General features: G+C 71.7%; 89 protein-coding genes and 1 pseudogene (1 of these 90 running past the window's edge). 38 read left to right on the top strand and 52 right to left on the bottom strand.

The features are described 5' to 3' along the window. The 3 genes in view from VKA29_RS31135 to VKA29_RS31125 are tightly spaced (at most 3 nt apart) and all read right to left on the bottom strand, a layout consistent with a single transcriptional unit that may run on beyond the window. Positions 1 to 1412: the start of a CHAT domain-containing protein gene (locus VKA29_RS31135; protein ID WP_324789350.1), read on the bottom strand. Its footprint begins 2104 nt before the window's first position; the window shows 1412 of its 3516 coding nt (coding positions 1-1412); the start codon lies at positions 1410 to 1412; the stop codon falls past the left edge of the window. Between the two features lie 3 nt (positions 1413 to 1415). Further along, complete coding sequence (locus VKA29_RS31130; RefSeq protein ID WP_324789349.1) at positions 1416 to 1562, bottom strand: hypothetical protein; 147 nt, start codon at positions 1560 to 1562, stop codon at positions 1416 to 1418. After that, positions 1562 to 2212: a DUF6338 family protein gene (locus tag VKA29_RS31125; protein WP_324789348.1), complete on the bottom strand. Its 651-nt coding sequence runs from the start codon at positions 2210 to 2212 to the stop codon at positions 1562 to 1564. Before VKA29_RS31125 ends, VKA29_RS31130 begins: the two co-directional genes overlap by 1 nt. Before the next feature lie 429 nt (positions 2213 to 2641). Here VKA29_RS31125 and VKA29_RS31120 point away from each other — a divergent pair, with 429 nt between their 5' ends. Next, positions 2642 to 3160, top strand: a complete 519-nt coding sequence (locus tag VKA29_RS31120; protein ID WP_324789347.1) for a Pycsar system effector family protein — start codon at positions 2642 to 2644, stop codon at positions 3158 to 3160. Between the two features lie 30 nt (positions 3161 to 3190). Here VKA29_RS31120 and VKA29_RS31115 read toward each other — a convergent pair whose 3' ends face one another. Both VKA29_RS31115 and VKA29_RS31110 read right to left on the bottom strand, forming a co-directional pair. Then, positions 3191 to 3898, bottom strand: a complete 708-nt coding sequence (locus tag VKA29_RS31115; protein ID WP_324789346.1) for a Crp/Fnr family transcriptional regulator — start codon at positions 3896 to 3898, stop codon at positions 3191 to 3193. A 210-nt stretch (positions 3899 to 4108) separates the two neighbouring features. Continuing rightward, positions 4109 to 5395 carry an amidohydrolase gene (locus VKA29_RS31110; RefSeq protein ID WP_420718605.1) on the bottom strand — a complete coding sequence of 429 codons (1287 nt, stop codon included), beginning with the start codon at positions 5393 to 5395 and terminating at the stop codon, positions 4109 to 4111. Positions 5396 to 5707: 312 nt separating this feature from the next. Here VKA29_RS31110 and VKA29_RS31105 point away from each other — a divergent pair, with 312 nt between their 5' ends. Next, positions 5708 to 6349, top strand: a complete 642-nt coding sequence (locus VKA29_RS31105; RefSeq protein ID WP_324789345.1) for an NADPH-dependent F420 reductase — start codon at positions 5708 to 5710, stop codon at positions 6347 to 6349. A 150-nt stretch (positions 6350 to 6499) separates the two neighbouring features. On the opposite strand, the gene VKA29_RS31100 is transcribed toward VKA29_RS31105, so the two are convergent. The 3 genes from VKA29_RS31100 to VKA29_RS31090 form a co-directional block, all read right to left on the bottom strand. Beyond that, on the bottom strand, positions 6500 to 8620 hold the full coding sequence (locus VKA29_RS31100; protein WP_324789344.1) for a HEAT repeat domain-containing protein: 2121 nt from the start codon (positions 8618 to 8620) through the stop codon (positions 6500 to 6502). A 297-nt stretch (positions 8621 to 8917) separates the two neighbouring features. Beyond that, complete coding sequence (locus VKA29_RS31095; RefSeq protein WP_324789343.1) at positions 8918 to 9451, bottom strand: GNAT family protein; 534 nt, start codon at positions 9449 to 9451, stop codon at positions 8918 to 8920. An 18-nt stretch (positions 9452 to 9469) separates the two neighbouring features. Further along, on the bottom strand, positions 9470 to 10462 hold the full coding sequence (locus VKA29_RS31090; protein WP_324789342.1) for an aldo/keto reductase family protein: 993 nt from the start codon (positions 10460 to 10462) through the stop codon (positions 9470 to 9472). Between the two features lie 135 nt (positions 10463 to 10597). Here VKA29_RS31090 and VKA29_RS31085 point away from each other — a divergent pair, with 135 nt between their 5' ends. The 12 genes from VKA29_RS31085 (at position 10598) to VKA29_RS31030 (ending at position 23146) form a co-directional block, all read left to right on the top strand. Further along, positions 10598 to 11317 (top strand): thiamine pyrophosphate-dependent enzyme, encoded by a 720-nt coding sequence (locus VKA29_RS31085; protein WP_324789341.1) that lies wholly within the window; start codon positions 10598 to 10600, stop codon positions 11315 to 11317. Positions 11318 to 11376: 59 nt separating this feature from the next. Next, positions 11377 to 12270 carry a transketolase family protein gene (locus VKA29_RS31080; RefSeq protein ID WP_324789378.1) on the top strand — a complete coding sequence of 298 codons (894 nt, stop codon included), beginning with the start codon at positions 11377 to 11379 and terminating at the stop codon, positions 12268 to 12270. Between the two features lie 79 nt (positions 12271 to 12349). Then, positions 12350 to 12475 carry a hypothetical protein gene (locus VKA29_RS31075; protein ID WP_324789340.1) on the top strand — a complete coding sequence of 42 codons (126 nt, stop codon included), beginning with the start codon at positions 12350 to 12352 and terminating at the stop codon, positions 12473 to 12475. 179 nt (positions 12476 to 12654) lie between these two features. Next, positions 12655 to 13419 carry a JmjC domain-containing protein gene (locus VKA29_RS31070; RefSeq protein WP_324789339.1) on the top strand — a complete coding sequence of 255 codons (765 nt, stop codon included), beginning with the start codon at positions 12655 to 12657 and terminating at the stop codon, positions 13417 to 13419. Between the two features lie 4 nt (positions 13420 to 13423). Then, the gene (locus VKA29_RS31065) at positions 13424 to 14326 is read left to right on the top strand and encodes a JmjC domain-containing protein (RefSeq protein WP_324789338.1); all 903 of its coding nucleotides are present in this window, start codon (positions 13424 to 13426) and stop codon (positions 14324 to 14326) included. A 4-nt stretch (positions 14327 to 14330) separates the two neighbouring features. Then, complete coding sequence (locus VKA29_RS31060; RefSeq protein WP_324789337.1) at positions 14331 to 16316, top strand: alpha/beta hydrolase family protein; 1986 nt, start codon at positions 14331 to 14333, stop codon at positions 16314 to 16316. After that, complete coding sequence (locus VKA29_RS31055; RefSeq protein WP_324789336.1) at positions 16313 to 17653, top strand: YcaO-like family protein; 1341 nt, start codon at positions 16313 to 16315, stop codon at positions 17651 to 17653. The genes VKA29_RS31060 and VKA29_RS31055 overlap by 4 nt, the downstream gene beginning before the upstream one ends. Then, the gene (locus VKA29_RS31050) at positions 17650 to 18327 is read left to right on the top strand and encodes a TfuA-like protein (RefSeq protein ID WP_324789335.1); all 678 of its coding nucleotides are present in this window, start codon (positions 17650 to 17652) and stop codon (positions 18325 to 18327) included. The genes VKA29_RS31055 and VKA29_RS31050 overlap by 4 nt, the downstream gene beginning before the upstream one ends. A gap of 91 nt (positions 18328 to 18418) precedes the next feature. Next, a complete protein-coding gene (locus tag VKA29_RS31045; protein ID WP_324789334.1) occupies positions 18419 to 19171 on the top strand; it encodes a phytanoyl-CoA dioxygenase family protein in 753 nt (250 codons plus the stop codon). Between the two features lie 79 nt (positions 19172 to 19250). Beyond that, a complete protein-coding gene (locus tag VKA29_RS31040; RefSeq protein ID WP_324789333.1) occupies positions 19251 to 20483 on the top strand; it encodes an MFS transporter in 1233 nt (410 codons plus the stop codon). Positions 20484 to 20681: 198 nt separating this feature from the next. Continuing rightward, positions 20682 to 22205 carry a hypothetical protein gene (locus VKA29_RS31035; RefSeq protein WP_324789332.1) on the top strand — a complete coding sequence of 508 codons (1524 nt, stop codon included), beginning with the start codon at positions 20682 to 20684 and terminating at the stop codon, positions 22203 to 22205. 386 nt (positions 22206 to 22591) lie between these two features. Beyond that, positions 22592 to 23146 carry a hypothetical protein gene (locus VKA29_RS31030; RefSeq protein WP_324789331.1) on the top strand — a complete coding sequence of 185 codons (555 nt, stop codon included), beginning with the start codon at positions 22592 to 22594 and terminating at the stop codon, positions 23144 to 23146. A 213-nt stretch (positions 23147 to 23359) separates the two neighbouring features. On the opposite strand, the gene VKA29_RS31025 is transcribed toward VKA29_RS31030, so the two are convergent. Continuing rightward, positions 23360 to 24157, bottom strand: a complete 798-nt coding sequence (locus VKA29_RS31025; protein ID WP_324789330.1) for a CAP domain-containing protein — start codon at positions 24155 to 24157, stop codon at positions 23360 to 23362. A gap of 779 nt (positions 24158 to 24936) precedes the next feature. Here VKA29_RS31025 and VKA29_RS31020 point away from each other — a divergent pair. Further along, complete coding sequence (locus VKA29_RS31020) at positions 24937 to 25257, top strand: hypothetical protein (RefSeq protein WP_324789329.1); 321 nt, start codon at positions 24937 to 24939, stop codon at positions 25255 to 25257. 207 nt (positions 25258 to 25464) lie between these two features. On the opposite strand, the gene VKA29_RS31015 is transcribed toward VKA29_RS31020, so the two are convergent. The 5 genes and pseudogenes from VKA29_RS31015 to VKA29_RS30995 form a co-directional block, all read right to left on the bottom strand. After that, complete coding sequence (locus tag VKA29_RS31015) at positions 25465 to 25914, bottom strand: hypothetical protein (protein ID WP_324789328.1); 450 nt, start codon at positions 25912 to 25914, stop codon at positions 25465 to 25467. A gap of 335 nt (positions 25915 to 26249) precedes the next feature. Next, a pseudogene (locus VKA29_RS31010) lies at positions 26250 to 26570 on the bottom strand (transposase); the annotation flags it as partial. A 32-nt stretch (positions 26571 to 26602) separates the two neighbouring features. Next, positions 26603 to 27139: a 2'-5' RNA ligase family protein gene (locus tag VKA29_RS31005; protein ID WP_324789327.1), complete on the bottom strand. Its 537-nt coding sequence runs from the start codon at positions 27137 to 27139 to the stop codon at positions 26603 to 26605. Between the two features lie 416 nt (positions 27140 to 27555). Further along, positions 27556 to 28350 carry a hypothetical protein gene (locus tag VKA29_RS31000; protein WP_324789326.1) on the bottom strand — a complete coding sequence of 265 codons (795 nt, stop codon included), beginning with the start codon at positions 28348 to 28350 and terminating at the stop codon, positions 27556 to 27558. A 479-nt stretch (positions 28351 to 28829) separates the two neighbouring features. Next, positions 28830 to 29261 (bottom strand): hypothetical protein, encoded by a 432-nt coding sequence (locus VKA29_RS30995; RefSeq protein WP_324789325.1) that lies wholly within the window; start codon positions 29259 to 29261, stop codon positions 28830 to 28832. A gap of 301 nt (positions 29262 to 29562) precedes the next feature. Between VKA29_RS30995 and VKA29_RS30990 the strand changes: the two genes are divergently transcribed. Next, a complete protein-coding gene (locus VKA29_RS30990; RefSeq protein WP_324789324.1) occupies positions 29563 to 31089 on the top strand; it encodes a PucR family transcriptional regulator in 1527 nt (508 codons plus the stop codon). 28 nt (positions 31090 to 31117) lie between these two features. Here VKA29_RS30990 and gabT read toward each other — a convergent pair whose 3' ends face one another. The 11 genes from gabT to VKA29_RS30935 all read right to left on the bottom strand — a co-directional run bounded on the left by gabT (position 31118) and on the right by VKA29_RS30935 (position 42126). Continuing rightward, on the bottom strand, positions 31118 to 32494 hold the full coding sequence (gene gabT, locus VKA29_RS30985) for a 4-aminobutyrate--2-oxoglutarate transaminase (RefSeq protein ID WP_324789323.1): 1377 nt from the start codon (positions 32492 to 32494) through the stop codon (positions 31118 to 31120). Positions 32495 to 32762: 268 nt separating this feature from the next. Continuing rightward, positions 32763 to 33494, bottom strand: coding sequence for a gamma-glutamyl-gamma-aminobutyrate hydrolase family protein (locus VKA29_RS30980; protein ID WP_324789322.1), 732 nt, complete (start codon positions 33492 to 33494; stop codon positions 32763 to 32765). Positions 33495 to 33550: 56 nt separating this feature from the next. Continuing rightward, the gene (locus VKA29_RS30975) at positions 33551 to 35047 is read right to left on the bottom strand and encodes an aldehyde dehydrogenase (protein WP_324789321.1); all 1497 of its coding nucleotides are present in this window, start codon (positions 35045 to 35047) and stop codon (positions 33551 to 33553) included. Beyond that, the gene (locus VKA29_RS30970; protein ID WP_324789320.1) at positions 35044 to 35754 is read right to left on the bottom strand and encodes a gamma-glutamyl-gamma-aminobutyrate hydrolase family protein; all 711 of its coding nucleotides are present in this window, start codon (positions 35752 to 35754) and stop codon (positions 35044 to 35046) included. Before VKA29_RS30970 ends, VKA29_RS30975 begins: the two co-directional genes overlap by 4 nt. Further along, positions 35755 to 36471: an ABC transporter substrate-binding protein gene (locus VKA29_RS30965; protein WP_324789319.1), complete on the bottom strand. Its 717-nt coding sequence runs from the start codon at positions 36469 to 36471 to the stop codon at positions 35755 to 35757. Then, positions 36468 to 37853, bottom strand: a complete 1386-nt coding sequence (locus VKA29_RS30960; RefSeq protein ID WP_324789318.1) for a glutamine synthetase — start codon at positions 37851 to 37853, stop codon at positions 36468 to 36470. Before VKA29_RS30960 ends, VKA29_RS30965 begins: the two co-directional genes overlap by 4 nt. A gap of 31 nt (positions 37854 to 37884) precedes the next feature. After that, the gene (locus VKA29_RS30955) at positions 37885 to 39132 is read right to left on the bottom strand and encodes an NAD(P)/FAD-dependent oxidoreductase (protein WP_324789317.1); all 1248 of its coding nucleotides are present in this window, start codon (positions 39130 to 39132) and stop codon (positions 37885 to 37887) included. Beyond that, on the bottom strand, positions 39132 to 39320 hold the full coding sequence (locus tag VKA29_RS30950; protein ID WP_324789316.1) for a ferredoxin: 189 nt from the start codon (positions 39318 to 39320) through the stop codon (positions 39132 to 39134). Before VKA29_RS30950 ends, VKA29_RS30955 begins: the two co-directional genes overlap by 1 nt. Before the next feature lie 39 nt (positions 39321 to 39359). Beyond that, positions 39360 to 40562: a cytochrome P450 gene (locus VKA29_RS30945; protein ID WP_324789315.1), complete on the bottom strand. Its 1203-nt coding sequence runs from the start codon at positions 40560 to 40562 to the stop codon at positions 39360 to 39362. A gap of 80 nt (positions 40563 to 40642) precedes the next feature. After that, entirely contained in the window at positions 40643 to 41389 is a 747-nt protein-coding gene (locus VKA29_RS30940; RefSeq protein WP_324789314.1) for a cache domain-containing protein, read from the bottom strand. Next, complete coding sequence (locus tag VKA29_RS30935; RefSeq protein ID WP_324789313.1) at positions 41386 to 42126, bottom strand: FadR/GntR family transcriptional regulator; 741 nt, start codon at positions 42124 to 42126, stop codon at positions 41386 to 41388. The genes VKA29_RS30940 and VKA29_RS30935 overlap by 4 nt, the downstream gene beginning before the upstream one ends. Before the next feature lie 151 nt (positions 42127 to 42277). On the opposite strand from VKA29_RS30935, the gene VKA29_RS30930 reads away from it, so the two are divergent. The 3 genes from VKA29_RS30930 (at position 42278) to VKA29_RS30920 (ending at position 46542) form a co-directional block, all read left to right on the top strand. Further along, positions 42278 to 43798, top strand: a complete 1521-nt coding sequence (locus tag VKA29_RS30930; protein WP_324789312.1) for an APC family permease — start codon at positions 42278 to 42280, stop codon at positions 43796 to 43798. A 276-nt stretch (positions 43799 to 44074) separates the two neighbouring features. After that, the gene (locus VKA29_RS30925) at positions 44075 to 45580 is read left to right on the top strand and encodes an aldehyde dehydrogenase family protein (protein WP_324789311.1); all 1506 of its coding nucleotides are present in this window, start codon (positions 44075 to 44077) and stop codon (positions 45578 to 45580) included. A gap of 56 nt (positions 45581 to 45636) precedes the next feature. Then, on the top strand, positions 45637 to 46542 hold the full coding sequence (locus VKA29_RS30920) for a 3-hydroxybutyryl-CoA dehydrogenase (RefSeq protein ID WP_324789377.1): 906 nt from the start codon (positions 45637 to 45639) through the stop codon (positions 46540 to 46542). Between the two features lie 183 nt (positions 46543 to 46725). Here VKA29_RS30920 and VKA29_RS30915 read toward each other — a convergent pair whose 3' ends face one another. The 3 genes from VKA29_RS30915 to VKA29_RS30905 all read right to left on the bottom strand — a co-directional run bounded on the left by VKA29_RS30915 (position 46726) and on the right by VKA29_RS30905 (position 63937). Beyond that, positions 46726 to 46947, bottom strand: a complete 222-nt coding sequence (locus tag VKA29_RS30915) for an MbtH family protein (RefSeq protein WP_324789310.1) — start codon at positions 46945 to 46947, stop codon at positions 46726 to 46728. A gap of 110 nt (positions 46948 to 47057) precedes the next feature. After that, entirely contained in the window at positions 47058 to 58880 is an 11823-nt protein-coding gene (locus VKA29_RS30910) for a non-ribosomal peptide synthetase/type I polyketide synthase (RefSeq protein ID WP_324789309.1), read from the bottom strand. Then, on the bottom strand, positions 58877 to 63937 hold the full coding sequence (locus VKA29_RS30905) for a non-ribosomal peptide synthetase (RefSeq protein WP_324789308.1): 5061 nt from the start codon (positions 63935 to 63937) through the stop codon (positions 58877 to 58879). Before VKA29_RS30905 ends, VKA29_RS30910 begins: the two co-directional genes overlap by 4 nt. Positions 63938 to 64281: 344 nt before the next feature. Between VKA29_RS30905 and VKA29_RS30900 the strand changes: the two genes are divergently transcribed. From VKA29_RS30900 to VKA29_RS30890, 3 genes are all read left to right on the top strand, one after another. Further along, positions 64282 to 64722, top strand: a complete 441-nt coding sequence (locus tag VKA29_RS30900; protein ID WP_324789307.1) for a hypothetical protein — start codon at positions 64282 to 64284, stop codon at positions 64720 to 64722. A gap of 232 nt (positions 64723 to 64954) precedes the next feature. Then, positions 64955 to 65461 (top strand): hypothetical protein, encoded by a 507-nt coding sequence (locus VKA29_RS30895; RefSeq protein WP_324789306.1) that lies wholly within the window; start codon positions 64955 to 64957, stop codon positions 65459 to 65461. A gap of 255 nt (positions 65462 to 65716) precedes the next feature. After that, on the top strand, positions 65717 to 66127 hold the full coding sequence (locus VKA29_RS30890; RefSeq protein ID WP_324789305.1) for a hypothetical protein: 411 nt from the start codon (positions 65717 to 65719) through the stop codon (positions 66125 to 66127). Here VKA29_RS30890 and VKA29_RS30885 read toward each other — a convergent pair. The 6 genes from VKA29_RS30885 to VKA29_RS30860 all read right to left on the bottom strand — a co-directional run bounded on the left by VKA29_RS30885 (position 66108) and on the right by VKA29_RS30860 (position 74287). Continuing rightward, the gene (locus tag VKA29_RS30885; protein WP_324789304.1) at positions 66108 to 66713 is read right to left on the bottom strand and encodes a class I SAM-dependent methyltransferase; all 606 of its coding nucleotides are present in this window, start codon (positions 66711 to 66713) and stop codon (positions 66108 to 66110) included. The two genes, VKA29_RS30890 and VKA29_RS30885, sit on opposite strands and share 20 nt — an antisense overlap. A gap of 97 nt (positions 66714 to 66810) precedes the next feature. Next, positions 66811 to 69123, bottom strand: coding sequence for an MGH1-like glycoside hydrolase domain-containing protein (locus tag VKA29_RS30880; protein WP_324789303.1), 2313 nt, complete (start codon positions 69121 to 69123; stop codon positions 66811 to 66813). Further along, entirely contained in the window at positions 69120 to 71168 is a 2049-nt protein-coding gene (locus VKA29_RS30875) for a beta-galactosidase (protein ID WP_324789302.1), read from the bottom strand. The genes VKA29_RS30880 and VKA29_RS30875 overlap by 4 nt, the downstream gene beginning before the upstream one ends. After that, positions 71165 to 72022: a carbohydrate ABC transporter permease gene (locus VKA29_RS30870; RefSeq protein ID WP_324789301.1), complete on the bottom strand. Its 858-nt coding sequence runs from the start codon at positions 72020 to 72022 to the stop codon at positions 71165 to 71167. Before VKA29_RS30870 ends, VKA29_RS30875 begins: the two co-directional genes overlap by 4 nt. Then, positions 72019 to 72948 (bottom strand): sugar ABC transporter permease, encoded by a 930-nt coding sequence (locus VKA29_RS30865; protein ID WP_324789300.1) that lies wholly within the window; start codon positions 72946 to 72948, stop codon positions 72019 to 72021. The genes VKA29_RS30870 and VKA29_RS30865 overlap by 4 nt, the downstream gene beginning before the upstream one ends. 4 nt (positions 72949 to 72952) lie before the next feature. Further along, on the bottom strand, positions 72953 to 74287 hold the full coding sequence (locus tag VKA29_RS30860) for a sugar ABC transporter substrate-binding protein (protein WP_324789299.1): 1335 nt from the start codon (positions 74285 to 74287) through the stop codon (positions 72953 to 72955). 149 nt (positions 74288 to 74436) lie between these two features. Here VKA29_RS30860 and gcvPA point away from each other — a divergent pair, with 149 nt between their 5' ends. The 5 genes from gcvPA to VKA29_RS30835 are packed head-to-tail and all read left to right on the top strand — an operon-like array spanning position 74437 to position 80080. Next, positions 74437 to 75816, top strand: a complete 1380-nt coding sequence (gene gcvPA / locus VKA29_RS30855) for an aminomethyl-transferring glycine dehydrogenase subunit GcvPA (RefSeq protein ID WP_324789298.1) — start codon at positions 74437 to 74439, stop codon at positions 75814 to 75816. Further along, positions 75813 to 77405 (top strand): aminomethyl-transferring glycine dehydrogenase subunit GcvPB, encoded by a 1593-nt coding sequence (gene gcvPB, locus VKA29_RS30850; protein WP_324789297.1) that lies wholly within the window; start codon positions 75813 to 75815, stop codon positions 77403 to 77405. Before gcvPA ends, gcvPB begins: the two co-directional genes overlap by 4 nt. Then, positions 77402 to 78586, top strand: coding sequence for an ATP-NAD kinase family protein (locus tag VKA29_RS30845; protein ID WP_324789296.1), 1185 nt, complete (start codon positions 77402 to 77404; stop codon positions 78584 to 78586). The genes gcvPB and VKA29_RS30845 overlap by 4 nt, the downstream gene beginning before the upstream one ends. 57 nt (positions 78587 to 78643) lie before the next feature. Then, complete coding sequence (locus VKA29_RS30840; protein ID WP_324789295.1) at positions 78644 to 79390, top strand: SDR family NAD(P)-dependent oxidoreductase; 747 nt, start codon at positions 78644 to 78646, stop codon at positions 79388 to 79390. 48 nt (positions 79391 to 79438) lie between these two features. Then, positions 79439 to 80080, top strand: a complete 642-nt coding sequence (locus tag VKA29_RS30835; protein ID WP_324789294.1) for a GntR family transcriptional regulator — start codon at positions 79439 to 79441, stop codon at positions 80078 to 80080. Between the two features lie 515 nt (positions 80081 to 80595). Here the strand turns inward: VKA29_RS30835 and VKA29_RS30830 are convergent. The 12 genes from VKA29_RS30830 to VKA29_RS30775 all read right to left on the bottom strand — a co-directional run bounded on the left by VKA29_RS30830 (position 80596) and on the right by VKA29_RS30775 (position 90905). Then, on the bottom strand, positions 80596 to 81189 hold the full coding sequence (locus VKA29_RS30830; protein ID WP_324789293.1) for a biotin transporter BioY: 594 nt from the start codon (positions 81187 to 81189) through the stop codon (positions 80596 to 80598). A 46-nt stretch (positions 81190 to 81235) separates the two neighbouring features. Beyond that, a complete protein-coding gene (locus tag VKA29_RS30825) occupies positions 81236 to 82216 on the bottom strand; it encodes a biotin-dependent carboxyltransferase family protein (RefSeq protein ID WP_324789292.1) in 981 nt (326 codons plus the stop codon). Continuing rightward, positions 82206 to 83096 carry an allophanate hydrolase subunit 1 gene (locus tag VKA29_RS30820; protein ID WP_324789291.1) on the bottom strand — a complete coding sequence of 297 codons (891 nt, stop codon included), beginning with the start codon at positions 83094 to 83096 and terminating at the stop codon, positions 82206 to 82208. Before VKA29_RS30820 ends, VKA29_RS30825 begins: the two co-directional genes overlap by 11 nt. After that, a complete protein-coding gene (locus VKA29_RS30815) occupies positions 83093 to 84469 on the bottom strand; it encodes an acetyl-CoA carboxylase biotin carboxylase subunit (RefSeq protein WP_324789290.1) in 1377 nt (458 codons plus the stop codon). Before VKA29_RS30815 ends, VKA29_RS30820 begins: the two co-directional genes overlap by 4 nt. A 7-nt stretch (positions 84470 to 84476) precedes the next feature. Next, positions 84477 to 84722 carry an acetyl-CoA carboxylase gene (locus VKA29_RS30810; RefSeq protein ID WP_324789289.1) on the bottom strand — a complete coding sequence of 82 codons (246 nt, stop codon included), beginning with the start codon at positions 84720 to 84722 and terminating at the stop codon, positions 84477 to 84479. A gap of 43 nt (positions 84723 to 84765) precedes the next feature. Further along, positions 84766 to 85485: a 5-oxoprolinase subunit PxpA gene (gene pxpA / locus VKA29_RS30805; protein WP_324789288.1), complete on the bottom strand. Its 720-nt coding sequence runs from the start codon at positions 85483 to 85485 to the stop codon at positions 84766 to 84768. Positions 85486 to 85494: 9 nt separating this feature from the next. Beyond that, on the bottom strand, positions 85495 to 85818 hold the full coding sequence (locus tag VKA29_RS30800) for a hypothetical protein (protein ID WP_324789287.1): 324 nt from the start codon (positions 85816 to 85818) through the stop codon (positions 85495 to 85497). Between the two features lie 33 nt (positions 85819 to 85851). Beyond that, positions 85852 to 86598: an SDR family NAD(P)-dependent oxidoreductase gene (locus VKA29_RS30795; protein WP_324789286.1), complete on the bottom strand. Its 747-nt coding sequence runs from the start codon at positions 86596 to 86598 to the stop codon at positions 85852 to 85854. Then, positions 86595 to 87383, bottom strand: a complete 789-nt coding sequence (locus tag VKA29_RS30790; RefSeq protein ID WP_324789285.1) for an SDR family NAD(P)-dependent oxidoreductase — start codon at positions 87381 to 87383, stop codon at positions 86595 to 86597. The genes VKA29_RS30795 and VKA29_RS30790 overlap by 4 nt, the downstream gene beginning before the upstream one ends. A 211-nt stretch (positions 87384 to 87594) precedes the next feature. Next, positions 87595 to 88971 (bottom strand): MFS transporter, encoded by a 1377-nt coding sequence (locus VKA29_RS30785; RefSeq protein WP_324789284.1) that lies wholly within the window; start codon positions 88969 to 88971, stop codon positions 87595 to 87597. Next, complete coding sequence (locus VKA29_RS30780; RefSeq protein ID WP_324789283.1) at positions 88968 to 89858, bottom strand: polysaccharide deacetylase; 891 nt, start codon at positions 89856 to 89858, stop codon at positions 88968 to 88970. Before VKA29_RS30780 ends, VKA29_RS30785 begins: the two co-directional genes overlap by 4 nt. A gap of 60 nt (positions 89859 to 89918) precedes the next feature. After that, complete coding sequence (locus VKA29_RS30775) at positions 89919 to 90905, bottom strand: asparaginase (protein WP_324789282.1); 987 nt, start codon at positions 90903 to 90905, stop codon at positions 89919 to 89921. Between the two features lie 147 nt (positions 90906 to 91052). Here VKA29_RS30775 and VKA29_RS30770 point away from each other — a divergent pair, with 147 nt between their 5' ends. Next, a complete protein-coding gene (locus VKA29_RS30770; protein ID WP_324789281.1) occupies positions 91053 to 92102 on the top strand; it encodes a LacI family DNA-binding transcriptional regulator in 1050 nt (349 codons plus the stop codon). Positions 92103 to 92539: 437 nt separating this feature from the next. Here the strand turns inward: VKA29_RS30770 and VKA29_RS30765 are convergent, their stop codons facing one another. The 4 genes from VKA29_RS30765 to VKA29_RS30750 are packed head-to-tail and all read right to left on the bottom strand — an operon-like array spanning position 92540 to position 97046. After that, on the bottom strand, positions 92540 to 94000 hold the full coding sequence (locus tag VKA29_RS30765; RefSeq protein WP_324789280.1) for an APC family permease: 1461 nt from the start codon (positions 93998 to 94000) through the stop codon (positions 92540 to 92542). A gap of 17 nt (positions 94001 to 94017) precedes the next feature. Then, positions 94018 to 94836, bottom strand: a complete 819-nt coding sequence (locus tag VKA29_RS30760) for an alpha/beta fold hydrolase (protein WP_324789279.1) — start codon at positions 94834 to 94836, stop codon at positions 94018 to 94020. Between the two features lie 32 nt (positions 94837 to 94868). Beyond that, the gene (locus tag VKA29_RS30755) at positions 94869 to 95744 is read right to left on the bottom strand and encodes a FadR/GntR family transcriptional regulator (RefSeq protein ID WP_324789278.1); all 876 of its coding nucleotides are present in this window, start codon (positions 95742 to 95744) and stop codon (positions 94869 to 94871) included. Between the two features lie 21 nt (positions 95745 to 95765). Then, entirely contained in the window at positions 95766 to 97046 is a 1281-nt protein-coding gene (locus tag VKA29_RS30750) for an ArgE/DapE family deacylase (RefSeq protein WP_324789277.1), read from the bottom strand. Positions 97047 to 97988: 942 nt separating this feature from the next. Here VKA29_RS30750 and VKA29_RS30745 point away from each other — a divergent pair. The 4 genes from VKA29_RS30745 (at position 97989) to VKA29_RS30730 (ending at position 103249) form a co-directional block, all read left to right on the top strand. Beyond that, positions 97989 to 98642 (top strand): TetR/AcrR family transcriptional regulator, encoded by a 654-nt coding sequence (locus VKA29_RS30745; RefSeq protein ID WP_324789276.1) that lies wholly within the window; start codon positions 97989 to 97991, stop codon positions 98640 to 98642. 213 nt (positions 98643 to 98855) lie between these two features. After that, positions 98856 to 99791 (top strand): alpha/beta hydrolase family protein, encoded by a 936-nt coding sequence (locus VKA29_RS30740; RefSeq protein ID WP_324789275.1) that lies wholly within the window; start codon positions 98856 to 98858, stop codon positions 99789 to 99791. A 225-nt stretch (positions 99792 to 100016) separates the two neighbouring features. Continuing rightward, entirely contained in the window at positions 100017 to 101834 is a 1818-nt protein-coding gene (locus tag VKA29_RS30735; protein WP_324789274.1) for a DUF3556 domain-containing protein, read from the top strand. Continuing rightward, positions 101831 to 103249: an NAD(P)/FAD-dependent oxidoreductase gene (locus VKA29_RS30730; protein WP_324789273.1), complete on the top strand. Its 1419-nt coding sequence runs from the start codon at positions 101831 to 101833 to the stop codon at positions 103247 to 103249. Before VKA29_RS30735 ends, VKA29_RS30730 begins: the two co-directional genes overlap by 4 nt. A 322-nt stretch (positions 103250 to 103571) precedes the next feature. Here VKA29_RS30730 and pntB read toward each other — a convergent pair whose 3' ends face one another. Together pntB and VKA29_RS30720 are read right to left on the bottom strand one after the other, a co-directional pair. Continuing rightward, on the bottom strand, positions 103572 to 105038 hold the full coding sequence (gene pntB / locus VKA29_RS30725; protein ID WP_324789272.1) for a Re/Si-specific NAD(P)(+) transhydrogenase subunit beta: 1467 nt from the start codon (positions 105036 to 105038) through the stop codon (positions 103572 to 103574). Positions 105039 to 105044: 6 nt separating this feature from the next. Beyond that, positions 105045 to 106601 (bottom strand): Re/Si-specific NAD(P)(+) transhydrogenase subunit alpha, encoded by a 1557-nt coding sequence (locus VKA29_RS30720; protein ID WP_324789271.1) that lies wholly within the window; start codon positions 106599 to 106601, stop codon positions 105045 to 105047. 332 nt (positions 106602 to 106933) lie between these two features. Here VKA29_RS30720 and VKA29_RS30715 point away from each other — a divergent pair, with 332 nt between their 5' ends. The 6 genes from VKA29_RS30715 to VKA29_RS30690 all read left to right on the top strand — a co-directional run bounded on the left by VKA29_RS30715 (position 106934) and on the right by VKA29_RS30690 (position 115169). Beyond that, positions 106934 to 107329 (top strand): hypothetical protein, encoded by a 396-nt coding sequence (locus VKA29_RS30715; protein ID WP_324789270.1) that lies wholly within the window; start codon positions 106934 to 106936, stop codon positions 107327 to 107329. After that, complete coding sequence (locus VKA29_RS30710) at positions 107326 to 107541, top strand: hypothetical protein (protein ID WP_324789269.1); 216 nt, start codon at positions 107326 to 107328, stop codon at positions 107539 to 107541. The genes VKA29_RS30715 and VKA29_RS30710 overlap by 4 nt, the downstream gene beginning before the upstream one ends. Positions 107542 to 107727: 186 nt before the next feature. Then, on the top strand, positions 107728 to 108186 hold the full coding sequence (locus VKA29_RS30705) for a CU044_2847 family protein (protein ID WP_324789268.1): 459 nt from the start codon (positions 107728 to 107730) through the stop codon (positions 108184 to 108186). A gap of 46 nt (positions 108187 to 108232) precedes the next feature. Further along, positions 108233 to 110446 (top strand): trypsin-like peptidase domain-containing protein, encoded by a 2214-nt coding sequence (locus VKA29_RS30700; protein ID WP_324789267.1) that lies wholly within the window; start codon positions 108233 to 108235, stop codon positions 110444 to 110446. After that, on the top strand, positions 110443 to 111447 hold the full coding sequence (locus tag VKA29_RS30695; protein WP_324789266.1) for a MoxR family ATPase: 1005 nt from the start codon (positions 110443 to 110445) through the stop codon (positions 111445 to 111447). Before VKA29_RS30700 ends, VKA29_RS30695 begins: the two co-directional genes overlap by 4 nt. 2 nt (positions 111448 to 111449) lie before the next feature. Continuing rightward, positions 111450 to 115169, top strand: a complete 3720-nt coding sequence (locus VKA29_RS30690; RefSeq protein ID WP_324789265.1) for an SAV_2336 N-terminal domain-related protein — start codon at positions 111450 to 111452, stop codon at positions 115167 to 115169. Positions 115170 to 115343: the final 174 nt, after the last annotated feature.

Genomic DNA, 115343 nt, shown 5'->3' with positions numbered 1-115343 from the left:
CCGAGGCGGACGGACTCCCGCGCACGGTCGACCGCCTCCGACAACACCTGCAGCTCGCCGGTCACCCGGTACCGGTGGTGCAGCATGACGGCGAGGATCCCGAGCGCACGCAGGTGCTCGCCCTGCCCGGCCGTGGCCCCAGCGGCACGGCGAGCGACGTCGATCGCCTCCATGACGTGGGCCAGGTCTCCGGTCGCGTGGAACAACGAGTTCAGGTTGACGGCGAGGTTGCCCATGAACTGGGCCCGCAGTGGTTGGTCCGCCGACGTGCACGCGACCGCCTCCCGCTCGATGACGACGGCCTCCGCGAGCGCGGCGTGGTCCCCGAACGCTTCACCCCGGGTGGCCAGCGCCGTGGCGAGGTGGTCCAGCCACACGCCCCGACGGGGGTGCCCGGCGGGGCTCGCCGCCGCCGAACGCCCGAGCTCGATCGCCCGCTCGAGCAGGGCCGGGTCCCGGGTCTGCTCGAACTCGGCGGCGTACCGGCCGCACATTTCGGCTTCGCCGTCGGCGCGTTCCCAGCCACTGTTCGGTTTCGGGCGCTCGCCGGTGAGCGCGGCCCATTCTCGTTCCGTGGTCGTCAGCTCGACGAGGTTCTGCGAGTGCCGCGGATCGGTGACCGGGGTGTGGGCCACCAGCGTCTGCCGGACCCGAAGCAGTTCGGCCAGATCGTCCCGCGCTCCGCGAGCCCGGTAGTGGTCGTCGAGAAGGTACCCGAGGATCTTCAACCGGTCGAGCACGTCGGACGACCCGGCCGGCGTGAGTTCCACCGCTCGCCGCGCGGCGTCGACGGCTTCCTCCACGACACCGGTATCCCCGGTCTCACGGGACCAGTCGCGCAGGACGACGGCGAGGAAGTGCAGACTCCTGGCGGTGGACGCGTCATCGGGCGAGCATTCGGCGGCGGCCCGCGCGTGCTCGGCGGCCTCCGCCAGGGGGGCGAGGTCCTTCGTCACGGTGAACGCCGTCCGCAGCGCGACAACGAGGTTGTTCAGGTAGGACGCCTTCTTCGTGGACGGTTCCTCGTCGACGGCCGTCCGGCTCCAGTGCAGCGCGTCGGCCAGGGTGCCACGGTCCTGGTTCTGCTGGAACGCGGTGTGCAGCAGCATGCCGATGTTGTTGGCGTAGCCGGCCGAGTCCGCCGGGCTTTCGTACGTCAGGACGTAGGCCTCCATGACGTTGCGGACGGCTTCCCGCAGGAACTCGAAGTCTCCGGTCTGGTGGTAGCGGGTCTGCAGCAGGCCCCCGAGATCGGACAGGACCGAGCGGCGCTCGGCCACGTCCTCGGCGGCCAGCACGGCACGGCCGAGGTCGATCGCCTTCTCGACCGACGCGGGGTCCGCGCTGTGCCGGGCCACCCGGAACGCCTCCCAGAACCGCTCGGCCGGACCGTTCGCGGGCCCACCGCCCACGCGTCAGTCCTCGTTGCCGTTCGAGGTGCCGGCCGGGCCGCCGGGCGCCTCGTCCGGCTCGGCGACCGCGCGTTTCGGGGTGTAGCCGCGTTCCGTGGCCTCCTGCAGCAGCGCCGCCTCTTCGGGCGTGAGCTCGGGTTCGTGCGCCATCATCGCTCCTCCCCCGGCACGGCCGCCGGTTCTCCGGTTTCGACGAACTCCAGCACGTCGAAGTCTTCCGCCCGCAGCCGCAGGCCCGCCGTCCCGTGCACGCGCGCGCCGAACGCCCCGTCGGCGCCCATCACGCGCGCCGATTCGAGGTACAGCTCGGCCGGGTGGGGGTACGAGGAGGCGTACGACCGGTTGCCGTACCAGCCGCCCGCCCAGTTGCCGTCCTTGAGCCGCACGCGCACGAAGCACGGTTCGCGGTCGCGGAACGCGTGGTCCCAGGCGCTGGGCGTGCGCAGGAACCGGGACTTGCGCCGCTGCCGATCCACCAGGGAGACGGTGACCGCCGCCGCGGCCGGCACGACGAGGAACAGCACCAGGGCGACGAAGCCGACCACGCGCGGCCGCTCCACGAAGCCGTCCCAGCCGCCGCCGGCGCCGCGAGCCAGGCGGACCAGCGCCGGCCCCGCCACCACCGCGTACGTGGCGTCCAGCGCGATCGAGGCGACGATCGCCCGCAGCACCCGCTCACCCAGGTCACGCTCACCGGGCACCGGCCCACGGCGGCGTTCCCGGACGAACTGATAGGTGACCCCGGGCAGCACCAGAAGGACGAGCAGAGCGAGTTGCACGACGGTCGCAGGCGCCTGCACTCACCACCCCCATGTCTCACGGACTCCGCTCGGTCAGGCTACTGGCTTGCGTCTCCGCGGTAGGCAGAACGACCCTTTCCGCGGCCACCGGGAGGCAGTGGGCCGGCCTCGGCGGCGCCGGCCCGCACGATCCTGTCGATCTGCGGGACGGGGCTCTGTGCTGCGGCCGCGCGGACGTGGCCGACGACGGCTGGGGCCGATGGGGTCCGCCGCAGGGCGTACGGGGCGATGCCCGGGGCGGCGGGAGCAACGGAACTGCCTGGTCCGGCACCGGGCGCCACCGGTTGTCGGCCGTGCGTACGGCCTGCCGGGACTCCCGACGCGTTCCAGGTGCCGAGAACCCGCAGAAGTGCCTGGTTCGGGCGGCGCGTCCGGGGCCTACTGGCTGTATCGGACGGAACACACCGTCGTCGCCCGAAGGAGACCATCATGGCGTCCGCTCGTCAGGAACCCGGCGATCGTCCCGCGCGGTACATGTTCACCGCGCTGCACACGACCCACCAGCACGCGGACGCGAAGGCAGGCATCCTGGCGGCGGCGCAGGCGGCGCTGACCGGCACGGCGGGGGCGTGGACCCAGCGGGCCGTGCTCGCCTGGGAACGGGGCGGCGCGGCCGGGGTGTTCGCCGGTGTGCTGCTGGCCCTGTTCGTCTGCGGACTGGTCAGCGGTGTGGTGAGCCTGGCGGCCACATTGTGCCCGCGGATGCTGAGGCATCCGGCCCCCAACCGCTACAGCTTCGTCCAGTTGGCGAACGGGCCGGACATCCTGCCCGCCGACGGAAGGGGTGTCGACGAGGCGGCGGACCGGCAGGAGTTCTCGCGCACCGTACGGTTCCTCGCGCGCGTGGCGGTACGCAAGTACCGCTGGCTGGCGGCGGCGGTGATGTGCACGGCCGTCATGGGGGTGAGCGGTGGGCTGGGGGTCGTACTGCTGCGGGTGGTCGTCTGAGCAGCGGCCGCGGGGAGGCCCCCGTGCCGTTCACCGTGGTTCGTCCGCAAGGTCCGCCAGACGTCTGAGCCGGGGCAGGTCACGGATCACGGTGGCGCGGTAACCGGTCTTCAGCAGACCCTCGTCGCGCAGTTCACGCAGGACCTTGTGGACGGTGGTCTCGGCAGCGCCGACCAGGGTGGCCAACTCCGGCTGCGTCAGCCGGCAGCTGACGGCCACGCCGCCGGCCACCGGCGAGCCGTAGGAGGCGGCCAGTTCCACCAGCAGCCGGGCCAGACGTACTTTCGCCGGGTATCCGCGGAAGTCCAACCGCCGCCGGTTCGCCCAGCGCAGCCGTTCGGCGACGACGGCGGTCAGGGTCATGGAGACCTCCGGGCGGCGCTGAAGCAGTTCCCGCAATACGCCGCTGGGCAGTACTCGAGCGGTCAGCGGACCGCAGGCGGTGACCGTTGCGGAGCGCGGAGCGCCGGTCATCGAAGCCATCTCGCCCACGGTGTCCCCGGCCGCCCTGACGGCGAGCAGTGAACTCTCACCGTTCTCCACGGTCGCGGTGACCTTGGCGAAACCGGACAGCAGCAGCAGTACGTGCTGCTCGTTCATTCCCTCGCTGAGGAGCACGGCTCCCGCCTCGAACCGTACCCGGGTGCCCAGTCCGAGAAGCTCCCGCCGGGCCGGGAGCGGCAGCAGCCCGAGCAGGCTGCGCGCGGGCCATTCTTCGGATCCGGTCGGCGCGTCCATGTGTGCTTCCCCGTTTCTGTCCGCGTTGGGCGTGCCGGTCATCATCGTGACCGTGCGCACAAAGTCCAACTCGCCGTTCTCTACCCGTTCGGGTGCTCGGCCGGTTCGAACCGGGCCTGACCACCGGACCGGTCGGTGGCGCCGCCGGCCCTCTCGTTCACCCCTGCGGTGATCACGACGACTGCGGCACCGTCGAGGGTGCACAGCCGGTCATGCGGACGGTGGCGTCGGGTACGGGGCCGGGCCGAGCCATGCGAGGGCCGCGGCGGTCAGCGCCGTGACACCGATGACGAGTGTGGGCTGCATGACGGGTGCGAAGAACGGTGAGTGGTTCTGCGGGATGTCGCGGTTTCTGATGCCTGCGGCGTCGGCCTTCGCGTACAGGTCCGGATCGATCCCGCCGAGCAGCCAGTAGCACACCGGGACGTCCGCGCTGGTGCCGAAGATGCCGACGTCCTCGCTGCCGGAGGAGGCGCCGGGGTCGGTCAGCCGGTCGCGGCCGATCACGTCACCGATGGCGGACATGGTGCGGGTGCAGGCGTCCTCGTCGTTGACCATGAGCGGGAAGGTGTGCATGGTGCCGATCTCGGGATCCTGCGGCGCTCCGGCGGCCGCCGCCTCACCGCGCACGATCCGCTCCACCGCGTCCAGCACGGTCGCCCGCACCTGAGGGGTGTGGGTGCGGATGTTCAACTGCAGTTCCGCCTCGTCCGGAATGATGTTGTCCTTGGTGCCGGCCTGAAGGGCGCCGACGGTGACCACGGCGCGGTCCTTGGACGCGATCTCCCGGGACACCACGGTCTGCAGCCGCATCACGGTCGAGGCCGCCATCACCACCGGGTCGATCGCCGCCTCCGGCATCGAGGCGTGGGCCCCGCGCCCGAACATGCGCACTCTGAGGGCGTCGGTGGCGGCGAAGGCGAGACCGGGATGGCAGGCGACGGTGCCGGTCGGGATCGACATCACATGCTGGCCGAGGACGATGTCCGGTGTGCCGAAGCGCGCGTACAGGTTGTCGTCGACCATGGCCCGGGCCCCTTGACCCAGTTCCTCGGCCGGCTGGAACACGGCCAGGACCGTACCCGACCACTCGTCGCGTGCCGCGGCGAGCAGTGCCATGGCGCCCAGCAGACATGTGGCGTGCACGTCATGCCCGCAGGCATGCATGACGCCTCGGTTCGTCGAGGCGTAGGGCAGCCCGGTCCGCTCGGTCACGGGCAGTGCGTCGAAGTCGGCGCGCAGCAGCACGGCGGGGCCCCGACCGTTCACCAGCCTGGCCACCACACCGGTCCGCCCCACCCCCTCAGTGACCTCGTAACCCAACTCCCGGGCACGGCGCGCGACCGTCGTGCTCGTGCGGTGCTCCTCGAAGGACAGCTCGGGGTGAGCGTGCAGATCCCGGTACAGCGCTTCCAGCCTCTGCACCAGGGCGGCGTCCAGCCCTGCCAGGACCCGCTGAGCTGTATCGGGTGATGTCGTCACGGGATACCGTCCCATTCCTGCCGCGCCGAGCGGGCGCCGCGACGGGCGAGTACCCAGCTCGGGCCTCTCTATCGGATCTTGGCAGGGTCGCGGGCGAATCAGTGACTCCGGGCCCCGGGAGCAAGGAGGCGGGCATGGAGCAGCGTGTGGCCGCGGATCTCGGCGCCCTTCGGTGTTCTTGGCCCTCCTCCCCCGGGCAGAGCGGTAGGGCCGCTTCTGCCGGACGGGCCTGGCCTGCGGCGTCAGCCGGCAGAGGGCGGCCCGGTGGCAGCGTCCGTCGGGGGATGTGAGGGTGGACGGCATATGACGTCCACCGAGGAGCCACGCATGATCGTCACCATCGTCGGTGCCGGCAACATGGCCCGCGGTATCGGTACTCGGACCTTGACGGGCGGGCACTCCGTCCGTCTGCACGATCGCACACCGGCCAAGGCCCAGGACCTGGCCACCGCGTTGCGCCAGGCGGTCCCCGGAGCGGATGTCGCGGCGGTGGACGCCGATGCCGCGACTGATTCCGACATCCTGGTGCTCGCCGTGCCTCATCCGGCCGGACGCGACATTGCCGAAGCGTGGCACGGCGCCCTGGCGGGGAGGATCGTCGTCGACATCTCGAACCCGGTGGATTTCACCACGTTCGACTCACTCGTCGTACCTCCCGGCACCTCGGCTGCCGAACAGATCGCCACCGCCGCGCCGGAAAGCCGGGTGGTCAAAGCCTTCAACACCACCTTCGCCGGGCCACTCACCACAGGACAGGTGGCCGGACGGCCACTGGACGTCTTCATCGCCGGAGACGACGACACAGCGAAACAGGCCGTGACGGACCTGGTCTCCTCCGCAGGGCTGCGCCCCCTGGACGTAGGACCGCTGCGCCGGGCACGCGAGCTGGAGGCCTTCCAGTTCCTGCACATGGCGTCACAGGAACGGCTTGGCCTGAACTGGTCGAGCGCCATTGCGATCCTGCCGTGACAGCCGGCCGGTCCCCGCGACGAGAGGTCTGCCGAGACCCCGAGGACTGCCGAGACCCCGAGGACTGCCGAGACCCCGAGGACTGCCGAGACCCCGAGGACTGCCGATGTCCCGAGCCCGACGAGCCGGTGGCGGAGGGGCGGCGCAGGCTCAGGCCGGTCGCGGGCCAGGTGCTCCCGGTGCTGGGGGATCGAGCCGGGTGACGAGCGTACGGCCGACCCGTTGGAGTGCCTCGTCGTGCTCGATGCTCTGGAACCTGCCGCCGCGCCGGGGCTGGGCCAGTTGCTCGCGGAGCAGCGGCAGGGCCGGGGCCGCGAGGGATCCCATGCGGTCGAGGCAGGCAACGGCGTGATTGGCCGTCGCGGCGTTCTGGGACATGGCCTGTAGCAAGGCGTCCAGGACGGCTGGTGCCTCGGCCCGGCCGCCGATCTCCCAGAGCGCGGCCGCGCTGTGCACCCGGACCCATTCGTAGTCGTGTGTCAGGAGGTTTCGCAGGCGCGGCAGTGCGGCGGCGGCGGGCGGGCCGATCTCGCCGAGCAGATCCGCCGCGTCGTTGATCCGGAAGGTGATCGGGTCGTCGAGGAGCACGAGCAGGAGCGGCATGACCTCGGCCAGGTCGCCGCCGACGGCCCACAGCGCGGCGACGGCGGCAGGCCGTACGTGCGCGTCGGTGGCGGTGGTCAGCGACCGGATCGTCTCCTGTGCGCCGGCCGCGGCCGGGCCGAACACCCCCAGCGCCTTCAGGGCTGATCGCGTGACGCCGTGCTGCTCATGACGCACCGCGGCGCCGAGCGTGTCCGCGACCACCGGTACCGCGGCCGGGTCGCCCAGCGCCGCCAGCGCGGTCAGGATCGCGTTGGCGCTCATCTCGTTCCACTGCTGGGAGAAGTCGATCCGGCGCAGGTGGTCGCCGAGCCGGGGCACCAACTCCGCCGACCGCGGCAGATGCCCTGCGACCTGGACGGCGCGCCAGGCGTCGACATCGCTGTCCAGCGCGGCCAGCAGACTCGGCAGCGCACGCCTGTCGCCGAGACGCGCCAGGGCCCGGACGGCCTCCTGGTGGCTTCTGCGCAGCCGCGCCTCCGCTGCGGCCCATACCTGGGGGCCGTGCGCCGCGCGTTGGGCGTCGACGTGCGCGGCGAGTGCCTCCCGGGCCGGGGCGGCGATCGGGTGGCAGAACTCCAGGACGGCAGCCGCCTCGGCGGCGACCTCCTCGTCGGCTGTGGCGAGCTGGTCGGCGACCAGCATCAGCAGCCGGGTGTGATCGCCGCGCCAGGTGCGCATCAGCTCCCCGCACATGCGCACCGCGTCCAGGCGCGAGCCGGGGTCGGGGCTGCTCAGCTGCTCGGCCAGCACCGTGGTGCGCTCGGGCACCCGGGCCCCAAGGGCTTCGTGGAAGGTACGCAGCAGGGCCGTGGTCGGTGCGTACACGCGCGTGTGCCGGTCGAGATCCTCGAAGGCGGCGGCTATCTGGGGCGCAACGCCGTCCGCGGGTGGCCCCGGGCGGCTCGGGGCCGGTGCGACGGGCCGCACCGGCAGGGCGCCGGCGGTCTCGCGCAGCAGGCCGACGGCGGCCGGGACCATGTCCTCGCCGATCTCGTCCGGGGCGCAGCGTGCCCGCTGGACCAGGGCCGCGAGCCGGGTCGCCGAGCCCTGGGCCGGGTCGGCGGCGAGCCCGGCGAGCCAGTCCCTCACCTGGCGGGAGGCCGCCGGCAGACGCAGTGCCAGAGCGGCCGCCGCATCCAGGATCCGCAGCCGCGCCGCGATGCCTTCCTCGGCGGCCAGCCGCTCGCGCAGCAGGGCGACAGCCCGGTCGGTGTCGTCGAGGAAGAGCCCGAGCCCGGGAATCGCCGCCAGACGCACCTCCGGGTCGGGGTCGCGGGCGAGTCCCGCGAACTCGGCACCCCGTTCACGCAGGAAGGCGACGGCCTGGGCGCAGCCCATCGGGGGGCAGTACTCGATCTCGCTGCCGTCGTCCTCGAAGCCCTGGTCGAGGGACTCCCGGCCGATACTGACCATCAGCGCCACGACGACGGCCCGGTCGGGCGTGGCACCGTCGGCGGCCAGCTCGAACAGAAAGGGCAGACTGGCTGCCGTGGACGGGTACACACTGCCCTGGTGATGGACCGCGCCGTAGAAGCGGTCGAGGGCGTTGCGGCGCTTCCCGGCGTCCGGGGAGCGCAGCGCCGTCAGCAGCGCCGGTACCTCCTCGGCCGAGCCGTACGCGTGCTCCATCGAAGCCCAGTCGATGTCATGAAGTCCGTCGAACATGATCCACACCATGCCAGGCAGCACTGACAACAGGAGCGTTCCCGGGCCGGGGCCGTACGGCCCCGGCCCGGGGCGGGGCGATCGGGCGTCTACGGTGCCTCACCGCCCGGACGCGGCCGGAACCGAGGTGCTGTCGGCGGACTGCCCGGCGTTGACGGCCGCTGCCGTGGAGGCGGGAGCCGATGGGAGCCGATGGGCCGGGTTTCCGGCGGGCGGCGGTGGGGCCACCGGCCCACCCGGCGTCGGCGGCCGGCCACCAGCCGGCCGCGTCACCGACCTGTCCGGACAACGCACCTGCTAGCGCGGGGGCCCGTCCTTCAGCTTCCTCTCCCAGAACACCTCGTCGCGCCACGCGCCGTCGGCGTAGAAGTGCTCGTGGGCGACGCCCCAGGAACGGAATCCGTGCTTGCGCAGGACCGCCTGGGAGGCGAGGTTCTCCAGTTGGGTGTGCGCCTCCAGGCGGTGCAGGCCCAGTTCCTCCTCGGCGATCCGCAGTGCCAGCCCGACGGCGCGGCTCGTGTGCCCGAGTCCTTGGTGGCGGGAGGAGATCCAGTAGCCCAGGAACCCCTTCTGGAACGGGCCGCGCAGGATGGAGCCGATGGTGACCTGCCCGATGACGGCCCCGTCGAAGACCACGGCGCCGGGCCAGGTGATCCCTTTGCCATGGGACTCCAGCAGGGACTCGATGACCGCGGTCTGCCCTTCGGGCGTGTAGAACTCCTCGGGCCTCGCGGGCATCCAGCGCTTGTACGCCTGCCTGTCCCGGGCGAGCGACTCGGCCAGCGCGGGGCCGTCGGAGGGATCGATCAAGCGGATGGACGTGGACGTCACGGGTGCTCTGCCGCCTTGTCAGTTGCCGTAGTCGGTGGGTTGCGAGGGAGTCTTGCGCGGGTCGCGCTCGATGATCGGGTCGAGGATGCGGTCGATGCGCTCGACGGTCTCGTCGTCCAGTTCGATCCCGGAGGCCGTGGCGCTCTGGGCGATCTGTTCGGGCTTGGTCGCGCCGACGATCGCGGACGCGACGTTCGGGTTGCGCAGCACCCAGGCGATGGCCATCTGGGGCAGGGTCAGGCCGAGGTCGGAGGCGACCTCGCCGAGTTCGGCGACGCGTTTCAGCACGGTGTCGGTCAGCGCCCCCGAGGCGAACTGGGAGGCGGCCACGCCTGCGGCACGTGATCCGGCGGGAGGCGGCGTACCCGGCAGGTACTTACCGGTCAGCAGCCCCTGGGCCAACGGTGACCATGCGAGCTGGCCGATTCCCTCGCGTTCGCACAGCGGGACGACCTCCTCCTCGATGACCCGCCACAGCAGGTTGTACTGCGGCTGGTTGGAGACGATCCGGTCGAGTCCCATCCGGTCGGCCAGCCGGAGGGCCTCGGAAATCTGTGCCGCCGTCCATTCCGACACCCCGACGTAGAGAACCTTTCCCTGCCGGATCAGGTCGTCGAAGGCGCGCAGGGTCTCGGTGAGCGGGGTCCGCTCGTCGAAGCGGTGCGCCTGATAAAGATCGATGTAATCGGTTCCCAGGCGTCGGAGCGAGCCGTGCGCCGCCTCCATGATGTGTTTACGGGACAGACCCCGGTCGTTCGGTCCCGGACCGATCGGCGAGAAGACCTTGGTCGATATTTCGACGGACTCCCGGCGCACGTTCCCCAGAGCGCGACCGAGCACGACTTCCGCTCGGGTTCCGCCATAGACGTCGGCGGTGTCGAAGGTGGTGATTCCCTGTTCGAGCGCCTCCCGGGCGATTCGTTCGGCGGAGCCCTCTGTATAGCTGATCCAGCTTCCATAGGCGATTTCGCTGACTTTCAGCCCGCTGCGCCCCAGTGATCGATGCTTCATGGCTCGGCAGTGTACGCCCGGCTCGAATCAGCCAACGGCGTGATCCGATCGCCCTGATTCAGCCAACCTGGAAATACCCGTTCGAAACCGATCAGGACCGGGGTACGTTCTCGCTTGGCCTTCGAGAGGATGCTGATGCGGGATGAGCTGACCCGGTTACGGGACGTCAGGCCGGGCACGTCCGGGTTCCGGGACCTCGCGGCACTCATGTCGAGGATGACCGGGGACGAGAAGCACTCCGAGGCCGCCACCTCGACGGTGGACGCGCTGTGGGTGCTCTACGACCGGGTCCTGCGGGTCGACCCGGACATGAGCGAGGACCGCGACCGGTTCTACATGTCGAAGGGCCACGGCCCGCAGGCCTACTACGCGGTGCTGTGCGCCAAGGGCTTCTTCGAACCCGAGTTGTTCGACATGTTCGGCGCGTTCCGGTCCCCCCTCGGCTACCACCCCGACCGGGCACTGGTGCCCGGCGTCGAGATCTCCAGCGGATCCCTCGGACACGGCCTGCCCCTCGCGGTGGGGACGGCACTGGGTCTGCGGGCCCGCGGACTGACCGACTCCCGCGTCTGGGTCCTGCTCGGCGACGGCGAGTTCGACGAGGGGTCCAATCAGGAAGCGGTCGCCTACGCCGGACGCGCCGGTCTGGACCGGCTGAACGCCGTGGTCATCGACAACCACTCGGCGACACAAGGCTGGCCCGGCGGTCTGGAGACGCGGTTCGCGGTCGAGGGCTGGTGGACCGAGCGGGTCGACGGCCGCGACCACGACGCACTGGAGAAGGCCTTCACCACCCCGCACCCCGGCCGTCCCGGCCTGGTCGTCGCCGACGTCGGCGCCGCGGCCGACCGCTGACTCCCCGATCCCCCAGCCCGATCCCCCAGCCATCCAGAGGAGTGCCCTTGGCCGGCGTCATGCGCCAGCGCTTCGTCGACGTCACGACGGAACTGCTGGATCTCCACCAGAACCTCGCCCTGGTGACCGCCGACCTCACCGCAGGTCTGTTCGGCACCGCCAAGAGGAACCATCCCGACCGGGTGCTCAACCTGGGGATCAGGGAACAACTGCTGGTGAGCGTGGCGGGCGGCCTCTCGCTGGCGGGAATGCGGCCGTTCGCCCACAGCTTCGCCCCCTTCCTCGTCGAGCGGCCCTTCGAGCAGATCAAACTCGACCTCAACCACCAGGACGTGGGCGCGGTCCTGGTCAGCGCCGGCGCCTCCTACGACATGGCGAGCAGCGGCCGCTCCCATCAGTCGCCCGGCGACGTCGCGTTGCTGTCGACGCTGCCGCACTGGACCATTCACGTGCCGGGCCACCCGGACGAGGCCGAGGCCCAACTGCGCGAGGCCGCGACGGGCGACGGACGCGTCTACGTCCGCCTGTCGAACCAGTCGAACGCCGAGCCGTACGGTCTGCGTTCGGGGCCGGGATTCCGGGTCCTGCGCCGGGGAGAACAGGCCACCGTCGTCGTGGTGGGACCCTTGGCCGACTCCGTGCTCCAGGCGACCGCGCACCTGGACGTCACCGTCCTGTACGCAGCCACGATCCGCCCCTTCGACGCCGAGGGATTACGCGCCGCGGTAGGCGAAAAAGCGGTGGCATCCGTCGTGCTGGTCGAGCCCTATCTCGCGGGTACGTCGACGGCCGAAATATCCGACGCCCTGACCGAAAAACCGCACCGAATCCTCGCGCTCGGGGTCGCCAAGGACGAATTGAGGAACTACGGATCACCGCGCCAGCACGCCATCGCGTACGGTTTGGGCCCGGCGGGGATGCGTCAGCGAATCACGTCATTCCTGTCCCCTTGACGCGCCATGCGCCCTCTTATCTAATACTCGACGGCCCGTCATCCGACGGGAAACAGGCACCGACGGAAAAGGGGATCCGATGTCCATCAACGACAAGCTCGCCGCCACCGACGAAGAGGTCATCATGAACGAGGCCGAGGCCGAGATCGCGGAGCTTTCCGATCACGAGCGCCCGATGGTCGTCGGCGTCATCAACGAGGCCTGACAGCGTACCGTTCGGAGACGGCCTCGTGCAGGCCGCCTCCGAACGGTTCCATTTGACCGACAAGGATTCTCGTGGGAAACGTGCATCCGCTTACCCGCCTCATTGAAGAAGTCGATCTCATGGGGGCCTTCTGGAACAAGAAACACGGCTTGTTCAAAAACGCCTCGCCCGTCGCGGGAATGCTGGATGAGACAGCCATTCAGGAAATATTGGACGTGGGCCTGCTCCGCTGGCCGTACTTCATGCTCCTGAAGGAGGGGATCCAGCCCGCCATCTCGGACTTCACCCGGACCAGGAACGTCCGCGGCCAGGGCGTGAGCGGCTTCGCCGACGCACGGAAGATCCGCAGGCTCCTCGACGGCGGCGCCACGATGAAACTGAGCCAGCTCGAGGACTGGCACCTGCCGACGCGACAGCTCATGGACGAGATCGAGAGCCGGCTCCCCGCCGAGCTCAAGGCCTACGTCTTCTACACCCCGTGCGACAACACCGGCATGCTTCCGCACCGGGACCCCTCCCACGTGCTCGCGCTGCAGATCGCGGGCGCCAAGGAGTGGCGCATCTACGACACCCCGGACAAAGTCGACTCCCGTGGCGGGCTCCTGCCCGACCTGGACGCCGACAGCCACTCCCACTCCTTCGTCATGGAGCCCGGGGACGTGCTGTACCTGCCCCATGGCATCCCCCACGTCGCGACGGCCCGCACCGGCACCTCGCTCCACCTGACCCTCACCCTCACGGAACCGTCTCCGCTGGAGCTCGTCGAGTCCCTGATGGAGAGCTTCGGCGACGAGGCGGACCGGCTGGAGACCGCCACCTCCGGCCTCCGCACGGAGGACAAGGCCGAGGCGGTGACGAGCGCGTTGCTGGACCACCTGGACCGGACGGATCCGGACACGCTCGTGGACTCGGCCGTGGCACGCATGCGGAACCGGAGGGCCTGAACCGATGACGACCGACACTCCCCCACGCACGGACGGCACCACGCGAGCGGAGGGAACCCGGCGGAGCGAGGGGACCACTCGGGCGCCCGCGAACCTCGCCGACCTCGTCGGTGACGCCGACGCGTTCCTCGCCGAGGTGTGGGGCAACCGTACGGCCACGTTCACCTGCGAGCCGGCCAAGGCGCTGCTCTCCACGGCGGACGTCTGGCGCGAGTTGGACTGCGGCGCGCTGATCGTCCCCTACTTCGGTGTCCTGCGGGAGGACGCCACTCCCACGGCCGCGGGCGTCTCGGAGACCCGGATCGTCCAGACCAAACCCCGCCCGGGATACGCCAAGCCGGCCGCGGTACGGCAGTCGGTCGCCTCCGGCCACGTGTTCGTGCTGCGCCAGTTGGAGGACTGGAACGCCGGGATCGGCGCCCTGGTCGACGCGCTCCGCGGCGAATGCCGTGCCCAGGCCGGCGCCGACGCCTACCTCTGCGCCGCCGGATCCGACGGGGTGCCCGCCCGGGTCGACGGCGCCCACAGCCTCGTCGTGCAACTGGACGGACGGACCCGCTGGGTCGTGGGTGAGGGCGAGCACGCTTCGAAGACCGTTCTGCGGGCCGGTGAGGTCCTCTACGTCCCGGCGGGACGGGCCCGGAGCGCAGCCCCGGACGACGCCGACTCCCTCCACCTGGTGATCTCCCTCCAGCAGCCCACGGCCCGTGATCTCGCCGAACTGGCCCTGGCGCAGTTCCTCAAGGGCTCCGCCGCGGCGGAGATCGCGGGCTCGCACCACTTCCGGTCCCCGGCGCAGAAGGCCGCCTGGCTGCGCACCGAACTGCGCGCCCATCTGGCCGGCCACGATCCCGCGGCGCTGGCGCAGCAGGCGGTGCGACTGCGGCAACGCGAAGGCAGGGCGTAGGACCGTGAGCGAGCCCACCACCGAGGGCACCGCCGGGAGCGCCCTGTTCGACCTCATCAGGGCGCAGCAACGGATCAAGTCGGCCCACCGGCTCGGCAGCCGTCTTCTGGTCGAATCCGACATGGAGCGGGAGAACCGTCCCGACCTCGTTCCCTTCGTGCTGGGCTACTCCCTCGACGACGACGGGCCGACCCTGCGGCACGCCCACGCGGGCGCCTCGGCGGTGACCGTCCTCGGCGACGACGACTACCTGTTCCTCTCCGACCGGCGCCCGCGAGCCGACCATCCCGTCGGCGGCCGGTCGCTCTGGCGGCATCGCGAGGGACGGGAGCCGGAGGCGCTGCTCGGCACCGCCCGCGACGTGGTCTGCTATGCCGCCGCCGGTCGCACGGCCGTGGCGGCCGTCTGGGTCCACGCCGAGGCGGACTCCTTCCCCGCGGACCGCGCCCTGCGCGCGGAGTCGGCCCGGAAGGGCCTGACCGCGGTGACCCTCGGCGGCGACCTCTGGCCCCGCTCCGGCCACCGGTTCGGCACCGAGGTGCTCAAGCTGGTCACCGTGTCCCTGGACGAGGACGCGCCCGGCCCTGAACTGCTGAGCACGCCCCTCGACCGGAACACCCTGCTGTCCGGCCAGCTCGCCCTGACTCCCGACGGCCGCCGCTGCGCCGCCGGACTGGTCCGCTTCCTTCCCGGCGGACACCGTCGCCATGGACTGCTCCTCCTCTCCCCCGGCGCGCCGGGGGACGCCCGACAGGTGTGGGCCGACGACGACTTGAGCGACACGATCGCCTCCCCGGACGGCGCCTGGTTCGCCTGCACCGCGGAGCGGATCGCGGTGCCCGGGACGGCACCGCGCCAGGAAGCGGCCCTGGTGTCGAGCGACGGCCTCGTCGTGCGCAAGGTCGGCCGGGAGCACCGCGACTGGCTCCGGCCCCGCGCCTGGCAGGACCCGAAAACCCTGCTGTGCAGCGGCGAGGAGGACGGGCGGCGCCACCTGTGGCGGGTCCGCGTCGACGAGGACGCCGTCACGCGGATCGACGTCGGCGGCTCGGTCCTGTCCGTGACGGCCCGCGCGGGCGAGGCGCTGGTCGTTCGCTCCTCCATCGACTCGCCCCCCTCGGTCGTCTCCCTCCCGCTCGCCACGCCGGACCCGCCCCGGACGGAGATCTTCGCCCCGGCGGCCGCGGCCGCCCCCCGGGGCCGGATGGAGCGCCTGACCCACAAGGCGTCCGACGGGGCCGAGTGGAGCAGTTGGCTCTGCCTGCCCGAGGAAGTCGACCGGGAACTGCCCGTGCTGGTCTGGTGCCACGGCGGACCGATGCTCAGTTGGACCGACTGGTCCTGGCGGTGGAACCCGTGGCCGTTCGTGGCCGACGGATACGCGGTGCTGATGCCCGACCCGCCCCTCTCCGTCGGGTACGGCCAGGACGCCGTCGACCGGGGATGGGGCAAGTGGACCTCCGAGGTGGCCGCCGTGGCCGCCGAGCAGGTCGCGGACGCACTGCTCGATCCGCGTCTCGACGCCGGCCGGGTGGCGGTGATGGGGGCGAGCTTCGGGGGTTTCCTGGCGCTGGCCCTGGGCACGCTCCTGAGCGAGCCGCGCCTGATCGTCAGCCATTGCGGCTGGGCCGATTTCCCCGCGGTGGCACGCGCGTGCGATCTGCACTGGCACTGGCTGCGCGAGTACGGTCCGCCGGAGTCGTCGCCCGCCTACCGCTCGGAAAGCCTGTCGCTGGAGGCGATCCCGCTGCGGACGAAGGTGCTGTTGTCCCACGGGTGCGAGGACACCCACGTACCGGTCGGCGAATCCCGCGCCATGTACCGGACGTTGGACGCCCGGGGCGTGGACGTCGAACTCATGCTCGTCCCGGACGAGAGGCACAGCATCCTCAGGCCCGCGAACGCCGCCGCCTGGCACCGATGGGTGGCCCGGACATGTCGCGAGACGCTCGGCGGCCGATCAGCCGGAAAGGAACTCAGCGTCAGATGACGATCGTTCACACGGACGTCCCCCCGGGTGCCCGGACCGGCACCCCGACGGGTGGTGCTCCCGCGGGCTTCACCGCGGGCCTGCCGGCGAGTCCGGACCGCACCCATTGGTTCCCGCCCGTCGGCGACGCACCGGTCACCGCCTGCGGCACCTCGCTGCGCACGCGCACGCTGGAGGACACGGAGGCACTGGCCCGGGCCTCCTTCACCCGGTGCGGCATCACCCGGATCGCGGACGTCACCGAGCTCGACGACCTCGGCATCCCGGTCTTCAACAGCTTCCGTCCCACCGCGGCACCCGGGCTCAACACGGTGACCAGCGGCAAGGGCATGACCCCGGCCGCGGCCCGGGTGTCGGCCATGATGGAGGCGATCGAGCGGACCTGGTGCGAGCAGCGGGCGGGCGAGCCCGCGCTCCGGGCCTCGTACGCCGAGCTGCGCGGGTCGGGTGTCCCGGTACTGGACCCGCGGCGGCTGATCCTCAAGCGGGGCCACACCTGGACCGAGGACGCGTCCATCGGCTGGTGGCCGGTGCGGGAACTGGAATCGGACGTCGAGGTCCTCGTGCCCGCCCTCGCGGTCTTCGTCCCGTTCCCCAACGAGTGCGGGATGTTCCGTTCCAACACCATCGGTCTCGCCGTGGGCAACAGCCCGCAGGAAGCCCTGCTGCACGGGCTGCTCGAGGCCGTCGAGCACGACTGCACGGCGTTCGGCGAGACCCTCAAGAGCGGCTGGAACATCCGGCTGTCCTCGCTGCCGGACGCCGCCCGGGAACTGCTCGGGCGATTCCACCGGATCGGGATCGAGGTCCAGGTCTTCGCCTACGTCAACGACATCGGGGTGCCGACCTTCTTCGCGACCACCGACGACACCCAGGCCGGGGACGGAATGCTCTTCAACGGCGGCGCGGGCTGCCACCTCGACCCGGTCGTCGCGGTGACCCGCGCGCTGACGGAGGCTGCGCAGTCGAGACTCGCGGTGATCGCGGGCGCACGGGAGGACTTCACGGGCCAGGCCTACCGCCGGCACTCGTCCTACGAGGCGCTCCAGGAGATGTACCGGTCGTGGAGCGGCGGACGGCCCACGGCGGACTTCGACGTGATCGAGAGCGCGAGCACCGGTACGACGGACGGCGACCTCGAAAGGGTCCTGGCCGGACTTCGACGGGCCGGGCTGCCGCTGGTGTTCGCGACGGAGCTGGCCCCCGACGGCCTTCCCTTCTCCGTCACCAAGGCGATCGTTCCCGGACTCGAGGTCCACCACAACGACCCCGCCCGGCTGGGTACCCGCCTGCACCGCGAGATGGTGCGGGCCGGACTCGCGAAGCCCCTGTCATGAAAGCCGCCACCGTCACGGTGTTCGCGGGCCCTTCGCTGCGCCCGGCGGACCTCGCGGAACTGCGCCGGCTCGCCGGGGAGCGCGACCGGACGCTCGACCTGCGCCCGCCCGTCCGCCGGCACGACCTCGCGGCCCTCATCGGCGCCGAACCCCGCAGGATCGTCATGCTGGACGGTGAGTTCGGCCAGAGCCTCGCGGTCAGCGTGACCGAGGTGCGGGCCCTCCTGTTCGCGGGGCAGCCCCTCACCGGCGCCTCCTCGATGGGGGCCCTGCGGGCCGTGGAGTGCCGGACGATCGGGATGACCGGCAGCGGCTGGGTCTACGAGCGGTACCTGAACGGCTCGATCGAGTCCGACGGCGAGGTTGCTCTCCTCTACGACCCCGAGGACTACACCCCCATCACCGTTCCCCTGGTGAACGTCCGCTGGCTGCTGGCGCGGCGCGTCGGGGACGGGCGTCTCTCCCCCGCACAGGCTCACACCGCGCTGGAGATCGCGCGGTCCCTGAATTTCCGGGCCAGACGGCACTCCGTCCTGCTGAAGCGGTGGAAGCTCGGGCTTCCCGCGGACGCCGTGGCGGATCTGGAGGAGCACTTCGCCGCCGACCACCTCGACCGCTGGGACCGCAAGCGCCTCGACGCCCTCGAAGCCGTCCGCGCGGCGCTGTCGTCCTGAGGCACGGACCGTGCCCTCCGCACGCCGTCGGCAGCGGACCGGCGTCCACGCCGCGGACGGCCGCGACCAATCCGACCACGCAGGAGCACGCATGCCCCACTCCGTGACCGAAGAACAGGTAGTCGCCTACCGACGCGACGGGTTCGTCCGCATCCCCGGCATCATCGGCGCGGACGACGCCGCCCGCTACGCCAAGGCCGCGCTGGCGGCCGGGGAACGGCAGAAGGACGTTCCCCCCGATCCCGCATTCACCCATGTGATGCAGTTGTGGAAGCAGGACGAGACCCTGCGCGAGCTCACCCTCAGCCCCGTCCTGGCGGCCGCGGCCACCGCCCTGGCCGGGATACCGCTGCGGCTGTACCACGACCACCTGATGATCAAAGAGCCGCACAACGGCGCCGCCACCGAGTTCCACCAGGACCAGCCCTACTGGCCGCACCTCGGTTCCCGGCACTCCCTGTCCGCCTGGGTCGCCCTCGTCGACGTACCCGCGACGCGCGGCTGCATGACCTTCATCCCCGGCTCGCACCTCCTCGACGGCCGGCACCGCCAGGACCTGCGGGACGCCGACAACCTGATGCGGGCCGCTCCGGAGCTGGTCTGGAAGCCCCGCGTCACCGTCCCCCTCCGAGCGGGCGACTGCACCTTCCACCACTCGCTCACCGCCCACAGCGCCTCGCCGAACCTCACCGACGACCCGCGCATCGCCCACGTCGTCGTCTACATGGACGCCGACACGCTCTACGACCCGCGCAGACGCCCCGTCGGCGAACCCCTCGTCGAGCCGGCCGACCCCACCGCGGGAGTCCCCTTCCCGGACGACGAGTTCCCCCCGCTCCCGTGAGAACGGGTCGCCTGCGGACGGGTCACACGAGGAATGGCCCGCGCGGCCGCACACCGACCGACATGCCACGGAGTCCAACGTGATCGCTTCTTTCGTGCGCACCAACTACGCCTCGCTGAAGGGTCCGGCCAGGACCCTGGCCCTGCTGCACTTCCTCGACAGCGTGGGCGGCGGCGTCTTCACGTCCGGTTCGGCCGTCTATTTCATCGTGGTGGCCGGCCTGCCCGCCGCCCAGGTCGGCCTCGGCCTCTCCCTCGCGGGCCTGTCCGGGTTCGTCTCCAGTGTGCTCATGGGCATGGCCGCCGACCGGATCGGGGCCCGGCGTCTGCTGTTCCTCTCCCTCCTGGCCATCGGCGGGGTCTACTGCCTGTACCCGGCGGTCGGTTCGCTGCCCGCGTTCTGCGCGGTGGTGGGCGTGGTGGGGGCGCTCGAATGGGGCAGCGGTCCGCTGTTCCACACGCTGATCGCGGAGTTGGTCCCGGAGGGCGACCGGGTCAGCGCCCGCGCGGCCCTGCGCTCGGTGTTCAACATCGGCTTCTCGATCGGCGCCCTGACGGCCGCCGCGGTGATCGGCGTCGGAGGCTCCGCGATGCAGGCCCTGCCCCTGGGCAACGCCCTCTCCTTCCTGCTGGCGGCGGGAATCGTGCTCCGGCTGCCCGCCACATCGGCCTCGCCGGCCAGGACGGAACGCGTGTCCCGCTTCCGGGCGCTGAAGGACATGCCCTTCCTCGGCGTCATCGGCGCCTCCAGCCTGCTGGCCCTGCACAGCGCGGTCCTCATGGTCGGCATCCCGCTGTGGCTCGTGACCAGCGACGACATTCCCCGCAGCGTCATTCCGGTGGTCTTCGTGCTGAACACGATCCTGGTCGTGCTCTTCCAGGTGAAGTGCGCCAAGGGCTCCGAGACCCTGGACGGCTCCGTCGGCGCGGCGCGCAAGGCGGGTCTGATCAGTGTGGTCGCGTGTCTCGCCCTGGCCCTCGGCAACGCGACGACGGCATGGGTCGCGGGCCTGTCCGCCCTGACGGCAGTGCTCCTGGTCACGTTCGCCGAGCTGTGGCAGTCCGCCAGCGCGTTCGGCCTCGGCTTCGGGCTCGCCCCGGAGGCGGCGCGGGGAGAGTACCTGGGGGCGTTCCACCTCCACACGGTCGTCCAGGCGACCGTCGGACCCGCCGTGGTCTCCTTCCTCGTGATCCAGCACGGCTCGTACGGCTGGCTCGTCCTGTGCCTGATCTTCCTCACGGGTACGGCCGCGATCGCCCCCGCGGTGCGCCGGGCCCGCAGGGAAGACCTGGCTCCCGCATCCGCCCGGTAGCGCGATCACCGTCGGGCGGACACCGGTACGTACGCGTCCGGGCCCCGGGCGGCTCGGCCGGGTGGATCGGCCCGGGGAGGCGCCGGCGGCTGCCCGCTGCCGCGACACCACCGGTCCGCTCATGGCCGGAGCCGCACCGGCCGGGCCGGGGTCGAAATGCAGGAGCCATTCGGCCGTGGTCCGGGGCAGGATGCCTCCGTGAACCATGTTCTGTGCGGGCTTGCCGCCAACGTGAGCTTGCCGTCCGAACTGGTCGACCGGCTGATCGCGGTCGCCGACGCGGACATCGCCGCGGTCCTCGCCGATCGCGCGGACCTCAGCCATGCGCAGGCGCTCGCGCTGGCCTCGCGGGTCGCGGAAAGCGCCGTGCGGCTGGCGTACGCGGGGCGGCTGACCGCCGCCGACGTCGATCCCGTGGCACAGCCGGACGTCGCCCTCGTCCTGCTCGACGAGGGTGCCGGTTCTCCGCAGTGGGCGCGCCTCTTCGCGGCGGATCCGGTCGTGGGACGCAGGGAGAAGCTGGCCGCCTGCCCCGGTCTTCCGCGCGATGTGGTGGAGATGCTCGCCGCGGACTCGGACGTGCGGGTCGTGGCGGAGCTCGCGCTGTGGACGACGCCGGACGTGGCAGCCCGGCTCGCCGGGCATCCGCATGCCGAGGTCCGCCGCGGGGTGGCGGCCAACGAGGCGACGCCCCCGGCCGTGCTGGCCGCGCTGCTCACCGGGCAGGGGCTGCCTCCGGCGCAGCGGTGCCTGGTCTGCGACCGTGAAGTGACGCCGTTCGAACACGAGCCGCGGTGCCCGCGGGCAGACCGCGATCCGCTGCCGGGCGCCTGCTGCGACGGCTCCCACGAGTCCACCGTGCGCGAGACGCAGCGGACGGCGCTGGGGAACCCGGCCACACCCACCGAAGCCGTGGCCGGCTTCGCGGAGCACGCCTCGCCGCTGCTGCGCCGTGCGCTCGCCGCCCGCCCCGGTCTGCCGTCGCAGGTGTACGGGCGGCTCGCCGTGGATCCCCACCCCGCGGTCCGGGCCGACCTCGCCGAGAACCCATCGATCGACGACGCCCTGATCCACGCACTGGCCACCGATCCCGACGACGACGTGCGGCGCCGGCTCGCCCACAACCCGCACGTGCCGCTCGACGTGCTCACCCGCCTGACCGGCACCACCCGGATCGGTACCGCCCTCCCGGCCCGGATTGCCGCAGCCTCCCCCGACGAGGTCGAGGAACTCGCCCGGTCGCCGAACCCGGACGTGCGGATGCTCGTGGCCCGACGACGCGATCTGCCGCCCGTGACACGCGACGCGCTGGCCACCGATCCCGACGCGAAAGTGGTCGGGTCCATCGCGCCGCACCCGGGCCTCTCCGAAGCCCGACTGCGCGCCATGCTCGCCCGGTACGGAGTCCAGGTCGCTGCCAAGGTGGCGGCCAACCCGGACGCGCCCCCGGCACTGCTGGAGGACCTGGCCCGGCACGAACCACCGGTACAGAAAGCGTTCCGCGAGGTCGCCCGGCACCGCAATGCGACGGCCCTGGCACTGCTCACCTGTCTGACGGACGCACGGGCGAGGCCCATGGCCGCCGGCCATCCGGCTCTCCCCCAGCCGGTCATCGCCGAACTCCTCACCGACGCCGCCCCGCGGGTCGCGGAAGCGGCGGCCGCCAACCCGTCACTACCGCTCGCTGTCATGTCGGATCTGCTGGCCCGGCTGCGGCTGTGACTGCCCTGCCGCCCGCTCGACACCCGGCCCCGCCGCCGTCCAAGCACCGACTCGCCCACTGAAGCGCTCCGTCACAGGCGCGGACCGCGAGCCTCGGGGCAGGAAGTCGGATGACGTGTGGAAGTACTTCCGTCCCTACCAGGGAGGCGGTCGCTGAGTCACCGGCCCGCTCGCGCCCGGCGGCAGCAGGCGCTGAGCGAAACGGGCATGAACCTGCTCATCATGCGATCACACTTAGTCACTCACATCGGCGTCTTCCTGAAAGCAGGGGCTCGCCCGGGGCAGGTACAGCGAGGGAGACCAGCCGACCGCTGTCCTCCGAGGGCAGACCTCGAAGCGGCCGTCTGTCCCGCTCCCCTCCCCCGTTCTGTCTCCGAGGAGAACCCATGAGTCTGTCGTTTCGACGCCGCCTGCTCGCGTCAGCCGCAGCCGCGGCGGCGCTGGCGAGCCTGATGCTGCCGGCCACCACCGGTACCGCCCGGGCGGCCGCCGCGGCCGTGCCCGGCGGCCCGGTGGTGATCACCAGCGTGGCACACACCAACTACCTCATCCCGGACGACGCCAAGGGCAACGACGGCACTTACCTGCAGGTGTACTACAGGGCCGACCACCCCTACCCGCGGACCTTCCGGTTCACCCCGTTCAGCACCTCCCACGGGGAGACGGTGTACCGGTGGACGATCAGCACCACGGGCAACTGCGCAGAGATGCGCGGTGACGCCGGGACCTGGGTGTACCTGACCAAGTGCCAGTCCAGCAAGAAGGCCCAATGGTGGCGGCTGCGGCCCACCACCGACGGTGACGCATGGGCTCTGGTGCCCTACCTCGACGAAGACCTCGCCGTCACCGCCACCTACGGCGACGACAACGTCGCTCCGCTGCGCGAGCTGCCCGGCGGACACGCCACCAGCTCACAGCTGTGGTACCTCACCGCTCCCTGACCGCCACCGCCGGTGCCAGGGCCGGACGGCCTCTCCCGGCCCGGCCCTGGCACCGGCGCCCGCAGGCGGCCCTGGTCTGCGCGGACACCGGCACGCCGGCTTGCCCACGGCTCCGTGCCCGGGCCCGCCACCGCGTGCTGCCGCCGGGTGGAAGAGGTGGAGCACCCGGAGTGGCAGGGGTGGAGCACCCGGGCGGAAGTCCGGGGCAGAACGTCATCGGGCCGTGCCGAAGTCCTGCGTCCAGTAGTTGCCGGGCTGCGCCACCCCGACACCGATCTCCTTGAAGCCGCAGTCCAGGATGTTGCGCTTGTGGCCGGCGCTGGCCATCCAGCCCGCCATGACCTGCTCGGGCGTGGAGTACCCGTACGCGACGTTCTCGCCGTAGGTGCTCCAGAGGTAGCCCGCGCGCGTGATCCGCTGTCCCGGGTCGGACCCGTCGGAACCGGTGTGCGACATGGTGTTGTGGCTCGCCATGTCCGCGCTGTGGGCCCGGGCGGCCTGCGAAAGCTTCGCGTTCAGGGTGACCGGTGAGCAACCGACCTTGATGCGCTCGCTGTTGACCAGGGCGACCACGCGGGCGACCGCGGCGGACGCGGGGGTCTGCGTGGCGGGGGCCGTGGTCGCGGACGGCTTCGGTGCGGCGGTCGTCGTCGCGGAGGGCGCGGCGGTCGGCTTCGACGCGGCGGTGCTCCTCGCCGGGGCGGGTGGGGGCGTCTTCGGCACGGGCGCCTTGGGCTTCTCCGGGGCGGGCGCCGCGGTCCCGGCAGAGGTCGTCGGCGAAGCCGTCGTCGTGGGCTTCGCGGTCCGGACGTCCCGCTCCCGGTGTCCGCCCCAGGACGCCTTCCACCCGTCCGTCCAGGAACGGCTGGACGCGGCGGTGACGTCCTCGGTTCCTTCGTCGCCCATGCACGCCATGGCGGCCGACGGCACCGCCACCGCGCCCATCGCCAGGACGGCGACGGCTATGGGCCGGCGGCGGGACTTCCTGCGGTGCTTCCGGTGGTTCCTCATGCGGACCTCGTTCGGTCGACTCTCCTTGCGCCTCCGGCAGGCCTGGTTTCGCCCAGGCACTGCGTTTGACCTGCGGGGACGCCTTGCGGAGCCGTCATTGTTAAGAGCCGCGTGAGCACACGGCAACGAGGGCTTCCACGACCTCGCCTAGTAGCGGAGGGCGCTCTTGAATCCGGGCCGGGATTGTGCCGAGCCGCCGCACCGACCGCCGACGACGCCTCACACTCCGTCAGGAGGGCGGCGGGGACGGTCTGATCTGATCGAGGCCGGTGAGGCTGCCGGTGGCACCGGCCGAGGTGCCGCGTATGCCTGCTTCCGTGCACCAGATCCACCTATGTCGCCCACGCGCCATCTACTGTCGCGGCACGTTGGCAAGGAGCACGTGTGTGAGGGAAGTCACCGCCTTTCCCCGCAACCCTTCCGGGGTCCGGCGACGGTGACCGTGCGCAGGAGCGCGTCGAGGCCGTCGGCGCAGATGCGGCGGAAGAGAGCCAGGCATCCTCATCGCCGACGCCGGCCGACCGGGGTGAAGGCGCCGGGCCATTCGGGCCGGAACGCCTCCGGCTCGCCGGGCCGCCCCGCCCTCATGGGTATCGCCGGCTCCGTGCAGCGCCCCCCGTGGCGGTCCATCGCCACGAGGAAGCCGGCCGAGGCGACGGGCGCCTGCTTGCGCCGCTGGACGCCACCCACCCGGGCCGCGTAGTCATGGACGTGTGACGCAGTCGGGTGTCATGATCACACTGTTGTCGGGCGTGGGTCCGGTACGCAGGGGAGAAACCGTGAAGCTGTACCTCGCCGTGCCTCTTGTCCTGTTCGCGCTGCTCATCGCAGCCTCCGGCGTCGCGGCGGTCACCAGCGGCTGGGTGCTTCCCATGAACCGGCGCCATGTTCGCGCTCCGCGGATCTACGGCTGGGGTCAGCTCACGGTGGCGTTCGCGCTGTGCTGGCAGATGGTCTTCGGGCTGATGATCAGCGATTCCGGCGCTCGTACGTCGGGAACGCTGATCGGCGCCGCGATTCTCCTTGCCGGTCTCATACTCATGATGGCGGGTCAGCTCACCGGTGGTAACCGGAAGGGCGGCGGCAGCTCGGCCCAGTGAGTCACCGTGTGTCACCGACCAGGCATCCGGCAGGACGGCCCAGCGCTTGCGCAGGTTGCCTGAGCCGGGACGAACACGGCCCTCCCGGCTGCCTGCCCGCCCTCTCGGACCACCGCAGATCATCGACCAGCACCGCGACCTCGTTTCGCAGCGACATGAGCGCCCGCCCCTCCGGCGCTGCGGTGGGACGGGCGCTTGTGTCGGGGCTCAGTCCTGAAGCTTGATGCCCTCGGGTGACGTCAGGCCCTTGTCGGGGTGGGCCCGGAATGTTGCCGTCCATGTGGTGGGCGGGCAGGACGCGCCGTTGGGGTGCTGCTCCGTCAGCCTGGCCCGGGTCCTGTCCGCGACGACGGTGTCACCGCTCTTCACGGACGTCACCGTGAGCCGCACCGGGACGGTGGACGAGCCGACGTCGCCGCGGAGTCGGACCGACACGGAGGCGAACGGGTCGTCGGGGCTGCCAGATACCCGCTCCTGGCATCTGGCCTGCACACACAGACGGATTCTCACCGCGTCCCGGCCTCCGAAGTCGGCGGGCCGCCACATCACGGACACCTGCGACTCCGCGTCGGCCTTGGTGCAGGACGTGTCCTGGCCGAGGAGCGAGCATCCGGTCAGGGCCGCCGCCAGCAGCGGGGTGAAAAACGCACGGCGCATAGGAATTCCTCGCTACGGTGCCGGGGAAGGCGCTGTCGGCCGGCCCGATGCCGGTGACATCGCGTCAGGTCAGAGCGGGCCGACCGGATCCGGCGAGTTGGCCCAGCCCTGCGGGGACAGGCCATGCCGGCGCAGCAGGCACGGCCTTCCGCTGCGATGATCACCGAACTCGACACTCCATGATCGCCGGGAGCCGCGCCCGCGTCAATCTGTCGACCCATCACCATGACGGCACGAGGCGGGGTGTCAGGCCCGTACCGGTTCTGTCGGGCCAACCGCGAGAACGACGCGGCCCGGGTGTGTCAATTCGACGGCTGATCCTGCTTGTTGAGTGGTCAGTTGTTGCTCGGCGTCAGGCGGCCCTCGAAGGCGATCCGGAAGGCGTACAAGGGCGCCTTCCAGCGCATGGTCCACCGCTCGCGGCCCGTCCCTGTCGGGTCCAGCGACATGAGCGCCACGTAGACGCACTCGAGAGCGGCGGCTTCGTCGGGGAAGTGGCCGCGGGCCCGGACGGCCTCGGGTATGCGGGCGTTGACGCTCTCGATCGCGTTCGTCGAGCAGACCACCTTGCGGATCTCGACATCGAAGGAGAGGAAGGGCACGAACTCGGCCCAGGCGTCCGGCCACGGTTGCACGATCGCCGGATACTCCCGGCCGTCCCCGCCGCCGCTCCGAGATCGGGGGCGTCTCAGCGGCGGGGCTCCAGCACCTCCAGGGTGCCGGTGGCGGTGTCGTAGCTGCGCAAGGTGGTGAGCCGGACCGTCAGCGGCGGCGCCGGCAGCAGCTCAGGGACCCGCCGGCCGGCGAAGGCACCCGGGCGCCGGGTACGGCCGAGGGTGACGTGCGGACTCCAGCGCCCGGGTGCGTGGAAGGGGCTGAGGGTTCCGGGCGGGCTGTCCGAGGCCACCGCCTCCCACACCTGGCGGTGCAAGCCGGCCAGCGCGGAGTCGAGGTCCAGCGCCCAGGCCAGCACCGAGGTCGGCCGCTCGAAACGGACCACGCCGGTGAAGTGCACCGGCAGCGGCAAGGCGGCGGCGACCTCGGCGAGTTCCCAGCGAATCGGACCGGTCAACTCCGGACAGGCGGCCAGGGTGAGGTGCGGGCTGTTCGTGGGTGAGCGGTGCCGCGCCTGGCTGGGCAACACCGCGTCCGCCAGCCGCCGCCACGCCTCCCGGACCGCCAGCTCCGCCGCCTCATCCAACAGAAGCTCGACAGTGCGCACCATCGCAGCCTACCGGCGTCACACCTGCGGTGCGGTCGTCGGCCAGGCCGTCGGGCAGAGGGCTCGGCGGGGCCCGGTGACGTCTCCGCGTTGGCGGTTTCCGCCGCACGGGGCGGGAGATCCTGCACGAGCAGGGGGCACGACCATGTGCACTTGGTTGGACCGGCGAGCACCAGGACGACGTGTCCGATGGCGCCCTGCCGGCGTCAGGCAGGACCAGCGGCCGGTCTGCTCGCTGAGGATCGCGCCGCCCTCGCCGGTGAGGATCGGGTGGGCGGTCGCTCTCACGCAGCCGGCAGCGGCTCGCGGGTGTGGGCCGCCCTGGTCCGCGGACACGCCGAGGCGGCCGGATCGTCGACGCCGTCCGCCGCACACACGGCATCCCCTTGGGGCGGCGGACGGCCTCTTGCGTGCGGTGACTACTTGAGGGCCACCGCGTCACCGGCCGACACGACCCGGGCCGTCGTCGTCGTGCCGGGGAAGAACCAGCGCCAACTGCCCGCGGAGGTGACGGTCACCGTGGTGCTGAGCTGTCCGGTGCTGCCTGTCCTCACGGTCTTGACCGTGCTGTAGTGGGCGGCGCCGGCCTTGCGGTACTGGAGCTTCACGTCCTGTCCGGCGAATCCCTGGTACTTCAGGGTCTCCCAGTTCGCGCGCGACAGCTTGCCGGTGACCGTGAGCTTCGCGCCCTTGGCGACCGGTTCGGGGGCCGCGTCCGTGGTCAGCTTCGAGGCCCGCTTCACCTTGTAGTCGGCGATGGAGTCGGAGATCCAGTAGTCCCCGTCGTTCGCCTGGACGGTGGCGTTCACCGTCCAGACGCCCGCGACCTTGTTGGAGTCGATGTCGTCACTGGCCGGGATCCAGGCCGGGTCCACCGACATGGTCGCCGTGCACACCGACGTCGTCGAGGACTTCTTCTCGCACGTCGTGCCCGTCCAGACGACGAAGCCGTGGCCGTTGGAGCGGTTGAAGGTGCTGACGTGGGTGAGGCCCTTCACACCCGAGTTGTCCTTGACGGTGATGGCGATCGGGAAGGTCACCTCCCGCGCCGTGCCGACCGTGACGTTGGCTCCGTCGTTGACGACGGTCGACACCACCCGGACATCGCCCCGCCCCTCGGCGTGGGCCCCGGTCGCCGTCAGCAGCACCAGGGCGATCCCACCTCCCGCCGCTGCCCAGCCGGTTCTCCGTCCGAAACGTGCTGTGCTTTGCATGGTCCTCCTCCGGTGAACCGACCGTGAAGTCGATCAGTCCTCGCACGAGGCTACACACGGGGCCTGCCACGCCGCTTCCAAGACGGCCGGCTGCTGGGCTCGCCGACACGGATCGCGGGCGTGCCGAAGGCGGGCCGCACCATGCGGCTGATCCGGGGCACCACCTTGTCCTCCGGCCGCCCGGCCCTGAACGAGGTTTCCATCGCCTCCTTCGGAGTCGGGGCGGAAGTGGCTGGAGGTGGGTAACGACTCCACCACCCACCGCAGCGCACGCGCGGCGCCGGAGTTCTCCCCGGCGAGCATCCCGACCACGGCCACGGTGCTGAAGTCGCGGCTGTTCCCGTGGGACGCGCAGACCACCACCGACATCGACGGCGCGCCGGTCGGCGACGATCCAGGCACCGGTCAGGACGCCGCGTCCTCGGCCGCCGCCCGGCCCGGACGGCGGCAGACTCCCGCCCAGGCCAGGAATGGCACCGTCAGTTCTGGTAGCAGGCCGGATGCCCGCCCTCGACCACGCAGAGGCGCGACTCGACGTCCGAGATCTTCTCCCAGGCGCCCGCGGCGAACCAGGTGCTGTTGTTGTTCGTGGTCCACGCCGCGTTCTCGACAGTCAGCGCATCGGCGTCCTTGACGCCGATGTCCTTGCTCGTCTTCCCGCTGGGCAGCCAGTAGGTCTTGCAGGTGAAGGTGCCCTCTTCGGTCCGGCACGTCTCCGTGCCCATGCCGAGTTGGGCGATCTTCATCGTGTACGAACTCGGCAGCTTGTTCTGGACGTAGCCGCAGAGGAACCCGAGGCTGCATTCCCCCGCGGCTGCCTGCGGTGCCGGCGAGAAGACCATCAACCCGGCTGTCGATGCCAGAAGTGCGGTCGCCTTGGCCATCCGTCGCGCGATGGTGCTGCGCATCATCGATGCCTCCCTGTCACGTTCATGACGACTTGCTCGAACGAGCAAGTATGTAAGGGCTGCCGCGGGTTGGACAGATGCGCGGCCCGGGAGGAAGGGGAGCCCCTGGCTCCTCGACGACGCGGTCCTCACCATCGCGCCTGCCGGGCGGAACCGGGCCGAAGGCGGACCCGGCGCGGCGCCCGGGCGGGCGGGTCTGCACGCACCGGATGCCGGGGGGCGGGTCGTACGGCTCCACGTTCGCTGTGACACGCTGGGCCGTCCGCGGAAGAGGCTTTCGAAGGCAGGTCCTGGTGGTGTGCGCATGAGTGTCCCTCTCGGCTGGCTGCTGCGGCGTCCCGAACTGCGTCTCAAGGTCCTCGCCGGGGCACGTCACCAGGACCGTGAGGTGACCTGGGCGCACAGCATCGAACTCGCCGACCCGAGCCCGTGGCTCGCAGGCGGCGAGCTGGTGCTCACCACCGGCCTGCGCCTGCCGGAGGATCCTGAGGCCCGTCGGGACTACGTCCGGCGACTGGCCGGCGCCGGTGTCGCCGCGGTCGGCTTCGGCGTCGGCCTCTCCCACGGCCGGGTACCGGCCGAGCTGATCGAGGCTGCCGAGGAGGCTGGGCTGCCGCTGCTGGAGGTACCGCTGCGCACGCCGTTCGTGGCCGTCACCAAGGCCGTCATGGAAAGGCTGGCCGAGCAGCAGTACGAGGGGGTGGTCCAGGCGTCTCGCGTCCAACCGCGGATGACCCGGGCCGCGCTGGCCGGCGGTGCGCGGGCGGTGGTGAGGGAGCTGGCCGTGTCCTCCGGCACACGTGTGGCGTTCCTGGATTCCGAAGGGCGGATACGGGCCTGTCATCCGCCGGACGCGACCGTGCCGGACCTCGACGAGGTCACCGGCCGGAGTCCGGCTGTCCGCGCGGCCGCTTCGGTCAGCAGCGGACCCGACGGTGTGGTCGCCGTCCAGCAGGTGCAGGTGGGGCCCCGTGTGCACGGGCGCCTGGTCCTGGTCGCCGATCGGTCGCTGACCGCGGTGGACCACCTTCTGCTCGGCCACGCGGCGTCCCTGGTCGCCCTGGAGGCGGAGAAGCCGCTGCGTGTGCGCGACGAGCAGCACCGCTTGAACGGCACGATCCTGCGGCTGCTGCTGGAGGGGACCATCGCGTCCCCGGCCGCCCGGGACCATCTGGTCGAGGCCGGATTCCCGATCCGTGAGGGTGTCCGCGTCCTGGCGCTGGAGGACGGCAGTCCGCGAGGAACACTCACGGCGGTCGGCGAGGCCCTGGGCGAGCGGGGACTGCCGCTGTTCGGAGCCGTGCTCGACGGCGCCGCCGTGCTGCTGCTGCCGGGCGGCCACGCGGCGACAGCCCAGGCCGTCGTGGGCGAACTCGCCGACCGGCAGAAGACGCGTCCGGCTGCCGGACTCAGCGCGGTGCACGAGCTGGGGGACGGGCCCGCGGCCCTGGGTGAGGCCCTCAGCGCCCTGTCGGCCGCCCGGGCACGGGGCTGCGCCGAGGTGGTGCACTTCGCGTCCCTCGCCGGTCAGGTTCTGGTCACGGCGCCGCAGACGAGGGCCGTCCTGGAATCCCTGTCCGTGGCCCGGCTGGGTCCGCTGGCCGAGTACGACGACGCCAACGACACCGAACTGCTCGCTTCCCTGCGGGCCTTCCTGGAGCACAACGGTCAGTGGGAGGCCGCCTCCGCCCACCTGGGGGTGCACCGGCACACGCTGCGCGCCCGCATGACCCGCGTCCAGGGATTGATCGCCGCGGACCTGGAATCCGCGCACGTCCGGGCGGAGCTGCTGCTGGCGCTGACGGTGTGGCAGGGTTCCGGCCGCCGGTGAGGCCCGGGCTCACCGGCGGCCGGACCGGTCATCCGGTGGCCGCCGCTTCCTGCGCGACGGCCTCGCTCAGGATGGCCAGACCTTCCTCCAGCAGGGCGTCGGGGATGGACAGCGGCGGCAGGAAGCGCAGGACGTTGCCGTAGCTCCCGGCGGTCAGGACCAGCAGCCCGTTCTCATGGCAGCGCCGGGCGATGCGGGCGGTGAGGTCGGGCGCGGGGACCCGGTCGCCGTGCCGCTCGACCAGTTCGACGGCGACCATCGCGCCCCGGCCCCGCACGTCGCCGATGACCTCGTGGGTGTCGGCGAGTGCGCTCAGGTGCTCCAGCATGGTGTCCCCGATCTCCCGGGCGCGCTCCAGCAGATCGTGCTCCTCGATCTCCTCGAAGACGCCCAGAGCGGCTTCGCAGGCCACCGGGTTGCCGCTGTAGGTGCCGCCCAGTCCGCCGGCCGGAACGGCGTCCATCAGCTCGGCGCGGCCGGTCACGGCTCCCAGCGGAAGGCCGCCCGCGAGGCCCTTCGCCGTGGTGATCAGATCGGGCTGGACACCTTCGTGCTCACAGGCGAACATGCGCCCGGTGCGGGCCATCCCGGCCTGGACCTCGTCCATGATCAGCAGGATGCCGCGGTCGCGGCAGATGGCCGCGACCTGCTTCAGGAAGCCGGGCGCCGGAACCACGAAGCCGCCCTCGCCCTGGATCGGCTCCATCAGGACGGCGGCGACGTTCTCCGCGCCCACCTGCCGGTCCAGCAGGTCCACGAGAGCCTGCGCGGCCTCCTCGGCGCAGTTCTCGGGGCCGGTGGGCCAGCGGTACGGGTAAGCCATCGGCGCCCGGTGGACCTCCGGGGCGAACGGGCCGAAGCCCTGCTTGTAGGGCTTGTTCTTCGCGGTGAGCGTCATGGTGAGCAGCGTGCGGCCGTGGAAGGCGTGGTCGAAGACGACGATGCCCGGGCGGCCGGTGGCGGCACGGGCGATCTTGACGGCGTTCTCCACGGCTTCGGCGCCCGAGTTCACCAGAATGGTGCGCTTGTCGCCACGGATGGGAGCGAGCGTGTTCAGCTTTTCGCACACGTCGAGGTACGACTCGTAGGGGTTCACCAGGAAGCAGGTGTGGGTGAACCGGCTCAACTGCGCCGCGGCCCGCCCGGCCACGGCCGGCGCCGAGTTGCCGACCGTGGTCACGGCGATCCCGCTGCCGAAGTCGATGAAGGAGTTTCCGTCCGCGTCGACGATCACTCCGCCTCCGGCCGCCTCGACGAACACCGGCAGCGTCGCACCGACGCCGGCCGGTACCAGCGTTCGTTGACGGGCCAGCAGTTCACGTGACCGCGGGCCGGGGATCTCGCTCACGACCCGCCGGATCTGGGCGAGTTGCGGACCGCCGACCGGCCGGGTGGCTCCGGGCATGGTAAGTCCTCCGGGTTGTAGAGGGGTTGGGCGTCCCAGCCAAACACCGGCCCAGGACCGGAGCGATGGACCGATCGGAGTGCCGTGACGGCGAGTCCGGGACAACTCGTCGAGTGCCTCACCGCAGGGGTCCGTTCAGCCGTACGTCCACCCGTACGCTCGGCGGCGACGGCGCAGGGCGCCGCCCGGGAGGGTGCGGTGGCCGAGGCGGATGGTCCGGGCGGAGGTCGTGGAGCCGTCACGGAACACGACCTCGACGCCCGGATGCTCAGGCCGCCACGCCTGCCCCTGTGGCGCAGGCCCGGACGAAGCTGCCGAGGAGCCGCAGGCGGTCCGCTTCCGGACCGTCGTCGTCCTCCGGGTGCCACTGCACGCCGATCAGCCAGCGCTCGGGATCCTCGATGCCCTCGACGATGCCGTCCTGAGCGACCGCGGCGAGGACCAGCCCGGAGCCGAGCCCGTCCACGGCCTGGTGGTGGCCGGAGCGGCCGACGAGGCTGTCGGCGCCCATGATGCCGTGCAGGCGAGTGCCGGGCACGAGCCGGATCTTCTCGTCCAGGAACACCGGTCGCCCCTCGCCGCCGCGGTGCAGGGTGAACTCCTCGATGTCGGGGATGATCGTCCCGCCGCGGTGGACATTGAGCAGCTGGGAGCCACGGCAGATGCCGAGGATCGGCCGGCCGGCCTTTTCCGTCGCCGCGATCGCCCTGAGGGCGTCCCGATCGGCGCGGGCGTCCACACCGTAGGAGTGCGGGACGTCGGCCAGGGACGAGCCGTAGCATGTGCCGTCGATGTCACCGCCCCCGAGCAGGAGCAGACCGTCGAACCGGGCCGCCGCCTCGGGGTCCGGCAGCGGCGCCGAGGTGTCCAGCAACGTGTACGAGGCGCCGAGCCGCACCAGTGTCTCCAGCGCGACCCGGGTGAAGCGGCGGACCAGTCCCGCGACCTGTTCGTCCAGGTCCGGGAAGTTGAGGGACACCAGCACCGCGACATGCGCCACGGGATGCTCCGGCAGAGGCTGGGCCGGCGTCACCTCCTCGATACGGACGACCGGCGTCACAGTTTGATCCAGGTGCTCTTGAGGTGTGCGTACTTGTCGAGTGCGTGGAGGGACTTGTCGCGTCCGAAGCCCGATTGGCCGTAGCCGCCGAAGGGGACCGTGATGTCGCTGTCGTCGTAGCAGTTGACCCACACCGTGCCGGCACGCAGGCGCCGGGAGACGCGGTGGGCGGTGGAGAGGTCGGTGGTCCACAGCGCGGCGGCGAGCCCGTAGGGCGTGCCGTTGGCGATCCGGACCGCCTCGTCCACCGAGTCGAACTCGATGACCGACAGCACCGGGCCGAAGATCTCCTCCTGCGCGATCCGCATGTGCGGGTCGACCCGGTCGAACACGGTGGGTTCGACGAAGTAGCCGCCGCTCTCGGTGAGGACCCTCCCGCCGCCGAGGACGGTGCGGGCGCCTTCTTCCCGGCCGAGGTCGATGTAGCCGAGCACCCGGTTCATGTGCTCGGACTCCACGAGCGCGCCGATGTCGACACCCGGCTCCAGCGGGTCGCCGACCCGCTTGCGGCGGGAGGCCTCCAGCACCTTCTCCAGCAGTTCGTCCTTGATGGACCGGTGTACGAGCATGCGGGAGCCGCCGGTGCAGACCTCGCCCTGGTTGAAGAAGATGCCGGTGGCGATCGCTTCGGCGACCCGGTCGAGGTCGGGGGCGTCGGGCAGCACGATCTGGGGTGACTTGCCGCCGAGTTCCAGGGAGACCTGCTTGATGTTCGACTCGGCGGCGTACTGCAGGAAGCGGCGGCCGACGGGCCCGGAACCGGTGAAGGCGACGGCGTCGACGTCCATGTGCACGCCGATGGCGCGGCCGGCGGTCGGCCCGAGGCCGGGGACGACGTTGAGGACGCCGGCGGGGAGGCCGGCCTCGGCCGCCAGTTCGGCCAGTCGCAGCGCGGTCAGCGGGGACTGCTCGGCCGGTTTCACGACCACCGAGTTGCCGACGGCCAGGGCCGGGGCGACCTTCCAGATCGCCATCATCAGGGGAAAGTTCCAGGGCACCACCGCGGCGACGACGCCCAGGGGCTCGCGGGTGATGGTGGCCAGCACGTCCTCGGCCGTCGGTGCGACCTCGTCGTAGGTCTTGTCGATCGCCTCCGCGTAGAAGTCGAGGGTCTGGACGGTGACCCGGAGGTCGACGGCGAGCGCGTCGGTGAACGGTTTGCCCATGTCGATCGCCTCGATGAGCGCCAGTTCCTCGGCGTGTTCCTCGACGAGCCGGGCCAGGCGCTGCAGGACGACGCGGCGTTCGCGCGGTGACCGGCGTGCCCAGCGGCCGTCCTCGAAGGCGGCTCGGGCGGCGGCCACCGCACGGTCGATGTCGGTGGCGTCCCCTTCGGCCACTTCGGCGATCACCGTGCCGTTGCGCGGTGATACACAGTCGAAGGTCGCCCCGCTCGCGGCGTCGACGAACTCGCCGTCGATGAACAGCCGGGTCGGCGGGGTCAGTGCGGCGGCACGTTTCTCGAGTACGTCCCGGTCGGGCGTCGCGGTCATCGGTGGTCCTTTCTCTGGTGAGCACGCTCGACCAGGTCGGTGAAGAGGGCTGCGTCCGAGGCGGAACTCGTGTGCAGGTCTTCGGGGTGCCACTGGACGGCGAGGATGTCGGCGTCGCGGTGCTCGACGGCCTCGACGACGCCGTCTGCCGCCGTCGCGGTCACCACGAGGTCAGCGGCGAGTACGTCGATCGCCTGGTGGTGGTACGACGACACCGGCACCCGCTCGCTGCCGACCACGCCGTGCAGCCGGGAGCCCCGCGCCACGCGCACCTCGTGCACGCCGTTGCGGTGACCGACGGTGGTCTCCCGCAGGTGCTGGTGCAGCGTGCCGCCGAGGGCGACGTTCAGCACCTGCATGCCCCGGCAGATCGCCAGCGTCGGCAGGCGCGCGGCTGTCACGGCGCGGGCCGTCGCCAGGTCGAGGTCGTCCTGGAAGTCGACCACGTCGGCCGTCTCCGGCAGTGGGCTCTGGCCGTAGCGCTCCGGTCCCAGGTCGGCGCCGCCCGGCATCAGGACGCCGCCGAACCTCTCGAGTCGCTCGACCAGCCCGAACGTCGGATCGGCCGCCGGTCCGTGCAGCACCACCGGCTCACCACCCGCGGCGTACACCGCCTCGCAGATCGCCTCGGCGGCGAGCGTCGCGCTGAAGCGGAGGATGGGCACGGACTCGGCTCGGCGGCCGATGACCGCCACCAGGGGGCGCACTCAGGCCTCCTCGAAGGGATAGTCGAGGCTGGGCAGCCACTCGGCCCAGGCCGCTCGATGGCGCCCGTCCTCGATCACCCGGGCGAGGGCGTCGTCCAGCTCCGCGCGCAGCCCGGGACGGTCCTTGGCCACCCCGATGCCCCAGCGGTTGCCCGTGCGGACGGTGAAGGCGAGCTGGAACCGCGGGTCGTTCTCCCCCAGGGGGACGAAGACGACGTCGTCGTCGACGACGGCGTCCACGTCCCCGGCTTCGAGCGCGGCGAGCATGTCGGCGTACACGTCGTCGGAGCCGTCGGACCCGAACCCGACCAGGACGGCACCGTCGAACGTCTCGGCCAGCGCCATGTTGGTACTGCCGTCGATGGCGGCCACCCGCCGTCCGGCGAGGTCCTGGGCCGAGGTGATGCCCGAGCCGCGGCGGACCAGCACGCTCTCGTGGAAGACGGCGTACGGCCGGGTGAAGTCGACCTGAGCCTGACGGGCCGGGGTGATGCCCTGCCCGCACAGCACCGCGTCCGCGGCGTGCGCCTGCACGGCCGGGATCATCCGGTCCCACGGCACGCGGACCCACTCGACCGGCCGGCCGAGTTCGGCGGCCAGGATCCCGGCCACGGCGGGCTCGAAGCCGAGGCGGCCGTGTTCGGGGGACCACAACGTGAACAGCGGGGGCGCCTCGGCGTCCAGGCAGGCCAGCCGCAACGGCGTCGCGGCGCTCACGGGGCGTCGTCCCAGTACGTCGAGCGCTCCCAGTCGGTCACGTGGCCGCAGAACCGGGCCCACTCGTCGGCGTGGTAGTCGACCAGGAGCGTGGACAGTTCCTCGCCGAGCGCCGAGGTGATCACCGTGTCCCGGCGGAACGCGGTGATGGCGTCGCCCAGGGTCATCGGCAGTTCGGGGAAGCGGGCGTCCTGCGTGCCCTCGTACGAGGAGCCCTGGTCGGGTTCCCCGGGGTCGGTGGCGTTCTTCAGGCCGTCCTCGCAGGCCGCGATCATGACGGCGTGGGAGAGGTAGGGGTTCACCGCGGCGTCGGGGAGCTTGTACTCCAGGCGCCCGTTCGCGGAGAGCCGGACGGTGCAGGTCTTGTTGTCCATGCCCCAGTTGATCTTCGAGGGGGCGAACTGGCCGGCGTCCCAGTAGCGCTTGTAGGAGTTGACCGTGGAGCCGTTGATCAGCATCGCACCGGCCGAGTGGAGGAGAAGTCCGCCGAGGGCGTGCCGTCCTTCCTGGGAGAGGTTCAGCTCGGTGACTCCGGGCTCCTCCAGCACGTTGACGCCGTCGCGCCAGAGACTGAAGTTGTGGTGGCAGCCGTTGCCCATCATGCCGGTGGCCGGCTTGGGCATGAAACTCGCCTCGATGTCGAGCTCGCGGGCGACCTGCTTGCAGACCTGGCGGTAGGTGATGAGCCGGTCCGCGGTCAGGTCGGCGTGGTCGTACATGAAGTTGAGCTCGATCTGGAATTCGTCCTCGTAGTCGCCCTCGATCATGTCGAGGCCGAGCGCCTCGGCGTAGTCGATCACCTTCTTCACGATCTGGCGGTTCCGCTCGAGGTGCTCGATGTGGTACGCCGGGCTCGATCCGGGCCGGAACCGGGCCTGGAGCCCTTCCCCTTTCCAGGTCATCTCCGGCTCGCAGCCGGTGCGCATCTCCAGGCCGGTGCGCTGGGTGAACTCACTGTGCACGCGCTTGAGAACGCCACGGGCGTCACAGGCGTACGGCGCACCGGCGCCGTCGCTGAGGTGGTCGGGCTCGTAGAGCCGGCAGAACACCCGGGCGAAGGAGGTGTCCCACGGCAGTACCGCGAAGGTGTCCAGGTCGGGGACCGCGGTGTACTCGGCGGCGTGCACGCCGCCGCCGAGCAGCAGCCCCTCGCGCGTGGTCTGCAGGTTCGCCATCGCGGTGCGGTGCTGTTGCACGCCCTTGACCGCGACCCGCTCGAGGTGGCGGGCCGGCATCACCTTGCCGACGACGCGGCCGGTGATGGAGACGGACTGGTAGTAGACGTACTTGACGCCGTACTTCTTGATCTTCGCGAGGGCGTCGGCGAGGTGCGGGCCGGCCGCGTTCTCCTGGCGGTGCTGATCGAGAGCGCTTGTGCTCACAGGTGTTTCCCTGTCTGGTCGTGGGACCGCGTCAGGCGGTGGGGACGAGTACGGCGAACTCACTGCGGAGATCGCGTTGCCGGGCGGGAGGGATGTTGACGGCGAGGGTGCCTACCAGGCGCCCGTCGCGGTGATACCTGGCCAGCAGGCCGCCCGGCAGGTGGTGCGGGTCGCCTTCTGCGATGCGGACCTCGTCGGCCAGTGCCGGGGAGCCGTAGCTCTGGAGCCGAAGGCCGAGTTGGTCACTCCAGAAGGAGGGGACGGGGGCGAACGGCACCCCGTCCGGCAGTTCGCCCGCCAGCAGCGCGACCAGGGTGGCCGCGGCCCGCTTGGCGGTGTCGGTGGGGATGGACCAGTGCTCCACCCGCCTGGGGACCTCGTCGAAGAGCGGGTTGGGGAAGCGGGCGATGTCGCCCACGGCGACCGCGCGGGACGCGCCGGCGACCTGCAGGTGATTGTCCGTCAGGACGCCGTCGCCGAGCGGAAGTCCGTTGCCCTCCAGCCACTCGGTGTTGCAGACCGAGCCGACCGCCTCCACGACCACGTCGGCCGGGAGGGTCTCGCCGCTGTCGAGGACGACGCCGGTGACGCGGTCGTCGCCGGTGACGCGGTCGTCGCCGGTGAAGGCGGTGACTCCGGTACCGAGGACGAACCGGATCCCGGCCGCCTCGTGGTGGCGTTGCACGGCGGCGGCGAGCACATCGCCGATCACCCGCGCCATGGGTGGACCGGCCGGCTCCACGACGGTGACCGTGTGCCCCAGGGTGCTCAGCGTCGCCGCGGCCTCGCAGCCGATGAACCCGGCGCCGATCACGACGACCCGGACGGATCCGCGCCGCCGCACGGCCGCGCTCAGTCCGTGGCAGTCCTCCACGGTGCGGAGCACGTGCCGGCCCGCCGTCGGGCCGGGTGTGACGAGCCGACGGGGGCGCAGGCCGGTCGCCACGACCAGTCCGTCGTACGCGGTCCGATGGCCGGACTCGGTGGCCAGCGTCCCGGCTGCCAGGTCGGTCGAGGTGACGGGGTCGCCCAGCCGGAACTCGACGTCCGCGATGCCGGCCCGGCGCCGGAAGGACAGCCGCTCGGCGAGTCCGGAGGGCTCGGCGGCCCGCGGATCCGCGAGTGCCTCCTTGGACAGCGGCGGGCGGTTGTACGGCAGGTGCGGCTCGGCACCGAACACGGTGATCGGCCCGTCGTGGCCCGCGGCGCGCAGCTGTTCAGCGGCCCGGAGCCCGGCGAGCGAGGCGCCGACGACGGCGACGTGCTGGTGGGCCGGCATCAGCCCTCGATCAGGATCGCCTGCACGGGGCAGACATCGGCGGCTTCCTCGACGTACTCCCGCATCGCCTCGTCGGGCGTGCCGTCGTACTCGAGCCGGCCCTCGTCGTTCATCCGGAAGACCTCGGGAGCGGCGATGGCGCACTGGCCGTGGTCCTGGCACAGGGAAAGGTCGACATTCACCTTCATGGAAACTCCTTGGAGCGGCGGATCGGGGGGTGGGTGTGGTCAGGAGGCGCGGGTGAAGCCGATGGGCAGGCGCACCGGGCCGGTGTTGCCCGAGTCGGGCATCCACGTCGCGCCGGGCAGGATCCGGATGTCGCGCATCCGGCGGGCCAGCAGCGGCAGCGCCTCGCTCATGTCGGAGCGGGCGACGAAGTGCCCCAGGCAGTGGTGCGCGCCACCGCCGAAACCGAAGTGCGGCTTGCGCTCTGCGGTGATGTCGAATGTGCCGGGGAAGACCCGCGGGTCGGTTCCGGCCGACTCGCTGTAGAGATGCACCGTGGTCCCGGCGGTCATGTCGAGGCCTTCGAAGGTGAAGTCCTCGAGCACCTCGCGAGTGACCCAGCGGACGGTCGGGTTCACCCGCATGACCTCCTCGACGGCCTTGCCGCCGAGTTCGGGACGCTCGGCCAGCAGGTCCCACTGGTCGAGGTGGCGGCTGAAGGTCTGCATCGCCAAGCCGAGCTGGTTGCGGGTGGTGTCGAAGCCTCCGAAGATCAACAGCACCATGCTGTCGCGCAGTTCGGCGTCGCTGAGCCGGCCGTCCTCGGCGCGGGACGCCTTCACCAGCGCGGTGACGAAGTCCTCGCGCGGGTTGGCCCGGCGATCCGCGATCAGCGCGTCGCAGTAGTCGTGGAGCCGGGCGAGCGCCGCCTCAATCCTGGGCAGGTCCTCGCGGAGCGTCACACCCATGGCGAGTCCGATGGTGGCCGACTCGCGGGCGATGACCGGCCACTCCTCCTCGGGCAGGCCGAGCATGATCGCGATGACCCGGGCCGCGTACGGCTCGGCGAACTCGGAGACGAACTCGCATTCGCCGGGCCGGGCGAAGCCGTCGACCAGTTCGGCGGCGAGCGCCTGGAACCGCGGCACGAGTCCGCCGATCAGCTTGGGCGAGAACGCGGGGTTCATCAGCCGCCGCAGCCGGTGGTGCTCGGCGCCCTCCTTGTTCAGGATCCAGCTCGCCCACCACTGCGCGAACGGGCCCTCGGTGACCCCGTTGTGCGCCGGCCAGGCGACACTGCCCTGGCGGAGCTTGGGGTGCTTGAGCAGCCTGCTCATCTCGTCGTAGCGCAGGACCGCGATCCCGTACGGCGTCGTGGCGTACCAACTGCGTTCGCGAGCGGCGTGGACCTCCTCAGAGGTGATCGAGAAGGACGGGTCGGCGACGTCCAGGACGGGAGGGGAACCGGGGGCGAGGGTCGGCATGGACAACCTCCAGGGATCTCGGGCCAGCTGCGTGGCTCAATACCCTGGATTTAGAGTTTTTAATTGTCAAGGCCTCGCCGTCATCGATTCGCCGGCGCCTCCGACTCGGCGAGGGCCAGCACCCAGCCCGTGCCCAGCGGCAGCTCCGCCACGTCGACGAAGGGACTCAGGGCCGCGGACCCCGAAGGCGCCGGCATCTGCGGGAGCCGCGCGCCGATCACCCAGCGCGGCGTGTTCGCTGCGACCACCCGGCGCTCGGCGTTGACGAGGACCGCCTCGGTGCGCGCGCCGCGCAGCACGGCGATCAACCTGCGTTCGAGATCGCCGACCGACAGATCCACGCCCGCGACGCCGAGGAAATCGCCGTCCGCGACGATCGGGACGGCCGCGGTCACGACGTACAGCTCGGAGCCGGAGTAGTCGACGTACGGCCCGTACGCGACCCGGCCGCGCGGCTGCCGGGCGAGCTGGAACCACTCCATCTGGAGGTAGTCGTAGACGTCGACGCTCATCGGATCGAAGTTCAGCCGCAGCCGGACCACCCGCTCCCCCTGCCGCTGCCACCAGGCGATGTACCGGTCCTGGCCGTCGATCTGCCCGGGAGCGGCGGCGAAGCCGTAGCCGACCGCGAGACGGTCCTCGGCGACCAGCTCGACCAGCAGCTTCTGCACCTTCGCGAGGTGGGCCTCGGACCAGCCGCCGCGCGGCGGACGGCTCTCGACGACGGCGTCGGCGATCCGGGAGAGCCTGGCGAACACCGGCTCGAGCACGTCGGAGGCGGTGCGAGCCAGGGTGGCGGCGTCGGGGCCGGGCAGCTTTGCGTTCACAGCTGCGCTCCTTCCTCGATCTGCAGGAGGTGGAGGGCGGTGAGCCTGCGAAGATTGCCCGCCACGTGCTCTTCGGTGAGCCGTCGGGCCTCGTCACCGTTCTCGGACACGACCGCGGTCGCGATCGCGTGATGTTCCTCCACCACCGCGTCCAGATCGATCTCGGGGCCGATGGGCAGCCAGAGCAGACCGGACACCTCTGCCTGGAGGTTCGCCTCCAGCCGGGTCAGGCGGGGGGACTGCGCGGCCACCGCCAGCTCGATGTGGAAGCGGCAGTCGGCCCGGATGCGGTCACCGAGGTTGTCCGCCGTGCGAAGCTGCTCGGTCAGGCCGAACAGCCGGCGGACGTTGACCGCCGAGGCGCGCTCGGCGGCGAGCTGCGCCGACCGGCCGGCCACGGCCAGATGTTCGTCTACGATGTCGCGCAGCCCCGAAATCGTCATCGCGGCCAGGCGCTGGCGCTGCGGCTCGACCGGCGGCGCCTTGGGGTGCCGGACGAACGAACCACCGCTGCGTCCCCGCTTCGTCTCGACCAGGCCCTGCTCACGCAGTTCGGACAGCGCCTCGCGCACCGTCATCGGCGCGACGTTGAACTGGGCCGCGAGCTGGACCTCCACGGGCAGCTTCTCCCCATCGCTCAGCAGGCCGAGGTAGATCGCCTCGGTTATCCGCTGGACGACCTCCTGGGCCCGGCCGACCCCTGTCGAGGACCCGAGAAGCGCAGCGAGTGCGGACATCTACCGGCCTCCTTTCACCCCCGGCGATCCGGGCGCGCCCAATGTAGTCGATCGGCCTCACTCAACGCTTGACGCTTAACAACTAGAACTATAGGTTTCCGCGAAACCCGCAGCGTGAGTTGCGGCCGTGTCCGAATCAGAGGAAGACCGGATGACCAGTACGACGTCACCATCTGCGGAGTCCGACGGCTCCCCCCAGTCCGATCACCACCACCACGACGACGCCGCCCATCTCCACGCCCTTGGCTACAAGTCCGAGTTCAAGCGGGACATGAGCCCCTGGGCGAATTTCTCGCTCGGGTTCACCTACCTGTCGCCGGTGGTCGGTGTCTACACGCTCTTCGCGTACGCCCTCGCCCAGGGCGGCCCGCCGATGATCTGGAGCTTCCTGGTCGTCGGCGTCGGCCAGCTCATGGTGGCGCTCGTCTTCAGCGAGGTGGTCGCGCAGTTCCCCGTCGCAGGCGGAGTCTACCCATGGGCTCGCCGGCTCTGGGGGCGCCGGTACGCATGGATGACGGGCTGGGTCTACATGGTCGCGCTCCTGGTCACGATCGCCTCGGTCGTCTACGGAGCCGGACCCTACATCGCGGTCGCCTTCGGCTTCGAGCCCACGGTGAACACCACCATCGTGTGCGCGCTCGTCCTGCTGGGCCTGGCCACCGTGATCAACTTCCTGGGCACCAAGGTGCTCGCCATGGCCGCGCTGATCGGATTCGCCGCCGAGATCCTCGGCGCCCTCGCGGTCGGCGGCTGGCTGCTGATCGCACACCGCGAGCACAACCTCGGGGTCCTGTTCGACAGCTTCGGCGCCGGAGGCAGCGGCAGTTACCTTCCCGCGTTCGCGGCCGCCGCGCTGATCGGCGTCTTCCAGTACTACGGCTTCGAGGCATGCGGAGACGTGGCCGAAGAGGTTCCCGACCCGGGTCGGCTGATCCCGAAGGCGATGCGCCGCACCATCTACATCGGCGGCGCCGCGGCGACCTTCGTCTGCCTCGCCCTGATCCTGTCGGTCACGGACTTCACGGCCGTCATCTCCGGGAAGGACGCCGACCCGGTGAGCACTGTGCTCAACCAGGCGTTCGGTACCGTCGGCGCCCGCATCGTACTCGTCGTGGTCCTGCTCTCCTTCCTCTCCTGCGCCATGAGCCTGCAGGCGGCGGCCAGCCGGCTGGCCTACTCCTACGGCCGTGACGGGATGATCATCGGCAGCTCGCTGCTCAAGAAGTTCTCCCAGACCAAGCACGTACCGCCGTACGCGCTGATCCTCGCCGCCCTGGTGCCGGCCGCGATCGTCCTCGGCTCGAAGTTCTCCACCGACGCGATCACGAAGATCATCAGTTTCGCCGCACTGGGCATCTACATCGGCTTCCAGATGGTGGTGCTGGCCGCGCTCCGCGCCCGGCTCAAGGGCTGGGTGCCGAACGGCAAGTACACCCTGGGGCGGTGGGGCCTGCCGGTGAACGTCGCGGCCCTCGTCTACGGCATCGCCGCCATGGTCAACATGGCATGGCCCCGCACACCGGACGCCCCCTGGTACGACAACTGGATCGTGGCGCTGTCCGGGGTCGTCGTGATCGGCGTCGGCCTGGTGTACATGGCGGTGCACCCGCTCCACGACCGCAGCACCGCGCCGTACGACGACGCGATTCCGAAGGTTCCGGTGAAGAGCTGACCGTGGAGCCGGAGAAACGGAAAGGGGCGGGGATCCTCGGATCCCCGCCCCTTTCCTGTCGGCACCCCCAGGACCGTGCGCGGGATGCCGGCACCCGAGCGAAGCGCCGCCTCCGGCCGCGCGATCGACGGATCGGCGTGCCCGGGACCGGAAGGCCACGCCATTTCGTCGAGTGCGTGACCACCCGGCCGTTTCCCAGAATGGCCGCCACGTCAGATCAACGAGCACCACAGGTGTGCCGGCGCGCGGAGCGGCGGCCACAGGGAAAGGAAGGCCATGCCGCACAGCGCGAGCGATGCCTCACCCGCAGGAGGAACCGCCCGGGCGCCCCGGACCCTGCGCCACCTCATCGCCGGCACCTGGCAGCCGGGCGACGGCGCGGAGATCGTCGACACGAACCCGGCACGGCCCGGCGAGACCGTGGCCGTGGGGCAGCTCGCCCGGGAGCACGACCTCGACCGGGCCGTCACCACCGCTCGCGAGGCCTTCCCCAAGTGGGCGGCGACGCCGCATCCCGTACGCGGCCGGATCCTCCACCGGACCGCTGACGTCCTGGACGCGCACGCCGAGCAGTGGGGCGAGGAACTGGCGTGGGAAGAGGGCAAGACCCGTGCGGAAGGCATCGCGGAGGTGCGGCGCGCGGCCGACATCTTCCGCTACTACGCCGGTGAAGCGCTCCGCCCGGTCGGCGAGGTGTTCGCCTCCTCCCGTGCGGGTGAGCAGATCCAGGTGATCCGGCGCCCGGTCGGCGTGGTGGCCGTGGTGACCCCGTTCAACTTCCCGATCGCCATCCCCGCCTGGAAGATCGCGCCTGCCCTCGGTTACGGCAACGTCGTGGTGTGGAAGCCGGCCAGCGCGGTCCCCCTGCTGGCCCTGCGCCTCGCCGAGGCCCTGGTCGAAGCCGGGTTGCCGGAGGGCGTCCTGTCGCTGCTCATCAGTGGTGGCGCACTGGGCGGCCGCCTGGCGGAGCACCCCGGAGTCGACGCGGTCACGTTCACCGGGTCGACGGCCATCGGCCGGGGCCTGATCGCGTCGTGCGGCCGACTGGCGCGACCGATCCAGACGGAGATGGGGGGCAAGAACGCGGCCGTCGTGCTGGCGAGCGCCGACCATGACCTGGCGGCGGCGGAGGTGGTGGCGGGTGCCTTCCGCTCCACGGGCCAGAAGTGCACGGCGACGTCACGCCTCGTCGTGGAGGACTCGGTGGCCGACGAGTTCCTCGATCTGCTCACCAAGCGGGTGGCGGACCTGCGGGTGGGAGACCCGCTCGAGGAGAGGACCGAGATGGGGCCCGTCGTGTCGCTCCAGGCGCGGGACGAGATCCAGCGGGCGGTGGACGCGGGCGCGGCCCGGCCCGGCGTCGAGCTCCTCACCGGAGGACGCCCCTACGACGACGACCGGGCGACGGGCGCGTTCCTGCGGCCCACGGTGGTCGAACTGGCTGGCGATGACGAGCTGTGGCGCGAGGAGCTGTTCGGTCCGGTGCTGGCGGTCCGCCGTGCGCGTGATGCGCGACATGCCTTCGATCTCGTCAACGACAGTGAATTCGGGCTGTCCGCCGCCGTGTTCACCGATGACTTCAGGGCTGTCAGCCAGGCCGTCGACGAGGTCGACGTCGGCATACTGCACATCAACTCCGAGACCGCCGGCGCCGAGCCCCATGTGCCGTTCGGCGGAGCGAAGCACAGCGGCTACGGGCCGAAGGAACAGGGGCGCGCGGCCCTCGAGTTCTTCACCCGGACCAAGACCGTCTACCTGCGTGCCTCCGGGGGTGACCGGTGAGCGGCACCCGGCCGCTGTCCGGCACCGCCGTGGTCAAGGCCGGGGATCCGGCCACCGTGACAACGACGGGCCCGGGGTCCGCCGTACGTCCCCAGCGAGGCGACGACATCCGCCGTGTCGGAGTCGTCGGCTCGGGACTGATGGGCGGCGGGATCGCGGAGGTGTGCGCCCGAGCCGGATTGGACGTCATGGTCCAGGAGGTCGACGGCGAGGCCGCGGCCGCCGGCCGGCAACGAGTCGTCGCCTCGCTCGACCGCGCTGTCCGGCGCGGCAAGCTCGACGGGGCCGATCGCGACGCCGCCCTCGACCGGATCCGGTTCACCACGGACCTGTCCGACATGGCGGACCGCGACGCGGTCATCGAGGCGATCGTGGAGAACGAGCAGGCGAAGACGGACGTCTTCGCCGCCCTGGACAAGGTCGTGGTACGTCCGGACGCCATTCTGGCCTCCAACACCTCCTCCGTTCCGATCATGAAGCTCGGAGGGGCCACCCGACGCCCCGACCAGGTGATCGGCATCCACTTCTTCAATCCGGTGCCGGTGCTGGAGCTGGTGGAACTGGTGCCCTCGCTCCTGACGAGCAGTCAGACACGGCACCGGGCGGCGCACTTCGTCACCGGTGCGCTCGGGAAGAAGGTGATCGGCTCCCAGGACCGCGCCGGCTTCGTCGTCAACGCCCTCCTCGTGCCGTATCTCCTCTCGGCCATCCGCATGTTCGAGTCGGGCTTCAGCTCCGCCGATGACATCGACAACGGCATGGTCCTGGGCTGCGCTCATCCGATGGGCCCGCTGCGGCTGGCCGACCTGATCGGCCTCGACACCCTCAAGGCCATCGCCGACTCCATGTACGCGGAGTTCAAGGAGCCTCTGCACTCGCCGCCGCCCCTCCTGCTCCGCATGGTCGAAGCGGGGCTGCTCGGAAAGAAGTCCGGCCGCGGATTCCACGACTACACCCGTTGAAGGGGTACCGCCAGGAACGTCGTCGTCCCCGTCGGGGAAGTTCCCGGCATCGCGCCGCCTCGCCCTCGGGAGCACGTGTGCCCGCCCCTGTGCCACCGACGGGCGAAGGCCCGTCGGTGGCATCCGGCCCCGACGGTCCGGAGCGGGGGCCGGATCGGGGGCGGGTGCTCCGGCCGCTCGGGGTCACACGTTCTTCGGCGGCCGACCGTCCATCGCGTGCCGCAGGCTCAGCGGGCGCATGTCTGTCCATACGCGGCTGATGTGCGCCAGGCACGTGTCCTTCGGACCCACGGTGCCTTCCCGTTCCCAGCCGTCGGGGACCTCACGGTGAGCCGGCCACACCGAGTACTGCTGTTCGCCGTTCACCACCACGGCGAATTCTTCCTCGTGCTCCACGCTGTTCATCTCGACCTACCTCCAGCACGTTGTCGCACCACACCTTGTGGCATGTTTGCCGTTTCCTCTTCGCCGCCGGGCCGGGGCGCCGCTCGGGCGGCGCCCCGGCCGGCGGTGCGTCAGACTGCCAGCCGTCGGTCGGCCTCGGCCTGCAACTCGTCCTTGCTCCCGCTGATGACCGGGTCCGGGATCGCGTCGGGCAGCTGGTCCTCCAGGAGACGGATCCGCTCGTACCGGTAAGCCGTCAGGGACAGCAGCAGCGCGCAGACGCCCGCGGTGATCGCCAGCAGGGCGACACCCCTGCCCTCTCCGGTTCCGATCAGCCTGCCGATGGAGCCGGCGAGTGCGCCGGACGGAGCGAGCAGCGGTTCGAAGACCCGCTCGGCGAGCGGTCCGGCGGCCAGGAACCCGGCCGGCACCATGGCCCAGCTGCACATCAGGGTCGTGGCGACGACGCGGCCCTGCAGTTCCAGGCCCACCTTCGCCTGGACCAGAGAGAGCCAGTGCGTGTTCAGCAGAGCGGTGGCCAGGCCCATTCCGAACAGGCCCAGAGCCGGGAACACCGGATGCGGACGAAGACCGATCACGAGCATCGAGACCCCGATGAGGCCCATGGCCCCGATGATTCCGGTGGTTCTGCGGACGAAGCCGCCCCAGATCGACATGATCAGGCCGCCGGCCAGCAGACCGGCGCCGCTCGCGGCCAGTACCACGCCCAGAGTGGCGGCACTGCCGAAGGACAGGACCAAGGGGGTGGCGAGGACTTCGACCATGCCGAACAGGAAGTTGAGCACAGCCGTGACGGTGATGATCGCGACCAGGCCCCGGCGCTTGACGATGTAGCGCCATCCTCCGAGGACCTCCCTGCCGAACGACTCCTCGCGCTTGTTGTACAGGGCGGCGGGGAAGTGGACCGTCAGGGTGGCCGTGACGCCGATGGCGAAGGTGGCGAGGTCGATCAGGACCACGCCGCGCAGACCGATGGCGGCGGCCAGCGCCCCGCCGAACAGCGGGCCGAGGATCGTGGCGCCCGCGGTGCCCAGTTGGGCGATGCCGTTGGCCTTGCCGTAGTACCGCTTGGGAACCAGCTGGGTGATGGCCGCGGCGTACGCGGGTTGCTGGAAGGCGTTGGCCACGGCCCCGACGGTGACCGCGGCGTAGACGTGCCAGAGTTCGAGCCGGCCCGTCCACAGCAGTACGCCGAGTCCGAGGGTTCCGCAGGCGGCGGCGGTGTCCGCCAGGGCCATGACCGTCCGCCGGGAGAACCGGTCGGCGACGGCACCGGCGACCGGTGCCAGCACCACCGCGGGCACCAGCGCCATCATCGACACCAGGGCGAACAGTGAGACCGAGGCGGTGCGCTGGTACACCCACAGGCCCAGGGCGAAGCTCGTCAGCGCGGTCCCGATCAGGGAGGCGGCCTGTCCGGCCGCGATCAGCCCGAAGGACCGCAGGGAGGGAGCGGTCCGCGGCGGTGGGACGTTCACGCCTTCCGGTGGAGTGAGCAGCCGTGGCGTGCGGGCGGGCGCCCGGTCCGGCACCGCGTCCGGGGTACGGGCCGGGATGGCGGGGTCCTCCCCGGCCTGCGCGGGCCCGTCCGCGCCGGGAACCGGCGGTTCACCGTCGGCGGCCCGGTCCGGCCGTGTTCCCGCCGTGCGCGGTGGCGCGACGATCTCCACCAGTTCGGCCGCCTGGTGCTTCTGGAAGTAGTGACCCGCTCCCTCGATCACGTGGAGGCGCACCTGGTCGGAGAAGTGGTGCCACTCGCTCACCCGTTCCTGGTAGAGCTCCGTGGCCCGGTCCCGGTCGCCGACGACGCAGTCGATGGGCGTCTTGAGCGCGGTGAAGCCGGCGTCCTGGTAGACGGCGGAGTAGTAGTCCTCGCCCTCCTGCGTGTCCCTGAGGAAGACCCGCATGAGGAAGTCCTTCTCCCGCTCGTCGAGGACATCGGTGAAGAAGCCCATGGCGCGCAGGAAGTCCAGTGCCTGGCGACGGGAGGTCCAGCGCTCCATGGGGAAGACCCGGCGCGCCCAGCGCGACAGCTTCCCCGGCAGCCGGGGCGCGGGGAAGTGCCCGCCGATGACGATCCGGTCGACGGGCACGCCGTCGTCCTCGAGGAAGCGGGCGACCGCCATGGTGGTGGCCCCTCCCATGCAGTGCCCGTACAGCGTGATGCTGCCCCGTACCTGCTCCTTGACCGCGTCGGCGCAGCGCCGGGCGACCTCCAGCAGCGGAAGCTGGGGTTCCTCGGGCCGGTTGATGTCGTGCCCGGGCGGCTCCAGGGCCCACAGTTCGGCGTCCTGCGGCATGGCTGCCGCCAGTGCCTGGTAGGTGATGGCGCCGCCGCCGGCGAAGGGAACGCAGACCAGGGAGCGTTCGGCCTTCCTGTCCGGCGGGGTGAGCCGGTGCAGCAGGCCCTGCGGCCGGTCCTCCCGCCCGGTGGCGTCGCCGGAGGTCAGGGCCTGGACGGTGGGGTTGCGGAACAGGTCGAGCACGCTGGTGTCCACGCCGTGTTCGCGTGCCGCCTTGACGGCGAGGACGGCCTTGAAGGAGTCCCCTCCGAGATCGAAGAAGTTCTCGTCGATGCCGACGGATTCGACGCCGAGGATCTCTGCCCACCGCCGGGTCAGCGCCGTCTCCAGGGGAGTGCGCGGCGCGGTGCCGAGGGACTCCCGCTGGGTGGTGGTGGGGGCGGGCAGGGCGCGCCGGTCGATCTTGCCGTTGGGGGTCAGCGGCATGACCGGCATGACCACGAAGGCGGAGGGGACCATGTAGTCCGGCAGCCTGCGGCGCAGGAAGGACCGCCACGCGGCGAGGTCGGGCTGCGCGGCGCCGGGCCGCAGGGTGGCGTACGCCACCAGGTTCTTCTCGCCCGTCTCCTCGCGGACGACGACGGCGACGTCGCGCACCGACTCGTGTTCGGTGAGCGCCTGCTCGACCTCTCCCAGCTCGATGCGGAAGCCGCGCACCTTCACCTGGGAGTCGGTGCGGCCCAGCAGCTCGATACGGCCGTCCTTGCGCAGCCGTGCCAGGTCGCCGGTGCGGTACATCCGGGCACCGGGGACGGAGGCGAAGGGGTCCGGGAGGAACGCGGCCGCCGTGGCGGACGGCTGTCCCGCGTAGTCGCGGGCCAGGCCGTCACCCGCGATGAACAGCTCGCCGACCACGCCGAGGGGGACGGGCCGCAGGGACCGGTCCAGTACGTAGGCGCGGGTGTTGCGGATCGGCCTGCCGATGGTGATGTCGTCGCCGGCGTCGACGCGGATGCCGGTGGAGTAGATCGTGGTCTCGGTGGGGCCGTACATGTTCCACACCTCGGCCACCCGCTCGTGCAGCGCGGCGGCCAGTTCACGCGGCAGCGGTTCGCCGCCGGTGATCACCCTCAGCCCTGGGCGTCCCCGCCAGCCGGCGGCGACCAGCAGCTTCCAGGTCGCGGGCGTGGCCTGCAGGATCGTGGTGCCCGCGGCGTCGACGACGGACGCCAGCCGTTCGGCGTCCTGCACGTCGTCCCGGTCGGCGAGGACCACCCGCGCGCCCACCGTCAGGGGACCGAACAGCTCGAAGACCGAGATGTCGAACGCGAAGGTGGTGACGGACGTCAGCACGTCCGACGAGGTGATGCCCGGCTCGGTCTGCAGGGAGCGGATCAGGTTCACCACCGAGCGGTGGGTCACCCGGACGCCCTTGGGCTTTCCGGTCGACCCCGAGGTGTACAGGAGGTACGCGAGGTTCTCCGGGCTGAGGGCGGTGTGCGGTCTGCCGGTGTCCGGTCCGGTGGGACCGTCCGCGTCGCCGTCCGCGTCCACGACGAGTACGGGGCCGCCGAAAGCCTCCAGGTCCGCCGCGAGGGAGGACTGGGTGATGACGGCTGCCGCCGCCGAGTGACCGAGGATGTAGGAGCGGCGCTCCTCGGGGTAGGCCGGGTCCAGCGGGACGTAGGCGCCGCCGGCCTTGAGCACGCCCAGCAGTACGGCGGGAAGGTCGACCGACCTTTCCAGTGCCACGCCGACCGGTGTGTCGGGTTCGATGCCCTGGGCGATGAGCCAGTGGGCGATCCGGTCGGCACGCTCGTCGAGCTGCCGGTAGGTCAGGGAACGGCGGCCGTGGCTGACGGCCGTGGCGTCGGGGGTGCGGTCCGCCCGGTCCTCGACCAGTTCGTGCAGCAGCGCGGACGGGTTCGGATGCGGAGCCGGCTGCCATTCGACGAGTTGCTGTCGCAGTTCCGCCGGGCTGAGCAGGGCGGCGTCCCGCAGGGCGGTGCCGGAGTCCGTGGTGAAGGCCTCGGCCAGGTTCGCCAGATGGGTGAGCAGCCGCTCGGCGGTGTCCGCCTCGAACAGGTCGGTGTTGTACTCCAGCCGGCAGTCCAGGACGTCACCGCGCTCGTAGACGTAGAGGGCGAGGTCCACCTGGGCGGTGTGCAGGTCGAGCGAGAGCCACTCGGCTTCGGCGCCCGGTACGCGCAGTTCCTTCTCCGGCAGGTTGAGCAGGTTGAACATGACCTGGAAGAGCGGATTGCGGCTCAGGTCGCGGGGCAGGCGGAGCGCCTCCACCACCCGCTCGAAGGGCAGCGCCTGGTGGGCGAACGCCTCCCGGGCGGTGGCTCGCACCTGGTCGAGCAGTTCCCCGAAGGGCTGTCTGCCGTGCAGCGTCGAGCGCAGCACGAGCGTGTTGAGGAACAGGCCGACCATGTCCTCCTGCTCGGCGCGGGTGCGCCCGGCCACCGGGGAGCCCACGCAGATGTCGCGCTGACCGGACCAGCGGAACAGTACGGCCTGGAACAGGCCGAGCAGGGTCATGTAGAGCGTGGCCCCGTGCGCGCGGCTCAGCTGCCGCAGACCGGCGGTGAGCGTGGCGGGCAGGATGCGCGATACGACCGCCCCGTCGAAGGTCTGCACCTGGGGCCGCGGCCGGTCGGTGGGGAGGTCGAGGCTGGGCGGGGCGCCCTCCAGACGCCGGGTCCAGTACGCGAGGTCGGCGCTGCCGGACTCGGCTACGTGCCGGCGTTCCCACAGGGTGTGGTCCCGGTACTGGATCGGCAGTTCCCGGAGGGGCGAGGGTTCGCCCGCGAGGAAGGCGGTGTAGAGACTGCCGAGTTCCCGGCCGATGACGGAGAGCGACCAGCCGTCGGAGACGATGTGGTGCATGGCGAGGATCAGGATGTGGTCGTCCTCCTCCAGCCTGACCACCGACGGCCGGAACAGCGGGCCGTGTTCCAGGTCGAAGGGGGCGCGGCCGAGCTCCCGCAGCAGGCGCAGGGCGTCCGTCTCACGCTCCTGCGCGGTGGCGCCCTCCGCGTCGATCAGCGGGAGCCGCACTCCTTCCGCCTCGCGTACCAGCTGTACGGGTTCGCCTTCGGGGGCCGGGAAGACGGTGCGCAGAGCCTCGTGCCGCCGGACGAGTTCGTCGAGGGCCGCGCCCATGACGGCGAGATCGAGTTTCCCGCGCAGCCGGACGCCGGCCGCGATGGCGTACGCGGCACCCGAGTCGGCGTGCACGTGGTCGAGGAACCACAGGCGGCGTTGCACGAAGGACAGCGGGACGGGGCCGTCGTGCCCCTCGGCGGCCGGGACCGGGAGGGTGCCGGGCAGCACGGGTTCCGGCTGCCCGGCCGGCGGGCCGTACCGGGCGACCAGGCCGGCGATGGTCGGCTCGTCGAAGAGCATGTCCAGCGACACGTCCATGCCGCAGGCGGAGCGCAGGCGCGCCGCGAGCTGCGTGGCCATCAGGGAGTGGCCGCCGAGGTCGAAGAAGTCGTCGTGCACGCCCACGGGCGCGATGCCGAGCAGGTCCTCCCACACGGCGGTGACGGCCTTCTCGGCCTCGGAGCGCGGTGCGGTGTACTCGGTGGCGACGCCGGGCCGCCGCACCGCGCCTTCTTCGGGCGCGTCCGGACCCGCCTCGGCCTCACCGGCGGATTCGTCCCCGGGTGCGGAGGGCACCGGCAGGCCGGCTCCCCCCGGGACACGGGTGGTGCGCCGGGCGGGCACCCAGTACGACTGCTCGTCGAAGGGGTAGGTGGGCAGCGCGACGCGGCGGGCCGGGATCCCCGCGCCGAAGGCGTTCCAGTCGACCGGAGCACCGGCCAGCCACAGCCTGCCGACGCCCTCGAGGAAGTGGACGTGGTCGTCCCGGTGTGCCTCGTTCTCACGGGGCATCAGGGCGACGGCGCACGCCGGGTCCAGGCCCTGGCGTTTGACCAGTCGCGTGAGAGTGCTGCCGGGCCCGGCCTCCGCGGCGACCGCCCCGGATTCGGTGATCAGGCGGGCGCAGTCGGCGAAGCGGACCGTCTCACGCAGTTGGGAGGCCCAGTAGGCGGGGTCCGTGGCCTGCTCGGCGGTGATCCAGGTGCCGGTGACGTTGGAGAGGTACCGCAGGGCCGGCGGCCGCAGGTCCACGGTGCCCGCCACCTTCTCGAAGGCGGTGGCCGCGGGGGCCGTCATCGCCGAGTGGAAGGCGTGCGAGGTCTGCAGTTCCCTCGTCTCGACTCCCTTGCCGGCGAGTTCCTCGCGCAATGCGCGCACCGCCTCGTCCGGCCCCGCCACGACGCAGCTGTCCGCCGTGTTGACCGCGGCGAGAGACACCTCGGGCCCCAGCATCGCCCGCACCTCGGCCTCCGGCAGCGGGACGGCGGCCATGACGCCCGTGGGGAGGTCCTGCATCAGGGACCCCCGGGCGGCGACCAGCCGCAGCCCGTCCTCCAGCGAGAAGACGCCGGCCAGGCAGGCCGCGACATACTCGCCCACACTGTGGCCGGCCATGGCGACCGGACGGACACCCCGTTCGAGCAGTGTCCGGGCCACGGCGTACTCGACGGTGAACAGGGCCGGCTGGGTGAGCCGGGTCTGCCGCAGCCGCCGCCGCGCCCGCGGGGGGTCCTCGACGGCCGGTCCCAGCAGGGTGCGCAGGTCCAGGCCGAGCAGCGGGCGGAGGATCTCCGCGCAGTCGTCCACCGTGCGCCGGTACACCGGGTCGTGCGTGTACAGGCCGCTGCCCATCGAGACGTACTGGGAGCCCTGCCCGGGGAAGAGCAGGGCGACGCCGTTCGCCGGACGGTCGGCCCTGGCGGTGTGGATCCTGCCGGAACGCGTCCGCAGTGCCTGGTGCGCGTCGGCCCGGTCGCGGGCCACCAGGATCCGCCGGTGGGCCAGCTGACGGCGGCCGGTGCGGAGCGTGGCGGCGATGTCGCGCAGGGAGGCGTCCGTGTCCCCCGCGAGGAAGTCGGCCATGCGCGCGCAGGCCGCGTCGAGGGCCGTGGGGGTGGCCGCCGACAGGGTCAGCAGTTCGGGTACGGGAGCTTCGTGCCCGGAGGGCGCCGGCGGCAGGACCGGTGCCTCCTCCAGGACGACGTGCGCGTTGGTGCCGCCCATGCCGAAGGAGCTGACGCCGGCGCGCCGCGGCGTGGTGCTCTCCGGCCACGGCTGCCGCTCGGCGTTCACGTAGAACGGGCTGTTCGCGAAGTCGATCCCGGGGTTGGGCGAACGGTAGTTCAAGCTGGCGGGAAGCACCTTGTTCCTGAGCGCGAGTACCGTCTTGATCAGGCCGGCGATGCCGGCCGCGGTGTCGGTGTGGCCGATGTTGGACTTCACCGACCCCAGGGCGCAGAACCGGGTGTCCGGCGTGTGCGCCCGGTAGGCCTCGGTCAGGGCCTCGACCTCGATCGGGTCGCCCAGCGTCGTGGCCGTGCCGTGGGCTTCGACGTAGCCGACGGTCCGTGCCGAGACGCCCGCCTCGGCCAGTGCCCTGCTGATCACCTCGGTCTGTCCGCCGACCGAGGGCGCGGTGTATCCGACCTTGCCCGTGCCGTCGTTGTTGACGGCCGAACCCCGGATGACGGCGTACACGGTGTCGCCGTCGGCGAGGGCCTCGCGAAGGCGCTTGAGGACGACGACGCCCACGCCGCTGGAGCCGACGGTGCCCTTGGCGTCGGCGTCGAAGGGACGGCAGTGGCCGTCCGGGGACGCGATGCCGCCGGGCTGGTACAGGTAACCGCGACGCTGCGCCGCCTCGATGCTCGCCCCGCCGGCCAGTGCGATGTCGCACTCCCCGGCGAGCAGACTGCGCCGCGCCATGTGGACGGCGACCAGCGAGGTCGAGCAGGCGGTGCTGACGCTGACGCTGGGGCCGCGCAGGTCCAGTGCGTAGGAGGCGCGTGTGGCCAGGAAGTCCTTCTCGGTGCTCAGGGCGATCTGGTAGTCGCCGACCGACCGGACCAGCTCGGGCTGGGACAGCAGGTTCTCCATCAGGTAACTGCTGCGTCCGGCGCCGGCGAACACGCCGACGGCGGCCGGGACCTCGCCGGGGGCGCGGCCGGCGTGCTCCAGTGCCTCCCAGCAGGCTCGCAGGAACAAGCGGTGCTGGGGGTCCAGGATCTGCGCCTCACGCGGTGTGAAGCCGAACAGGGAGGCGTCGAACCGGTCGATTCCCTCCAGCAGCGTCCCGGCCTTCACGTAGTCGGGGTGGGCGAGTTCCTCGGGATCACCGCCGTCGGCGAGGATCTCCTCGTCGGTGAAGGGGTGCACCGCCTCCGCGCCCTCGCGGATGTTGCGCCAGAAGGTCTCGACGTCGGGCGCGTCGGGGAAGCGGCAGGCCATGCCGATGACGGCGACGGCCTCACCCTCGGCCGCGGGCTTCGCAGGCTCCTGGGCGTGGGCCGGCCGCGGTGCGCCGGACGTCCCGTCCGCGGCGGCGAGGTGCCGGGCCAGACCGCGCACCGTGGGGAAGCGGAAGAGATCGGTGACCGTGAGGGAGGGGAACCGCTCCTGGAGCACGGTGTGCAGTTGCAGCAGCAGCAGCGAATGCCCGCCGGCCTCGAAGAAGTTCTCCCGCGGTCCGACGGTGTCGCGGCCGAGGACCGTGCACCACGCCGCCGCGACGGTGCGCTCCAGGGAGCTCTCGGTGGCGGCGGAGGCGTCGCCCGGGCGTTCGGCCGGCTGTGCGGTCCCGGGCGCCGGCAGGGCCTCCCGGTCCACCTTGCCGTTGACGGTCAGCGGCAGTTCGTCCAGCAGGACGACCGCCGAGGGGACCATGTGCTCGGGCACGATGGCGGCGAGCGCCGCGCGCACCGCTTCGGGGTCCGGCGGTGAGTTCTCCGCGGTGGGTTCGCCGGCGGCGGCCCGAGCGGTCACGTAGGCCACCAGCCGCCTGTCGCCGGCCCGGTCCTCGCGCAGCGCGACCACCGCGTCCCCTACCTGGGCGAGCCCGGCCAGCGCCGCCTCGATCTCACCGAGTTCGATGCGGAAGCCCCGGACCTTGACCTGGTGGTCGCGACGGCCCAGGTACTGCAGGTCTCCGGTGGGCAGCCGCCTGGCGAGGTCACCGGTGCGGTAGAGCCTGCCTCCCGGCGCTCCGAAGGGGTCCGGGACGAAACGCTCCGCCGTGAGGGCGGGCTGGTGGAGATAGCCCCGGGCCACGCCCTGGCCGCCGATGTACAACTCGCCCACCACGCCCGGGGGTACCGGCTGCAGGTACGCGTCGAGTACGTGGAGGGTGGTGTTGGCGATCGGGCGCCCGATGGGGACGGAGCCGTCGTGCGGGGAGCCGGGTGACACTTCGTGGACGGCGCACCCGACGACCGTCTCGGTGGGCCCGTACTCGTTGATCAGGCGGGTGGCGGGCGCGTGCGCGCGCCAGAACGCGATCTGCTGGGCCCGCAGGTCCTCTCCGCCGATGACGAAGACCTTCGCCCGGCCGGCGGCCTCGGCCGGCGGTATCTGGCGGTTGACGATGTCCAGGTGCGCCGGGGTGATCTTCACCAGGCCGTGGGGGGCGGCCCGCAGCGTCTCGCCGAGATCGGCCGCACCGGCCGTCGGCGGCAGCATCCTCACCGCCGCTCCGGCGACGAGCGGGACGAGCAGGCTGGTGACGGTCAGGTCGAAGGCGAAGGAGGAGTGGACGGGGACGGTGTCCTCGGGGCGCACATCGTAGAAGTCCTTGGCCCACAGGAGGTAGTTGACCACTCCCCCGTGCGTGACCATGACGCCCTTGGGGCGTCCGGTCGAGCCGGAGGTGTGGATGACGTAGGCCAGGTCGTCGCGGAGGACACCGCGCGTGTCCGGGAGGTCTTCGGGGCCGCCGCCGCTCAGGTCGTCCGCGGTCAGTACCCGGATCCGGTCGTCCGCGAGGCGGTGGGCGGCCTCCGGGCCGGAGACCACCACACGGGCCCGGGTGTCCCGCAGGATGTAGGACAGTCTCCCGGCGGGGTAGGCCGGGTCGAGCGGGACATAGGCGGCTCCCGCCTTGAGCACCGCGAGCAGGGCCACCGGCAGGTCGATGCCCCGGTCCAGGCACACTCCGACCAGGTCACCGGGTGCCACCCCGTGGGCGCGAAGGGCTCCGGCCCAGGTTTCCGAGCGCTCGGCGAGCTCACGGTAGGTCAGGGTCCCGGCGGCGTCGCTGACGGCGACGGCGTCCGGCCGGGCCGCCGCCGTGGCGTCGAAGAGCTCGTGCACGAGGAGGGGCTGCCTCTCGACCCGCTCGCCGCGGGCCGCCGAGAGCAACGCCCCGATCTCGTCGGCGGGCAGGACGGGCAGCTCCCACACGTTCGTCGCCGGGGCGTCCACGGCGGCTGTCAGGAGCCGGTCGTAGTGGGCGAGGAAGCCCCGTACGGTCGACTCCTCGAACAACTCGCTGCTGTACTCCAGCAGTCCTTCGAGCCCGTCGGCGGTCCGGCGGACCGCCATGGTCAGGTCGAACTTCGCCGTCGGCCGGGGCAGGTCCATCGCGCCGACACTCAGCCCCTCGAAGTCCGGGGACCCGTCGTCCTGCGACTGGAAGAGGAACATCAGCTGGCTGAACGGGTGCCGGCCCGGGCTCCGGTCCGGCTGCACCGCCCGCACCAGGCTGTCGAAGGGCAGTGCCTGGTGGGCGTAGGCGTCGAGGAGGGTGTGGCGTACCCGGGACACCACCTCGTCGAAGCCGGGGCGCCCCGACAGGTCCGCCCGGATGGGCAGGGTGTTGGTGAAGAACCCGATGAGGTCCTGTACCTCGGGCCGTTCCCGGTTGGCAGTCGGCGTGGTGACGACCAGGTCCTCGCGTCCGCTGTAACGGGCCGTCAGCACCAGGAACGCGGAGAGCAGCACCGTGTACGGAGTGGCGTCGGTGCGCCGGCACAGCGCGTCGAAGGCGCCGGCCTCGATGTCCAGGCGGAACGGCAGGCTCGTGCCGTGGTCGGAGGCGACCGTGGGACGGGGACGGTCGGTGGGCAGTTCGGTGCTGGCGGGGGCGCCTCGCAGGGCACCTCTCCAGTAGTCGAGGTGGCTGCCGTGTTCCTCGCCCGAGGCCCACTCGTGCTGCCACTCGGCGAAGTCGGCGTACTGGATGGTCAGCGGCTCCAGGCCGGGCTCGCGGCCCTGGACGAAGCTGCTGTAGGCGGCGCCCAGTTCGCGGTGCAGGATCTGCAGCGACCACTCGTCCGCGACGATGTGATGCAGGGTCAGCAGCAGGACGTGCTCCTGCGGGCCCATGCGCAGCAGGCGGGCGCGCAGGAGGCCGCCGCGGGACAGGTCCATGGGCGTGGTGGCCTCTGCCGCGAGGTGCTCGGCCAGCCGGGCCCGGGCGGTCTCCTCGTCCAGCGGCGACAGGTCCGTCACGGCGAGGGTGAAGGGTTCCGCCTCGCGGATCACCTGGTGGTAGGCGGCCCCGTCGGCGCGGAAGGCGGTGCGCAGCGATGCGTGCCGCCGTATCAGCCAGTCGAACGCCGTCTCCATCGCCCGGACGTCCAGCGGCCCGGTGAGCCGGAAGACGGACGGCAGCAGGTAGAGGCTGCTTCCGGGTGTCAGGCGGTCCAGGTACCACAGCCTCTGCTGTTCGAGGGACATCCTGGCCGTGGACGCCGCGCCGGCGCGGGGCGCGATGGCGGCGTCGGCGGCCGCCTTCCTGCGGCGTGCCATCAGCAGGCGGCGCTGCTGGTCCGTCAGGGGACGCCGCGCGGTGAAATCGCTCATTCGGTGCTGTCCTCGTGCTCGTTTCCGCTGAGTGCGGCCTGCAGCATGGCCTCGGCCTCGTCGTCGGAGAGGCCGGTGATCAGGAGGTATTCCTCCGCTGCCAGATCGATGTCGGTGCCGTGCTGCTCGCGCAGTGCGCGGGCGAAGGCTGCCAGGGTGGGGTTCAGGAAGAGGGTCCTGAGCGCCACCGCGACGCCGAGCGCCTCGCGCAGGTGGGATGTGATGCGCGTGGCGACCAGTGAGTGCCCGCCGAGGCGGAAGAAGTGGTCCTCCCGGCCCACGCCGTCGAGTTTCAGTGTGTCCGCCCATGCCTGGGCGATCACGGTCTCCAAGGCGTCGCGCGGTGGTGAGGACGCCGCGCCGCCGCGCAGCGGTTCCGGTTCCGGCAGGGCCCTGCGGTCCACCTTGCCCGACGGGGTCAGCGGCAGCGCGTCGAGGAGGACGAAAGCCTGCGGCACCAGGTAATCGGGCAGCCGGCCGGAGAGTTCGTCACGGTACCGGTCGGCCAGTCGTCGGCGGTCGTCCTCGTGGACCGGGTGCTGGGGGACGACATAGGCGCACAGGTACTGTGCCCCGTCGCCGCCGCGGGCGGCGACGGCCACGGCACGTACGTCGTCCAGCCGGGACAGGGCCGCCTCGACCTCCGCCGGTTCCACCCGGTGGCCGCGGATCTTGACCTGGTCGTCCGTCCGGCCGAGGAACTCGATCGTGCCGTCGCGCAGGATCCTGACCCGGTCGCCGGTGCGGTAGAGGCGTTCTCCGGTGCTCAGTGCGAGAAAGCGCTCGGCGGTCAGTTCGGGCCTGTTCAGGTAGCCGTCGGCCAGGCACGGTCCGCCCAGCCACAGCTCCCCCGGCACCCCGTGCGGCACCGGGCGCATGGCGTCGTCGAGGGCCCTGGCGGTCACCGCGGACACAGGACGTCCGATGGGCGGAATGTCCGGCCAGTGGGCCGGGCTGCCGCGCAGGATGTGCGCCGTCACCACGTGGGTCTCACTGGGGCCGTAGTGGTTGTGCAGGGAACTGCCGGGAAGGGCCGCGAAGAAGCCGCGCATCTGCGGGGTGATCCGCAGCTGTTCGCCGGCCGTGACCACTTCCCTGAGCCGGAGCGGGATGCCGGGCTCCCAGGCCTCGGCCAGGTGGTGCAGTGCGACGAAAGGCAGGAAGACCCGTTCGATGCGGTGCCTTCGCAGGAACCGGAGCAGTTCGCCGGAGTCGCGCCGGACGTGGTCGTCGACCAGGACCAGAGTGCCGCCGACCGCCCAGGTGGAGAAGAGTTCCTGGCAGGAGACGTCGAAACTCAGCGAGGAGTACTGGAGGGTGCGGGTGGCGCTTCCCAGCTCACCGGCGGTGCGCTGCCAGTCGATGAGATTGGAGACCGCTCGGTGGGGCATGGCCACGCCCTTGGGCGTCCCGGTCGACCCGGAGGTGAACAGCACGTAGGCGAGGTCCGCGGCGGTCGCCCCGGAGCGGGGCGCGGAGGCCGGTTCCCGCGCGATCGACGGTGCGTCCTCGTCGAGGCAGACCACCCGGTGCTCCCCCGCGGGGATCCGCTCCCGCTCGGAACGCCTGGTGACCACCAGCGGAGCGGCCGATTCCGTCAGGGCCGCGGCGAGCCTGGGCGGGGGGTAGTCGGGGTCCAGGGGCACATAGGCGGCTCCCGCCTTGAGGATCGCGAGGACGGCCCGGGGCAGGTCCAGGGATCGTTCGAGGCAGACCGCGACCGGCGTGGAGGGTCCGGCGCCCAGCCGCCTGAGGTGGTGCGCGAGTCTGTTGGCCTGTTCGTCCAGTTCGCGATAGGTCAGGGCTGCCTCGCCGTGTTCGACGGCGGGGGCGTCGGGTGTCGCGGCGGCCTGCCGTTCGAAGAGGGTGTGCAGAGGCAGGGGTGGCGCCTCGGTCTCCGGTCCGCGCACCGAAGCGGCGTCGCCGCTTCCGGGCGCCAGCAGCGGGAGCCGGGACACCCGGTCGCCCGGTTCCCGGGTGAGGGACCCGAGAAGCGTCTGGTAGTGGTCCAGCAGTCGCTCGACGGTGACGGCGTCGAACAGGTCGGTGTCGTACTCGGCGATCAGGGCCGGCCCGGACTCGGGGAAGTCGATGTAGAGGGACAGGTCGAATTTGGCGCAGCCGTTGTCCAGTTCTCCCTCGTAGGCGATGCGCAGTCCGTGTCCGTCGACCGCGGGCACCGGCTCCTGGTAGACGAACAGGGTCTGGAACAGGGGGTTGGTGACCGCGTCACGCTCCACGTCGACGGCGCTCACGATCCGCTCCAGGGGGACCTGGCCGTGTTCGGCGGCGAACATGACGGTGCGCCGCACCTGGTGCAGCAGCTCGATCGAGGTCGGGTCACCGCCGAGGTCCACGCGCAGGGGAAGCGTGTTGGTCATCATGCCGATGAGCGGACGGCACTCGGGCGTGGACCGCTGGGCCAGCGGCACACCCGTGGTGATGTCGGTCTGTCCGCTGTAGCGGTGCAGCAGCAGCTGGTAGGCGGTGAAGAACACCACGAACGGGGTGACGCCGACGTCCCCGCTCAAGGTGCGGACCGCTTGCAGCAGCTCCGGTCGCAGCGGTTGCCGCATCTTGCTGCCGGGCCGGGCGGCGGCGTCCTTGCGCGGCCGGTCGGCGGGCAGCTCCAGCGCGGGCGGCGGCGTGGCGAAGACCGCACGCCAGTGGTCGAGTTGCGAGGTGAGCCGCTCTGCTTGTCCGGGGCTGCGCTGCCACATGGTGATGTCGCTGTGCCGGACGTGCAGTTCGGGCAGTACGGGAGTCCGGCCCTCCGCGAGGGCGGTGCAGGCCGCCGCGAGTTCGCTCATCAGCACGCGCACGGACCAGCCGTCGAAGGCGATGTGGTGCACCGCGATCAGCAGTTCGTGGTGGCTTTCGCCGAGCCTGACCAGCGTGCAGCGCAGCATCGGGGCACTGCCCGGTTCGAAGGGCAGTGCGGACTCCCGGCGCAGGGTTTCGAGCCGGGCGCGGCGGACGTGCTCGGCGCAGCCGCTCAGGTCCACCCGGCGCAACGGCACCCGGAGGTGGGGCTCGCGCCAGGTCTTCGGCCCGGATCCGTCGTCCGTGACACGACTGTGCAGCGGCTCGTGGCGGAGCACGAGGATGTCGAGTGCCCGTTCCAGGACCTCGGGTCGCAAAGTCCCTGTGACCACGAAGGCCAGCGGCACCACGTACTGGGCGCTTCCGGGTGCCATCTTCTCCATGAACCAGACACGCGTCTGGGCATCGGACAGCGGCAGTGGGTCGGGGGTCGCCGTGGGCACCGGAACGCTCGCCGACGGGGCCGGGCCCGCCGTGTCGAGCGCCTCGGCCAGGGCGGCGACGGTGGGGTTGTCGAAAACGGTCCGTGGTGCCACCGGCACCTCGAGCAGGGACTCCAGCTCCACGGCGATGCGCATCGCCACGAGCGACTGGCCGCCCAGGGCGAGGAAGTCGTCGTGGACGCCGATCGTCCTGCCGCCCAGGTGGCGCTGGAAGACGTCCGACACGATCCGTTCGCGCTCGGTACGCGGCGGGGTGAGCTCACGGTCCTGCCGGGGGCCGGATTCCGGCAGGGGGAGCGCACGGCGGTCGATCTTGCCCTGGGAGGTGAGCGGGAACGCCGGCATCCGCACGAGGGCGCGGGGCACCATGTAGGCGGGCAGCCGCGTCCGCAGGTGTTCGCCGAGCACCTCCTCCAGCCGGCTCGCCGGAAGGTCCGTTTCCGGCGCCGTCACCACATGGGCGATCAGCTCGCCGGCCCACGGACCGCTCCCGGCCACCTGCACCACGGCGGACTGGACCAGGGAGTGGCCCAGCAGGCAGGCCTCGATCTCCCCGAGTTCGATACGAAAGCCGCGCACCTTGACCTGGTGGTCCGTGCGGCCGAGGAACTCCAGCCTGCCGTCCTCCCTCCTGCGCACCAGATCACCCGTCCGGTAGAGGCGGGCACCCGGCGCGGTGCCGGTCGGGTCCGGGAGGAAACGCCCGGCGGTGAGATCGGGCCGGCCCAGATAGCCCCTGGCCACGCCGGGGCCGCCGATGAACAGCTCCCCCGCCTCGGTGTCCCGGACCGGGTTCAGCCGTTCGTCGAGCACGTGCAGGACCGTCCGGCCGACGGCCGACCCGATGTCGGGCAGGTCTTCCCCGGCGGACGGTACGGTCACCGTTCCGGAGGTCGCCACGACGGTGCATTCGGACGGACCGTAGTTGTTGACCAGCCGGAAGGGCAGGTCGGCCGGAGGGAACCGGGTCAGCCGGTCGCCTCCGGTGAGCAGCAGGCGCATGGCCGTGCCGGAGGGCCACTCCAGCTCGATGAGGCCCTCGGCCATGGGCGTGGGGGCGAAGCAGACGGTCACCGAGCGGCGGACGAGCCAGTCCCGGAGCCGGGTGAGCGAGTCGCGCACGTCGGAGTCGGGAACGGTGAGAACGGCGCCCGCGCACAGGGTCGGCCAGATCTCCCAGACGCTCGCGTCGAAGGCCGGGGAGGCGATCAGCGCGGTGCGGTCCTGCGCGGAAAGACCGAAGGCCGATTCGTGCCAGTCCACCAGCCCGGCCAGGCCGCGGTGCGGGATGTGGACGCCTTTGGGCGCACCGGTCGAGCCCGAGGTGTACACCACGTAGGCGCCCTGATCGGGATGAGGACAACGGCGTTGCCGGGGCTCGACGGGCGCCGCGCGGCCGGCCGCCGGGGAAGGCGGCCCGACGCGCAGGATCGTCGGATGGTCGATGTCCGGGCGGCTTCCGGAGACGGCCACCACGGCCCCGGCCCCCGATTGCCGGAGCAGGCTGTTGAGGCGATACGTGGGCGCGGAGGCATCGAGGACCACGAAGCACGCTCCCGCGCGCCAGACCGCCAACTGGGCCACCACCAACAGGGGTGAGCGGTCGAGCACGAGCGCCACCACGTCTTCGGCGCGGATCCCTGCGTCGCGCAGCTCGTCGGCGAGACGGTCCGCCCCGGCGAGCAGGTCCGCGTAGGTGATCGCACCGTCGGACCACTCGACCGCGGTCGCGTCGGGCGCGCTTCGCGCCCGACGCACGAAACGGCAGACGACGTCCGTACCTGATGCCATTCCCGCTCTCCCCCTGCACACTGCGACTGGCCTCAGCGGTCGAGCCACGGGCGTCCCGGCGGATCGGCAGCCGGCGTCGGTGTGCGTCCGTGATCAAGGTCAGTGATCTTTCCCACTTTTCATCAGTCACGGCACGCAGGTCACCAGTAATTACTACTCACACTGGCCGATCTCCCGCCCGACGTGCTCCGGCCCGGACCGCGGCGACGGCCACCGCCGAGGGACAACTCCTGGCAGGGGGAGTGGGCATGACCCCGGATGAGCGGCCGGCCACGACTCGCCGAGTCCGGGGGCCGGGACCCCGCCGGGCAAGGACGAACACCGGTGGGTCACCATCTCCCGGTATGAACAGCAACACACTGAGACTCTTCACCGCGCCGGACGAGCGGACAGCCGCGGTCATGCTCGCAACAGCCCCCGCGGCAGGCGCCGTTGAGCTGGACTTCGACCAACTCGATCCAGAGAACGCGCTGCCTGCCTGGGAGGCCCTCCTTGCCGGCCGGGACATGGAAGCAGTCACCGAGGCCGCGAGGCCGCACATCATCGCCCTGGACGAGGAGAGCGGTGCCGCGGTGTTCGAGGTGCCGCAGGCGCTGGTCGAGAGGGTGCGGAACGCCACACCGGCCGATATCGATCAGGCGGTCGTGGGCTGGGTCCTGGGATGCGCCGAAGCCGAGGAGTCCCTGTGCATACCCGAGATCGCCGAGCAAGCACTCGGCGCCATCGCCGATCTCGCCCGCGCTGAGGCCATCAGCGGTCAGCGGATCTACGGAAGGCTGTCCTGACCTCCTCATCAACAGGGCGGTCGCGCCGGGTGATTGATCACCCGTCGGCCTTCGGAGGCCCGTGGTCGGCGGTGGGCTGGTCACGGCCGGAGAACCGGCCGCCACGCCGTGATTGTTCAGTGTGGCGGAGGGGGCCTGCTGAACAACGCCGTGGGCGGTGAACTCGATGGCACACCGCACGGACCGGGTCACAGCCGGCCCGGCGGCAACCGCCAACGGAGGAATCACGATCATGAACGTGCGCACACGCGCCACCGTCGCCCTGTCGACCGCGGCGCTCGGCATGGGCCTCGCCCTCGGAACGCCCGCCGCGGCAGCCCCCGCGCCGGCCGGTGCGGTCACCGCCGCGGCAGTGACCGCACCGGCCACCGGCACGGCAGCCGCCCCGACCGCGGACGCGTCCGCCGACACGTCGGTCGCGCTCCGTACCCGAGCGTGCACGAGGCTGCGGACGCAGCGGAGTTACGGATACGCCGACGTCTGCAAGACCTGGTACCCCCAGAGCGGCTTCCCCGGCCGTTACCACGGCACGCTGTGGGGCACCGTCCACCACTACCACGCCCCCGCCAACCGTCAGGTCGTCGTGCAGGCGAGCATCGACGGCAGGAAGTTCCTCCTCGGCGCGACCTACGGCAACAAGTCCTTCAGCAACAAGTACCGCTACACCCGGAAGGCCCTGATGCGGCTGTGCCTGCACCGCCCCGGCGGCGGCGTCTCCTACTGCGGCGGCTGGTGGTGACGTCGGGCAAGTGACCCGAAGTGCGCCACCGGAACACCCGACCGGTACCGCACCTCCTGCCGGGCGCGCTCAGCGCGCCCGGCAGCTGCCGCCTGCCCGCCCCCGTCCGCGCCGCGACCGCCGGCTCGCCCTCCGGCTCATCGGCACGGCACGGCTCGCGCGAGGCGGCAGGGAACGAGGGTGCTCAGGCAACCGGGTGTGCCGCCCGGGCGTCCCACGCCACGAAGAACGGCCGGCGGTCAGCCGGGAGAAGACATGACGGAGGAGGACCCGACGATGGGCGCGGCTCGGGGGAAGGACCGCGCGAAGTGGATGGCACGCTTCCAGGTACGGCCGGCCGTGCGGCCGGGCGTGGACCGGGCGGTCGTACTCCGGACGGTCGAGGAGGCGACGGCGCACCGCGCGGAAGCGGGGCAGCACCCACACAACGCCTTCGGCGATCCGGACGCCTGCGCCGTGCAGGCCGCCGAGCGGCTGGTGCCGGCGGACCGGGCGGCTCGCGCGAAGCGGCACGACGCCGTGGTGGCCGAGTCCCGCACGGCGTTCGAGAAGGCCGGGGACATCGCCGGTCTCCAGCGCCGTCCGACGGAGCGCCGGCGCTCCGGGCCCGCCGACCGGGCCGGGCACGTCGCCCGTCCCGTACTCCTCAGCGGCGGTGGACGCTGACGGCGTAGCCGCCGCCTCCGTAGGGATCGGCGTCCCAGCCGGCGAAACGGTCGACGAGGGTGAGGCCGGCTTCGGCGCAGCAGTCGTCGTACTCCGCCAGCGTTATGCCGGGCGGCACGGGCAGGTGGTCTTCGTCCAGGCCGAAGCCGGCGACCAGCAGACCGCCCGGACGCAGGGCCGCGGCCAGGCGCTCGACCACCGCGGCCTCGGTGCCGGCAGCGAGCAGCGGGAAGACGTTGCCCGCCGCGACCACGAGATCGAAGTCCGCGGCGATGCCGAGCAGGGCCGGGTCGAACCCGGTCAGGTCTGTCCGGAACCAGGGCAGTCCCTGCGCCTGCTGCCGCGCCACTGCCAGCATCGACTCGTCGAGATCCACCCCGACACAGTCGTACCCGAGCTCCGCGAGCCGGATCATGACCCGTCCGGTGCCGCACCCGGCGTCCAGCACTCGGGCTCCGGCAGGGACCAGAGCCGCGCAGAAACGCGCCTCACCGTGCACGTCCTTCCCGCTGAGGGCCAGGGCCTCGAACCTCGCGGCGTAGTCCTCCCCGGACGTCCCCCCGGTCAGCGCATTCCATCGGCTCATGACCGAACTATATGTCGGCCGTACGCCGCTCGGACGAGCGACTGAACCTGCGGCACCGAAGGCCGGCGCGGACGAGGGCGGGATCCGCCGGCTGTTCTCACCCGCCCGGCCTACGACGGACCGCCAGGATGCCGGGATCGCCCCCGCGCCCGGACGCACCACGAGCACACGGGCGCGGACTCTCCGTGCTCCCGGACCGGTCCCCTGCCGGTACGACGTCCCCGGCCGGCCTCTCGTCTCCGGCCAGCATCGGCAGCAGCAACGCCGCCGACCAGCTGAAGTTCGGCGAGTTGAGCGTTGCCCCGGTGACCGGGTCGTAGTTCTCCATGATCGGACCGTTGCCCATCAGTCCGGACGCATGCGCGAGGAGCCGGTCGGTGAGGGCCTCGGCGTCCTTGCCGTAGCCGTGGCGGATCAGGCCGCCGAGGGCGAAGTACGCCTGGTCGAGCCAGACGGGGCCCCGCCAGTAGTCGGTCGGCGAGAAGTACGGGGAACTCTTCGCGACCGTGGGGAACGGCACCCCGGTCGCGAACTCCCCGGCGTCCGTCAGCCGGTCGCGCACTGCTCGGGCCTGCGCGGCGGACGCCGTGCCGGTCCACAGCGGGACGGCGCCCTCGATGCCGCGCCCACGCGCGGTGAGCGGCTTCCCGGTGCCGAGCGCGGTGTCGTGGAACCAGCCGTCGGCCGGGTCGTACATCGTCTTCCGTACGAGAGCGTGGGTGGCGGCGGACTTCTCCTTCCATCGCCGGGCGTCGCGGTCGTGCCCCACGACGGCCGCGATGCGCGCCAGGTACCCCTGGTCGGCGGCGAGATACGCGTTCAGGTCGACGGACTCCTGGTCGAGGGAGTAACCGAGGACAGTGCCGTCCGCCGCCCGGTTGGCGACGACGGACGCGCCGAGCGCGGCGTCGAAGCGGGGGGCGTTGTCCATGCCGCTCTCCCAGGCCGCGGCCAGGCGCCGCTGTTCGGGCGAGTCGTTGGCGGGGTCGACGGTGGCGCCGTACTCGGCGAGGCCGTTGTGGTCGTGGTCCCGGTTGCGGTACCACCAGTCCTGGTAGGCGGCGAGTTTCGGGTACATCTCGCGCAGGAAGGCCGTGTCGCCGCTCCTGCGGTAGACCTCCCACACGGCCCAGGCGGCCAGCGGGGGCTTCGAGTTGCGCTCGTTCCAGTTGCCGCCGCCGCGCGGGGGATCGTTGTAGAAGATGACGTCCGGGATCATTCCGGCGTCCTGCGGCCGGGTCCGGGAGTCCGGCCGGATCTGCCAGTCGAACATGGAGCGGATCTGGGACTGGGCGAGCCGGGGGTCGAAGCGCGCGGTGCCGACTGCCTGCTTCCAGGTGTCCCAGGCCCAGATGCCGCCGGCGAACCACTTGTACGAGATCGACGGCGTGATGCCGTCGTGCTTGATCTGCCCGGCCGCGCTGCGCCAGTTGGTGACGAGTGTCTGCAACGACTTCACGGCCGTGCGCCGCCGGTCCGCCGGCACGCCGCGGGTCACGTCACGGACATAGCCGCGCCAGCGCTCGTCAGCGGCGGAGGCCTCGGCCGAGGGGCGGGCGAGGACGTGCCGCACCCTGCGCGCCTCGCGGGTGCGTTCGCCGGCGGTGAAGGTGTAGGACTCGGTCCAGTCGAACCGGTGCGACTGCCCGGGGGCGAGGGTCACCGGTGCCGTGGCCTGTGTCCGGTAGGTGTCGCCGTCGACCGTGGTGCGGACCGGTTCCTTGTGGGTGACCTCGAAGCGTTCGGTGCCGTCCGTGAGGTAGTCCCACACCTCGCGGACCTTCGCGAAGTCGACGCCGACGCCGGTCGGTGTGGCGGTGAGCGAGGGCGCGTCGCGCATCGGCGGGTCGGCGGGGCGCAGCAGGCTGCCGGTCCAGCCGGCGTGCAGGGTGCGCGTCGCGGTACCGGTGTTGCGCAACTCGGCTCGTACGAGTGCGCTGCGCGCGGTGGCGAACCGCAGCTCCAGCGTGAGGCTCAGGCCGCGTCCGAGGTCGTAGGACTGGCGCAGCAGCCCGGGCAGCGAGGTGAACCGGGGTGGGCCTCCCGCGGCCAGGTCCAGGGTGTGTCCGCCCTCAGCGAGGCGCATGCGGCTGAAGGAGGTGCTCAGCCACCACGGGTATTCCTGGGCCATGTAGAGCGGCCCGGTGAAGCCTCCGTAGGCGGCGCGGTCGCCGTTTTCGGGCAGAGCGTAGGCGTGCCAGGCGCCGCGGTCGGCGAAGACGGTGACGGGGTTGTCGTCCTCGTCGTCACCGGGCAGGGCGGCGGTGGGGGTGCCGTGCAGATCGAGGACGTCCGCGTAGCGGGACGGCGGCTGCGGACGGGCCGCGGCGGAGGCGGCCTGCGGGGCGGTGAGTGCGGCCGCGGCGAGCAGCAGCGCGGTCAGGGCGTGCAGGGGTCGGTGTCCGGTCACTGGTCGGTCCCTCCGGTGGAGTCGGGGGCAGGGGCGACGCGGACGACCGCGGCGCCGAGCGGTTCGAGAACCACGTGGCCGTGAACGGCCTGTCCGGTGAGCAGATCGGTGCCGCCCGCGGCGTACGCGCCGGACAAGGGGATCCGTGCGGGCCGGTCACCGTGGTTGAGGAGGAAGAGGTAGGTGCCCCGCTCGCCGGCCCGGGTCGTCGCCTCGACGCCTGCGGGGGCGTCCAGGACGGGCTGAACGCCCGCTGCGGTGAGGGCCCGGTCGAGTACGTCGCCGATGTCCTCGCCGAGGTGGCAGCTCACGTACCAGGCGGTTCCGGAGCCGTGGTGGTTCCGGGTGACGGCCGGCCGGCCGGAGAGCGGGCCCGAGGTGTACGTGTCGGCGGTCTCGGCGCCCTGCGGCACGATCCACTCGGTCCACAACGCGGCCCGGGCTCCGGAGGCCAGGGCGGTCGTCTCCCCGTCGGGGACCGGCCAGAACTCGTCCACCGACAGGCCGAGCACGTCCCGCAGCGGGCCGGGTGCTCCCCCGTCGTGGATGTGGTCGTGCCCGTCGACGACGCCGCTGAACGGGCCGCACACGAGGTGGCCTCCGGCATGCACGTAGTCGGCGATCCGGCGGGCGTGCTCCGGGCGCAGGAGGTGCAGGTTGGGCGCGAGGACGGCCCGGTAGCCGTCGAGGACGGCGTGCGGGGGGACGAAGGTGATCGTGATGTTGCGGGCGTGCAGAGCCGTGTACCAGGGGCGCAGCAGGTCGGGCCAGCGCATCCGGGCCGAGGGGTGGTCGTCGGACTCCAGGGCCCACCAGGAGTCCCAGTCCAGGACGATCGCGGTGTCGGCGGTGAGGCGGCTGCCGGCGACTTCTGCGAGGCGGGCGAGTTCGGTGCCGAAGCGGACCGTCTCGCGCCAGCCGCGCGAGGCGGTGCCGCGGTGCGGCAGCAGGGCGCTGTGGTACTTCTCCGCTCCGGCGCGGGAGGCCCGCCACTGGAAGTACATGATGCCGTCGGCGCCTCGGGCCAGGGCCTGCAGCGACCACAGGCGTTGCAGGCCCGGCCGCTTGGGGACGTTCACCGGGCGCCAGCTGACCGCCGAGGGTGCCTGTTCGAGGAGCAGCCAGGGTGTACCGCCCTTGAGGGAGCGCATCAGGTCGTAGGTGAGGGAGGCGGTGATGTGGGCGCGCGGGTCGGCGGGGTCGGGGTAGGCGTCGTCGGAGACGAAGTCCTCGTGCCGGGCCCACTCCCAGTAGTCGAGCGCCTTGAACATCGACATGAAGTTGGTCGTGGCGGGGGTGTCCGGGCTGAGTTCGGTCAGGACGTCGCGTTCGGCGCGGTGCAGGGCGAGGAGCGCGTCGGAGCAGAACCGCCGCCAGTCGAGGAGCTGGGTCGGGTTGACCGGTCCGGGCGCGGTGCGCGGCGGTTCGATCTCGTCGTAGGTGGTGTAGCGCTGGGACCAGAAGGCGGTTCCCCAGGCGTGGTTGAGGGCGTCGATCGTGCCATGGCGTTCGCGGAGCCAGGCCCTGAAGCGGTCGGCCGAGCGGGGGCAGAAGCATTCCGTGACGTGGTCGCCGTACTCGTTGTGGATGTGCCACAGGGCGAGGGCGGGATGGTTCGCGTACCGCTCGGCGAGGGCCCGTGTGAGGCGCAGCGCGGCGGCCCGGTACTGGGGGGAGGAGGGGCAGTAGTGCTGGCGCGAGCCGAATTCGAGGCGTACGCCGTCCGCGGTGACGGGCAGGATCTCCGGGTGCGCGCGCACCAGCCACGCGGGCGGTGAGGCGGTGGCGGTGGCCAGGTCGACGGCGACGCCGTGGGCGTGCAGCAGGTCGAGGAGCCGGTCGAACCAGGCGAAGTCCCAGGTGTCCGGGCCGGGTTGGAGCCGGGCCCAGGAGAACACGCCCACGGTCACCAGGGTGACCCCGGCCTCTCGCATCAGCCTGGCGTCCTCGGCCCACACCTCCTCGGGCCACTGCTCGGGGTTGTAGTCGCCGCCGTACAGGAGGCCGGGGATCCGGGTGAGACGGTCGCGGGCGGGGCGGCTCATCCCTTCACCGCCCCGCCGAGCAGTCCGGCCACGAACTGCCGCTGGAAGAGCAGGAAGAGTGCCATCAGCGGCAGTGTCGCGAGCAGCGAGCCGAGCATCAGCCCCGAGTAGTCGACATGGGACAGGCCGGTGAGGGTGTTGAGCGCGACGGGCACGGTGTACTTGTCCTCGGTGTTGAGGACGAGCAGAGGCCAGATGAAGCTGTTCCACTGGCCCATGAAGGTGAAGATCACCAGGGCTCCCAGTTGGGGTCGTACGCACGGAAGCACGACCCGGTAGAAGGTGCGCAGTTCCCCGGAGCCGTCGACGCGGGCCGATTCGACGAGTTCGTCGGGGAAGTCCACGAAGGCCTGCCGCATCAGCAGAATGCCGAAGGAGTTCGCGAGGAACGGCAGGATCACGGCCTGGTAGGAGTCGGTCCAGCCGAGGCTCGCCATCATCTGGAACAGCGGCACCAGGAGCACCTGGAACGGGATCATCATCGTCGCCAGCACCGCGCCGAGCAGCAGACGACGGCCGCGGAAGCGGTACTTGGCGAGGCCGTAGCCGCACATCGCGGAGATCAGCGAGCTGAGTGCCGTGTACACGACGGCGATCCCGACGCTGTTGAGGAGCACACGGCCGAATCCGATGGTGTCCTGGAGGCGCGCGAGATTGTCGAGCAGCCGTCCGCCGGGCAGGAACGGCGGCGGCGAGCGGAACAGTTCAGGGGTGGAGTGCGTGGCGGCGATCGCCATCCACACGAACGGCACCAGGCTGGCCACGGCCCCGAGGGCGAGCAGCAGCCGTACGAGGTTGCGGCCGGCGCGGCGGACCGGGTGGGCCCGTGCCGGTGCCGCGGGGAGTGCGCTCACCGGTGCTCCCTTCCGAAGACGAGGTACTGGACGAGGGAGACCGCGCCGGTCAGCGCGACGACGGCCCAGGCGATCGCTGCGGCGTAGCCGAAGTCGAGCTGCTGGAAACCGACTTTGTAGAGGTAGACGACAGGGGTGAGGGTCGCGTCGTCGGGACCGCCGCGGGTGAGGACGTAGTTCTCGTCGAAGAGCTGGAGGGTGCCGATGGTGGAGGTGACGAAGCAGAAGAGGACGACGGGCCGCAGCTGCGGCAGGATCACGCGGACGTAGGTGGTCAGGGTCCCGGCGCCGTCGATCGAGGCCGCCTCGTACTGTTCCTTGCCGATCGTCTGCAGCCCGGCGAGCAGGATGACGGCGTTGTATCCGGTCCAGCGCCAGGTGAGGGACACGATGAGCGAAACGCGGGCCCAGGCCGGGCTGTTGAGCCAGTCGACCGGACCGAGGCCGATCGCGCCGAGCAGCTGGTTCACGAGGCCGCCGTCCGTCTTGAGCAGGACCTGGAAGACGACGGCGTACGCGACGAGGGTGGTGACGGCGGGCAGGAAGTAGACCGCGCGCCAGGTGCCGCGGAAGCGGAGCCATGACTGGTTGAGCAGGACGGCGACGGCCAGTGCGAGGCCGATCATCACCGGGACCTGTACGGCGAGGATGAGGCCGGTGTTGGACAGCGACTCCAGGAACGCCGGGTCGTCGATCATCCGCCGGTACTGGCCCAGCCCGGCCCAGCGGGTGGTGCCCGCGTCCTCGGAGGTGAAGCTCTGCAGCAGGCTCGCACCCAGCGGATAGGCGAAGAAGAGCGTGAAGAGGACGGCTGCGGGGCCTGCGAAGATCCAGCCGGCCGGGCGGGGGCGCCGTCGTCCGCCGCGTGCCGCGGGAGGTGTGCGCACCGGGGTGCGGGGTCGGCCGAGGGTGCTGGGAGCGGCCATCGCGCTACTTCACCCTTCCGCGGCCGGTGGCTCTGGCGAGTTGACCGGCGGCCGAGTCCAGGGCGCGGCGTGGGTCCCGGCCGTGCAGCATCACCCCGCTGACGGCAGAGGTCATGATGTCGGAGGCCTTGGCGTCGTCCTTGTTGTTCTCGACCGGAGGGATGTTGCGGGCGAGGCGGGCGAAGACGGCGAGGGCGCGCTGTCCGCCGAAGTAGTCCTGCTTCTCGCTCAGATAGGGGTCGTCGAGGGCGGGCAGGTAGGCGGGGAAGAGACCTTCGTGTTCGAGCATGGAGATCTGGTTGGCCTTGCCGGTGAGCAGGAACTCGATGAAGGCCCAGGCCAGCCTCGGGTTCTTGCTCTGCGCGGGCACGCAGAGGGTGGATCCGCCGATGTTGGAGGTGCGGATGCCGTCGGCGGTGAAGCCGGGCAGCGGCACCACCCCGAACCTGCCTTTCAGCTCGGGCATGTCGGACAGGAGGGTGCCCGTCCACCAGGCGGCGGTGGGGGTCGTGGCGACCTTGCCCTCCTTGGTGCCGGTGACGAGTCCGTCCCAGCCCTTCTCGTAGGCCACGAGGCCCTCGTCGCTGAGGGTCTTCATGAGGGTCAGGGCCTTGACGGCCGCCGGGGTGTCGACGGCGACGCGTCCGCCCTCGAAGTAGGACTGCCCCTGCTGCTGCAGCAGCATCGGCAGGATCCCGGCGTCCGTGTGGTCCTGGATGAGCATTTTGTGACCGGTGGCCTTCTTGATACGGATGCCGGCCTCGACGTAGTCGTTCCAGGTGCGCAGGGAGCGGGGGTCGACGCCCGCGGCGCGGAAGTGGTCGGTGCGGTAGTAGAGGGCGCACGGGCCGATGTCCCAGGGCAGGGCGTACAGCCTGCCGCCGGGGCCGGTGACCGTGCGCCATGCCGCGCGGTCGAAGTCGCCGCCGTAGCGGGCGCCGAGGCTCGTCAGGTCGTAGAAGCCGGCCGGGAAGTTGCCGATGTAGCGCGGCATGTGGCTGCCCTCGACCGTGAGGACGTCCGGGAGGCCCGTGCCTCCGCGCAGGCCCACCGTGATCTTGTCGTAGGCGTTGTCGTAGCCGACGTCGACGATGTCGACGGTGGTGCCGGGGTGGCGCTGTTCGAAGTCGCCGGCGAGGCGCTTCATGGCCTTGGCTGCCACGTCCCAGGACCAGACGGTGATCCTCCCCTTGACCTTTCCTCCCTTTTCATCATTTTTCGCCCCGATGTCGCGGGCCTGTCCACTGCCGCTCGCGCCTCCCATGACACAGCCGCCGAGCAGGGTCGACGCCGTGGCCGCGAGGCCTGTGGCCAGGGCGGTCCGCCGCGTGGGTCTCATTGACACTCTTGCCTCCTGGAGCTGAATGCCTAATGCTGTATTCAGAACACTGAATGACAGCGCCCGCCGTCAAGATGTGTACATGCAAAGACTTCCGAGACCGGCCGGCCCGGCCGGACCAAGCTGACCCTGCCCGCGAAAGGCACGGCATGACGTCGTCCGAGAATTTTGTCCACCCCTACATCCCGAACTCAGTGCCGGCCGTGCGGCGGGCGATGCTCGACGAGATCGGCGCGGCGAGCACCGAGGACTTCTACGCCGACATCCCGGACGGGATCCGGCTGCACCGCCCCCTCGACCTGCCGGCTCCGCTGCGTTCGGAGGCCGAACTCGTCCGGCACATGGAGGGACTGCTCGCCCGCAACACCTCGACGCGGGAGGTCCTCAGCTTCCTCGGCTCGGGCTGCTACCAGCACCACGTGCCCGCGGTCGTGGACGAGGTGGTCAACCGCAGCGAGTTCCTCACCGCCTACGCGGGCGAGCCCTACGAGGACCACGGCCGTTTCCAGGCACTGTGGGAGTACCAGTCGATGATGGCCGAGCTGCTCGACGTCGAGGTCGTCAACGTCCCGGTGTACGACGGCTTCCAGGCCGCCGGGACCGCCCTGCGCATGGCGGGCCGCGTCACCGGGCGCCGCCGCGTGCTCGTCGCCACCGCGATCGACGCGGACAAGCTGTCGCGCATACGGGACTACCTCCGTCCCGACCATGACGTCACCGTGGTCCCGGTCGGCCCGGAGACGGGCTGCGCCGACCTCGACGCGCTGCGCGAGGAACTGGCCGCCGGTGACACCGCGGCCGTCTACGCGGACGCCCCGTCGGCCCTCGGCATCGTCGACGCGTCACTGCCGCGGCTCGCGGAACTCGCGCACGACGCGGGCGCCCTGTACGTCGTCGGCTGCAATCCGCTCACCCTCGGCGTGCTCGCGCCTCCCTCCGCGTACGGCGCGGACATCGCCTGCGGCGACATCCAGCCGCTCGGCATCCACCAGAGCTTCGGCGGCGGCAACGCCGGCTTCATCGCCACCCACGACGAGGAACGGCTGGTCGCCGAGTACCCCTCGCGTCTGTTCGGGCTCGCGCCCACCTCGGTGGAGGGCGAGTACGGCTTCGGCGACGTGGCGTACGAGCGGACCTCGTTCGCCCTGCGCGAGGAGGGCAAGGAGTGGGTGGGCACGGCGGCCGCGCTGCACGGCATCGGCGCCGGTGTGTATCTCGCCCTGATGGGACCGCAGGGCATGCGGGAGATCGGCGAGACGATCCTCGCCCACACCGCGTACGCCCGGCAGCGCCTCGCCCAGGTGCCCGGCATCGAGGTCCCGTTCGGCGACACGCTGCACTTCGCCGACTTCACCGTGCGCTACACCTGCGGCACGACCGCCGCCGAGGTACGCGCCGGCCTCCGGGAGCGCGGCATCTACGGCTCCGTGCCCACCGGCGAGCACGAGGCCGCCTTCTGCGTCACCGAAGTCCACTCCAAGGCCGACATCGACCGGCTCGCCACCGTCCTCGAGGAGATCGTCAAGTGACCGCCCACCACGCCCCCGTACCGGTCTCCCCGGAGGATGCGCGGATCGCGCCCAAGCCGCCGCTGCGCCGCTTCCAGCAGGCGTCCTGGGACGAGAAGCTGATCTTCGAACTCGGTTCACCGGGCGAACGCGGCGTCCTCGTCCCGGCGCCGGACCCCTCCGTGGCCCCGGCGGAGATTCCCCCGGCACTGCGCCGCGCCGAGCCGCCCGCCCTGCCCGAGATGTCGCAGCAGCAGGTCCTGCGCCACTACCTGCGTCTGTCCCAGGAGAACCTGGGCGCCGACCTCAACATCGACGTCGGCCAGGGCACCTGCACCATGAAGTACAGCCCCAAGGTCAACGACCAGTTCGCCCGCGACCCGCGCATCGCCGCACTGCACCCGCTCCAGGACGAGGACACCGTCCAGGGCGTCCTCGGCATCATCCACAGCCTGGAACTGCTCCTGAAGGAGATCTCCGGCATGGACCGGGTGTCCCTCCAGCCGGGGGCCGGCTCCGCCGCGATCTACACGAACGTGGCCATGATCCGGGCCTATTTCGCCGCGCGCGGCGAACTGGAGCAGCGCGACGAAGTCATCACGACGATCTTCTCCCACCCGTCGAACGCGGCCTGCGCCAAGACGGCCGGCTTCAAGGTCATCACCCTCCACCCGGACGCGGACGGCTACCCGGACATCGAGGCGCTCAAGGCCGCGGTCGGACCGCGCACGGCCGCGCTGCTGATCACCAACCCCGAGGACACGGGCATCTACAACCCGCGCATCGAGGAGTTCGTACGGATCGTGCACGAGGCGGGCGGCCTGTGCTCGTACGACCAGGCCAACGCGAACGGCATCCTCGGCATCACGCGCGCCCGCGAGGCCGGGTTCGACCTGTGCCACTTCAACCTGCACAAGACGTTCTCGACGCCGCACGCCTGCGGCGGGCCGGCCGCCGGCGCGTGCGCGGTGACGGAGGAACTGGCGCCGTATCTGCCGCGCCCCACGGTCGAGTTCGACGGCGAGCGCTACCGTCTGGACGACGACCGGCCCGAGTCGGTCGGAAAGATGCGGCCGTTCTACGGGGTGGTGCCGAACCTCGTGCGCGCGTACGCGTGGATCATGTCGCTCGGCGCCCAGGGGCTGCGCTGCGCCGCGGAGACGGCCGTCCTCAACAACAACTACCTGCTCCACAAGGTCCGGCAGATCCCGGGAGTCACGGTGCCGTACGCCCAGGGGCGGCCGCGCGTCGAACAGGTCCGCTACAGCTGGCAGAAGCTGCACTGGGACACCGGGCTGCACTCCGAGGACATCGGGCTGCGCGCCGCCGACTTCGGCACGCACTACTGGACGAGCCACCACCCCTACCTCGTCCCCGAGCCGATGACCCTGGAACCGACCGAGTCCTACACGCGCGCCGACCTCGACGAGTACGCGGCGATCCTCGCCGAGATCGCCCGCGAGGCGTACGAGTCCCCGGACACGGTCCGCACCGCCCCGCACCGTTCGACCATCCACCGGATCCGCCCGGAGGCCCTGGACGACCCGGCCACCTGGGCCGTCTCCTGGCGCGCCTACCGCCGCAAGATTCTCGGTGAGGCTGCCCGTTGACCAGGGTCGGCCTGGTGGTCAACCCGGTCGCCGGCCTCGGCGGCCGGGTCGGCCTGGGCGGCACCGACGGCCCCGAGAACCGCCACCGCGCCCTCGACCTGGGCGCGAGACCCCTGGCGGGGGAACGGGCGGCCGCGGCACTGCGCGAACTGCGGGCACGGTCCGGCACCGGTGCCCCGGGTGACGCGGTCACGGGGCCGGGCGGTGGTCTCCCCGGCGCGGAACCGGAAATCGTCACCGCCGCCGGCGCCATGGGGGCCGGCTCCGTCGCCGCGGCCGGGCTGACGGCGCGGGTCGTGTACGCCCCGGGGGCCGGGGACGAGACCTCGGCCGAGGACACCGTCGCCGCCGTGCGGGCCGTCGTCGCCGAGGGAGTCGACCTGCTGCTCTTCGCCGGCGGCGACGGAACCGCCCGGGACGTGCTCGCCGCGCTCGACGGGGTGCGCTGCCCGGTGCTCGGGGTGCCGACCGGCGTCAAGATGCACTCGGCCGTGTTCGGCGTCAGCCCGCGCGCGGCGGGCGAGGTGGCCGCCGCGTGGCTCGCCCGCTCCGGCTCCGTACGCCTGCGCGACGCCGAAGTGATGGACCGGGACGAGGACGAACTGCGCGCGGGGCGCGTCGCCTCCCGCCTCTACGGCTGGCTCTCCGTCCCCGACGTGCCGGTGCGCGTCCAGCAGCGCAAGACCGGCAGCACGGCCGGTACGCCGGAGGCGGTCGGCGGCATCGCCGCCGAGGTCGCCGAGCGTGTCGGCGAAGGACTGCTGGCACTCGGCCCGGGCAGCACCACCCGCGCCGTGGCCGCCGCGCTGGGGGCCGACGTCTCCCTCACCGGGGTCGACGTGCTCGCGCTGCGGCCCGGCCGGCCGGCCGAGGTCGTTCTGCGCGACGCCGGGGAGGACGCCCTCCTCGCGGCGGGGCCCCGCTGGATCGCCCTCTCCCCCATCGGCGGCCAGGGCTTTCTTCTCGGCCGCGGCAACCAGCAGATCTCGCCGCGGGTGCTGCGCGCGGCAGGCGGCCGGGACCGGCTGCTCGTACTGTGCACCGAAGAGAAGCTGGCGTCTCTGAGCGGACGGCCTCTCCTGCTCGACACGGGCGACGAGGCGCTGGACGCCGAGCTGACAGGCCACCTGCCCGTCATCACCGGCCGGCGCCGCACATCGCTGTACCGCCTGACCACCTGACCACCTGACCGTCCGAGCGCTCGAAACCGCGCCCCCGTACACCATGAAGGAACCCTCATGATCACTCTCGACGGCAAGCGTGCCATCGTCACCGGCGGAGCCACCGGCATCGGCCGGGCCACCGCTCAGGTCCTCGCCGAACTCGGCGCCCGCGTCGTCATCGCCGACATCGACCCGGACGGCGGCGAGCGGACCGCCAGGGACACCGGCGGTGTCTTCGTCCGCTGCGACGTCTCGCGGCGCGAGGACTGCGAGGCCGTGGCCGCCGCCGCGCGGGAACACTTCGGCGGCGTCGACGTGCTGTTCAACAACGCCGGCGTCATCCGCCGCTCCACCGTCTGCGAGATCACCGAGGACGACTGGGACCTGGTGATGGCCGTGAACGTCCGCTCCATCATGCTGATGAGCCGCCTGGTGATTCCCGGCATGGCAGCGCAGGGCGGCGGCTCGATCATCAACACCGGATCGGGATGGGGCATTTCGGGCGGCGGTCGGGCCATCTCCTACTGCGCCTCCAAGGGCGCCGTCGTCAACATGACCCGCGCCATGGCCATCGACCACGGTCCCGACAACATCCGCGTCAACTGCGTCTGCCCCGGCGACACGGCCACCGGCATGCTGGCCGAGGAAGCCCGGCAACTCGGCGAGAGCTCCGACGCGTTCTACGCCGAGGCCGCCGACCGGCCCCTCGGCAGGATCGGGCAGCCGAGGGACATCGCCCAGACCGTGGCGTTCCTGGCGTCCGACGCGTCGTCGTTCGTGAGCGGGGCGATCATCCCGGTCGACGGCGCGGGTACCGCGTGACTCGCCGTTAACGGATAATCGACCGACGGAAGAGGAGGGCTGCCCCACATGCCAATCGAGAACCGCCCGCTGCGCGAACAGGTCAAGGAGGAACTGATCAAGCGCCTCGGGCGCGGCACGATCGCCACCAATGAGCCGATCAACGAGGGGCAGCTCGCCACCGAACTCGGGGTCAGTCGCACTCCGCTGCGCGAGGCGTTGATCACGCTCGAGCGCGAGGGCGTCATCACCAGCGAGCGCGGCAAGGGTTTCCGGTTCACGCCGTTGAGCGCGCAGGAGTTCCGTGACCTGACCGCGATCGTGGCGGCGCTGGAGGCGCTGGCCCTGGAGTCCAGCGACCCGGAGCACCTGCGGGCGACGGCACCCCGACTCCTCGAGGAGGCGCGGGCCTTCTCCGCGCCGCAGGCTCCGCACGACGTCATAGAGCGCTACGACGACGCATGGCACGACCTGCTCCTGTCGGGCTGCACCAACGACCGGCTGATGCAGCTGATCACCTCGCTGAAGGTGACGATGCACCGCTACGAGCGGGTGGCCCTCGGCGACCAGGACATCCTGGAGCGCTCCGCCGTGGAGCACGAGCGGATCGCGCAGTGTCTGCAGCGCGGCGACACCGACGCGGCGGTGGCGGCGCTCAAGGAGAACTGGAACAGCGGGATGCACCGGATCCTGGAGCATCTCACGGACTGAGGCCACCCCCGGGGGCCGCGGCCGGCCGGCGAGCGTCCGCGCCGGGCCGTCCCGGCGCGCCCCGCCGATGTCGTCGGCCTCGGCGCACCGGTGCGCCCGGTGGTGCCCGGCTGTTCCGCACAGAGCGATATGACGCCCACCCGGCCGCCCTGACCTGGCACCACGGCATGCTCAGCCGGGGCCCCGTCAGCTGCCGGTGCGGTGGAAAGCCGCGTCCGGGCGGTCGGCCGACCGCCACGACACACCGCATCGGCAAGGTTGGGCTCCACCGCGACCAGCGGAATCACCACCCCTGGCACCTGACCGTCGCGGTGGCCGCACGGTGGTGCGGGCCAGGACGGACGCCGGCGCACCGGTCGTCCGCCTGCGGCACGGGGCCGGCTCGCAGAGCACACCGGTCGCGGCCCGCCCGACGACAGAGGGGGGCGCGGCATGCGGCAGTCCGCGCGTCGGCGGGCGCCGCCGGCCCCGCGGGCGGGCGCCCGCGGGGCCGGAAGGTACGGCCGCGCGCCGGGTCAGCGGGTGCGGCCCGTCACACGCCACGCCGCGGGCAGCAGTGCGCTCGCGGCCAGTGCCTTGAGGACGTCACCCACGAGGAACGGCACGAGGCCGTGGGCGACGGCCCAGCCGAGCGACTGGTGGGTGACCAGGGCGAGCACGGGGACCCCCAGCGCGTAGACGGCCAGCGAACCGGCGACGTACGTCAGCAGGGTGCCGCGCAGGCTCCGGTCGGCGCCCCGCTGGGCGAGCGCCCCCACGAGGTAGCCGGCCACGACGAACCCGAGGAGGTAGCCGCCGGTCGCGCCGAGGACGGCGGGCATGCCGCCGGTGGCACCGGAGAAGACCGGCAGCCCCACGGCACCGGCGGCGAGATAGACCAGCTGGCTCAGCGCGCCGCGGGTGGCGCCGAGGGCCGCCGCGGTCACGAGCACGGCGAACGTCTGCAACGTGACGGGCACCGGTGAACCGGGCACCGGCACCGAGATCTGGGCGGCGAGGGCGGTGAGCCCGGCGGCGCCGACGACGAGCACGGCGTCGCGGGTGCGGCTGCGCGCCCAGAGGTCGACGAGCGCGCCCCTTCGAGGGGCGGCCTGTGCGAGGGAACTCATGGTGGCGGGAATCCTTTCGGACTGTGTGGAGGGGGCAGCGGGTGGGTCAGGACGGCTGGGGTGGGGTCAGCGCCGTGCGCAGCTGTCGGACGCGCTCCGCGGCCGCTGCTCTGGCGTCCAGCGCCTGCTCCATGGACACCGGGCGGAAGCGGGTGCGGGTGCCGGGCGCGGACTGGCCGACGATGTCGAGATCGGCGCTGATCACCGTTGCGACCATGGCGTAACCGCCGCCGGAGACGGCGTCGCGGTGCAGGATGATGGGCTCCACTCCCCCGGGCACCTGGATGGAGCCGAGCGGGTATCCGGCGTCCACGATGTTCGACGGGTCGGATCCGGCGCCGAAGGGCTGCACCCGTTCCTCCCACTCCAGCGTCCCGCCGCTGTACCGGAAGCCGATCCGGTCCGCCACCGGCGTCAGGGTCCACGTGGTGTCCAGCAGCGAGGCGAGGCCCGTAGGGGTGAGCCGGTGGTCGTACAGGCCGATCATGACGCGCAGGTCGAGTTCGCGGGACAGCACGGGACGCAGGTGCTCGGGCACGACCAGTCCCGGCCGGCCGCCGCCGGTACCGACGGGCAGCACGTCCCCTGCCCGCAGCACACGGCCCTCGAACCCGCCGAACGACCCGAGGGCGTACGTCGACCGGCTGCCCAGCACCGGCGGCACGTCGACACCCCCGGCCACGGCGATGTAGATCCGGGCGCCCTGTTCCAGGTAGCCGAAGGAGAGCACGTCGCCGGCCGCGACGCGGAAGGACTCCCACTGCGGTGCGGGGCGGCCGCCCACCAGGACCGGCATCCGGGCACCGGTGACGGCCACCAGCGCGGGTTCGGTGAAGCGCAGCTCCGGCCCCATGTAGGCGGTCTCGATCAGGGCGGCGCCGTCCTCGTTGCCGACCAGCAGGTTCGCGGCCAGTGCGGAGTACAGGTCGACCGCGCCCGACGGCGGGATGCCCACCGAGTAGTAGCCGGGACGGCCCTGGTCCTGGACGCTCGAGGCAAGCCCGGGGTTGACGATCTCAATGGCCATAAAGGGCCTCCAGCAGTGTGGCGTTGTAGGCGTCCGGGCCTGCCAGGAAGCCGCGCAGGCTGAAGTCGACCGGGCTTTGGCGGTAGCGGAAGGTGCCCGCCGCGACATCCGCCTTGATGCGCTCGTACTCGCCCTCGTCGATCGGACGGAACTTCACGATGTCGCCGGGCCGGAAGAAGACCATGAAGTCCTCGAAGTCGGGCAGTTTCCGGGCCGGGTCGAAGATCGGCACCGGGGTGACGCCGAACATCTGGTAGCCGCCGGCGCCGCGCACGGAGTAGATGCAGGAGAAGCAGCCGCCGTACCCGACGGTCAGCGCCGGTGTGTCGGTGCGGGGGCGCAGGTACTTGGGGACTTCGAGCTGCCGCTCCTGCGGGACCATCTGGAAGAGGAAGGGGAGTCCGGCGACGAAGCCGACCATCGACGTGATCCACGGCGAACCGGAGTGGCGGTCGATGAACGCCTGCACCGAGGGCAGTCCGTTCTCGATCGCCGCGAATTCCAGGTCGTTGCCCTCCGGCCGCTGGTGGCGGTCGCGGAACCGGGCCCCGGTCTCGTTGGTGAACGGGTCGTCGTACCAGACGGGCACCTCGACGATGCGTGTCTCGAGCGTCAGCGACGGCGCCTCACCGACCTCCCGCTCCACCTGCCGGACGGCTGCCTCCAGTGCCGCGGGGGCGATGACGTCCGGGTCGAACCGCACCATGAGGGAGGCGTTGGCAGGGCAGATGTCGACCACGCCCGGCGGCTTCCGGCTGTGCAGCAGTCTGGCCATGGCCATCGCCCGGAAGTTGACCTCGAGGCTCATGGCCTCGTCGAGTCGGACGACGAGGTGCTCGTCCCCGCCCCACGAGTAGTGGCTGCCGATGGGCGCACTCACGCGGTCCTCCCGGTGCCGTCGTGTCCGGAGGCACGGCCGGCCAGCCGGCTCTCCAGGAATGTCGTGTGGTAGTCCGCTTCGACGAACTCCGGCAGGTCGGCCAGAGCACGCAGGAACGGTGCCGTCGTGGCCACTCCCTCCACCTCGACCTCGTCGAGTGCCCGGCGGGCGCGTGCCAGGGCGGTCTCGCGGGTGTCGCCCCAGACGATCAGCTTGGCGATGAGGGAGTCGTAGAACGGGCTGACCTGGCCGCCTTGCTCGCAGCCGGAGTCGACGCGCACGAACGGCCCCCCGGGCATCCGCATCGCGGTGATCGTGCCGGGGCTGGGCATGAACCCCAGGTCGGGGTTCTCGGCGTTGAGCCGGAACTCCATGGCGTGTCCGCGCAGTTCCACCTCCTCCTGGGTGAAGGACAGGGAGGCGCCCGCGGCGACCGTGAGCTGTTCACGCACCAGGTCCCTGCCGGTGACCATCTCGGTGACCGGGTGCTCGACCTGGATGCGGGTGTTCATCTCGATGAAGAAGAACTCCTCCCGCACGGAGTCGTAGAGGAACTCCACCGTCCCGGCGCCGGAGTAGGACACCTCGGCCGCCAGGCGCACCGCTGCCTCGGTCATGGCCTGGCGGACCCGTGCGGGAAGGCCGGGCGCGCACGCCTCCTCGACGATCTTCTGCCGGCGGCGCTGCAGGGAGCATTCGCGCTCGCCCAGGTGCAGGAAGTGCTCGCCGTCGCCGAAGACCTGTACCTCGATGTGGCGGGCCCGGGGCACGAACCGCTCGAGGTAGACCTCGCCGCTGCCGAACGCCGCCGCCGCCTCGGCCTGGGCGAGGGGGAGCGCCGTACGCAGCTCGTCCGGGCTCTCCACGATCCGGATGCCGCGGCCGCCGCCGCCGGCCGCCGCCTTCACCGCGATCGGATAGCCGACACGCTCGGCGGCCTCCAGGGCATCGCTCAGGTCGGTCACCGCGCCGTCGGAGCCGGGTACCGTCGGCACGCCTGCGCGGGCGGCGGTGGAGCGGGCCAGCGCCTTGTCGCCCATCAGCCGGATCGCCTCGGGAGAGGGACCGACGAACGTCATTCCCGCGTCGGCGACCTGCTGGGCGAACGCGGCGCGCTCGGAGAGGAATCCGTAGCCGGGGTGTACGGCGTCCGCCCCGGACCGGGCGGCGGCGGACAGGACCGCGTCGCTGTCGAGATAGCTGCGGGCCGCGGGAGCGGGGCCGATCACCACGTGCTCGTCGGCCAGACGCACGTGCAGGGCGTCGGTGTCGGCCTCGCTGCAGACCGCGACGGTCCGCACGCCGAGTTCGCGGCCCGCCCGTATGACGCGCACGGCGATCTCGCCTCGGTTGGCCACCAGGAGTTTGCGCATGTCGTCGTCAGCCCGCCTCGATGGTCGCGACCGGGTCTCCGGGACCGAGCAGCGCGTCGTTCTCCGCGATGAAGGCGGTCACCCTGCCCGGGGCTCCGGCCTTGACCTCGGCGAACTGCTTCATCACCTCGATGATTCCGATGGTCTGGTCGGCGGTGACGGTTGCGCCGATCTCGGCGAACGGCGGCCGGCCCGGTGCCGGGCACCGGTAGAAGACGCCCGGCATGGGGGAGCGCACAGTGTGCTCGGACATGGATGTCCCTTCAGGGTCTGCTTCGTTGTCTGTCGGGGAGTGCTCAGGCCGACTGGATGACCTGGCGTACGGCGGTGGCCACTTCGACGGCGTTCGGGGTGTCGGAGTGCACGCAGATGCTGTCGAAGCGAACGGGTATGCGCCGGCCGGAGTCCGTCTCGACCAGACCGTCGGTCAGCGCGAGCCGGGCGCGGTCGGCGGCGAGACGGGGCGCCGTGGCGTGGGGGCGGCGGACGATGGCGAGGCTGCCGTCGTACCGGTATCCGAGGTCGACGTAGAACTCCGCGACGAAGGGGACGCCGCGCCTCGCCGCGACGCGTTCGTGCGCGGTCCCGGCCATGCCGTAGACCGGGACACCGTACTGCACGGCCACATCGCAGATGGCGTCCATCAGTTCCTCGTCGCGGGCCGCCATGCCGTAGAGCGATCCGTGCGGCTTGATGTGGCGCAGCGGCACTCCCTCGGCGTCCAGGTAGCCCTTGAGCGCCGCGACCTGGTAGAGGACCAGGGCGCGCACCTCGTCGGAGAACAGCTTCATCTCCCGGCGCCCGAAGCCCACCGCGTCGGGCAGACCGGGGTGGGCGCCGATGGCGACCCCGGCGGCGGCCGCCTTCGTCACCGTCTGGTGGATGCCCACCGGGTCGCCGGCGTGGAACCCGCAGGCCACATTGGCGGCGTCCACCAGCGGTAGCAGGGCGTCGTCGTTGCCGAACGAGTGAATGCCGAATGATTCACCCAGGTCGGAATTGAGACTTACAGGCATTATCACACCTTATGGGGTAGTAGGGGGATGCGATGGGGAAGCCGCGCTCGCCGAGGCGGCGACGGCGTCGAGGACCGGGGTCGGCGGCCGGCCGGCCAGTACCCCGGCCACATCGAGGCGGGGGCCCGGCAGGGACAGGAGCACCTGCCACAACTGGCTGACGGTGGTCACCACGACGCTCCGGCCCGTCCCCGAACGGACCACCCACGCCCCGATCGAGCAGGTCACCCGCGCGGGATGGCCACACGTGCCCAGCACGTCGTTGACGATCCGGGCGGCCTCCCAACGGGCACGGCCGGTGCAGAAGATGCCGGACCAGGCGTCGGTCGCCACGGCCCTGCCACAAGCGCCACACACGGTTCGCTCCTACGGCATGACGTCGCCGGAGTTGGGCCCCAGCGTCTGGCCGACGAACAGGTCACCGCCGGGGGACGAGGCCAGCAGCACCGCGGTCGGCGCGACCTCCTCGGGCGTCCCGAACCGCCCGAGCGGCAGCTCGGCGCGCTTCGCCCGCTTCCAGTCCTCGGATATCCCGTCGACCAGAGGCGTTTCGATGGGGCCGGGGGCAATGGCGTTGACCAGCACCCCGTCCCGGGCCACCTCCAGGGCCAGGGCCTTCGTCAGGCCCAGGACGCCCGCCTTGGCCGCGCAGTAGTGCGTCAGCGACGCCCCGCCCTTGATGGCCAGCTGGGAGGCGATGTTGATGACCCGGCCGTGACCGCGGGACACCATCCCGGGAACCACGTACCGGCACATGAGGAACACCCCGGTCAGGTCCACGTCGATGGTCTGCTGCCACTGTGCCGCCGACATCTCCACCAGCGGGCTCTGGGTCAGGATGCCTGCGGAGTTGACCAGGACGTCGATCCGGCCCAGCAGCTGCTCGGCCGCGGCGACGGCACACCGGACCAGTTCCTCGTCGGTGACGTCGGCGGCGACGCCGCCGACCGCGCCGATGGACCGCGCGGTCCGCTCGGCCGCTCCGGCGTCGTGGTCGAGCACGACCACCCGCGCCCCGGCGGCGACGAACGCCTCGGCGATCGCCCGTCCGATGCCACTGGCGCCACCGGTGACCAGGGCCGTCCGGCCGGTCAGGTCCGCGATCGCGCTCATGCGCGCATCTTCACGGTCAGGCCGCCGTCGACGACGAGTTGCTGGCCGGTGACGTACCCGGCCTGCGGTGAGGTGAGGAACCGGATGACGTCGGCGACCTCGTCGGGCTGCCCCACCCTGCCGAAGGGGATGTCACCGCCCGCGCGGAGGAGGCCCTCCGGGCCGAGGGAGTTCACCGGGTCGGAGGACTGGGGGGTCTCGATGAGCCCGGGTATGACGGCGTTGACGCGGATGCCACGGGGAGCCAGCTCCACCGCCAGGCTGCGGCACAGTCCGAGCACCCCGGCCTTGGCCGCGGCGTAGTGAGCGTGGTCCTCCCATCCGTAGACGCCTCCCGCGATGGACGAGACGGCGACCATCGCGGAACCCTCACCCATGTAGGGGGCACACGACCGGAAGGTCCGCAGCACACCGGTCAGGTCGACGGAGAGCATGTCGTCCCACGCCTCGTCGGTGAGGTCGGCCAGCGGGGCGCGCCGCAGGACGCCGGCGTTGGCCACCGCGTAGTCGATCCGCCCGAAGGCCGCGTGTGCGCTGCGTGCCAGTTCGTCGACCTGAGCGCTGTCGCGGACGTCGACCTCGACCACCAGCCCCTCGCCGCCGGCGGCCTCCGCCTGGCGCAGCGTCTCGTAGGGGTCGTGCGGATCGCCCGGGAAGGTACCGATCACCACGCGTACGCCCTGGCGGGCATAGCCGACCGCGAGGGCCCGGCCGATCCCGCTGGCCGCTCCGGTGATGACCGCGACACCCGACGCGAGGCCACCGCCCTGCGTCTGTGCTGCCATGGTGTGAGCCTTTCTCAGAATTCTGTGCGATGTGCGATGTGCCATGTGCGATGTGCGAGGCCTCGTGGTCACCGGGGCCTGCGGGGAAGGGAGGCCTCCGGGACCCCTGAGGTCTGCGAGGTCTGCGAGGTCTGCGAGAGGGAACGGCGCCGGTGGGTGGAGAGGGCCCCGCCCACCGGCCCCGTGAACGGCCGCGCGCCGTGGTGAGCGGTCAGTGCTCCAGGCGGGCGACGGGCTTGGCCAGCAGCATCAGCGCCCCGGAGAGGAACGTGCCGACCGCGCCGACCCAGAGCGCCGCCGTGCCGGTGCCCCAGGCAGCCGCCGCTCCGGTGAAGAGGAACCCGCCGAGGATGGTGCCGGGCTGGCTCATCGCGCCGATGATCACCGTGCCGGTGCCACGGCAGTCCGTCGGGTAGCACTCCCCCATGTAGAACATGATCGCGGCGTACGGGCCCACCAGGAAGAACAGCCCCAGGGCGTAGGTGGTCACGATGAGTGCCGTGCTGGTGACCAGCGGGGAGAGCATCGCCGCGAAGGCCGCACCGGAGATCATCCACCCGATGACGATGGTCCGCTTGCGCCCGATGCGGTCGCCCAGCCAGCCGTGGAAGATGTATCCGAAGTAGGCGCCCAGGTTGATGACGATGAGCATCCAGAACGCGGTGCTCAGCTGCACGCCCTTGGCGTTGGCCAGGATGGAACTCCCCAGCACGCTGAAGATGTTGATGCCGAAGAAGTTCACGATCCACGCCAGCGAGAGCACGATCGTGTTCCTGCGCAGCTCGGGCTGGAAGATCCGGGCGATCGGGGCGCTGTCGGTGTGCTCCACGCCGTACTCGGCAGCCATCTCCTCGGCCTCGCGGGTCTTCCCCTCGGCCTTGAGCCTGGTCAGCTTCTGGTGCAGCTCGAACTGCGGGGTCTCCCGCAGTTTCCTGCCGATCGTGATGATCAGCACGACCGCGGGAAGGCTCGCGACCAGGTACATCGCACGCCAGCCCATCGAGTCCAGCAGGACGAGTGCCAGAGCGCTGGACAGCAGGAAGCCGAGCGGCCAGCCGCCCTGGACGATGCCGTACCAGAACCCGCGGCGCTCCCGCTTCTTCTCGTCCTCGGTGATCGAGAACACCTCGTTGAGGTAGGTCGCGTTCACCGACTGCTCGGAGAAGCCGAGGCCGCCGAGCGACCGTACGCCGACCATGCTGGCGATGCTCGTCAGCCCCATCTTCGCGGGGGTGATGGCGGTCAGCAGGGAGGCCACGGCGGTGCCGCCGATGGTGACCATCATGCCGCGCCGGCGCCCGAGCCGGTCGATGACCGGTCCGACACCGAAGGCGATGATCGCGGTGCCGATGGCGATGAGCGTGTTGACCAGGTAGGCCGTCGACGCGGTCCAGCCGAAGTCCTTCTGCATCACCGGGAGCAGGGTCCCGAACAGGCCGTAGTCGAAGACCGCGACGGTCCAGGCCAGCAGCGCCAGGACCACGGCCGTGTTGGTCTGCTTCCGGGTGAACGCCGGGAACTGCCGCCGGCCGCGCGCCGGTGCCGACTCGGGCGTGTCGCCCGTCGGTGAGACCGTCTCGCTGTTCATCTGGTCTGCCCCTTCCACGGGTGACGGGCGGCGTAGTCGTCGGCGATCTGGTCGAACGTGACCCAGCGGACGCCTTCGTGGCCGTTGATGTGCTCGATGAGCCGCTCCAGCATGAGCAGCACCTGCGGACGCCCGGCGACGTCCGGATGGATGGTGAAGGTGACGGCCGCGTAGTCCATCTCCCGGTGGACCCAGTCGAACTGGTCCCGCCACATCTGCTCGATGTCCCGCGGGTTGACGAAGCCGTGGCTGTTCGGGCTGGCCTTGATGAACATCATCGGCGGCAGGTCGTCCAGGTACCAGTTCGCCGGGATCTCGATGAGTTCGGTCTCCTCGCCGCGGACCAGCGGCTTCATCCAGTCCTCGGCCCGGGCGGTGTAGTCGATCTTGGTCCAGCTGTCGCCGACCCGCACGCGATAGGGCGTGAAGTCGTTGTGCATCAGCGAGTGGTCGTACTTGATACCCCGTTCGAGCAGGAGCTCGTTGGTCACCGGCGAGAACTCCCACCAGGGCGCGACATAGCCGGTCGGACGCCGGTCGGTGACCCTCTCGATCAGGTCGATGCAGCGGTCGAGGACCGCGGCCTCCTGGGTGCGGGTCATCGCGATCGGGTTCTCGTGGCTGTAGCCGTGCACGCCCACTTCGTGTCCACCGTCGACGACCTGGCGGAACTGGTCCGGGAAGGTCTCGATCGAGTGGCCGGGCACGAACCAGGTGGTCTGCAGGTCGTACCGGGAGAACAGGTTCAGCAGACGCGGTACACCGACCTCGCCGGCGAACATGCCGCGGGAGATGTCGTCCGGGGAGTCCTCGCCCCCGTACGACCCCAGCCAGCCGGCGACGGCGTCGACATCGACGCCGAACGCGCACAGGATTTCCTTGGGCAAGGTCGACTCCTTCCATCACCCGGCCACCGCGGCCGGGAGTCGTGTGTCCAGCGGCTGGGTTCAGCCGGTGGTGTAGGCGGCCAGCGCCTCCCGCACCGCGCGCGGGTCGGCGTGGACTCCCAGGAGCGCCGCGAGCAGCACCCGGGCCTGGGGCGGACGCAGCACCCCGGTGGGGACGGCGCCCGCGGCGAGTAGGTCGGCGCCGCCGCCGTTGCCGTAGATCGAGGCGACGGGCCCGGCGGCGACCCGCGTGGACGTGGCCACCACGACCCCCGAGGCCGTCAGTTCGGACACCGCCTCGCAGATCTCGGTGTTGGCGTTGCCGGCGCCGGTGGCCTCCAGCACGATGCCGCGCGCGCCCGCGGCGGCGAAGGCGCGCAGGGCGGTCGCGTCCGCGCCGGGATAGCACGCGACGATGTCGACGCGCGCGCGGGAGGGGTCCATGGCCGCCAGGTCCAGCCGCAGCCGCGGCCGCGATGCCTGTGAGAGGTGGACGGTCCCGCCGCGCACCCAGCCGAGCAGCCCGCCGTCGGGGGAGGCGAACGTGCTCGATGCCGTGGTGTGGCTCTTGCGCGTCCCGCCCGCCGCGAACACCGAGCCGTCGAAGACGATCAGTGTGCCCAGCCCCCGGCTCGACGGCTGCGCGGCCACCGTGACGGCGTCGGAGAGGTTGCGCGGCCCGTCGCTGTCCGGTGCGTCCGCGGGCCGCTGAGCGCCGGTGAGCACCACCGGACGCTCGTCGTGCAGGAAGAGGTCGAGGAAGAGCGCCGTCTCCTCCGCCGTGTCCGTGCCATGTGTGATCACCAGGCCGGCGACGTCCTCCTCGCGCAGATGCTCCTGGGCCCGCAGCGCGAGCGTCCGCATCCGCTCCAGGGTCATCAGGTAGCTGCCGATCCGGAACACGTCGTCGACCTGGACCCGGACGCCGTCGGCCGCGGCCAGCCGCTCCACCAGCTCGGCGCCACTGGCGCGCGCGACGGCTCCGCCTGTGGCCTTGCTCCGGGTGGCGATTGTCCCGCCGGTCGCGAGCACCATGACGGTCCGCACCGATACCTCCTGAGATCTCCCGGTCTTGCCCGACCGATATGTCCGCGCGAACGTTTGCGCCGAACGATTGCGCATATAAAATGCGACCCGAGGGCAGGCGTCAAGCCATCTGGGGGAAAATGTTGGCGAGTGGAGAGGAAGGCAGGAATGGTCGAAGGTTCTACGGGGGGGCAGCTTCCACACATAGATGCTGCGGGACGGGCCACCCTGCGCACGGTCGCCGAGCTCGCCGGCGTCCATGTGTCGACAGTTTCGCGGGTCCTGAACAGGACGATGGGCACCGGCGTCCGGATGGCCGGGCGGGAGACCGCCGACCGTATCCGGCGCATCGCGGAGGAAGTCGGCTACACGCCCAACCCGCATGCGACGAGCCTGCGCACCCAGCGCAGCAACCTCGTCGGGGTGCTCGTCCCGCAACTCGTCGACATGGTGCTGGCCACCATCTACGAGGGCATCGAGGAGGCGTGCGCGGCGTCGGGGTTCTCCGCGTTCGTGGCCAACACCGGTGACGACCCGGTGGCGCAGCGCCAGCGCACCGAGATGGTGCTCGCCCGTCGAGTGGACGGGATGATCTTCGGCGACGCACATGTGGACGGGCGCTTCCTGAACGAAGTGGCCGGGCGTGGCGTGCCGTTAGTGCTGGTCTCCCGGCGGGCCGACGCACACCCGTCGGTGACCTGCGACGACTACCGGGGCGGTCAGCTGGCCGCCGAGCACCTGCTGCAGCTGGGCCACCGCCGGGTCGGGGTCATCGCCGGTGAGCCGTACGCCAGCACGGGCATCGACCGCACCGCGGGCTTCCGGGACACCTACGCAGCCGCGGGGATCAAGGTGCCGGCCTCCAGGATCCTGCATTCCCGCTTCGACACCGGTGGGGGCCGCGAGGCCATGCAGCGGCTGCTGGCCGGGCGCACCAGGCCCACCGCGGTGTTCGCCGTCAACGACTTCGCCGCGATCGGCGCCATGGAGGCATCCCGCAACGCGGGACTCACCGTCGGCACCGACATCGCGGTCATCGGGTTCAACGACGTGCCGCTCGCGGGATCCCTGCCCATCGGACTGTCTACCGTCCGGTCCCCCATGCACGACATGGGAGTGCGTGCGGCCCAGCTGCTCATGAAGCGGCTCGCGGGCGAGGACGTCGAATCCGAGCGGTTGCCTCCCGCCCTGGTCGCACGCGCCTCCACACTGGGCTGACACACGCAGGTGGGCCGCCGTCGCGATGGCGTCGGCGGCCCGGCCGGGGCGGTCACGAAAGTGCTCGTAGGTGTGACCGCCGCCGCACGGGAGGCAGGTGCGCTCATCGCGGGCCCGGCGGATCGAACGTGCAACTACCGTGAAGGAACGGCGGTTTCGCCGGCGGACCGTCCGCGCCGGACGGCAGGACCCGAGGGGCGGCGTCCTGTACCGGGTGTGACGGGCGAAGCAACCGCCGACCCGCACACGTGAAAGGTGTGAACGCCGTGCGAAGCGAGCCGGCACACTCGCTTCGCCGAGGTGAGCACGTGCTTTCGGTCGGCATCTCCACCCACCGCGTCGAGGCGCTCACCCGGTCCGGGGCGACGGCGCTCGTGACACCACGGCACCGGAGGAGCGGCGCGCTCCTCCGGTGCCACGCTGTGGACCGGCCCGGATCAGCCGGCCGCCGGGGCGGTTTCCTCGTCGATCTCCTCCCCGCTGAGGAGAGCCGCCGCCCGGTCCATGACGTGGGGCTTGCGGCTGCGCAGCACGAGCATGTAGGCGACGCCGGCGAGGATCAGCAGGACGGTCAGCACCGGCAGGTAGCTGTACGGTGCGGCCTGACCCGGCTGGAAGTCGCCCCAGAAGGGGATGACCAGCACCAGGACCCCCACGACCGGCGAGATCAACCGGGAGAAGACGTGGCCGCGTTCGCCGGCACGGCGGTCCTTGACCCACTCGACGACCAGGGCGACGTTGGTCACCATGTACATCAGCAGGAAGCCGATGGTGCCGTAGGTGCCGAGGAAGCCCGCGGCCGTTCCCGGATCGGTGAACAGCGTGGAGACCACGCCGATCGCCACGCTGGGCACCACGAAGCCGACGACGGCGACCCACGGCGTGCCGAACTTCGGGTGCAGCCGGGACAGACCGCCCCACCACAGCCCGCCGCGTGCGCCGGCCGCGATGACCCGGGACGTCTCGAGGTTGGCGGCGACGTAGGAGCTGGTGATGCTGGACATGAACACCCAGCTGACGGCGACCGCGACGAACGGGACGAAGGCGTGGCCGGCGGTCACGAACGGGTTGGGGTCCTTGACCATCGTGTCCACGTGGTCCACGCCGAACGCGATCACCAGGGCGTACGAGCCGAGGACGTAGACCAGTCCGCTGATCGCGACGTTGGCGAGCAGGGCGATCGGCACGTTGCGGCGAGGGTTGGCGGTCTCCTCGGCGAACGGCGCCGCGGCCTCGAAGCCGCCGTAGGCGAGCACGGTGAGCGACAGTGCCAGGGCGAGACTCTTGGGATCGGCGACTCCGTGCAGGGTCAGGGGAAGCAGGCTGAGGCCGTCCTTGCCGCCCTGGATCAGGACGCCGATCACGAAGACGGCCAGGACCACGATCTCCACGATGTAGAGGGCGATGGTGGTGCGCATGCCGAACGACAGACCGAGGATGGCCGGGAGGAGCACCAGGACGCCGTACGCGACGGTGATCAGCGCGGTGGCCCCGGTGAACTGGGCGTCACCGAGCAGGTTCTGGCGTATGTAGTCGCCCACGAAGACGTAGATGCCGCCGAAGGCGATGACGTATCCGAGCATCGCGACCACGCCCGTCACCACACCGACCGGGGCGCCCAGGGCCCGCGTGATGAAGGTGACGAATGATCCGGAACTCGGATACTTGTGGGAGAACTGGGCGAAGCTGTTGGCGGTCGCGCCGATCCCGAACATGGCGATGAGATACACCAGGGGGGTCGAGACACCGACCAGGCCGGCGACGAGGACCGTGCTGAAGAGGATGTTGAAGAACGGCCCGACCTGGGCGAGACCGGGCATCATCACGCCCAGGAGGCCGAGCTTTCCGGAGGCGGTCCCGTCGTTCCCGTTCTCACCGGGGGTGCTGTGCTGTGACAACGTGGTGCTCCTTGCTTTCATCCGGCCGGTGAGGCGGCGCGGCGGTGTCTGGCCCAGAACTCGAGAAGAGTGGTGTTGAACTGGTCGGGGTGCTCCCAGAGGCAGGCGTGTCCGCCGCGGGTGGTCGCCCACTCCGCGTCCGGGATGCCCTTGTGGAGCCTGCGGGAGAGCCTGACCGGGATGAGGACGTCCTCCTCACCCGCCTGTACCAGGGTGGGGACGGTGATCCGGGACAGCCGGTCGGTGGTGTCGTGCTCGCGGATGACGTTGAGCTGGGACAGGTATGCCTCGGCCGGCCACGGCATGGCCGCCATCTCGTCCTCGAAGGCCGCGAGTTCGGAGGGGCGGGTTTCGAAGAAGTCCTGGGTGAAGGCCCACAGGGTCACCTCACGCATGATGAAGGGGACCCCGTGGGTGGGCGCCAGTTCGGCCCAGACCGTGAACAGCCGGGAGCAGAACGGCCCCGGGGCCGCGTAGGTGCAGGACAGCACCAGCGAGCGCAGGTCGCTCCCGTAGTTGATGGCGTACTCCTGGGAGATCATGCCGCCCATGGAGGTGCCCATCAGATGGAAGTCGGTGATGCCGAGATGGTCCACCAGCGCCTTGGCGTCGTCGGCGAGCATCCGGCTGGTGTAGGGGCCTTCCGGCTTGCTGGTCTGCCCCACGCCCCGGTTGTCGAAGCGCAGGACGCGGTATCCGGCCTCGAGGAACGCCGGTATCTGGTAGTCCCAGGTGGTCAGGTCGTCGGCCAGCCCGTTGACGAGGACGATCGTCTCGGGGCCCTCGCCTTCGAGTCGGTAATGGATCTGGATGTCGTTGACGGCCGCGATGGGCACGGGGGTTCCTCTCCGTGGGGTTCTTCGGGGTGTCAGGCGTGGTCGTGGTCGGGCGGGGTGGTCTCTCCTTCCGGGTGCTGCCCGTCATCACGGATCCGCGCGACCAGGTTGCGCAGGGTGGATTCGGTGGTCAGGGTGAAGTGTTCGGCGGCGACGGCCCCTGCCTCCGCGGCCCGCCCGTCGTTGATCGCCTCGGCCAGCGAGGCGTGCTGGCGCAGCGCCGTCCGGCGCAGCTCCGGGCTGTACGGTTCGCTCCGGAAACCGAGGTTGACCGCTTGCCGCAGCCGCTGGCTCAGCTTGACCAGGTACACGTTGTGGGTGGCGCGCGCCACGGCCAGGTGGAAGGCCTCGTCCGCGGCCCGGGAGGCTTCACGGTCGTCGCCGGCGGCGCGGTAGTCCTCCAGGGCGCCGTTGATGGCGGCGATGTCGTCGTCGGTGCGGCGGCGGGCCGCCACACCGGCGATCATCTCCTCGGTGAAGGCCCGGCACTCGAGCATCTGCTCCATCGCCTTCCAGGTCGGCAGGAGCGTTCTGCGGATCTTCTCGGTGGAGCCCGGCCCCCACGACCTCGTGACGAAGACGCCCCCGGTGCGTCCCCGCCGGACCGTCACATAGCCTTCGGCGCTCAGTCGCTGGATCGCCTCCCCCACCGACGAGCGGCTGACCTGCAGCATGGCGGACAGCTCCCGTTCGCTCGGCAGCCGTTGGCCGGGCACGAAGCCGCCCAGCGCGATCGCGGTGACCAGCCGGTCGGCGATCCGCTCCCCGGCGGACAGCATCTGCAGTGGCTGGAACAGCCTGTTGAGCCCCGGCGGTTCGTCATCGGCGAACATGTCCGCGAACAGGTCGGGTTCACCGGTGGGCACGGCGGGAGAGGGGCCCTCGTCGGTGGTGGGGCGGTCGGTCACGGAGTCTCCTCGTACTCGTGGTCAGCAAGAACCGGGTTCGGCCAGCAGCGTGGGGATCACCCGGGCGAGGGTGCGCGCTCCCGTCACGATGCTCGCGAGTTCCACAGCTTCGTCGACTCCGTGCATGTTGCGCACCCGCGGGCCGTAGCACAGCGCGGGGCGGTCGAACTGGTTGAGGTAGAACCGCGCGTCGGTGGTGGAACCCACCACATATGTTCCGGGGGTGGTGCGGTGGGCGTCCCGGTGGGCCGCCGCCACCACCTCGACCAGTGGATGGTCCGGGGCCAGGGCGTAACCCTCCGCGCGGAAGCCGGAGGCACGCACCGTCGGGGGATGCGCCGCGAGCAGCGGGTCGGCCGCGGCCGACCGTTCGATCGCCTCGCGGACCTCGCGCTCGGCGCGGGCCGGTGACCATGACCGGGGGAAGCCGATCCGGACCGAGGCCCTCGCCCGGGCGGGCACGCTGGAGGTCCAGTCGCCTGCGGACATGCGGCCGATGTTCACGTTGTAGGGATGGTCGATCCCGGCGAACACCGGGTCGCGGTGTGTGTTGACCGTGCGCTCGAAACCGCGCAGCCGCTCCAGCACCCGGCCCAGGAGAACCACCGGATTGCTGGAGCGGTCGGCTCGCTCGGCGTGGCCGCCGCCCGTGGTCACCTCGATGTCGACCCACAGCACGCCGCTGCCGCCGAGCAGGATGCCGAGGTCGGTGGGCTCCATCAGCAGGACGTTGTCGCCGAGGATGCCGGCCCGGCCGGCGGCGAGGGTGCCGTGGCCGGTGCACTCCTCCTCCACCACGCTCAGGAAGCCCAGCGGGCGCGCGGGGCCGATGCCGGCCGCCCGCAGTCCGCGCAGGGCCAGGGCGGCCATGGCGAAACCGCACTTCATGTCGGCCGCGCCGCGTCCGTGGAGCCAGCCGTCACGCCGGGTGGGGACGAACGGCGGGGAGGACCACAGCTCGCCGTCCTCGGCGGGCACCACGTCGATGTGCCCGTTCAGCAGGAGTCCGGGGGTGTCGGTGCTGCCGCCCAGTGTGCCGTACACGTCGTACCGGCCCTGATAGGGCAGTGGGGGGACGCCCGCCAGCGGATCGTCGGCGATCGCCTCGGGGATCTCGACCCGCCGCACCTCGAAGCCCAGGCCGGCGAGCTCTTCCTCGATCACGGACTGCGCCGTCGCCTCCCGTCCCAGGGTGCTCGGCGCGGCGACCAGCCGCTCCAGGAGGACGAACGCCTCCTCCGCCTGTTCGGCAATGGCGTCGTCGATCCGTGCCGCGTCCCGTGGGGAGAGCACACCCGCCATGGGGCCACCCTTCGATAAAAGGTCTGAAGTGCGGGCTATTAATCCACCCGCCCCCGGGTGTGTCAAGGAATCCGGACGCGCGGATCGCGGCGGGGGCATCGGCGACGGGAGGGGCGGGTTCCGGACCACGCGGGATCGGCAAGCCTTTCGATGACAGGCGGCGACGTGCGGCTGAGCCGGATCTCGCGGCCCGAGCGGCCGGGTCACACCCGGCGGCGGGACGGCTGCCGAAACCTGCGTGGGGTCGCCGTCTCCGGGCGTCTCCGGGCGTCTCCGGGAACCGCGGGTGATCAGCCGCGGACCGGCGAGGTGTGCCCCGGTGGGCTGGGTGTGGCCGTCGCAGTGGACGGGCAACTGCCGTGCATGGAACGCGGTTTCAGTCTCCCACTCGCCGAACAGGGGATACGGGCACGCTCGTTCCGCGACCGCCGGGACAAGCCCGCTGCACCCGAGCGGAACCATCGTGCACACGATGTCACGCGTGAGGCGTTCGTCGGCACACACGTGTGAACGGTGTGAACGCCGGTGAGTCAGCGGCGGCCGGCGGAGAAGCGGCCGCCGACGGCGACCGGACCTCGGTGTCGAACCGGAGGAAGGACACGAACCTCTGCGCAGGTGTTCTCCCGAAGCCGCACGATCCAGGGACACTTGCTGCCGCCCTCCACCGACGCGTCATGGGTCGCGCAGGGCGCCGCCGGTCCGTACCGCCTTCCCACCCGACCGGCTTCGCGGCAGGCGCCGGACCGGCCCTCGACGGTCCGGCGCTCCCTTGCCGAGCCGGAGCCGGAGCCGGAGCCGGAGCCGGAGCCGGAGCCGGAGCCGGAGCCGATAACAGCCATACCTGTCAGACACGTTGACTTGTGACGAGCCGCGCCTCCACCATGACCGGGCGGTCACATCAGCGTCCGTCACGTGAACCTCCGGTCACATGAAGGGGTGTCCATGCCCACTGCCACCTGGACCCGGCTGTCGCCCACCCGCCGCGAGCGGGTCCTGATCGCGGCGATGGACGAGTTCGGCACCCACGGCTACTCCACGGGCAGCCTGAACGTCATCGCCCGTGAAGCGGGGGTCGCCAAGGGCTCCCTGTTCCAGTACTTCTCGGGCAAGCTGGACCTCTTCTCCTACGTGGCGGAGCAGACCTCGCTGCGTGTCTACGCGCACATGCGGCCCTGGCTCGACGGCTACGACGGCACCGGTGACTTCGCCACGTACCTCGTCGACGCGCTGGAGGCCTGGCTCGAGTACTTCGCCGAGCATCCGCTCGAGCGAGGGGTCGCCGCCGCCACCAACATGGAGATGGACCCGGCGGTTCACGACGCGGTCAGGCGACCCGTGAACGCCATGTACCTGGCCGGTCTGCGCCTGCTCCTGGAACGGGCCGTCGACACCGGGGACCTGCGCCCGGACGCCGACCTGGACGCGCTGTCCTCACTCCTTCTGATGCTCCTGCCGCACCTGGCTCTCGTCGCGCACCTCCCGGCACCGAACAGCCCCGTGCAGTTCACCGGAGTCAGCCCCCAGGTCCGGCACGGGAATCTCGAACGTCTCGTCATCCCGCTGCTCGCCGATTTCAGAGCGCACGACGACCGATGACGGAACCCGGCCTCGACATCGCCGTCATCGGTTCGGGTTCCGCTCCAGGTCAGGCGCGGTTCCCAGCCCGGTGAGCCTTCCCCTGAACACCGCTCGGGCTCACGGGTGTGCCCGCGGCGGATCACCTCCGGCTCCTGAGCCGGAAAACACCCGGACAGCACGGAGACGTACCACCGGACACCACTGCTTCATCCCCACAGAAAAGGTGATCTCGTGTTCCGTACACTCCTGCGGTCCTTGACCGCGCTGCTGCTGTGCGTGGCAGCCGCCTTCACCCTCGCACCGGCCGCCCACGCGTCGGGGGCAGCCGCCCCGGTCCAGGCGGCGGACCCCTCCACCACGGGGTCGTACCCCGTCGCCTACACCGATCTCACCGTCTCCGCCTCGGGCCGCTCGTTCAGCGCACGCGTCTGGTACCCCGGCACGACGGCCGGGGCGGACGCGCCGGTCGCCGCCGGCTCCCACCCCGGCCTCGCCTTCGGACACGGCTTCTTCCAGGCCATCACCCAGTACGAGAGCCTGCTCGAGCACTACGCCTCCTGGGGCATCATCACCGTCGCGCCCAAGTCCCAGGGCGGTCTCTTCCCCAGCCACTCCGCGTTCGCCGACGATCTGAACGCGGCGCTCACCTGGCTCACCGCCCAGAACAGCACCACCGGCTCACGGTTCGCGGGCGCGGTCAGCACCGACCGGCTCGCCGTCTCGGGGCACTCCATGGGCGGCGGCGCGGCCTTGCTCGCCGCGGGCCGGAACCCGGCCGTCAAGTCCGTCTCCACCCTCGCGGCGGCGGAGACCAACCCCTCGGCCGTCACTGCCTCCAGCACGCTGGGCATGCCCGTCCAGTACGTCGGCGGCAGCGCCGACAGCATCGCCGGCGTCGCCGGCAACCAGCAGAAGATGTACGACGCCAAGCCGTCCGCCACGCAACTGCGGGTCATCACCGGCGGGTTCCACTGCGGCTTCGAGGACAGCTCGGGCATCGGCTGCGACAGCGGAACCATCACCCGCGCCGCCCAGCTGAAACTGACCTACGGTGTCACGACCGCCTGGCTGCTCTACACGCTCGGCGTCGACTCCTCCCTGTACGACCAGGTGTGGGGCTCCGCGGCCCAGAACCTGGCCGGTGTCGTGTACTCCGCCAAGCCCTGAACGCCCCGGCGCGCGACGGCGGACGGAATGTGTGACTGGACCCACCGGTACCTGCGGCACATCGAGTCCGCCCGGCGGCGCTTCGAGACCTGACGGCCGGTGGAGGATGCCGTCCTGAGGGCGCCGCTCCCGTGCCTCCGCAGCTCATGGAGGCGGTGGAGCGGCGGTTCGCCGTGCGACCGCGCGTCCCGCCACCGCCCCTTCGAGCCACAAGGACGTGACCTCATGGGCTTCATCAGACCCCGGCTGCCGCCCGTCGACGCCGGGACCTTCCGCACGCTGCCGCGCGAGGAGCGTCTGAAGATCCTCACGCGACACTGGGTCGAGCACGGCTTCGGCACACCGAACGTGGTGTACCTGTTCTACGTCGTCAAGTGCCTCCTCTACGTCGGCGGGGCAGCGTTCGTGATCTCGCTGACGCCCGGGCTCGGGACGATCGCGCAGGCCCCGTCGTGGTGGTCGGAGCCGATCGTGTACCAGAAGCTGATCGTCTTCACGCTGTTGTGGGAGGTGCTGGGGCTGGGCTGCGGGTCCGGCCCGCTGGCGTCCCGTTTCCGGCCCGTCATCGGATCGGTGCTGTACTGGCTGCGGCCGGGCACCATCCGCCTCCCCCCGTGGCCGGAGCGGGTGCCGCTGACCCGGGGCAGCCGCCGCACCGGCATCGACGCCGCCCTGTACGCCGCCGTCCTCGCCTCGGCCGTATGGGTGCTCACCCGCCCGGGTGACGGCGGTCATACGGCCGGTTCCGGCACGGTGGGCCTGCTCGACCCGCTCACGGCCCTCCCGCTCGTCGTCGGCCTCGCGCTGCTGGGCCTGCGGGACAAGACGGTCTTCCTGGCCGCCCGCGGGGAGCAGTACTGGCTGTCGCTGCTGCTGTTCTTCTTCCCCTACCCGGACATGTTCATCGGCTTCGAGCTGGTCATGCTGGCCCTGTGGTGGGGCGCGGCGACCTCGAAGCTCAACCGCCACTTCCCCTTCGTGGTGGCGACGATGATGAGCAACGCCCCGCTGGTCCCGAGCCGCCGGCTCAAGCGGATGCTGTACCGCGACCACCCGCGTGACCTGCGCCCCTCACGGCTGCCGTGCCTCCTCGCCCACATCGGGACCATGACGGAATACGGCGTGCCGCTCTACCTGGTGTTCATCGGCGACGGAGGCTTCTGGACCTGGGCGGCCCTGCTCTGCATGGCCGTGTTCCACCTCCACATCCTCTCGACCGTCCCGATGGGCGTGCCGCTGGAGTGGAACGTCTTCTTCGTCTTCTCGCTGTTCCACCTCTTCGGCGCCCACGGCGACATCAGCGTCCGGGACCTGCACTCTCTCTGGCTGCTCGCGCTGATCCTGCCGAGCCTGGTCCTGCTGCCCCTGCTGGGCAACGTGCGCCCCGACCTGGTGTCGTTCCTGCCCGCCATGCGCTACTACGCGGGAAACTGGGCAACCAGCGTCTGGCTGTTCACCGGTGACGCCCCGGCACGCCTGGAGTCCGGCCTGACCACCGCATGCCGGCTTCCCACCCGGCAGATGGAAAGCCTCTACGACGAAGGGACGGCCCTGCTGATGTCCCACAAGGTGCAGGCCTGGAGGTCGTTGCACTCGCACGGCCGCGCCCACAACGGGCTGATCGACCGGGTCACCCACGGTCAGGACGACGTCGTCGTGATGGACGGCGAGCTGATCGCCGGCTTCGCCCTCGGATGGAACTTCGGCGAGGGCCACCTGCACAACGGCCAACTGCTGCGGGCGGCCCAGGAGCGCTGCGGCTTCGCCCCCGGCGAAGTGCGCGTGATCTGCCTGGAGGGCCAGCCCATCCACCGCCGGACACAGGCCTACGAGGTCCATGACGCCGCTCTCGGCCTCCTGGAGCGCGGGCACGTCAGCGTGCGGGACATGGTGACCCGTCAGCCCTGGCCCACCGACGGCCCCGACTACCCCGTGTACGACGTGGAGCGCGTGCGTCCGCTGCGGCCGGCACTCCAGCGGGGCATTCCCGCCCCGGCCGGGGACGAGGATGCCGCGCCGCCGGCCCAGGGCGCCTCGTCATGACCAGCGCGACGGTCGTCGGCGGCGGGCCGAACGGGCTCACCGCCGCCGCACTGCTCGCCAAGGCCGGACTGGACGTCACCCTGCTGGAGGCCGCCGACGAGGTCGGCGGCGGCACCCGCAGCCAGGAGGCGATCCTGCCCGGCCTGCTGCACGACCACTGTTCGGCCGTCCACCCCATGGCCGTCACCTCGCCTGCGCACCAGGAGCTCGGCCTCCGGGACCACGGCCTGCGCTGGCGGCTGCCGGACGTCGACTGCGTCCATCCCCTCGACGACGGCACAGCGGGAGTGCTGCTGCGTTCCGTCCGGGACACCGCCCGCATGCTGGGTCCCGACGGCGCCCGCTACCGGCGCCTGCTGCAGTCCCCGGTGCGCCGGTGGGACGCACTGAGCCAGGACGTGATGGGCCCCCTGCTGCGCGTCCCGTCCCACCCCCTGCTCCTGGCGCGCTTCGGCCTGCCCACCGCGCTTCCCGCGGCTCTGCTCGCCCGCGGCTTCTCCACCCCCCGGGCCCGCGCCCTGTGGGCCGGCGTCGCGGCCCACTCGTTCCGGCCGCTGTCCCACCCGCTCAGCTCCGCCATCGGCCTGGGCATCCTCACCGCCGGTCACGCTGCCGGGTGGGCGGTCGCCGAAGGCGGCTCACAGGCCATCGCCCGCAGCCTGGAACGCGCCCTGCGCGCCCACGGAGGCCAGGTGCACACCGGCGTCCGCATCACCCACCACGCACAGATCCCGCCCGCCGACGTCGTCCTCCTCGACCTCGACCCCCTCCAGATCGCCCGCATCTACCACGACCGGCTGCCCACCCGCGTGCGCGACGCCTATCAGCGCTTCCGCCGCGGTCCCGCCGCCTTCAAGGTGGACCTGGCCGTCGAGGAAGGCGTGCCGTGGACGAACGAGCACGCCCGCCGGGCCGGCACGGTGCACCTCGGCGGCACGCTCGCCGAGATCGCACGGACGGAACGGGCCGTGAACGACGGGCGCATGCCCGAACGCCCCTTCGTCCTCGTCGGCCAGCAGTACCTCGCCGACCCCACCCGCTCGGCCGGCAACGTCCACCCCGTCTGGGCCTACGCCCACGTGCCCCACGGATACGACGGCGACGCCACCGAAGCCGTCATCGGCCAGCTCGAACGCTTCGCCCCGGGTACCCGCGACCGCATCGTCGGCCTGCGCACCACCTCACCCGCCGAATTCGCCGCCGTCAACCCCAACTTCGCGGGCGGCGACATCCTCACCGGGGCCAAGACCGTCCCCCAGTTCGTGCTGGGAGCACGCCCCGCTCTCAACCCCTACTCCACCTCCCTGCCGGGCGTCTTCTGCTGTTCCGCCGCCACCCCGCCGGGCCCCGGCGCCCACGGAATGTGCGGGGCCGCCGCAGCGGCATCCGCACTGCGCCACCTCGGCCTCTCCTGACCGCTCGACGGGCGACGCCGCCCGCCTCCGGTGCCGGCGATCGCTCGGGCGGCTGCCGGGGCGGGGTCAGGGCGTCCGCACCGCCACCGCCGCGGCCGCCGGTGTGATGACGGCGCGCCGCCCCCGGCCGGCCGTCGTCGCCCACGCGGGCGGGGAGGAGGCGGGCCGGCCGCCGCACCGGCCGGGGCCGCCACGTGGTCACGGGGCCGGGCCCGTCACACGGTCCCGGCGCGCGGCACCGCCGTCCGGTACGAGAAGACCGCCGCCTCCGGGGAAGCGGCGGTCGTACTCGCGTCGTTCCCGCTCCGGGCGGGATCCGTTCTCAGCGGCCGGCCCCTGTCGCCTGGCGTGCGGCCGGGGCCGCGTCGCGTCGGCCGCCGGTGCCCAGCGCGTGCAGGATCTCCTCCACGCTCTGTTTGGCGTCGCCGAAGAGCATGCTGCTGTTCTCGCGGAAGAACAGGGGGTTCTGCACGCCCGCGTAGCCGGAGGCCATGGAGCGTTTGAAGACGATGACCTGCTCGGCTTCCCAGACGCGCAGCACGGGCATGCCGGCGATCGGGCTGCCCGGGTCGTCGGTCGCCGCGGGGTTGACGGTGTCGTTGGCGCCGATGACCAGCACGACGGAGGTGTCGGCGAAGTCGTCGTTGATCTCGTCCATCTCCAGGACGATGTCGTAGGGCACCTTCGCCTCGGCCAGCAGGACGTTCATGTGCCCGGGCAGGCGCCCGGCGACGGGGTGGACACCGAAGCGGACCTCGACGCCCCGCTCGCGCAGTTGCCGCGTCAGTTCCGCGACCGGGTGCTGGGCCTGGGCGACGGCCATGCCGTAGCCCGGGGTGATGATCACCGAGCGGGCCTGCGCGAGCATCTCGGCCGCCTCCGCGGCCCGCACCTCGCGGTGCTCGCCGTGCTCCTCCTCGCGGCCGGACGGCGCCTCGATGCCGAAGCCGCCCGCGATGACGGAGATGAAGGAACGGTTCATCGCCTTGCACATGATGAAGGACAGGTAGGCGCCGGAGGAGCCGACCAGCGCGCCGGTGACGATGAGCAGGTTGTTGTCGAGCAGGAAGCCGGCCGCGGCCGCCGCCCAGCCCGAGTAGCTGTTCAGCATGGAGACGACGACCGGCATGTCGCCGCCGCCGATCGAGGCGACCAGGTGCCAGCCCAGGGCCAGCGCCAGCGCGGTGACCGCGATCATCAGCGGCAGGCTCGGGCGAACCGTGAACCAGACGGTGAGCGCGACGAAGGCCACGAGCGCGCCGACGTTCAGCGCGTTCTTGCCCGGCAGGGTCAGGGGACGGGACTTGATGCGCGCCGAGAGCTTCAGGAACGCGACGATCGAGCCGGTGAAGGTGACCGCGCCGATGAAGATGCCGATGAACACCTCGGCGTGGTGGATGCCCAGCAGGTCGGCGCCGACCTCGGTCTGTGCCGTGCCGTGCGCCTCCACCTCCAGGTAGCTGTTCCAGCCCACGAGCACCGCGGCGAGGCCGACGAAGCTGTGCAGCACGGCGATCAGTTCGGGCATCTGCGTCATCTCGACGCGGCGGGCCCGCCACAGGCCGATCGCCGCGCCGAGCGCCATCGCCAGCACGATCAGGGTGACCGCTCCGGCGGCGATGCTCTGCGCCGCCACGACGACGGTGGCGACGAGGGCGAGGGCCATGCCGGCGATGCCGTAGACGACGCCGGCGCGGGAGGTGCGGTGCTGGGACAGGCCGGCCAGGCTGAGGATGAACAGCAGGGCGGCGACCAGGTCGGCCGCGTGTGAGGCCGTCAGGGAGGTCATCTCGGCTCAGCCTTTCGAGAACATGGAGAGCATGCGGCGGGTGACGGCGAAACCTCCGAAGATGTTGACGCTCGTCAGCAGGATCGCCACGAAGGACAGCGCGGTGACGAGCCGGCTCTCGTGCCCGATCTGCAGCAGAGCGCCGATCACGACGATCCCGGAGATCGCGTTGGTCACCGACATCAGCGGCGTGTGCAGCGCATGGTGCACCTTGCCGATGACGTAGTAGCCGATCACCACCGCCAGCGCGAACACCGTGAAGTTGCCCGCCAGTTGGGCGGGAGCGTAGGCCACGAGCAGGAACATGGCGAGCATGCCGAGCCCGATCAGGCCGAAGCGCCGGGCGGGCGTCAGCTTCGGCTGCTTCGGTTCGGGCGCCTCGGGTGCGGCCGCGGGCTGCGCGGCGGGCGCGGCCGACACCGCGACGGGTGGCGGCGGCCAGGTGACGTCTCCGTCGCGCACCACGGTCACCGCCCGCTGTACGACGTCGTCGAAGTCGATCGTCAGCTGCCCGTCCTTGCCGGGGGTGAGCAGCTTGAGCAGGTTCACCAGGTTGGTGCCGAACAGCTGCGAGGCCTGGGCCGGCAGCCGGGAGGCCAGGTCGGTGTAGCCGATGACGGTGACGCCGTTGTCGGTGACGATCGCCCGCCCCGGCACGGTGCCCTCGACGTTGCCGCCCATCGCGGCGGCCATGTCGACGATGACGCTGCCCGGCTTCATCACGGCCACGTCCTCGGCCGTGAGCAGGCGCGGTGCCGGCCGGCCCGGGATCAGCGCGGTCGTGATCACGATGTCCACGTCCGCGGCCTGCCGGTGGTAGAGCTCGGCGGCGGCACGGTCGTAGTCGGCCGAGGTCGCCTTCGCGTAGCCGTCGGTGCTCCCCTCCTGCTCGACTTCCACCGGCAGGTACTCGCCGCCCAGCGACTTCACCTGGTCCGCGACCTCCGGCCGCGGGTCGGTGGCCCGCACGATCGCGCCGAGGCTGGAGGCGGCGCCGATCGCCGCGAGGCCGGCCACGCCCGCGCCGGCGACCAGCACCTTCGCCGGAGGCACCTTGCCCGCTGCGGTGACCTGGCCGGTGAAGAACCGACCGAAGACGTGCGCGGCCTCGATCACCGCGCGGTACCCGGCGATGTTCGCCATCGACGACAGCACGTCCATCGACTGCGCGCGCGAGATGCGCGGCACCGCGTCCAGCGCCAGAGCGGTCACCCCGGCACCGGCCAGTGCCTGCAGCAGTTCCGGCTTCTGGGCCGGCGTCAGCAGGGCGACCACGGTCGCTCCGCGCCGCAGCCGGGCGATCTCCGCGTCGGAGGGGGCGTTCACCTTCAGGACGACATCAGCGTCCCAGGCGTCGCCGATCTCGGCGCCGGCATCGATGTACGCCCGGTCACCGAAGCCGGAGGCCTCACCGGCACCGGACTCGACGACGACCTCGTAGCCGAGGCCCAGCAGCAGTCGTACCGTCGCCGGGGTGGCCGCGACCCGCGTCTCCCCGGAGACGGACTCGGCCACCGCGCCGATGCGGCGAGGAGGATGGTGCGAGGCTTCTTCAGCAGACATGTCCTGTATCTCTCGTCAAAGGAGGGTGCGAAAGGGAGATCTGCGCCTGGGGAGTGACGACGTCCTCCCCGTGATCGCTGGAACCTAACCCGTCTGACGGGTACGGGCCAACGTGAACCGACGGTGACGTGCTTCACCTTGCGCAACGGGCCGAGATGCCCCGACGGCACGGGGCCGCACCGGCCGGGCCCCGGGCGGTCGGGCCGTTCCGCCCTGTCGTGGCCGCCGCTTTGGCGGTACGGCCGCCGGACCGGGAGTTGTGACCATGGACACACCCCCTTCGTACCTACTGGTCGGTACGCTGCGGCGAGCCGTCGACGACAGGAGGCCCGATGTCCGTGACCAACCGCCAGATCCGTCCGGCCGCACGCCCCGTGGGCGAAGTCCGGCCCGAGGACTGGCAGCACTGTTCCGCGCACCTCGAGGAGCCCGGTCCGGGCCGTTTCGCGGGCCGCACCCGGGTCATCTCCATGGACCCCGCGACGCGGGGCCGGCTGGACGACCGCCCCTCCTGCCTGCCGCCCGTGGGCATCGGCGAGGTGATGCGCGCCGGATCGGTCGTCGAGGTCACCGCCTCCGAGCATCCCGGCTACCGACCCGGCGATCACGTGGTCGGCACCTTCGGCGTCCAGGAACACGTCGTCTCCGACGGCCGGGGCGCGATGAAGATCGACTCCTCTCTCGCCCGCCCTCGACCCACCTCGGCGCGCTGGGCATGCCCGGCATGACCGCCTACGTCGGCCCGCTGGACGTCGGAGCGCTGCGGGACGGCGAGACGGTCGTGGTCTCGGGGGCGGCCGGAGCGGTGGGGACCGTCGTGGGGCAGATCGCGAAGGTCGAGGAGCACGTGGTCAAGGGAAGCGTGGACGGCTTCCCCGGGACGTTGCGGATGCTCTTCCGCGGAGAGAACGTGGGCAAGCCCGTCCTGGAACTGGCCTGAACGTCGACGCGGTGGTGCGGGCGGCCGTCGTTCCCGGGGCGAGCGCCGCTCCACCCGGGACAGGGTTCCCGCCCGGGCGCCGGACACTGCCTCGGCACTCCCGCCGTCACCCGCCGGCCGGTGCGGCCGACGTTCAGTTCCGCTGAACTCTGCCGATCCGCAAGGCACTTCGTGCAGACTGAACGGATGGCAGACTTCGTTGAGTTCGCCTTCGCCGACGGAACGCGACTCTCTCTCCAGGCCTTTGCACCTCCCGGGAACGCTTCCGCGGCCCCGCAAGGCGAGCCCGACGGCGAGGGCGCCGATGCCGTCCCCGGGTTCGGCACGTCCCGGCCGGTCGCGCGGGGCGCGCGTGTCGTGGCCGCCGCCGAGGGGGCGCTGAGCGCGGTGCTCGCCCCCCTGGTACCCATGCTCCAACAGGTGCACGACACCGTGGCCGCCGTGCCGGACGCCCCTGACGAACTGTCCGTGAGCTTCGGACTCCGGGTCAGTCAGGACCTGAAGCTCGCGGTGGTCGGCACCACCGGCGAGGCCAGCATGACGATCACCGCGAACTGGCTGCTGTCCGCGGCGGCGCCCGGCGACGGGACCGCCGCCGGCGTCGACGCCCCCACCGGTCACGCGAACGGTGCCGGTGATCGGTAAGGGGCGGCGCCGGCCGCGTACCGGCGACGCGGGAGCCAGGGCGTCGTTGGTCACCCTTCTCGGTCCGGACGGCGGAGAGGTCGTCGGCTGCGGTGTGTACCTCGGCCGGGGCCGCGTCCTCACCTGCTCTCACGTGGTCAACGAGGCCATCGGCCGGGACTGGTTCCACCAGGAGGCGCCGCAGGACGTGCCGGTACCGGTCGGCTTCCCGGTGGCGAGGTCCAGCGGGCCGCTCGCCTCCCGTTGCGTCGGCTGGATCCCCGCCCGGCGCACCGGTTGGGGTGCCGTCCCGAGCCGACCCGCGCGGGTGGGAGACCCGACCTGGTTCGGAGACCTGGCGGTCCTCGAACTGGCGGACGACACGCCGGAACCGGTACGTGCCGCCGAATGGGCCAAGATGACGCAGGGACAGGACGTACGGGCCTGGTACGGCGGCGGTCAGCCGTTCACCTACGCCGACGGCTGCGTCGAGTCCTGCGACGAGAAACTCGGTTTCGTCGATTCCCGGATGCGCGGCGCCGCCATCGGGCCCGGCTACAGCGGCGGCCCTCTGTGGTGCGACGAGGAAGGGGCGGCTGTCGGCATCGTCCTGGGCGTCATGGAGCCGCCCCCGGGTGCGTTCGCCGCCGGGCAGGTGATCCGCAGGACCCTCGTCCTTCCCTGGCAGGCGATCAACGCCGAGCTGAGCACCCTCGCCGACGCCGAGGGCCGTGCCTTCGGCTTTCCGCCGGCCGCTTCCCGCCGGGACGACGAGCGGTCCCCTTCCGAGGACCCCGCCACCCGGCACAGTCTCACGGCCCTGGTCGCGGGGTTGCTCGCCGATCCCGCGGTCCGCGCCGAGCAGGGCCGCAGGCTGGCCGACGAGCTGGGGCTCGGCAGCGTGCGAGCGGTGCCCTCCGTCGACGACATCGTCGACATCCTGCTCACCCGTCACCGGGCCGTCGCCACCTTCGTGGAGGGACTGCCGGCCGGTGGCCGGAAGGACTCCCAGAGACTGCTCGCGCTCGGCCGGGCCACGCTCGTGGCCGGCCTGTTGTCCGTGCGCGAGCACGCGTGGCTCATGGACCTGCTCTCCGACGACCTGCGGGACCGCCTCACCGAAGCGGCCCGCGAAGCCCTTCCGCACACCACGCTCTTCGACGCGCCGCTCCCGTCCGCGGAGCGCGCGGAGGAGCCGTCCGGCTGCGGGACCGTGCAGGCCTCCGACCCGCACCGGCTGATCTCGGAGCTGGAGGGATTCTGGGGGGACAGCGCGCCCGTGCCCGAAGGCTCCCCGCGGGTGCCCGCCCTGCTCCGGGCGGTGGAGTACCTGGCCGCCACGTGCACGCCCAAGCGGATGCGCGACCTGTGGAAATGGTCCGAGCAGGTCGCCCACCGGCTCGGGGTGGCACCCGAGGCGCTGAACGAGCGCCGGAACGACGCCGCCGAATGGGCACGCCACCGCCGGGAACGCGCCCGGGCGGCCAGCCCGCGGCTGACCGTGCAACTCACCCGCTGCCCGGGGGAGACCTTCCGCTGCGCGGCCTGGTACGCCCCGGGGACCGGAGTGGAGGACACGGAGCGCCAGGTGGTGGCCGACGACCGACCCCGTACGGCTGCGGACATCGTCCGCCTCCTGCACCGCGTGCTGGTCCGGGAGACCGCGACGGCCGAGCCGGCCTCGGCGGTACCCCTGGTGGAAGTGCTCCTGGACCTGGACGAGTTGGACGTCGCCGTCGACGAGTGGGAGAACGAGGCGTCGCCCTACGAGGTGCCGCTCGTGCTGGGCGCGGAATACCCCGTCGTCGTCCGCTGCCCCGAGGCGCGCCGCCGGGCACCGGAGGCCCTCCGGCACTGGCGGTCCCGCTGGGCGGAGATCGACCGCGGCGCGATGCTGCGGATCGACCACCGGCACACCACGCCACGGCAGGTGTACGGCCTGCTGAAGGCCGATCTCGCCGTGTCCCGTGTCATCCTCGACTGCCCGGCACAGCACCGGGCCGAGTTGCGCGCCGTCTGTCTGGTGCTGGGCGTACCGGTGGTGGTGTGGGACCGCAAGGCCCCGCCCGGCACCCCGGGCGACCGGCTCACCGCGCTGCTGCTCAACGGTCCGATACGGAGTCTGCCGCAGCGCGTGCGCCGGCACCGCGCCCGCGTGCTCGCCGAGAGCGACGCCTCCCCGTCCACGGTGCTCGCGCCGGCCCTGGTCTGGGACGACGCCTCCCGCCCGCCGCCGCACGCCGTCTGGATGGATCCCACAGTGGAGGAACCCGCCCCATGACCGCAGTGGAACACTTGGACGGCGAGGACGGCGAGGACGGCGAGAGCGCCGGCTGGCGTCTCTTCCGCGGTGACGGCCGGGTACGCCGAGTCGCGCTGCCGAAGCCGCCCCCGTGGCGGCGGTTCGGGCTCGACGACACGGAGGAGCGCTGCGCCGCGTCCCCGGATCCGTATCGCCCCTATCTCATCGACCAGCCGCAGATCGACGTGGTCAACGCGGCCCTCCATCTGCGCCGACCGCTGCTGGTCACCGGGCACCCGGGAACCGGCAAGTCGTCGCTGGCGTATGCGATCGCCCGTGAGATGGACCTGGGCAGGGTGCTGCGCTGGCCCGTGAACAGCCGGTCCACGCTGGCCGAGGCCCTGTACCAGTACGACGCGGTGGGGCGGCTGCGCGAGACCGGCCTCGGTCACGACGGCGCCACGCCACCGCCGGACATCGGCCACTTCGTCCGGCTCGGCCCGCTCGGCACGGCGCTGCTGCCCCGCGACCGGCCCAGGGTGCTGCTCGTCGACGAACTCGACAAGGGGGACATCGACCTGCCCAACGACTTGCTGACGGTCTTCGAGGAGGGCGAGTTCGAGATCCCGGAGCTCTCCCGGCTGCCCGCCGGGCAGAACCGCACCCTGGTGCACACCGCCCACGGCACCGAGCCGCACGAGGTGGTCGGCGGCTTCGTCCGGTGCCGTGAGTTCCCGGTGGTCGTGATCACCAGCAACGGTGAGCGGGAGTTCCCGCCCGCGTTCCTGCGCCGCTGTCTGCGCCTCGATCTGCCCGACCCCGACGAGCGCAGGCTGCGGGCGATCGTCGCCGCGCACCTCGGTCCCGAGACGGTGCCCCGGGTGGACGACCTCATCCGGACGTTCCTGGCCCGCCGCGCTCCGGGCGAACTGGCCACCGACCAGCTGCTCAACGCGGCGCACCTCCGCCTCGGTGGCGTCGACCTGGATGCGCAGGGCCTGTTGGAAGCGGTGCTCCACCAACTGGGCGGGGCCGTCTAGTCATGCCCGAGAGGCTCCTGCGCATCCTCCGCCTCCTCGACGAGCGGACGACCGCCGAGGAGCTGGCCGAGGTGCTCTGGCTCGCCCAGCGCGTGCCCCGCGGAGAGAACGCTCCGCTCGCGCTCGGTCTGCTGCGCGAGTCCGCGGAGGAGAGCGGCCTTCGCGACGACGCGGCCGGCCGGGGCCCGGTTTCCGGGCCGGCGCTCCCGCCGCCGCAGGAGGAGACGTCTCCGCCGGAGCTGCACGCGGCACCGGAGCTGCCCGGCGGCGAAGGCGACGCCGGCGAGAACGGTGACGCGCCGCCCGCCGACGCGGACGACGCGGACGACGCACACGACGCGGACGACGCAGACGACGCAGACGACGGGGACGACGACCGGCCGGACGGCCGGGAGCCCGACCCGGTCGATCCACCGCCTGCTCCGGAAGCCCCCCGGGCGCTCTCCGTGCGTATCGCCCATCCGCGTTCCCTGTCCGGCTCGCTCGCGACCGCGCGCGCCCTGCGCCCGTTGAAGCGCTACCGGCCCGAGCCCCGGCGGCCGGAGATCGACGAGGCCGCCACCGCGGCGGGGATCGCGCAGACCGGGCTGTTGGACGTCGTCACACGGCCGGGACGGGAGCGCTGGCTGGACCTGGCACTCGTGATCGACGACAGCGCGTCCATGCTCCTGTGGCAGCAGTTGTGCACCGAACTCCACTTCCTGTTCCGGCGGCTGGGCGCCTTCCGTCAGATTCACACCTGGGGACTGCGCCTGGACGGGGACCGGCCCCCGATGCTCTCGCCGCGGCCGTTCGGCGACGCGCGGTCCTTGCAGGACCCTTCGGTCATCGACGACCCGTCCGGCCGCACCATGACCCTGGTCGTCACCGACGGCGTCGGCGCCGGGTGGCGGACCGGAGCGATGGAGGCCCAGCTCGCCCGCTGGGGGGCACACGGCCCCACCGCCGTGATCCACGCACTCCCGGCACGTATGTGGGCGGGCTCGGCGCTGCCCGCGCGGCGCTGGTCGGTCCGGGTCCCGCATCCTGGCGCTCGCAACGCGGACTGGCGGGTGCGCGACACCCTGCTGCCGCCCGAGCTGAGCCCGTTCCAGGGTCCGGCCGTGCCGGTCCTCGAACCGAGCCCGCCGAAGCTGGCCGACTGGGCCCGCGTGACCGTCGCCGGCGGGCAGAGCACCGTACTGCCGCTGTGGGATCCGCGCTCGGCCTCCGGGCCCCGTGAGCAGCCCGCCGGTACGAGCGCCGCGCAGGCGGTCCGGCAGTTCCGCCGGACCGCCTCACCGGAGGCGTACCGGCTCGCGGCGCACCTCGCCGCCATCGCGCCGCTCACCGTGCCGGTCATGCGCCTGGTCACGGAGGCCGTGCCCTGGGGCGCCACGACAGCGCACCTGGCGGAGGTCTTCCTCGGCGGCCTGATGCGGCTGGCCGAGAGCACCGCGCACGACGCCTCCGCGCTGCGCGGCACCCGCGGCTACCGGCACAGCCAGCGGATCCTCTCGTTCACCGACGAGGCCGGCGACATCCTGCTGGACGCCGTACCGACGGCGGAAGTGGTGGAGACCGCTCGTCAGGTCTCGCGTCTGATCGGTGAACTCATCGGCCAGTCCCCCGAGTTCCCCGCCTGGCTGAACCGCCCGGACGGTACCGATCTGCTGCCGGAGCACGCCCGGAACTTCGCCTGGCTCGGCTCCGCGCTGCTGCGGCGGCTCGGCCTGACCGGAGCCGTGGAGGCCGGCGGGGAAGAGCCGCCGGGCGTGCCGGAGGAGAAGCCCCGCAGAGCGTGGAACCCGTTGTACCCGCAAGCGCCGTTCGTCGGATACTCGCGCCGGACGGGGGTGCAGTCCTCGTGGATGCACCTTCCCGGCCACGACCCCAACTACGCGGGCGACTACCGTCTGCTGGGCCTGGCCCACACCCGGGGCGAGACGAACCTGTATCTCGGACGCGACGCCTACGGGGACACGGCCACCGTTCGCCGGGCCAAGTACCATCCGGACGACCGGAGCAACGCCTCGTCGCGGCTCGTGGTCACGGAGGCCTCGGCGCTCGCCCGGTTCGACCACCGCTGCCTGCCGCGCCTCCTCGGCCACGACCCGTCCGGGGCACGCCCCTGGACGGCGTCCTCCGCGGTCGTCACTCGCTCCGAGAGCAGGGCCGCTCATCTGGCCGACGTCGTCTCCACGACGGGCCCTCTCGGCCTGGAGGCCACTCTCGCCCTCGCCCAGCGGCTCGCGGCCGCCCTGGCGCACAGCCACAGCGCCGGCGTCGTCCACGGCCACCTCTCGCCGCGGCACATCCTGCTCACCCGCCACGATCCCGTCGTCATCGGCTGGCACCGATCGACTGTCGACGGCCGGCCGCCGCAGCCGGACGGCACACCGGCGCGGCCCGCCGACGACCTCAGGGCTCTGGCCGCCGTCCTGGCGTACGCGGCCCTCGGCAACGAGGCACCGGCCGCGGGCTACGTCACCTACCGCGATCCGCCCCTGCACATCGACGAGGCCGTCTGGTCCGAGTCGGGTGACCCCGGAGTGGACCCGACGCTGCACCTGCTGGTCGCGCGCTGCCTGCGCGGTCCGTCGGAGGCTCCGCCCACCGCCGAGGGCGTGCTCGCCCTGCTGCGCGACCGCATGCCCGGGCACGGCGCGCACGCCCTCGCGTTCACCGCCTGGCTTTCGGAGCCCGCGGTCCAGACGATCGGTGACGCGGAGCTGTTCCGGGCGGGGACGGAGTCCGCCGACGCGGAACCCCTCGGCGCGCAGGTTCCCGTGGCGCGGCGCGACGAACCCACGGCCGCACCCTCCCGGGTCGGCACCGACTCCCGGAAGTGGCTGAATCTGCCGGGAGCGGCCGGCCGTCCCCCGCGACAGCGGAAGCGCCTCACCCGCCGCCCCCGCCCGGAAGTGCTCCGCCCCCGCCCGGACGGCACCGCCGGCCGGTGCGTCGCCGTCATCGGCGCCCGGCACGGCTCAGGGCGCAGCACGGTCGCCGTTCAACTCGCGTCCGCGCTCCGGGCGGCGGAGCGGGGCTCGCGTGAGCCCGTTCTCATGTTGCCGGTGCACCGCCGTCTGGGTGTCTTCGGCTACCGTCTCCTCGACACCGGCCCGCCCGCGGTCACGGCCCGGTTTCCCGCTCCTTCCGGCCGTGCCCCTTCTCATGCGAGGTCCTGGGTGACCCTGGCCGACTCACGAGGGGCGCAGTTCCTCTACGCGGTCGCGCCCGCGCAGGCCGCCGTCCGGTTGGACACCTGGTCCGTCCGCCGGGGCATCGACTGGCTGAGGACCTTCGGCACCGTGATCGTGGACGCCGCCGGGACCTTCCTGCCTCCCGGGGACAGCCTGTACGGCCTGCTGGGTGACGTCGACCACCTGGTCATGGCGACGACCGCCCGCCGCGAGGATCTGAACGCCGCGGTCGCCCAGGCCGAGTGGCTCGCCGCACATGGTTACGAGCGCCTGGTCCACAGGGCGACCGTCGTCGTCTCGGACACCGAGGGCAACGGAGGCACCGGGGGCACGGCCACGAGCGGCACCAGGAGCACCGCGAGCACCGCGAGAGAGCTGTTCGAGCGCCGTACCGGAACCGTCCACACGATTCCGTACGACACCGGCCTCCACCGACTCGGCCTGACCGACCCCGCCGCCCTCGCCACCCTCACGCGACGGGCGTACGAGGAACTCGGCCGTGCCGTCCGTACTGCTCTGCGGGACGGAATCCGATAGCCGCGGTCCGCCGCCGGTGGCCTCCGCCCGTGCAGGGGCGGAGGCCGCTGCCAGCGGGAGCGCCCGAAGCGGTACCAGTCACGGTTCTGCAGCCGGGCCAGGCTGCGCACGACCACCGGGTAGTCCACCGCGAGCGGAACACCGGGCACCTCGGAGGTGTCCCGGGGCCAGCGG

Source organism: Streptomyces sp. H51, from assembly GCF_035656535.1.
Taxonomy (GTDB): Bacteria; Actinomycetota; Actinomycetes; order Streptomycetales; family Streptomycetaceae; genus Streptomyces.
This window is presented reverse-complemented; position numbering and strand designations above follow the sequence as displayed.

What these genes read in the sequence shown, in the direction of transcription:
- pntB (WP_324789272.1), bottom strand. Translation starts at nt 105,038, where the DNA reads ATGACCTCCCTGACGGCCTCACACGCGGCCGACCTGGTCGCCGCCCTG.
- VKA29_RS30815 (WP_324789290.1), bottom strand. Translation starts at nt 84,469, where the DNA reads ATGCGCAAACTCCTGGTGGCCAACCGAGGCGAGATCGCCGTGCGCGTC.
- VKA29_RS31100 (WP_324789344.1), bottom strand. Translation starts at nt 8,620, where the DNA reads ATGTTCGACGGACTTCATGACATCGACTGGGCTTCGATGGAGCACGCG.
- VKA29_RS30945 (WP_324789315.1), bottom strand. Translation starts at nt 40,562, where the DNA reads ATGCCGACCCTCGCCCCCGGTTCCCCTCCCGTCCTGGACGTCGCCGAC.
- VKA29_RS30715 (WP_324789270.1), top strand. Translation starts at nt 106,934, where the DNA reads ATGTCCGTGACCAACCGCCAGATCCGTCCGGCCGCACGCCCCGTGGGC.
- VKA29_RS31075 (WP_324789340.1), top strand. Translation starts at nt 12,350, where the DNA reads ATGTCCATCAACGACAAGCTCGCCGCCACCGACGAAGAGGTCATCATG.
- VKA29_RS31115 (WP_324789346.1), bottom strand. Translation starts at nt 3,898, where the DNA reads ATGGACGCGCCGACCGGATCCGAAGAATGGCCCGCGCGCAGCCTGCTC.
- VKA29_RS30795 (WP_324789286.1), bottom strand. Translation starts at nt 86,598, where the DNA reads ATGAGCGCGATCGCGGACCTGACCGGCCGGACGGCCCTGGTCACCGGT.
- VKA29_RS30885 (WP_324789304.1), bottom strand. Translation starts at nt 66,713, where the DNA reads ATGAGCCGATGGAATGCGCTGACCGGGGGGACGTCCGGGGAGGACTAC.
- VKA29_RS30735 (WP_324789274.1), top strand. Translation starts at nt 100,017, where the DNA reads ATGGGCTTCATCAGACCCCGGCTGCCGCCCGTCGACGCCGGGACCTTC.
- VKA29_RS31015 (WP_324789328.1), bottom strand. Translation starts at nt 25,914, where the DNA reads ATGCGCCGTGCGTTTTTCACCCCGCTGCTGGCGGCGGCCCTGACCGGA.
- VKA29_RS31110 (WP_420718605.1), bottom strand. Translation starts at nt 5,395, where the DNA reads ATGGGACGGTATCCCGTGACGACATCACCCGATACAGCTCAGCGGGTC.
- VKA29_RS31090 (WP_324789342.1), bottom strand. Translation starts at nt 10,462, where the DNA reads ATGAAGCATCGATCACTGGGGCGCAGCGGGCTGAAAGTCAGCGAAATC.
- VKA29_RS30905 (WP_324789308.1), bottom strand. Translation starts at nt 63,937, where the DNA reads ATGGCATCAGGTACGGACGTCGTCTGCCGTTTCGTGCGTCGGGCGCGA.
- VKA29_RS30950 (WP_324789316.1), bottom strand. Translation starts at nt 39,320, where the DNA reads ATGAAGGTGAATGTCGACCTTTCCCTGTGCCAGGACCACGGCCAGTGC.
- gcvPA (WP_324789298.1), top strand. Translation starts at nt 74,437, where the DNA reads ATGACGTCGTCCGAGAATTTTGTCCACCCCTACATCCCGAACTCAGTG.
- VKA29_RS30785 (WP_324789284.1), bottom strand. Translation starts at nt 88,971, where the DNA reads ATGAACAGCGAGACGGTCTCACCGACGGGCGACACGCCCGAGTCGGCA.
- VKA29_RS30995 (WP_324789325.1), bottom strand. Translation starts at nt 29,261, where the DNA reads ATGATGCGCAGCACCATCGCGCGACGGATGGCCAAGGCGACCGCACTT.
- pxpA (WP_324789288.1), bottom strand. Translation starts at nt 85,485, where the DNA reads ATGCCTGTAAGTCTCAATTCCGACCTGGGTGAATCATTCGGCATTCAC.
- VKA29_RS30840 (WP_324789295.1), top strand. Translation starts at nt 78,644, where the DNA reads ATGATCACTCTCGACGGCAAGCGTGCCATCGTCACCGGCGGAGCCACC.
- VKA29_RS30830 (WP_324789293.1), bottom strand. Translation starts at nt 81,189, where the DNA reads ATGAGTTCCCTCGCACAGGCCGCCCCTCGAAGGGGCGCGCTCGTCGAC.
- VKA29_RS31080 (WP_324789378.1), top strand. Translation starts at nt 11,377, where the DNA reads ATGCGCCAGCGCTTCGTCGACGTCACGACGGAACTGCTGGATCTCCAC.
- VKA29_RS30745 (WP_324789276.1), top strand. Translation starts at nt 97,989, where the DNA reads ATGCCCACTGCCACCTGGACCCGGCTGTCGCCCACCCGCCGCGAGCGG.
- VKA29_RS30900 (WP_324789307.1), top strand. Translation starts at nt 64,282, where the DNA reads ATGAACAGCAACACACTGAGACTCTTCACCGCGCCGGACGAGCGGACA.
- VKA29_RS31000 (WP_324789326.1), bottom strand. Translation starts at nt 28,350, where the DNA reads ATGCAAAGCACAGCACGTTTCGGACGGAGAACCGGCTGGGCAGCGGCG.
- VKA29_RS31050 (WP_324789335.1), top strand. Translation starts at nt 17,650, where the DNA reads ATGAAAGCCGCCACCGTCACGGTGTTCGCGGGCCCTTCGCTGCGCCCG.
- VKA29_RS31120 (WP_324789347.1), top strand. Translation starts at nt 2,642, where the DNA reads ATGGCGTCCGCTCGTCAGGAACCCGGCGATCGTCCCGCGCGGTACATG.
- VKA29_RS31105 (WP_324789345.1), top strand. Translation starts at nt 5,708, where the DNA reads ATGATCGTCACCATCGTCGGTGCCGGCAACATGGCCCGCGGTATCGGT.
- VKA29_RS31030 (WP_324789331.1), top strand. Translation starts at nt 22,592, where the DNA reads ATGAGTCTGTCGTTTCGACGCCGCCTGCTCGCGTCAGCCGCAGCCGCG.
- VKA29_RS30925 (WP_324789311.1), top strand. Translation starts at nt 44,075, where the DNA reads ATGCCGCACAGCGCGAGCGATGCCTCACCCGCAGGAGGAACCGCCCGG.
- VKA29_RS30710 (WP_324789269.1), top strand. Translation starts at nt 107,326, where the DNA reads ATGACCGCCTACGTCGGCCCGCTGGACGTCGGAGCGCTGCGGGACGGC.
- VKA29_RS30705 (WP_324789268.1), top strand. Translation starts at nt 107,728, where the DNA reads ATGGCAGACTTCGTTGAGTTCGCCTTCGCCGACGGAACGCGACTCTCT.
- VKA29_RS30875 (WP_324789302.1), bottom strand. Translation starts at nt 71,168, where the DNA reads ATGAGCCGCCCCGCCCGCGACCGTCTCACCCGGATCCCCGGCCTCCTG.
- VKA29_RS30810 (WP_324789289.1), bottom strand. Translation starts at nt 84,722, where the DNA reads ATGTCCGAGCACACTGTGCGCTCCCCCATGCCGGGCGTCTTCTACCGG.
- VKA29_RS30720 (WP_324789271.1), bottom strand. Translation starts at nt 106,601, where the DNA reads ATGTCTGCTGAAGAAGCCTCGCACCATCCTCCTCGCCGCATCGGCGCG.
- VKA29_RS30865 (WP_324789300.1), bottom strand. Translation starts at nt 72,948, where the DNA reads ATGGCCGCTCCCAGCACCCTCGGCCGACCCCGCACCCCGGTGCGCACA.
- VKA29_RS30730 (WP_324789273.1), top strand. Translation starts at nt 101,831, where the DNA reads ATGACCAGCGCGACGGTCGTCGGCGGCGGGCCGAACGGGCTCACCGCC.
- VKA29_RS30695 (WP_324789266.1), top strand. Translation starts at nt 110,443, where the DNA reads ATGACCGCAGTGGAACACTTGGACGGCGAGGACGGCGAGGACGGCGAG.
- VKA29_RS31130 (WP_324789349.1), bottom strand. Translation starts at nt 1,562, where the DNA reads ATGGCGCACGAACCCGAGCTCACGCCCGAAGAGGCGGCGCTGCTGCAG.
- VKA29_RS30915 (WP_324789310.1), bottom strand. Translation starts at nt 46,947, where the DNA reads ATGAACAGCGTGGAGCACGAGGAAGAATTCGCCGTGGTGGTGAACGGC.
- VKA29_RS30990 (WP_324789324.1), top strand. Translation starts at nt 29,563, where the DNA reads ATGAGTGTCCCTCTCGGCTGGCTGCTGCGGCGTCCCGAACTGCGTCTC.
- VKA29_RS30910 (WP_324789309.1), bottom strand. Translation starts at nt 58,880, where the DNA reads ATGAGCGATTTCACCGCGCGGCGTCCCCTGACGGACCAGCAGCGCCGC.
- VKA29_RS31055 (WP_324789336.1), top strand. Translation starts at nt 16,313, where the DNA reads ATGACGATCGTTCACACGGACGTCCCCCCGGGTGCCCGGACCGGCACC.
- VKA29_RS30935 (WP_324789313.1), bottom strand. Translation starts at nt 42,126, where the DNA reads ATGTCCGCACTCGCTGCGCTTCTCGGGTCCTCGACAGGGGTCGGCCGG.
- VKA29_RS31045 (WP_324789334.1), top strand. Translation starts at nt 18,419, where the DNA reads ATGCCCCACTCCGTGACCGAAGAACAGGTAGTCGCCTACCGACGCGAC.
- VKA29_RS30750 (WP_324789277.1), bottom strand. Translation starts at nt 97,046, where the DNA reads ATGGCGGGTGTGCTCTCCCCACGGGACGCGGCACGGATCGACGACGCC.
- VKA29_RS30895 (WP_324789306.1), top strand. Translation starts at nt 64,955, where the DNA reads ATGAACGTGCGCACACGCGCCACCGTCGCCCTGTCGACCGCGGCGCTC.
- VKA29_RS31070 (WP_324789339.1), top strand. Translation starts at nt 12,655, where the DNA reads ATGCTGGATGAGACAGCCATTCAGGAAATATTGGACGTGGGCCTGCTC.
- VKA29_RS30955 (WP_324789317.1), bottom strand. Translation starts at nt 39,132, where the DNA reads ATGCCGGCCCACCAGCACGTCGCCGTCGTCGGCGCCTCGCTCGCCGGG.
- gabT (WP_324789323.1), bottom strand. Translation starts at nt 32,494, where the DNA reads ATGCCCGGAGCCACCCGGCCGGTCGGCGGTCCGCAACTCGCCCAGATC.
- VKA29_RS30825 (WP_324789292.1), bottom strand. Translation starts at nt 82,216, where the DNA reads ATGGCCATTGAGATCGTCAACCCCGGGCTTGCCTCGAGCGTCCAGGAC.
- VKA29_RS31025 (WP_324789330.1), bottom strand. Translation starts at nt 24,157, where the DNA reads ATGAGGAACCACCGGAAGCACCGCAGGAAGTCCCGCCGCCGGCCCATA.
- VKA29_RS30770 (WP_324789281.1), top strand. Translation starts at nt 91,053, where the DNA reads ATGGTCGAAGGTTCTACGGGGGGGCAGCTTCCACACATAGATGCTGCG.
- VKA29_RS30790 (WP_324789285.1), bottom strand. Translation starts at nt 87,383, where the DNA reads ATGGCAGCACAGACGCAGGGCGGTGGCCTCGCGTCGGGTGTCGCGGTC.
- VKA29_RS30975 (WP_324789321.1), bottom strand. Translation starts at nt 35,047, where the DNA reads ATGACCGCGACGCCCGACCGGGACGTACTCGAGAAACGTGCCGCCGCA.
- VKA29_RS31065 (WP_324789338.1), top strand. Translation starts at nt 13,424, where the DNA reads ATGACGACCGACACTCCCCCACGCACGGACGGCACCACGCGAGCGGAG.
- VKA29_RS31085 (WP_324789341.1), top strand. Translation starts at nt 10,598, where the DNA reads ATGCGGGATGAGCTGACCCGGTTACGGGACGTCAGGCCGGGCACGTCC.
- VKA29_RS30690 (WP_324789265.1), top strand. Translation starts at nt 111,450, where the DNA reads ATGCCCGAGAGGCTCCTGCGCATCCTCCGCCTCCTCGACGAGCGGACG.
- VKA29_RS30890 (WP_324789305.1), top strand. Translation starts at nt 65,717, where the DNA reads ATGACGGAGGAGGACCCGACGATGGGCGCGGCTCGGGGGAAGGACCGC.
- VKA29_RS30930 (WP_324789312.1), top strand. Translation starts at nt 42,278, where the DNA reads ATGACCAGTACGACGTCACCATCTGCGGAGTCCGACGGCTCCCCCCAG.
- VKA29_RS30835 (WP_324789294.1), top strand. Translation starts at nt 79,439, where the DNA reads ATGCCAATCGAGAACCGCCCGCTGCGCGAACAGGTCAAGGAGGAACTG.
- VKA29_RS31005 (WP_324789327.1), bottom strand. Translation starts at nt 27,139, where the DNA reads ATGGTGCGCACTGTCGAGCTTCTGTTGGATGAGGCGGCGGAGCTGGCG.
- VKA29_RS30860 (WP_324789299.1), bottom strand. Translation starts at nt 74,287, where the DNA reads ATGAGACCCACGCGGCGGACCGCCCTGGCCACAGGCCTCGCGGCCACG.